This is a genomic window from Pseudomonas entomophila (assembly GCF_029193575.1).
GTDB classification, from domain to species: Bacteria; Pseudomonadota; Gammaproteobacteria; order Pseudomonadales; family Pseudomonadaceae; genus Aquipseudomonas; species Aquipseudomonas entomophila_G.
Genome location: NZ_JARGCS010000019.1, coordinates 1 through 115343, shown reverse-complemented (window position 1 = coordinate 115343; position 115343 = coordinate 1). Strand labels below are relative to the sequence as shown.

At 66.5% G+C, this 115343-nt stretch carries 93 protein-coding genes, 1 tRNA gene and 2 pseudogenes (1 of these 96 running past the window's edge); 63 read left to right on the top strand and 33 right to left on the bottom strand.

Annotation, left to right across the window (positions count from 1 at the left end; translation table 11 throughout):
• From prpB to prpF, 4 genes are all read left to right on the top strand, one after another.
• Positions 1-248: the final stretch of a methylisocitrate lyase gene (prpB, locus tag P0Y43_RS09525; RefSeq protein ID WP_275637043.1), read on the top strand. Its footprint begins 643 nt before the window's first position; 248 of the gene's 891 nt are visible here — the last part of the coding sequence; its start codon lies off the left edge, out of view; it ends in the stop codon at positions 246-248.
• A gap of 96 nt (positions 249-344) precedes the next feature.
• Positions 345-1472 carry a bifunctional 2-methylcitrate synthase/citrate synthase gene (prpC, locus tag P0Y43_RS09520; protein WP_275637042.1) on the top strand — a complete coding sequence of 376 codons (1128 nt, stop codon included), beginning with the start codon at positions 345-347 and terminating at the stop codon, positions 1470-1472.
• Between the two features lie 157 nt (positions 1473-1629).
• Positions 1630-4218 carry a Fe/S-dependent 2-methylisocitrate dehydratase AcnD gene (acnD, locus tag P0Y43_RS09515; protein WP_275637041.1) on the top strand — a complete coding sequence of 863 codons (2589 nt, stop codon included), beginning with the start codon at positions 1630-1632 and terminating at the stop codon, positions 4216-4218.
• 131 nt (positions 4219-4349) lie between these two features.
• Positions 4350-5540 carry a 2-methylaconitate cis-trans isomerase PrpF gene (gene prpF / locus P0Y43_RS09510; protein ID WP_275637040.1) on the top strand — a complete coding sequence of 397 codons (1191 nt, stop codon included), beginning with the start codon at positions 4350-4352 and terminating at the stop codon, positions 5538-5540.
• Positions 5541-5623: 83 nt separating this feature from the next.
• Here the strand turns inward: prpF and acnB are convergent, their stop codons facing one another.
• Positions 5624-8233, bottom strand: coding sequence for a bifunctional aconitate hydratase 2/2-methylisocitrate dehydratase (gene acnB, locus P0Y43_RS09505; RefSeq protein WP_275637121.1), 2610 nt, complete (start codon positions 8231-8233; stop codon positions 5624-5626).
• A gap of 405 nt (positions 8234-8638) precedes the next feature.
• Between acnB and P0Y43_RS09500 the strand changes: the two genes are divergently transcribed.
• Together P0Y43_RS09500 and P0Y43_RS09495 are read left to right on the top strand one after the other, a co-directional pair.
• On the top strand, positions 8639-9115 hold the full coding sequence (locus P0Y43_RS09500; protein WP_275637039.1) for a DUF1289 domain-containing protein: 477 nt from the start codon (positions 8639-8641) through the stop codon (positions 9113-9115).
• 61 nt (positions 9116-9176) lie between these two features.
• On the top strand, positions 9177-9929 hold the full coding sequence (locus P0Y43_RS09495; protein WP_275637038.1) for a hypothetical protein: 753 nt from the start codon (positions 9177-9179) through the stop codon (positions 9927-9929).
• A 12-nt stretch (positions 9930-9941) separates the two neighbouring features.
• Here the strand turns inward: P0Y43_RS09495 and queD are convergent, their stop codons facing one another.
• Both queD and P0Y43_RS09485 read right to left on the bottom strand, forming a co-directional pair.
• Positions 9942-10298: a 6-carboxytetrahydropterin synthase QueD gene (gene queD / locus P0Y43_RS09490; RefSeq protein ID WP_039576684.1), complete on the bottom strand. Its 357-nt coding sequence runs from the start codon at positions 10296-10298 to the stop codon at positions 9942-9944.
• Positions 10299-10350: 52 nt separating this feature from the next.
• Positions 10351-11430 (bottom strand): patatin-like phospholipase family protein, encoded by a 1080-nt coding sequence (locus P0Y43_RS09485; protein WP_275637037.1) that lies wholly within the window; start codon positions 11428-11430, stop codon positions 10351-10353.
• 180 nt (positions 11431-11610) lie between these two features.
• Here P0Y43_RS09485 and P0Y43_RS09480 point away from each other — a divergent pair, with 180 nt between their 5' ends.
• From P0Y43_RS09480 to P0Y43_RS09460, 5 genes are all read left to right on the top strand, one after another.
• The gene (locus P0Y43_RS09480; RefSeq protein ID WP_275637036.1) at positions 11611-11919 is read left to right on the top strand and encodes a PepSY domain-containing protein; all 309 of its coding nucleotides are present in this window, start codon (positions 11611-11613) and stop codon (positions 11917-11919) included.
• On the top strand, positions 11919-12233 hold the full coding sequence (locus tag P0Y43_RS09475) for a PepSY domain-containing protein (protein WP_275637035.1): 315 nt from the start codon (positions 11919-11921) through the stop codon (positions 12231-12233). Before P0Y43_RS09480 ends, P0Y43_RS09475 begins: the two co-directional genes overlap by 1 nt.
• On the top strand, positions 12234-12902 hold the full coding sequence (locus tag P0Y43_RS09470) for a response regulator transcription factor (protein ID WP_275637034.1): 669 nt from the start codon (positions 12234-12236) through the stop codon (positions 12900-12902).
• Positions 12899-14218, top strand: coding sequence for a sensor histidine kinase (locus P0Y43_RS09465; protein WP_275637033.1), 1320 nt, complete (start codon positions 12899-12901; stop codon positions 14216-14218). The genes P0Y43_RS09470 and P0Y43_RS09465 overlap by 4 nt, the downstream gene beginning before the upstream one ends.
• Positions 14219-14438: 220 nt before the next feature.
• Positions 14439-15596, top strand: coding sequence for an HPP family protein (locus P0Y43_RS09460; RefSeq protein ID WP_275637032.1), 1158 nt, complete (start codon positions 14439-14441; stop codon positions 15594-15596).
• On the opposite strand, the gene P0Y43_RS09455 is transcribed toward P0Y43_RS09460, so the two are convergent.
• Complete coding sequence (locus P0Y43_RS09455) at positions 15570-16436, bottom strand: LysR family transcriptional regulator (RefSeq protein WP_275637031.1); 867 nt, start codon at positions 16434-16436, stop codon at positions 15570-15572. The genes P0Y43_RS09460 and P0Y43_RS09455 overlap by 27 nt on opposite strands.
• Positions 16437-16642: 206 nt before the next feature.
• On the opposite strand from P0Y43_RS09455, the gene P0Y43_RS09450 reads away from it, so the two are divergent.
• Complete coding sequence (locus tag P0Y43_RS09450; RefSeq protein WP_275637030.1) at positions 16643-18532, top strand: propionyl-CoA synthetase; 1890 nt, start codon at positions 16643-16645, stop codon at positions 18530-18532.
• Positions 18533-18545: 13 nt separating this feature from the next.
• On the opposite strand, the gene zapE is transcribed toward P0Y43_RS09450, so the two are convergent.
• Complete coding sequence (zapE, locus tag P0Y43_RS09445; protein WP_275637029.1) at positions 18546-19631, bottom strand: cell division protein ZapE; 1086 nt, start codon at positions 19629-19631, stop codon at positions 18546-18548.
• A 103-nt stretch (positions 19632-19734) separates the two neighbouring features.
• Positions 19735-19977, bottom strand: a complete 243-nt coding sequence (locus P0Y43_RS09440) for a DUF465 domain-containing protein (RefSeq protein ID WP_275637028.1) — start codon at positions 19975-19977, stop codon at positions 19735-19737.
• A gap of 323 nt (positions 19978-20300) precedes the next feature.
• Between P0Y43_RS09440 and P0Y43_RS09435 the strand changes: the two genes are divergently transcribed.
• Positions 20301-20375, top strand: a tRNA-Gln gene (locus P0Y43_RS09435).
• 82 nt (positions 20376-20457) lie between these two features.
• On the opposite strand, the gene P0Y43_RS09430 is transcribed toward P0Y43_RS09435, so the two are convergent.
• From P0Y43_RS09430 to P0Y43_RS09420, 3 genes are read right to left on the bottom strand one after another with little or no spacing between them, the layout of a single operon-like run.
• Entirely contained in the window at positions 20458-22845 is a 2388-nt protein-coding gene (locus tag P0Y43_RS09430) for a hybrid sensor histidine kinase/response regulator (RefSeq protein ID WP_275637027.1), read from the bottom strand.
• Between the two features lie 12 nt (positions 22846-22857).
• A complete protein-coding gene (locus P0Y43_RS09425; RefSeq protein WP_275637026.1) occupies positions 22858-23319 on the bottom strand; it encodes a response regulator in 462 nt (153 codons plus the stop codon).
• A 16-nt stretch (positions 23320-23335) separates the two neighbouring features.
• Positions 23336-25588, bottom strand: a complete 2253-nt coding sequence (locus P0Y43_RS09420) for an ATP-binding protein (protein ID WP_275637025.1) — start codon at positions 25586-25588, stop codon at positions 23336-23338.
• 300 nt (positions 25589-25888) lie between these two features.
• On the opposite strand from P0Y43_RS09420, the gene P0Y43_RS09415 reads away from it, so the two are divergent.
• From P0Y43_RS09415 to P0Y43_RS09385, 7 genes are all read left to right on the top strand, one after another.
• A complete protein-coding gene (locus tag P0Y43_RS09415) occupies positions 25889-26416 on the top strand; it encodes a Csu type fimbrial protein (protein ID WP_275637024.1) in 528 nt (175 codons plus the stop codon).
• Between the two features lie 28 nt (positions 26417-26444).
• Positions 26445-26978, top strand: coding sequence for a Csu type fimbrial protein (locus P0Y43_RS09410; protein WP_275637023.1), 534 nt, complete (start codon positions 26445-26447; stop codon positions 26976-26978).
• Between the two features lie 17 nt (positions 26979-26995).
• Positions 26996-27529, top strand: coding sequence for a Csu type fimbrial protein (locus P0Y43_RS09405; RefSeq protein ID WP_275637022.1), 534 nt, complete (start codon positions 26996-26998; stop codon positions 27527-27529).
• Positions 27530-27532: 3 nt separating this feature from the next.
• On the top strand, positions 27533-28036 hold the full coding sequence (locus P0Y43_RS09400; protein ID WP_275637021.1) for a Csu type fimbrial protein: 504 nt from the start codon (positions 27533-27535) through the stop codon (positions 28034-28036).
• Between the two features lie 37 nt (positions 28037-28073).
• Entirely contained in the window at positions 28074-28850 is a 777-nt protein-coding gene (locus tag P0Y43_RS09395) for a fimbrial biogenesis chaperone (RefSeq protein ID WP_275637020.1), read from the top strand.
• Positions 28851-28918: 68 nt separating this feature from the next.
• Positions 28919-31255 carry a fimbria/pilus outer membrane usher protein gene (locus P0Y43_RS09390; protein ID WP_430540238.1) on the top strand — a complete coding sequence of 779 codons (2337 nt, stop codon included), beginning with the start codon at positions 28919-28921 and terminating at the stop codon, positions 31253-31255.
• Positions 31252-32223, top strand: coding sequence for a Csu type fimbrial protein (locus tag P0Y43_RS09385; protein WP_275637018.1), 972 nt, complete (start codon positions 31252-31254; stop codon positions 32221-32223). The genes P0Y43_RS09390 and P0Y43_RS09385 overlap by 4 nt, the downstream gene beginning before the upstream one ends.
• 103 nt (positions 32224-32326) lie before the next feature.
• On the opposite strand, the gene P0Y43_RS09380 is transcribed toward P0Y43_RS09385, so the two are convergent.
• On the bottom strand, positions 32327-33475 hold the full coding sequence (locus P0Y43_RS09380; RefSeq protein WP_275637017.1) for a M14 family metallopeptidase: 1149 nt from the start codon (positions 33473-33475) through the stop codon (positions 32327-32329).
• A 330-nt stretch (positions 33476-33805) separates the two neighbouring features.
• Between P0Y43_RS09380 and P0Y43_RS09375 the strand changes: the two genes are divergently transcribed.
• Positions 33806-35038: an MFS transporter gene (locus P0Y43_RS09375; protein ID WP_275637016.1), complete on the top strand. Its 1233-nt coding sequence runs from the start codon at positions 33806-33808 to the stop codon at positions 35036-35038.
• Between the two features lie 46 nt (positions 35039-35084).
• On the opposite strand, the gene P0Y43_RS09370 is transcribed toward P0Y43_RS09375, so the two are convergent.
• Complete coding sequence (locus P0Y43_RS09370; RefSeq protein WP_275637015.1) at positions 35085-35600, bottom strand: sigma factor-like helix-turn-helix DNA-binding protein; 516 nt, start codon at positions 35598-35600, stop codon at positions 35085-35087.
• Between the two features lie 431 nt (positions 35601-36031).
• Positions 36032-36331, bottom strand: coding sequence for a DUF6124 family protein (locus P0Y43_RS09365; protein ID WP_275637014.1), 300 nt, complete (start codon positions 36329-36331; stop codon positions 36032-36034).
• A 138-nt stretch (positions 36332-36469) separates the two neighbouring features.
• Between P0Y43_RS09365 and P0Y43_RS09360 the strand changes: the two genes are divergently transcribed.
• Entirely contained in the window at positions 36470-37132 is a 663-nt protein-coding gene (locus tag P0Y43_RS09360; protein WP_275637013.1) for a LexA family transcriptional regulator, read from the top strand.
• Between the two features lie 98 nt (positions 37133-37230).
• On the opposite strand, the gene P0Y43_RS09355 is transcribed toward P0Y43_RS09360, so the two are convergent.
• From P0Y43_RS09355 to P0Y43_RS09340, 4 genes are read right to left on the bottom strand one after another with little or no spacing between them, the layout of a single operon-like run.
• Positions 37231-39186 carry an acetyl/propionyl/methylcrotonyl-CoA carboxylase subunit alpha gene (locus tag P0Y43_RS09355; protein ID WP_275637012.1) on the bottom strand — a complete coding sequence of 652 codons (1956 nt, stop codon included), beginning with the start codon at positions 39184-39186 and terminating at the stop codon, positions 37231-37233.
• Positions 39183-39995, bottom strand: coding sequence for a gamma-carboxygeranoyl-CoA hydratase (locus P0Y43_RS09350; protein ID WP_275637011.1), 813 nt, complete (start codon positions 39993-39995; stop codon positions 39183-39185). The genes P0Y43_RS09355 and P0Y43_RS09350 overlap by 4 nt, the downstream gene beginning before the upstream one ends.
• Before the next feature lie 3 nt (positions 39996-39998).
• On the bottom strand, positions 39999-41606 hold the full coding sequence (locus P0Y43_RS09345; protein ID WP_275637010.1) for a carboxyl transferase domain-containing protein: 1608 nt from the start codon (positions 41604-41606) through the stop codon (positions 39999-40001).
• Positions 41607-41625: 19 nt separating this feature from the next.
• Complete coding sequence (locus P0Y43_RS09340; RefSeq protein WP_275637009.1) at positions 41626-42789, bottom strand: isovaleryl-CoA dehydrogenase; 1164 nt, start codon at positions 42787-42789, stop codon at positions 41626-41628.
• Between the two features lie 257 nt (positions 42790-43046).
• Between P0Y43_RS09340 and P0Y43_RS09335 the strand changes: the two genes are divergently transcribed.
• Positions 43047-44717, top strand: coding sequence for an AMP-binding protein (locus P0Y43_RS09335; protein WP_275637008.1), 1671 nt, complete (start codon positions 43047-43049; stop codon positions 44715-44717).
• Here P0Y43_RS09335 and P0Y43_RS09330 read toward each other — a convergent pair.
• Together P0Y43_RS09330 and P0Y43_RS09325 are read right to left on the bottom strand one after the other, a co-directional pair.
• The gene (locus P0Y43_RS09330; protein WP_275637007.1) at positions 44692-44955 is read right to left on the bottom strand and encodes an acyl carrier protein; all 264 of its coding nucleotides are present in this window, start codon (positions 44953-44955) and stop codon (positions 44692-44694) included. The genes P0Y43_RS09335 and P0Y43_RS09330 overlap by 26 nt on opposite strands.
• A gap of 201 nt (positions 44956-45156) precedes the next feature.
• A complete protein-coding gene (locus tag P0Y43_RS09325; protein WP_275637006.1) occupies positions 45157-45324 on the bottom strand; it encodes a hypothetical protein in 168 nt (55 codons plus the stop codon).
• A 140-nt stretch (positions 45325-45464) separates the two neighbouring features.
• Between P0Y43_RS09325 and P0Y43_RS09320 the strand changes: the two genes are divergently transcribed.
• The 3 genes from P0Y43_RS09320 (at position 45465) to glgB (ending at position 53223) form a co-directional block, all read left to right on the top strand.
• Entirely contained in the window at positions 45465-47483 is a 2019-nt protein-coding gene (locus tag P0Y43_RS09320; RefSeq protein ID WP_275637005.1) for an alpha-1,4-glucan--maltose-1-phosphate maltosyltransferase, read from the top strand.
• Between the two features lie 156 nt (positions 47484-47639).
• A complete protein-coding gene (gene treS, locus P0Y43_RS09315) occupies positions 47640-50951 on the top strand; it encodes a maltose alpha-D-glucosyltransferase (protein WP_275637004.1) in 3312 nt (1103 codons plus the stop codon).
• A 61-nt stretch (positions 50952-51012) separates the two neighbouring features.
• Positions 51013-53223: a 1,4-alpha-glucan branching protein GlgB gene (glgB, locus tag P0Y43_RS09310; RefSeq protein WP_275637003.1), complete on the top strand. Its 2211-nt coding sequence runs from the start codon at positions 51013-51015 to the stop codon at positions 53221-53223.
• A 66-nt stretch (positions 53224-53289) separates the two neighbouring features.
• On the opposite strand, the gene P0Y43_RS09305 is transcribed toward glgB, so the two are convergent.
• The 9 genes from P0Y43_RS09305 to P0Y43_RS09265 form a co-directional block, all read right to left on the bottom strand.
• Positions 53290-54366: an autotransporter domain-containing protein gene (locus tag P0Y43_RS09305; RefSeq protein WP_275637002.1), complete on the bottom strand. Its 1077-nt coding sequence runs from the start codon at positions 54364-54366 to the stop codon at positions 53290-53292.
• Between the two features lie 315 nt (positions 54367-54681).
• On the bottom strand, positions 54682-55476 hold the full coding sequence (locus P0Y43_RS09300) for an endonuclease/exonuclease/phosphatase family protein (RefSeq protein ID WP_275637001.1): 795 nt from the start codon (positions 55474-55476) through the stop codon (positions 54682-54684).
• 160 nt (positions 55477-55636) lie between these two features.
• Positions 55637-57790, bottom strand: a complete 2154-nt coding sequence (gene glgX / locus P0Y43_RS09295; RefSeq protein WP_275637000.1) for a glycogen debranching protein GlgX — start codon at positions 57788-57790, stop codon at positions 55637-55639.
• Positions 57791-57871: 81 nt separating this feature from the next.
• Positions 57872-58114, bottom strand: coding sequence for a DUF2934 domain-containing protein (locus tag P0Y43_RS09290; RefSeq protein ID WP_275637120.1), 243 nt, complete (start codon positions 58112-58114; stop codon positions 57872-57874).
• Between the two features lie 17 nt (positions 58115-58131).
• On the bottom strand, positions 58132-60906 hold the full coding sequence (locus P0Y43_RS09285) for a malto-oligosyltrehalose synthase (protein ID WP_275636999.1): 2775 nt from the start codon (positions 60904-60906) through the stop codon (positions 58132-58134).
• Positions 60903-62969, bottom strand: a complete 2067-nt coding sequence (malQ, locus tag P0Y43_RS09280; protein ID WP_275636998.1) for a 4-alpha-glucanotransferase — start codon at positions 62967-62969, stop codon at positions 60903-60905. The genes P0Y43_RS09285 and malQ overlap by 4 nt, the downstream gene beginning before the upstream one ends.
• Positions 62966-64708, bottom strand: a complete 1743-nt coding sequence (gene treZ / locus P0Y43_RS09275; protein WP_275636997.1) for a malto-oligosyltrehalose trehalohydrolase — start codon at positions 64706-64708, stop codon at positions 62966-62968. The genes malQ and treZ overlap by 4 nt, the downstream gene beginning before the upstream one ends.
• Before the next feature lie 15 nt (positions 64709-64723).
• A complete protein-coding gene (gene glgA / locus P0Y43_RS09270) occupies positions 64724-66283 on the bottom strand; it encodes a glycogen synthase GlgA (protein ID WP_275636996.1) in 1560 nt (519 codons plus the stop codon).
• Positions 66284-66953: 670 nt separating this feature from the next.
• Positions 66954-67121 (bottom strand): DUF6026 family protein, encoded by a 168-nt coding sequence (locus P0Y43_RS09265; protein WP_275636995.1) that lies wholly within the window; start codon positions 67119-67121, stop codon positions 66954-66956.
• A gap of 201 nt (positions 67122-67322) precedes the next feature.
• Between P0Y43_RS09265 and gnd the strand changes: the two genes are divergently transcribed.
• The 4 genes from gnd to P0Y43_RS09245 all read left to right on the top strand — a co-directional run bounded on the left by gnd (position 67323) and on the right by P0Y43_RS09245 (position 72350).
• On the top strand, positions 67323-68306 hold the full coding sequence (gene gnd / locus P0Y43_RS09260; RefSeq protein WP_275636994.1) for a phosphogluconate dehydrogenase (NAD(+)-dependent, decarboxylating): 984 nt from the start codon (positions 67323-67325) through the stop codon (positions 68304-68306).
• A complete protein-coding gene (gene zwf / locus P0Y43_RS09255; RefSeq protein ID WP_275636993.1) occupies positions 68303-69808 on the top strand; it encodes a glucose-6-phosphate dehydrogenase in 1506 nt (501 codons plus the stop codon). The genes gnd and zwf overlap by 4 nt, the downstream gene beginning before the upstream one ends.
• Positions 69809-69851: 43 nt before the next feature.
• A complete protein-coding gene (locus P0Y43_RS09250; RefSeq protein ID WP_275636992.1) occupies positions 69852-71648 on the top strand; it encodes a glycoside hydrolase family 15 protein in 1797 nt (598 codons plus the stop codon).
• A gap of 81 nt (positions 71649-71729) precedes the next feature.
• Positions 71730-72350, top strand: coding sequence for a TetR/AcrR family transcriptional regulator (locus tag P0Y43_RS09245; protein ID WP_275636991.1), 621 nt, complete (start codon positions 71730-71732; stop codon positions 72348-72350).
• A gap of 47 nt (positions 72351-72397) precedes the next feature.
• Here the strand turns inward: P0Y43_RS09245 and preA are convergent, their stop codons facing one another.
• The 3 genes from preA to hydA all read right to left on the bottom strand — a co-directional run bounded on the left by preA (position 72398) and on the right by hydA (position 76647).
• Positions 72398-73672, bottom strand: a complete 1275-nt coding sequence (gene preA, locus P0Y43_RS09240; protein WP_275636990.1) for an NAD-dependent dihydropyrimidine dehydrogenase subunit PreA — start codon at positions 73670-73672, stop codon at positions 72398-72400.
• The gene (locus P0Y43_RS09235; RefSeq protein WP_275636989.1) at positions 73673-75040 is read right to left on the bottom strand and encodes an NAD(P)-dependent oxidoreductase; all 1368 of its coding nucleotides are present in this window, start codon (positions 75038-75040) and stop codon (positions 73673-73675) included. It lies immediately after the preceding gene.
• 167 nt (positions 75041-75207) lie between these two features.
• A complete protein-coding gene (hydA, locus tag P0Y43_RS09230) occupies positions 75208-76647 on the bottom strand; it encodes a dihydropyrimidinase (RefSeq protein WP_275636988.1) in 1440 nt (479 codons plus the stop codon).
• A 593-nt stretch (positions 76648-77240) separates the two neighbouring features.
• Here hydA and P0Y43_RS09225 point away from each other — a divergent pair.
• From P0Y43_RS09225 to P0Y43_RS09215, 3 genes are all read left to right on the top strand, one after another.
• Positions 77241-78731, top strand: a complete 1491-nt coding sequence (locus tag P0Y43_RS09225) for an NCS1 family nucleobase:cation symporter-1 (protein WP_275636987.1) — start codon at positions 77241-77243, stop codon at positions 78729-78731.
• 114 nt (positions 78732-78845) lie between these two features.
• Entirely contained in the window at positions 78846-80129 is a 1284-nt protein-coding gene (locus tag P0Y43_RS09220) for a Zn-dependent hydrolase (RefSeq protein ID WP_275636986.1), read from the top strand.
• A gap of 169 nt (positions 80130-80298) precedes the next feature.
• A complete protein-coding gene (locus P0Y43_RS09215; protein ID WP_275636985.1) occupies positions 80299-81315 on the top strand; it encodes a transporter in 1017 nt (338 codons plus the stop codon).
• A gap of 58 nt (positions 81316-81373) precedes the next feature.
• On the opposite strand, the gene sodC is transcribed toward P0Y43_RS09215, so the two are convergent.
• Both sodC and P0Y43_RS09205 read right to left on the bottom strand, forming a co-directional pair.
• Positions 81374-81892 carry a superoxide dismutase [Cu-Zn] SodC gene (sodC, locus tag P0Y43_RS09210; RefSeq protein ID WP_275636984.1) on the bottom strand — a complete coding sequence of 173 codons (519 nt, stop codon included), beginning with the start codon at positions 81890-81892 and terminating at the stop codon, positions 81374-81376.
• Between the two features lie 347 nt (positions 81893-82239).
• Entirely contained in the window at positions 82240-82785 is a 546-nt protein-coding gene (locus P0Y43_RS09205; RefSeq protein WP_275636983.1) for an RNA polymerase sigma factor, read from the bottom strand.
• Between the two features lie 342 nt (positions 82786-83127).
• Between P0Y43_RS09205 and P0Y43_RS09200 the strand changes: the two genes are divergently transcribed.
• The 26 genes and pseudogenes from P0Y43_RS09200 to tnpC all read left to right on the top strand — a co-directional run bounded on the left by P0Y43_RS09200 (position 83128) and on the right by tnpC (position 112622).
• Positions 83128-84081 carry an anti-sigma factor gene (locus P0Y43_RS09200; RefSeq protein WP_275636982.1) on the top strand — a complete coding sequence of 318 codons (954 nt, stop codon included), beginning with the start codon at positions 83128-83130 and terminating at the stop codon, positions 84079-84081.
• Between the two features lie 41 nt (positions 84082-84122).
• Positions 84123-85163, top strand: coding sequence for a catalase family peroxidase (locus P0Y43_RS09195; RefSeq protein ID WP_275636981.1), 1041 nt, complete (start codon positions 84123-84125; stop codon positions 85161-85163).
• A gap of 154 nt (positions 85164-85317) precedes the next feature.
• The gene (tssA, locus tag P0Y43_RS09190) at positions 85318-86334 is read left to right on the top strand and encodes a type VI secretion system protein TssA (protein WP_275636980.1); all 1017 of its coding nucleotides are present in this window, start codon (positions 85318-85320) and stop codon (positions 86332-86334) included.
• Between the two features lie 39 nt (positions 86335-86373).
• Positions 86374-86883 carry a type VI secretion system contractile sheath small subunit gene (gene tssB / locus P0Y43_RS09185; protein ID WP_275636979.1) on the top strand — a complete coding sequence of 170 codons (510 nt, stop codon included), beginning with the start codon at positions 86374-86376 and terminating at the stop codon, positions 86881-86883.
• 91 nt (positions 86884-86974) lie between these two features.
• The gene (tssC, locus tag P0Y43_RS09180; RefSeq protein ID WP_275636978.1) at positions 86975-88471 is read left to right on the top strand and encodes a type VI secretion system contractile sheath large subunit; all 1497 of its coding nucleotides are present in this window, start codon (positions 86975-86977) and stop codon (positions 88469-88471) included.
• Between the two features lie 50 nt (positions 88472-88521).
• The gene (locus tag P0Y43_RS09175) at positions 88522-89004 is read left to right on the top strand and encodes a type VI secretion system tube protein Hcp (protein ID WP_275636977.1); all 483 of its coding nucleotides are present in this window, start codon (positions 88522-88524) and stop codon (positions 89002-89004) included.
• Between the two features lie 98 nt (positions 89005-89102).
• On the top strand, positions 89103-89621 hold the full coding sequence (tssE, locus tag P0Y43_RS09170; protein WP_275636976.1) for a type VI secretion system baseplate subunit TssE: 519 nt from the start codon (positions 89103-89105) through the stop codon (positions 89619-89621).
• Positions 89618-91492, top strand: coding sequence for a type VI secretion system baseplate subunit TssF (gene tssF / locus P0Y43_RS09165; protein WP_275636975.1), 1875 nt, complete (start codon positions 89618-89620; stop codon positions 91490-91492). The genes tssE and tssF overlap by 4 nt, the downstream gene beginning before the upstream one ends.
• A complete protein-coding gene (gene tssG, locus P0Y43_RS09160) occupies positions 91477-92520 on the top strand; it encodes a type VI secretion system baseplate subunit TssG (RefSeq protein ID WP_275636974.1) in 1044 nt (347 codons plus the stop codon). Before tssF ends, tssG begins: the two co-directional genes overlap by 16 nt.
• Positions 92513-95158: a type VI secretion system ATPase TssH gene (gene tssH / locus P0Y43_RS09155; RefSeq protein ID WP_275636973.1), complete on the top strand. Its 2646-nt coding sequence runs from the start codon at positions 92513-92515 to the stop codon at positions 95156-95158. The genes tssG and tssH overlap by 8 nt, the downstream gene beginning before the upstream one ends.
• Complete coding sequence (locus tag P0Y43_RS09150; RefSeq protein ID WP_275636972.1) at positions 95155-95763, top strand: ribosome-inactivating family protein; 609 nt, start codon at positions 95155-95157, stop codon at positions 95761-95763. Before tssH ends, P0Y43_RS09150 begins: the two co-directional genes overlap by 4 nt.
• Before the next feature lie 14 nt (positions 95764-95777).
• Positions 95778-96383 carry a (2Fe-2S) ferredoxin domain-containing protein gene (locus P0Y43_RS09145; protein ID WP_275636971.1) on the top strand — a complete coding sequence of 202 codons (606 nt, stop codon included), beginning with the start codon at positions 95778-95780 and terminating at the stop codon, positions 96381-96383.
• 32 nt (positions 96384-96415) lie between these two features.
• Positions 96416-97012 (top strand): hypothetical protein, encoded by a 597-nt coding sequence (locus P0Y43_RS09140; RefSeq protein WP_275636970.1) that lies wholly within the window; start codon positions 96416-96418, stop codon positions 97010-97012.
• Positions 97013-97257: 245 nt separating this feature from the next.
• Positions 97258-99219: a type VI secretion system Vgr family protein gene (locus P0Y43_RS09135; protein WP_275636969.1), complete on the top strand. Its 1962-nt coding sequence runs from the start codon at positions 97258-97260 to the stop codon at positions 99217-99219.
• Positions 99220-99252: 33 nt separating this feature from the next.
• Positions 99253-100650: a type VI secretion system-associated FHA domain protein TagH gene (gene tagH, locus P0Y43_RS09130; RefSeq protein WP_275636968.1), complete on the top strand. Its 1398-nt coding sequence runs from the start codon at positions 99253-99255 to the stop codon at positions 100648-100650.
• A 24-nt stretch (positions 100651-100674) separates the two neighbouring features.
• On the top strand, positions 100675-102006 hold the full coding sequence (tssK, locus tag P0Y43_RS09125; RefSeq protein ID WP_275636967.1) for a type VI secretion system baseplate subunit TssK: 1332 nt from the start codon (positions 100675-100677) through the stop codon (positions 102004-102006).
• 28 nt (positions 102007-102034) lie between these two features.
• Positions 102035-103315, top strand: coding sequence for a type IVB secretion system protein IcmH/DotU (gene icmH, locus P0Y43_RS09120; protein ID WP_275637119.1), 1281 nt, complete (start codon positions 102035-102037; stop codon positions 103313-103315).
• 10 nt (positions 103316-103325) lie between these two features.
• Positions 103326-106886, top strand: coding sequence for a type VI secretion system membrane subunit TssM (tssM, locus tag P0Y43_RS09115; protein WP_275636966.1), 3561 nt, complete (start codon positions 103326-103328; stop codon positions 106884-106886).
• 10 nt (positions 106887-106896) lie between these two features.
• On the top strand, positions 106897-107610 hold the full coding sequence (tagF, locus tag P0Y43_RS09110) for a type VI secretion system-associated protein TagF (protein WP_275636965.1): 714 nt from the start codon (positions 106897-106899) through the stop codon (positions 107608-107610).
• A gap of 174 nt (positions 107611-107784) precedes the next feature.
• Positions 107785-108507, top strand: coding sequence for a CPBP family intramembrane glutamic endopeptidase (locus P0Y43_RS09105; protein ID WP_275636964.1), 723 nt, complete (start codon positions 107785-107787; stop codon positions 108505-108507).
• A gap of 545 nt (positions 108508-109052) precedes the next feature.
• Positions 109053-109301 carry a hypothetical protein gene (locus P0Y43_RS09100; RefSeq protein WP_275636963.1) on the top strand — a complete coding sequence of 83 codons (249 nt, stop codon included), beginning with the start codon at positions 109053-109055 and terminating at the stop codon, positions 109299-109301.
• Between the two features lie 204 nt (positions 109302-109505).
• Complete coding sequence (locus P0Y43_RS09095; RefSeq protein ID WP_275636962.1) at positions 109506-109793, top strand: DUF3077 domain-containing protein; 288 nt, start codon at positions 109506-109508, stop codon at positions 109791-109793.
• A gap of 425 nt (positions 109794-110218) precedes the next feature.
• Positions 110219-110326 carry an IS66 family transposase gene (locus P0Y43_RS27055; protein WP_430540235.1) on the top strand — a complete coding sequence of 36 codons (108 nt, stop codon included), beginning with the start codon at positions 110219-110221 and terminating at the stop codon, positions 110324-110326.
• 59 nt (positions 110327-110385) lie between these two features.
• A complete protein-coding gene (tnpA, locus tag P0Y43_RS09085; protein WP_275636961.1) occupies positions 110386-110712 on the top strand; it encodes an IS66-like element accessory protein TnpA in 327 nt (108 codons plus the stop codon).
• Positions 110709-111044 carry an IS66 family insertion sequence element accessory protein TnpB gene (tnpB, locus tag P0Y43_RS09080; protein ID WP_275636960.1) on the top strand — a complete coding sequence of 112 codons (336 nt, stop codon included), beginning with the start codon at positions 110709-110711 and terminating at the stop codon, positions 111042-111044. Before tnpA ends, tnpB (P0Y43_RS09080) begins: the two co-directional genes overlap by 4 nt.
• A gap of 51 nt (positions 111045-111095) precedes the next feature.
• Positions 111096-112622: pseudogene (gene tnpC / locus P0Y43_RS09075) on the top strand (IS66 family transposase).
• Positions 112623-112731: 109 nt separating this feature from the next.
• On the opposite strand, the gene P0Y43_RS09070 reads toward tnpC, so the two are convergent.
• Complete coding sequence (locus P0Y43_RS09070) at positions 112732-113262, bottom strand: glyoxalase superfamily protein (RefSeq protein ID WP_275636959.1); 531 nt, start codon at positions 113260-113262, stop codon at positions 112732-112734.
• A gap of 221 nt (positions 113263-113483) precedes the next feature.
• Here P0Y43_RS09070 and P0Y43_RS09065 point away from each other — a divergent pair.
• The 4 genes and pseudogenes from P0Y43_RS09065 to tnpB (P0Y43_RS09055) all read left to right on the top strand — a co-directional run.
• Positions 113484-113687: pseudogene (locus P0Y43_RS09065) on the top strand (transposase domain-containing protein); the annotation flags it as partial.
• Positions 113688-113819: 132 nt separating this feature from the next.
• Positions 113820-114227 (top strand): hypothetical protein, encoded by a 408-nt coding sequence (locus tag P0Y43_RS09060; protein WP_345774560.1) that lies wholly within the window; start codon positions 113820-113822, stop codon positions 114225-114227.
• A 333-nt stretch (positions 114228-114560) separates the two neighbouring features.
• The gene (locus P0Y43_RS27050; RefSeq protein ID WP_430540234.1) at positions 114561-115007 is read left to right on the top strand and encodes a DUF3885 domain-containing protein; all 447 of its coding nucleotides are present in this window, start codon (positions 114561-114563) and stop codon (positions 115005-115007) included.
• Between the two features lie 44 nt (positions 115008-115051).
• A partial coding sequence (tnpB, locus tag P0Y43_RS09055) for an IS66 family insertion sequence element accessory protein TnpB (RefSeq protein ID WP_275636957.1) occupies positions 115052-115343 on the top strand: 292 nt, incomplete at its 3' end.

Sequence of the window (115343 nt, the reverse complement as noted above, 5' to 3'; positions counted from 1 at the left end):
TCGGCGCGACGCCGCTGTATACCACCGAGGAACTGGCGTCGGTCGACGTTTCGCTGGTGCTGTACCCGCTGTCGGCCTTCCGCGCCATGAACAAGGCCGCTGAGAACGTCTACACCGCCCTGCGCCGCGACGGTACGCAGAAGAACGTGATCGACACCATGCAGACCCGCATGGAGCTCTACGATGCCATTGGCTACCACGCCTTCGAGCAGAGCCTCGATGCGTTGTTCGCGCAGAAGAAAGGGTAAGCCATGAGGACTGTGTCGGCCCCGCGAGAGGGCCGGCACGATCCCCGCAGATTAGCCAGACCGACTTCATAACAAATTCAAGAAAGGAGAAACCCCATGGCCGAAGCAAAAGTACTCAGTGGCGCAGGCCTGCGTGGCCAGGTGGCCGGCCAGACCGCGCTGTCGACCGTGGGCCAGGCCGGTGCCGGCCTGACCTACCGCGGCTATGACGTGCGTGACCTGGCCGCCGCTGCCGAGTTCGAGGAAGTGGCCTACCTGCTGCTCTACGGCGAACTGCCGAGCCAGGCCGAAGTCGCTGAATACAAGCGCAAGCTCAAGGGCCTGCGCGACCTGCCGCAGGCGCTCAAGGAAGTGCTCGAGCGCATCCCGCGCGATGCGCACCCGATGGACGTGATGCGTACCGGCTGCTCGGTGCTGGGCACCCTGGAGCCGGAGCTGACCTTCGAAGCCCAGCGCGAGAAGACCGACCGCCTGCTGGCCGTGTTCCCGGCGATCATGTGCTATTGGTACCGCTTCACCCACCATGGCGTGCGTATCGATTGCACCAGCGACGAAGACACCCTCGGCGGCCACTTCCTGCACTTGCTGCATGGCAAGAAGCCCAGCGCGCTGCACGTCAAGGTGATGAACGTCTCGCTGATCCTCTACGCCGAGCACGAGTTCAACGCCTCGACCTTCACCGCACGGGTATGCGCCTCGACCCTGTCGGACCTGTACTCCTGCGTCACCGCCGCCATCGGCTCGCTGCGCGGGCCGCTGCACGGTGGTGCCAACGAGGCGGCGATGGAGCTGATCGAGCGCTTCCAGAGCCCGCAGGAGGCCACGGCCGAGCTGCTGCGCATGCTCGAGCGCAAGGACAAGATCATGGGCTTCGGCCACGCGATCTACAAAGAGTCCGACCCGCGCAACGAGGTGATCAAGGGGTGGTCGAAGCAACTGGCCGATGAGGTGGGCGACAAGGTGCTGTACCCGGTGTCCGAGGCCATCGACAAGACCATGTGGGAGCAGAAGCGCCTGTTCCCCAACGCCGACTTCTACCACGCCTCGGCGTACCACTTCATGGGCATCCCGACCAAGCTGTTCACCCCGATCTTCGTGTGCTCGCGCCTGACCGGCTGGGCCGCGCACGTGTTCGAGCAGCGCGCCAACAACCGCATCATCCGCCCGAGCGCCGAGTACGTGGGCGTGGAGCAGCGCCAGTTCGTGCCGATCGACCAGCGCTGACAAAAGGCGCGCCGCGCGCCTTGCAGGAGCGGGCTCGCCCCGCGATAGCGCCAGCCCCGGCAATGCTTTGAACCTGCTGGCGCCATCGCGGGGCGAGCCCGTTCCTAAAAGAGCGGCGGGCGGCCCTTGGATAACCGTGACCGAGCCTGATAACGATATGAACACCGCATTCCGCAAGCTCCTGCCAGGCACCGCCCTGGACTACTTCGATACCCGCGCGGCGGTCGAGGCGATCAAGCCCGGCGCCTACGACGGCCTTCCCTATACCTCTCGCGTGCTCGCCGAAAACCTGGTGCGCCGCTGCGACCCCGCGACCCTCGACGCCTCGTTGGGACAGCTTATCGAGCGCAAGCGCGACCTCGACTTCCCCTGGTTCCCCGCCCGCGTGGTGTGCCACGACATCCTTGGCCAGACCGCCCTGGTCGACCTCGCCGGCCTGCGCGATGCCATCGCCGACAAGGGCGGCGACCCGGCCCAGGTCAACCCGGTGGTGCCGGTGCAGTTGATCGTCGACCACTCCCTGGCCGTCGAGTGCGGGGGCTTCGACCCGCAGGCGTTCGAGAAGAACCGCGCCATCGAAGACCGTCGCAACGAAGACCGTTTCCACTTCATCAACTGGACCAAGCAGGCGTTCAAGAACGTCGACGTGATCCAGCCGGGCAACGGCATCATGCACCAGATCAACCTGGAGAAGATGTCGCCGGTGATCCATGCCGACCATGGCGTGGCCTACCCGGACACCTGCGTCGGAACCGACAGCCACACCCCGCACGTCGATGCGTTGGGTGTGATCGCCATCGGTGTCGGCGGTCTTGAAGCCGAGAACGTCATGCTCGGCCGCGCCTCGTGGATGCGCCTGCCGGAAATCGTCGGCGTCGAGCTGACCGGCAAGCTCGCCCCGAACATCACCGCCACCGACCTGGTGCTGGCCCTGACCGAGTTCCTGCGCAAGCAGAAGGTGGTTGGCGCCTACCTCGAGTTCCATGGCGAAGGCGCGCGCGCCCTGACCTTGGGCGACCGCGCGACCATCTCCAACATGGCCCCGGAATACGGCGCCACTGCGGCGATGTTCGCCATCGACCAGCAGACCATCGACTACCTGCGCCTGACCGGCCGCGACGAGCAACAGGTCAAGCTGGTGGAGACCTACGCCAAGGCCGCTGGCCTGTGGGCCGACAGCCTGGCCCGCGCCGAATACGAGCGTACCCTGAGCTTCGATTTGTCGAGCGTGGTGCGCAACATGGCCGGCCCGTCCAACCCGCACGCCCGTGTGGCCACCAGCGACCTGGCGGCCAAGGGCATCGCCGGGGCCTGGGAAGAGGTGCCAGGGCAGATGCCTGACGGCGCGGTGATCATCGCCGCGATCACCAGCTGCACCAACACCAGCAATCCGCGCAATGTGATCGCCGCGGGCTTGCTGGCGCGCAACGCCAACCGGCTCGGCCTGGTGCGCAAGCCTTGGGTCAAGTCGTCCCTGGCGCCTGGCTCGAAGGCCGTGCAGCTGTACCTGAAGGAGGCGGGGCTGGAGCAGGAGCTGGAGCAACTGGGCTTCGGTATCGTCGCCTTCGCCTGCACCACCTGCAACGGCATGTCCGGTGCGCTGGACCCGGCGATCCAGCAGGAGATCATCGACCGCGACCTGTATGCCACCGCCGTGCTTTCGGGTAACCGCAACTTCGACGGGCGCATCCACCCTTACGCCAAGCAGGCGTTCCTTGCCTCGCCGCCGCTGGTGGTGGCCTACGCCATCGCCGGGACCATCCGCTTCGACATCGAGAAGGATGTGCTGGGCGTGGTCGATGGCAAGGAAATCCGTCTCAAGGACCTGTGGCCGAGCGACGAGGAGATCGACGCCGTGGTGCGTGCGGCGGTCAAGCCCGAGCAGTTCCGCCAGGTGTACATCCCGATGTTCGCCATCGAGGAGCACACCGGGCCGAAGGTCGCGCCGCTGTATGACTGGCGCCCGATGAGCACCTACATCCGCCGCCCGCCGTACTGGGAAGGCGCCCTGGCCGGTGAGCGCACCCTGCGCGGCATGCGCCCGCTGGCGGTGCTGCCGGACAACATCACCACCGACCACCTGTCGCCGTCCAATGCCATCATGCTCGACAGCGCCGCTGGCGAGTACCTGGCGAAGATGGGCCTGCCGGAGGAGGACTTCAACTCCTACGCCACCCACCGTGGCGACCACCTCACCGCGCAGCGCGCGACCTTCGCCAACCCCAAGCTGTTCAACGAGATGGTGCGCAAGGAAGACGGCAGCGTGAAGCAGGGCTCTCTGGCGCGCATCGAGCCGGAAGGCAAGGTCACGCGCATGTGGGAGGCGATCGAAACCTACATGGCGCGCAAGCAGCCGCTGATCATCGTTGCCGGTGCCGACTATGGCCAGGGCTCGTCCCGCGACTGGGCGGCCAAGGGCGTGCGTTTGGCGGGGGTCGAGGCGATCGTCGCCGAGGGCTTCGAGCGCATCCACCGCACCAACCTGATCGGCATGGGCGTGCTGCCGCTGGAGTTCCAGCCGGGCACCACGCGCCTGACCCTGGGCCTGGACGGTAGCGAAACCTACGACGTGGTCGGTGCGCGCACGCCGCGCGCGACCCTGACGCTGGTGGTGAACCGTCGCGACGGCGAGCGTGTCGAGGTGCCGGTGACCTGCCGCCTGGACACCGCCGAAGAAGTGTCGATCTACGAAGCGGGCGGGGTGCTGCAGCGCTTTGCCCAGGACTTCCTCGAAGCGACGGCCTAAACCCCACCCGTACCCCGTGGGTGCGGGCTTGCCCCGAGAGGGTGTCAGCACCGGCAGCGATGTCGCTCCTGCCGGCGCTGTCGCGGGGCAAGCCCGCGCCTATGGCGGCGGGCCTTGAAGGATGAGTCTCCATGGCATATGCAGCGCAAGTGAAAATCCCCGCCACCTACATCCGCGGTGGCACCAGCAAAGGCGTGTTCTTCCGCCTGCAAGACCTCCCCGAGCGTGCGCGGCAACCCGGCCCTGCCCGCGACGCCCTGCTGCTGCGGGTGATCGGCAGCCCCGACCCCTACGGCAAGCAGATCGATGGCATGGGGGGCGCCACCTCCAGCACCAGCAAGACGGTGATCCTTTCGGCCAGCACGCGCCCAGGGCATGACGTCGACTACCTGTTCGGCCAGGTCGCCATCGACAAGGCCTTCGTCGATTGGAGCGGCAACTGCGGCAACCTCTCGGCGGCGGTCGGCTCGTTCGCCATCGCCAGCGGTCTGGTGGACCCGGCCCGCGTTCCGCGCAACGGCATCGCCACCGTGCGCATCTGGCAAGCCAACATCGGCAAGACCATCGTCGCCCACGTGCCGATCACTGACGGCGAGGTGCAGGAGACCGGCGACTTCGAGTTGGACGGTGTGACGTTCCCGGCGGCCGAGGTGCGGCTGGAGTTCCTCGACCCGGCGGCCGATGAGGACGGTGACGGGGGGGCGATGTTCCCCACCGGTAATCTGGTCGACGACCTGGTGGTGCCGGGTGTCGGCACCTTCAAGGCGACGTTGATCAATGCCGGCATCCCGACCATCTTCGTCAATGCCGCTGACATCGGCTACACCGGCACCGAGCTGCAGGAGGCGATCAATGGCGATGCCCAGGCGCTGGCTCGGTTCGAGACCATTCGCGCCTATGGCGCGGTGCGCATGGGGCTGATCGAGCACGTCGACGATGCCGCCAAGCGCCAGCACACACCGAAGGTCGCCTTCGTCGCGCCGCCTTCGTCGTATGCCGCCTCCAGTGGCAAGACGGTCGAGGCGGGTGATGTCGACCTACTGGTGCGGGCACTGTCGATGGGCAAATTGCACCACGCGATGATGGGCACGGCAGCGGTGGCCATTGGCACTGCGGCGGCGATCCCTGGCACTCTGGTGAACCTGGCGGCCGGTGGAGGGGAGCGTAGTGCGGTGCGTTTCGGTCACCCCTCCGGGACGTTGCGGGTGGGGGCCGAGGCGCGGCAGGTGGAGGGTGAGTGGGCGGTGACCAAGGCGATCATGAGCCGCAGCGCCCGTGTATTGATGGAAGGGTGGGTGAGGGTGCCTGGCGACGCCTTCTGAGGCGATGTGAGGCGCAAAACCCCCAGCCACGAAAAAGCCCCGGTATCGCTACCGGGGCTTTTCATTTACAACTGCAACTCAGCTTACGCCTGGACCACCGGGATCTTGGCGTTGGCCGCCGCTTCGCGGAACTCGGCGATCTGGTCGAAGCTCAGGTAGCGGTAGACGTCGGCAGCCATGCTGTCGATGTCCTTGGCGTACTGCAGGTACTCCTCGACGGTCGGCAGCTTGCCGATGATCGAAGCGACTGCGGCGAGCTCGGCCGAGGCCAGGTAGACGTTGGTGGCGTCGCCCAGGCGGTTCGGGAAGTTACGGGTCGAGGTGGAAACCACGGTCGAGCCGGTCTGCACACGTGCCTGGTTACCCATGCACAGCGAGCAGCCTGGCATTTCCATGCGCGCACCGGCCTTGCCGTAGATGCCGTAGTAGCCTTCTTCGGTCAGCTGGTGGGCGTCCATCTTGGTTGGCGGGGCCAGCCACAGGCGGGTCGGGATACCGCCCTTGACCTTGTCCAGCAGCTTGCCGGCGGCGCGGAAGTGACCGATGTTGGTCATGCACGAGCCGATGAACACTTCGTCGATCTTGTCGCCAGCGACGGTGGACAGCAGACGCGCGTCGTCCGGGTCGTTCGGCGCGCAGAGCACAGGCTCCTTGACGTCGGCCAGGTCGATCTCGATGACGGCGGCGTACTCGGCGTCGGCGTCGGCTTGCAGCAGCTCAGGCTTGGCCAGCCAGGCTTCCATCGCCTGGGCGCGGCGCTCCATGGTGCGGGCATCGCCGTAGCCTTCGCTGATCATCCAGCGCAGCAGGGTGATGTTCGACTTCAGGTATTCGGCGATCGCGTCTTCCGGCAGCTTGATGGTGCAACCGGCGGCGGAGCGTTCGGCCGAGGCGTCAGACAGCTCGAAGGCTTGCTCGACGGTCAGGTCGTTCAGGCCTTCGATCTCCAGGATGCGGCCGGAGAAGATGTTCTTCTTGCCCTTCTTCTCGACGGTCAGCAGGCCCTGCTGGATGGCGTAGTAAGGGATGGCGTGGACCAGGTCACGCAGGGTGATGCCCGGTTGCAGCTTGCCCTTGAAGCGCACCAGCACCGACTCCGGCATGTCCAGCGGCATGACGCCGGTGGCGGCGGCGAAGGCCACCAGGCCGGAACCGGCCGGGAACGAAATGCCGATCGGGAAGCGGGTGTGCGAGTCGCCGCCGGTGCCGACGGTGTCAGGCAGCAGCATGCGGTTCAGCCAGCTGTGGATGATGCCGTCGCCAGGACGCAGGGACACGCCGCCACGGGTGCGGATGAAGTCCGGCAGGGTGTGGTGGGTGGTGACGTCGATCGGTTTCGGGTAGGCCGCGGTGTGGCAGAACGACTGCATGACCAGGTCGGCGGAGAAGCCCAGGCAGGCCAGGTCTTTCAGCTCGTCGCGGGTCATTGGGCCAGTGGTGTCCTGGGAGCCCACGGTGGTCATCTTGGGCTCGCAGTAGGCACCTGGGCGCACGCCCTGGCCTTCCGGCAGGCCGCAGGCACGACCGACCATCTTCTGCGCCAGGGTGAAGCCCTTGCCGGTGTCGGCAGGCTGCTCTTGCTTCTTGAACAGGTCCGAAGCACCCAGGCCCAGTTCGGCGCGGGCCTTCTCGGTCAGGCCGCGGCCGACGATCAGCGGGATACGGCCGCCAGCGCGGACTTCGTCCAGCAGCACTTCGGTTTTCAGTTCGAAGGTGGTGACCAGCTCGCCGCTGTCGTGACGCTTGACTTCGCCCTTGAACGGGTAGACGTCGATGACGTCACCCATGGCCAGGTTGGTGCAGTCGAATTCGATCGGCAGGGCGCCGGCGTCTTCCATGGTGTTGTAGAAGATCGGGGCGATCTTGGTGCCGAAGCAGAAGCCACCGGCGCGCTTGTTCGGCACGTAGGGGATGTCGTCGCCGAAGAACCACAGCACCGAGTTGGTGGCGGATTTGCGCGAGGAGCCGGTACCGACCACGTCACCGACGTAGGCGACCGGGAAGCCCTTGGCCTTGACCGCTTCGATCTGTGCCAGCGGGCCGACCGAACCCGGTTGCGACGGCTCGATGCCGTCGCGGGCCATCTTCAGCATGGCCAGGGCGTGCAGCGGGATGTCGGGGCGCGACCAGGCGTCCGGGGCAGGGGACAGGTCGTCGGTGTTGGTTTCGCCAGGCACCTTGAACACGGTCAGGGTGTATTTCTCGGCGATGGCCGGGCGGGCGGTGAACCACTCGCCGGCGGCCCAGGAGTCCAGCACGGCCTTGGCGTGGACGTTACCGGCCTTGGCTTTTTCCGCCACGTCGTGGAAGGCATCGAACATCAGCAGGGTGTGCTTGAGCTGTTCGGCCGCGACGGCGCCGAGCTCGGCGTCATCCAGCAGCGCGACCAGGGTCTCGATGTTGTAGCCGCCCTGCATGGTGCCCAGCAGTTCTGTGGCGCGCTTGCGGTCGATCAGTGGGGACTTGGCTTCGCCCTTGGCGACGGCGGAGAGGAAAGCGGCCTTGACGTAGGCGGCTTCGTCGACTCCTGGGGGAACGCGGTGGGTGATCAGGTCTACGAGGAAGGCTTCTTCGCCGGCCGGCGGGTTTTTCAGCAGCTCGACCAGGCCTGCGGTTTGTTCGGCGTTCAGCGGCTGGGGCACGATACCCAGAGCGGCACGCTCTTCGATGTGTTTGCGGTAGGCTTCAAGCACAGTTATTACCCTCATCAGTGGTCCCTAAAGGGAGTCCGGGACGCTCATCCAGCATTCTCATGCACCCATGCGCGGTGACGGCTTCGTGAGCCGCACAGCCAGGGTCGCAGAGAATCCTTACAGAAGCTGCTTTCAAAGTTTTACGCCTGTAGAACGGGGCGCTGATGAGGGGTTGGCCCGGGCCTGAGGGGAGGATGGCCCGAACCAACGCCGTTCTACCGGATCAACTGTGCTCGTGACGCTTTGAAAACAGCTTCCAACGGACATTGGTGCCTTGAAAAGGCGGAGTGATTCTACGGCAAAAAAAGCCGGAAGGTAAGGCGCCGTGGATGACTTTAACGAGTGACCCTGGTTAGACAAAGGGCTAACATGGTCCGGTGTTCCACCGCCAAGCCGTTGTTTTTCATGTCCAACCAGTCCATCAAGACCCCTTGCGTCGGCCTTTGCTCCACTGTCTACGGCGACACGGTGTGCCGTGGCTGCAAGCGTTTCCATCACGAAGTGATCAACTGGAACGGCTACGACGAAGACCAGAAGCGCGCTGTCTGGCTGCGTCTGGAGCAGCTGCTGGTGCAGGTGATGATGGCCAAGCTGGAAGTATTCGACAAGGATCTGCTGCGCCAGCAACTGGAGCAGCGCTCGATCCGTTTCGTGCCGCAGCAGTCCGAATATTGCTGGGCCTATCAGTTGATCGCGCGTGGGGCCCGCCTGATCCGCGACCTGGAAGCCTACGGCATGGTCCTGCTGCCGGAGTTCCGTGGCTGGGAACTGCCGCAATTGCGCGACGCCATCGATCGCGAGTTCTTCCTCCTTTCAGAAGCGCACTATCAGCGCTACATAGCCCCGGCCTTCCTGCGCCGGACGCAGGGGGAGGGTTTCTAGATGCCCAAGGGCGCTCAGGGGGCCTAGCGTAGGTGTTCCCCTCACGCCAAGGAGCACCCTGATGACCACGCTTGAATTCCAGCCCGAAATGAGCTTTATCGCCCGTTGCCACTGGCAACTGCATGACCGTCCCGTTGCACCTGGGCAATGGGACCAGACCAGCGACCTGTTCCGACCGTTCTGGGTCGAATTCAACGACTGGAATGGTGATGATGGCTGGTTGATCACCAGCAAGGATTACGGCGATGAGGCGATCCTGTCGTTTCTGGCCGACGAGGTGGTCGGCAAGGGCGTGCGTCGACGTTACGTGACCGACAGCTTCTGGTTCGGGGTCTACCGCCACGCTGACGGCTACGTGTACGAGATCCGGCCAGCTTATGACGCTCGGAACGTGCATGCCTGGCCGAACCTTGACTATTGGCTGGACGTCAGCCGCAACGGTTACCTGGGCTTCTATACCGCCCTTTCTCCGGCAGGCGTGTGTGTGAACGAGAAAGCCAGGGTCGTGCTAAGGAACCCTCAGGGCGTCTCGGTCGAGTTGCCCATCTCTCCACCTTTCCGTATAGCGACCCCGCTATATACCCTGACGTGCGACCGTCGCACGCCTCTATGGCATATTCCTGACCTGAACCCCTCGGCTCTACAAGAACACGACGTGTTCTCGAACCTGACGCTTTATAGCCCGCACGGGTATGTAGTCAGGCGGCGGACGGAGCATGTGGCCTATCTCAACGACAAGGTCGGTAAGCGGGGCGCTTTCACATTGGTCGTTAGCAATCCCTGCGTACCGCCGCACCCCAAACCGCAACCCTGAAACGCCTGCCGGTCAGTCCCCGGTGTATTCACAGCCACTGGTGCAGGTTTCATGGATACGTACTTTGGAAAGCTCCGGTAGCAGCGGCTTGACCTGCTCCCAGATCCACTTGGCAATGACTTCGCTGGTGGGGTTTTCCAGGCCGGGGATGTCGTTCAGGTAGTTATGGTCGAGGCGCTCGTAGATCGGCTTGAAGATCGCCTTGACCTCGGCGAAGTCGCGAATCCAGCCGGTATGTGGGTCGAGCGGGCCGGTCAGGTGCAGGGCGACCTTGAACGAGTGGCCGTGCAAGCGGCCACATTTGTGTCCGGCTGGTACGTTGGGCAGGCGGTGGGCGGACTCGAAGGTGAACTCTTTGAAAATTTCCACGCGGATAGCTCTGTAGGAATCATTACTGGTGCGCAGTCTACCAGCAAGCCCGTTACAAGGCTTGCAGCCGATCGTGCAACCGCCCGGTGGCGATCAATTCCAGCAGTTCGTCACCCAGCCGCTGGCTTTCGGCGATGGCCTGGTACCAGTAGCGCTTGCGACCCGGCGCATCCCCCATGAAGCGCTTGAAGTCGTTGCGGTCCGGCAGCTTGCCGTAGGGCAGGGCGGCCAGGTACTGCGGCGAGGGGGTCATCAACAGCACGTTGCGCAGGCGTGTGGCGTCGCCGCGGCGCCAGGGCAAGGCCTTGTCGAACCACCCAGGCACCACCTTGCCAGTGAAGTGCGGGTAGAGCACCAGGTCGTCGCCTTGGTACGGCAGGTCCAGGTGGTAGTCCAGCAGGCCGCCGTCGCGGTAGGTGCCTTGGCCGACGCCGGGGATGTCGCGCACGCCATTCATCACCATGGGGATCGAACCCGAGGCGAGCAGGGCCTGGCGCAGGTTGGCCAGGTCCAGGGGCAGGCAGCGCGAGGGGAAGTCGGTCAGCGCTTGCAACGGCGGGGTGGCGCGCGCGTCGTGCAGGATGATGCGCTCGAAGTGCCGGGCCAGGCGTGGGCGGCCCAGCAGGTTGCTGGCGATCACCGACGACAGGCCAATGCCCAGGCGGCCGCGCTGGTCGTGGGCAAGCTGGCCGTGGCTCTTGACCACGAGAATGTTCAGGCGGTAGTGCGCGTTGGTGAGGATCTGCCCGTCGCGGCCCTGGAGCAGGTCGTCGAGCATGCGTTGACAGCTGTGGCTCACTTCAGCCTGGGTCACGCCCTTGGCGAAGTCCTGCTCGGTGTACAGCTCGCCCAGGCGGCGCAGGCCCGCGACCGGGTCGTCCAGGCACGCGGCGGCGAAGTGCCAGGAACCGATCGAGGCGCCGATCAGCGCGCGCTGGCGTGGCGCCGACGGCAGCCACTGGCCGAACAGGGCCAGGTCCAGGCCTTGGATGCCCAGCGGTTTGGGGCCGCCGGCGGCGCCGGGAAGCACACCGACGTCGGCGGCCTGCAGACCGCGTTCGCGTATCCGCGCCAGGGCGCGGTGGCCGGCCTTGAAGGTCAGTGCGGGGTATTTGATGTGGATGGCGCTCATGGCGACCTCTTCGAGGCAGAGCGGGCATTATAGGGGCCAATCGCCAGGCGAGCCCGCACCTGCTGTACGGCGCTGCGCCCGGGTGCGCTATCATCCCGCCAGCTGTTTTCAGGTTGAGTTAAGGACCGGTGGTTAATCTTAACCCCGTAGACAACTTGTACATCTCGATGGAGAGACCCCATGAAAACCCTGACCGCACTGTTCACCGCCGCTGCCCTGGCCTTCGGCGCCAATGTCGCCCTGGCCAAAGACGTCCAGCCGGACGAAGTGGTCAAGCTGGTCAACGCCAAGACCATCAAATCGCTGGACGAGCTCAAGGCCGCCGCCGTGGCCAGGCACCCAGGCGCCACCGTCACCGACTCCGAACTGGAGAACGAGTACGGCCGCTACATCTACAAGGTCGAGCTGCGCGATGCCCAGAACGTCGAGTGGGACGTCGACCTGGACGCCAAGACCGGTGAAGTCCTGAAGGACGAACAGGACCGCTGATGACCACCATCCCCCGAGCGGCGCGCTGGCTGGCGCTTGCCCTGATGACCGTCTGTTCGCTGGCGCTGGCCCGCGACCTGGATCAGGACGAGGCCCTGGAACTGCGCCAGCAAGGCATCATCCTGCCGCTCGAGCACCTGCTCGAAACCGCCCTGGGACGTTACCCCGGGGCGCGTCTGCTGGAGGCCGAACTCGAGGAAAAGCACGACCGCTATGAGTATGAAGTCGAGCTCTTGACCCCTGCCGGGGTGGTTCGCGAGATCAAGCTCGATGCCCGTACCGGGGTCCTGCTCAAAGACGAGGAAGACGACTGAATGCGCCTGCTGCTTGTCGAGGACAATGTCCCACTGGCCGATGAACTGACTGCCGGCTTGCAGCGCCAGGGTTATGCCGTGGACTGGCTGGCCGATGGTCGCGACGCCGTGTACCAGGGCCAGAGCGAACCTTACGACCTGATCATCCTCGACCTTGGCCTGCCCGGCCTGCCGGGGCTGGAGGTGTTGGCCCAGTGGCGCGCGGCCAACCTGGCCATCCCGGTACTGATCCTGACCGCGCGCAGCTCCTGGGCCGAGCGCATCGAAGGGCTGAAGGCCGGGGCTGATGACTACTTGACCAAGCCTTTTCACCCCGAGGAACTGCAACTGCGTGTCCAGTCGTTGCTGCGCCGTGCCCGTGGACTAGCCAATCAACCCCGCTTGGAGGCCGCCGGCCTGCACCTGGATGAAGGACGCCAGTGCGTGATACGCGACGGCGTCGACATCCAGCTGACGGCCGCCGAGTTCCGCTTGTTGCGCTATTTCATGCTGCACCCGCAACAGGTGCTGTCCAAGAGCCACTTGGCCGAGCACCTCTATGACGGTGAGACCGAGCGCGATTCCAACGTGCTCGAAGTGCACGTCAATCACCTGCGCCGCAAACTCGGGCGCAGCGTCATCGAGACCCGCCGTGGCCAAGGCTATGTCTACGCCGGGAGCACCGCGTGAAGTCGATTCAGGCGCGCCTGAGCCTCGGTCTGGTGGCGGTGCTGGTGGTGGTCGGCCTGGCCTTGGCGCAACTGACCCTGTTTCTGTTCGAGGTTGGGCTGCAGCGCTACCTGGAGGCGGGCCTGCGCAAGGAGAGCGAGAACCTGCTGGTGGCGCTGGTGCGTGGGCCGACGGGGTTGCAGTTGGATGAGCGGCGTGTGTCGGCGGCCTACCAGCGACCGTTCTCCGGTTACTACTTCCGTATCGACTTCGACCAGGGTACCTGGCGCTCCCGCTCGTTGTGGGACCTGGACATGCCGAAACTGGCGCGCCCAGGCCTGGAGGATGGCCATGAGCTGGGGCCGGAGGGCCAGCAATTGCTGGCTTATCGCGCCGACTACCGGCGTCTGGGCCAGGACATTTCGATCAGCGTGGCCCAGGACTATTCCCCGGTGCGCGAGGGCTTTCGTCGCTTGCAGCAGATCGGCCTGGGCATGGGGGTGGTGGCGCTGGTGCTGGTGCTGGTGCTGCAGCGCATCACCGTGACCCGCTCGCTGCGCCCGCTCGAGCGCGCGCGCCAGCAGATCGCCCAGTTGCAACAGGGCCAGCGCTCGCAGCTGGACGCTGAAGTCCCCAGCGAGCTGCAACCGCTGGTGGACCAGATCAACCACCTGCTGGCCCATACCGAAGACAGCCTGCGCCGTTCACGCAATGCCCTGGGCAACCTTGGCCATGCCCTGAAGACGCCGTTGGCGGTGCTGCTTAGCCTCGCCGCCAGCGAGCGCCTGCGCGACCTGCCCGAGGTGCGTGCGCAGATGCGCGAGCAGTTGGAGCAGATCCAGCAGCGCCTGGCCCGCGAGCTCAACCGTGCCCGCTTGGCCGGCGACGCGCTGCCCGGCGCGCAGTTCGACTGCGACGCCGAGTTGCCAGGGCTGCTGTCCACCTTGGGGATGATCCATGGCGAGGGTTTGTCGCTCGAACGCGAAGTGCCGCCTGGGCTGCTGCTGCCGTGGGACCGCGAGGACCTGCTGGAGCTGCTCGGCAACCTGTTGGATAACGCCTGCAAGTGGGCCGACAGCGAAGTGCGCCTGGGTATCGCGCTGGGCGCCGAGGGTTATCGGTTGTGGGTGGACGACGACGGCCCGGGGATCCCCGAGGCGGCCCGGCAGCAAGTGTTGGAGCGCGGCTCGCGCCTGGATGAGCAGGTTGATGGGCATGGCCTGGGCTTGGGGATCGTGCGCGATATCGTCGAGGCCTGGGATGGGCGCATCGCATTGCTGGAAAGCCCGTTGGGCGGGTTGCGGGTAAGTATCGAGTTGCCACGCAAGGTGCGCTGAAGCGCACGGCCCGCGAGAGGGTCGGAAAAATGGCTGCACCCTTGATCCAGCAAAAAAACTGCACTTCAGGCGCATTTTTTTGAATTTGCCCCAAAACGGTGCGTGCAGCACAATCCACGCCACGAAACTTCCCAGTTTCCATCGTCTCCTTGTAGGGAGCTTTCAAGCCCAGGCCGGTTCGGCTGGGCTTTCTTTTCCAGACCAAGAACACGCTAACCCGATGCCTGCCTCGCGTCCTCAATCCCGTTGGCAGCGCCTGCTCCCGGCGCCGCTCAACACCCCTCCCCGGGAATGGCTGCGCGCCAGTGTCGGCGCGCTGCTGGGCCTGCTGCTCGCCGGTTGGCTGTGCAGCCTGGCCTATGGCCCCGCTATCGCCCTGCACCTGCTGGGCCCTCTGGCCGCGTCGGCGGTGCTGCTATTCGCCGTGCACTCCGGCCCTTTGGCCCAGCCGTGGCCGGTGCTGGGCAGCTACCTGCTGTCGGGCATCGTCGGCCTGGCCATACGCCAGGGGCTGGGCGCTGAACTGTGGGTCGCGGCTGCCGCGTTGGGGGTTTCCCTGTTGCTGATGTGCCTGTTGCGCTGCCTGCACCCGCCCGGCGGTGGCGTCGCGGTGAGCGCGGTGCTGGCCGATTCCGGGCTGGTGGCGCTGGGTGACCACCTGCTCGAACCGGTGCTGCTCAATGCCCTGATACTGGTGGCGGTGGCGGTGCTCTACAACCGCATGACCGGCGTGCATTACCCCAAGGGCGCGATGCCGCGCAAGGACCTGCACCATACCCACGACCCGCTGCCCGGCGAACGGGTCGGTGTCAGCGGCGAAGACCTCGACCTTGCCCTCGAAGAGTTGGGCGAGTTCGTCGATGTCACCCGCGACGAGCTTGAACGCATCATCCTGGCCACCGAGCAACATGCCCTGCGGCGCAGCCTCGGCGGCCTCACCGCAGCGTCGGTGATGGCCCGCGACGTGCAGTGCGCGGCGCCGTCCACCACCCTGGAGCAGGCCTGGAAGATACTCGCCAGCCACCACCTGAAGACCCTGCCGGTGCTGGAAGGCGGCAAGCTCGTGGGCATCGTCAGCCTCAGCGACCTGGTCGGCCCGGCCCTGGCCCGTGACCGTTTCAACTGGCGTGGGCTGTTCGCGCGTCAGCCGGTGCGCCTGGGCCAGGTGATGACCCGCAACGTGCTCAGCGTCCCCCGCGAGCACCCGTTGGAGCGTCTGCTGCCATTGTTGAGCGACCATGGCCTGCATTGCTTGCCGGTGCTCGAGGGCGACACCCTGGTGGGCGTGATCACCCAGACCGACCTGATCGCGGGCCTCAAGCGCCACTTGCTCAGGGCTGCGGCGCAGCGTTCAGGCGAGCGGGTCCCAGCGCTGTGACCAGTCGCTGGCACCGTCGGCTATCTGCCTGCGCAGCACCGCCAGGGCCTGTTGCAGGGCCTCGCTGTCACGCTCGCGGGCGTACACCAAAAAGGTCGGGTAGGTGAACTCCGGCGCCTGCGGCACCCGCTCGAACACCCCGCTGTCCAGGTACGCCTGCACCACCCGAGTGCGGAAATAGCCGCTGCCCCCCTGGTCGAGGATGAACTGCAAGGCCAGTGGCCCTAGGTTGAAACTCAGCGTCGCACGTGCGCAGTCGGGCAGGGCGGCGTCATGGCGGCGACGGAAAGCCTCGCCCCAGTCGATGTAGATGTACGGCTCAGGGCGGCCGACGCGGCGCACACGGATGAGTTTTTCCTCCATCAACTGCTCGACCTGTAGCCCCGGGCCGTAGGTCGGCTGATAGACCAGCGCGGCGTCCAGCAGGCCCATCTCCACCTTGCGCAGCAGCGACCCACCGTCGCTTACCTCGCTGCGGATCGCGTGGACTGGCAACTCCCGGTGCAGGGCGCTGGCCCAGTCGAGCATCAGCGGGTTGCCCAGGCTGACCTCGCCACCGAGGTGCAGTGCCTGCTGGGTGCCCGGCGGCAGGGGCAGTTCGCGTCGTGCCGCTTCCCAGGTCTGCACCAGCTGGTTGGCGAAGGGGATGAACGCCTCGCCATCTGGGGTCAGGCTGGCGCCGCTGCGGTTACGTACGAACAACTGGCAGCCCAGTTGCTGTTCCAGGCGCTGCACCCGCGCGGTAATCGCCGTCTGCGACACGAACAGCCGCTCGGCGGCGGCGACCAGGCTGCCGCAGCGCACGATTTCCAGGAAGGTACGAGCTTGATCGATGTCCATGGAGCGCTCGCTGGAGAAGAAATGCCCACATTCTGTAGGAGCGGGCGTGCCCCGCGATAGCGTCCGTTGCAACGGCATCGGCGAAGCGGCCTGCGACCATGCAAATTTGCAGGTCCGATAGGCCTTTAGTCGCATGGCGTGGCGCGTTTGCAGAGCCATACTCAAGGTTGCCCTTCAATAACAACAAGTACCGGGTTGCAACCAACATGACCTATCAGCACAGCTACGCCCGCTCCATTGAAGACCCCGCCGCTTTCTGGGCCGAGCAGGCCGAGCACCTGGCCTGGCAGCGAAAGCCTTCCCTGACCCTGCAGGAAAACCCCGATGGCACCCATCGCTGGTTCGCCGATGGCCGTCTGAACAGCTGCCACCTGGCCCTTGACCACCAGATAGCGCAGGGGCGTGGCGAACAGGTGGCGTTGATCTACGACTCGCCGGTGACCGGCACCCAGCAGCGCTTCACCTACCACCAATTGCGCGACGAAGTGGCGCGCCTGGCCGGGCTGTTGCGCAGCCTGGGCGTGAGCAAGGGCGATGGGGTGATCATCTACATGCCGATGGTGCCCCAGGCGGCCATGGCCATGCTCGCCTGCGCGCGCATCGGCGCGGTGCACTCGGTGGTGTTCGGTGGCTTCGCCGCCGTCGAGCTGGCGGCGCGCATCGACGATGCCCGGCCAACGCTGATGCTCACCGCCTCCTGTGGCCTGGAGTTCGACCGGGTGATCGAATACAAGCCGCTGGTCGACCGTGCCCTGGCGCTGGCCCGGCACCAGCCGAAACAGGTGTTGGTGCTGCAACGCCCGCAGGCCACCGCCACCTTGCAACCCGGTCGCGACCTGGACTGGCAGGCGGCCATGCAGGGCGTCGAGCCGGTGGCGCCGGTGACCCTGGAGGCCAGCGACCCGCTGTACATCATGTACACCTCCGGCACCACCGGAAAACCCAAGGGGATCGTGCGCGAGAATGGCGGTAATGCGGTCGCCTTGTGCTATGCCATGCGGCATATCTATGGCATGCAGGCCGGTGACGTGTGGTGGGGCATCTCTGACGTGGGCTGGGTGGTCGGTCATTCGCTGATCGTCTACGGCCCGTTGATGAGCGGCTGCACCACGGTGTTCTACGAAGGCAAGCCGATCCGCACCCCGGACGCTTCGGCCTACTGGCGGGTGGTCGAGCAGTACCGGGTCAACGGCCTGTTCTGCGCCCCGACCGCGATGCGCGCGATCCGTAAGGAAGACCCGGAAGGCGAGTTGATCGCCCGCCACGACCTGAGTTCGCTGCGCCAGCTGTTCCTCGCTGGCGAGAAGCTCGACTCCAGCACCCATGAGTGGCTGGAGCGCGTCACCGGCAAACCGGTGCACGATCACTGGTGGCAGACCGAGACCGGCTGGCCGGTCACCGCGCCCTGCGTGGGTCTGCCCGGCAGTGCGGCGCGCCCCGGTTCGAGCAACCGCGCGGTGCCCGGCTACCATGTGCGCGTGCTGGACGACGACGGCCACCTGCTGGGCCCCAACCAGCAGGGCGCGATCGTCATTGCCCTGCCGTTGCCGCCGGGGTGCAGCCAGACCCTGTGGGGTGACCACGAGCGCTACCTGCAGGCGTACCTGCGTACCTACCCTGGCTACTATCACACCGGTGATGGCGGCTACCTGGACGATGACAGTTTCGTCTACATCATGGGTCGCACGGACGATGTGATCAACGTGTCCGGGCATCGGCTGTCCACCGGCGAGATGGAAGACCTGGTGGCGCGCCACACGGCGGTGGCCGAGTGTGCGGTGATCGGCGTGCACGACGAGATCAAGGGGCAGGTGCCTTTGGCGCTGGTGGTGCTCAAGGACGGCGAGGACATCGGCGAGGCGCAGTTGCAGAGCGAGCTGGTGGCCAGCGTGCGCGAGCATATCGGCGCCTTGGCCTGTTTCAATCGGGTGCGGCTGGTGAAGCGATTGCCGAAGACGCGGTCGGGCAAGATCCTGCGGGCGGTGCTGCGCAAGATCGCCGATGGGCAGGACTACCTGCCGCCGTCGACGTTGGATGATCCGGCGGTGTTGGCGGAGATCGAGGGGGTGCTGGCGGACCTGCCCAGGGCGGGGTGATGCCTGGACCGGTTCAGGCCGCGCCGCTCTCAGGTGCGACCTGGCGCAGCTGCCCCAACCGGCTGCGCGTTCGCATCAGGTCGGCCAGTGCGCCGCCCAGGCTTTGTTCCAGCGGCCGGGTGGCGATCACCAACAGTTCATTGTCCTGGTCGTACAGCACGTCCACCAGGTTGGCGAAGCGCTGCTGCGCCGCCAGCGAACACTCCGCCAGGTCGTCCAGCCCGTCGATGATCCAGCGTTCGTAGCGCCTCGCAAGTTCCAGGTAGTCGATCACCGCGGTGGCTTGCTCGCACAGGTCGGCGAAGGCGAACATCACTTGCCCTGGCGCGCTGTGCAGCGCCCGCAACGGCCGGCGGTTGACCTCCAGCAGCACCGGTTGCGCAGCCGGTATGTCCAGCGCCTGGCGCTGCGGGGCGCTTCCAGGCCAGAGGTAGTGGCCGTGCGTGAAACGCTGGTGCTCGCGATTGGCGGGCAGGCTGCGAAAGTCGGTGTCGCCGCCCACTTCCAACACCTGCATGCGGCTGTTGATCAGGCGGATCACCGGCAGGAAGCGCTCGTGGTACAGCGGATTGGGCAGCAAGCCCTCGGGTGCGTAGTTGGAGGTCACCAGCAGGACGACGCCGCGCCCGAACAGGGCCGTGAACAGACGCGTCAGCAGCATCGCATCGCCGATGTCGTGCACGTGGAATTCATCGAAGCACAGTACCCGGCAGTCGCCCAGCAGTTCGTCCAGGGTCGCGCCCAGGGCATCGTCCAGCGCGCGATGGCGGTGCATGCCCTGGTGCAGACGGGCGAAGAAATCGTGGAAGTGCAGGCGTCGCTTGGCGGTCGTCGACACGGCCAGGAAGAAACCGTCGAGCAGCCAGCTCTTGCCCCGACCCACCGCCCCATGCAGGTACAGGCTGCGGGCTTGGCCCTGCTCCAGGGCCGTGAGCTGCTCGGCCATGCAAGCGATCACCCGGCGCTGGCCCTTGCTCAGGGTGTAGCCGCGCTGGCCCGCAGCGGCCTCGAAGCGTGCCAGCAGGTCTTGGTCGCCGACGGTTGGCGCGCGCAGGCGCTGGCCGAGCTGGCGCAGTGGGGACGGGATCCAGGCGGACAAGACGGGCTCCTAACGGGCAAGGGCAGTGCGCAGCATGCGCGAGCGGGCGCATTTTGACCAATCGGGAATGTGCCGGGCAATCATCGCGAAATGCGATGAGTCTCTAGCCCTTGCGTTCGAGCTGGCGCTCGATCATGTACTTGATGGACAAGCGTCGCTCCTTGAGGCGGCGCAGGTCGTCATCGTTGCTGATGCCGGCCCTGATCGACTCGGCGGCGAGGATCTGGTTGTCGATGTCGGTGTATTCGTCGAGCAGGCGGTCCAGGGCCGGGTCCTGCTGGCGGCGCTGCTGGACGATTTCACGGGGGTAGTGAAGGTCTTGGTAGAGGTCGTGGGAAACAGGCATGGCGCCCTCCTTGGTATGCGTGGTTTCGGAGTATCTGTTTTGAAAGGAAAAATCGTGATGTGTTGAGGCAGGGCGGATGAAAAGCGACGAGTGGTTGCGTGTTGTCTGTTCCGGTCCAATCGCGGCGAGCCCGCTCCCACAGGTCCCTCATGGATTTCGAAACCTGCGGGAGCGGGCTCGCCCCGGCAAAATTCATCAGGACCACTAACCTGCTGTTTTCAGGCAATTTTTTTCAAGCAAGGGGTTCCCACCCGAAAAGAAAGTTGTTAAAGTGCCGGCCATTCCAGCACAGCGGCAAATGCAGCTGTCAGTGAAACCTCCACAGGGGCGTCGCCAAGCGGTAAGGCAGCAGGTTTTGATCCTGCCATGCGTTGGTTCGAATCCAGCCGCCCCTGCCATTTTCTCCCAGTGCCTATCACTCCAGCCTGCCATGCAGCCTGGTGTTTTCGCGTTTCTGAGCGTCAGCAAAACGTGGGCAGACTACCCCACGCCGCTCAGCAATTCGTTCAACGCCCGGGTCAGTTCCTCGGCCTGCACCGGCTTTTGCATCACCAGGCTGCCCGGCAGCTCCAGCCCCTGCAACTCCGCATACCCCGTCAGGAATACCACCGGCAGGTGCGGGAAGCGCTCGCGCGCCGCCTGTGCCAATTGCGCGCCGTTGAACTCGGGCATGGCGAAGTCTGTGAGCAGCAGGTCGATGCTGGTGTCGAGCAGCGCCAGGGCTTGTTCGCCGCTGTGCGCCTGGCGCACCCGGTAACCGTACAGGCGCAGCACATCGCCGATCATGTCGCGTACCAGGTGGTCGTCGTCCACCAGCAGCACCGTTCGGTCGCGGCCGCGGTCGGCATTGGGCGGCAGCGCCAGGGGGCTGGCCGGGTCGCTCTCCAGGCCGTGCTTGACCGCCGGCAGGTAAACGCTGACCTGGGTGCCATGCCCCGGCACGCTGTCGATGCGCACGCCGCCGCCGGACTGCTTGGCGAAACCGAACACCTGGGCCAGGCCCAGGCCCGAGCCCTTGCCGATGTCCTTGGTGGTGAAGAACGGTTCGAACACCTTGGCCACCACGTCCTGGCTCATGCCGCAGCCGGTGTCGCCGATCGACAGCATCACGTACTCGCCCGGCTCCGGGTCTTCAGGGCGCAGCGGCGGGTTGTCGACGCGGGTGTTGCGGGTCGACAGGGTCAACTGGCCGCCGGCCTGCATGGCGTCGCGGGCGTTGATCGCCAGGTTGAGGATGATCATTTCGGTCTGGGTCGGGTCGGTCAGTGCCTGCCACAGGCCTTCGTCCAGGTCCAGGCGAACCGAGATGTTGCCCCCCAGGGTGCGGCGCAACAGCTCCTCGAGCCCGACCAGGGTGCGGTTGAGGTTCAACGGCACCGGCTCCAGGCGTTGGCGCCGGGAGAAGGCCAGCAGTTGCGAGGTCAGCTTGGCGCCACGCTCGCCGGCCTCGCGGATGTGCTTGAGGCGCATCCGCGCCTTGTCCAGGTCGGCTTTGTCCAGGTCGCGTTCGAGAAAGCTCGCGCCGGTGAGAATCACCGTCAGCAGGTTGTTGAAGTCGTGGGCCACGCCAGCGGTGAGCTGGCCCACCGCCTCCAGGCGCTGCATCTGTTGCAGCCGAGCCTCGATGCGTTCGCGCTCGGCGATCTGCTCGCGCAGGCGATCGTTGGCTTCGGCCAGGCCCACCGCCGACTCACGCTCGCCGGTGATGTCGCGGGCGACCACGTAGAGCAGGGTGTCTTCCGGCACCACCACCCACGACAGCCAGCGTTGCAGCCCACTGGCATGCTGGATGCGGCCCACGAAACGGGCACTGGTGCGGCCGTGGGCGAGGGCGGCCAGCTCGTCGATGAACGCCTCCTGCTCGGCCTCGGGCAGTAGGTGCAGCAGCGAGGTCTGGCTCAAACGCTCGCGGCTGATGCCCAGGGTCGCTTCCCAAGCCGGGTTCAACGCCACTGGGGTGAGGTCTTTGTTCAGCACCGCCAGCAGGTCCTGGGACAGCTCCCAGGCGCGATCGCGTTCGCGGGTGCGGCGCTCGACCCGCTCGCCGAGCATCGCGTTGAGCCGCGTCAGTGCCTGGGTGGCCTCGCGTTGCTGGTGGATGTCCTGCAGCACCCCGGAAAAACGCGTGCAGCGGCCATCGAGGAAGCGCGTCTGTCCGGTAGACAGCAGCCAGCGTGGCTCCAGCCCACCCGGCTGGGCGATGCGGAACTCGACGCGGTAATGGCCGTCGCTGTCCGGGCTCATGGCCTGCTCGACCGCTTCGCGCACTTGCGGCAGGTCATCGGGGTAGATGCCGGCGTAGAACACCTCGAGGCTCATCTCGGTGTCGACTGGCAAGCCGAACAAGGCCTTGCAGCGGTCGTCCCAGAGCAGCAGGCCGTCCACCGGGCGGAAGTCCCAGGTGCCCATGCCTGCGGCATCGATGGCGATGCGCGCGCGCGCCTCGACATCGGCCAACGCCTCCTCGGCGCGGCGCCGACGCTGGCGTTCCTGCACTTCGGTGAGCGCCCGGCGCACGGCCTTGGGCAGCAGCGGCAGGTTCTTCTTCAGCACGTAGTCGGTGGCGCCCAGGCGGATCATCTCCACCGCATGTTCCTCGCCGTAGATACCTGAGAGGAAGATGAACGGCACATCCGGGGCCAGGCGCTGGGCGATGGCCAGCACCTCGGTGCCGGACGAACCGGGCAGCACGCAATCACAGAGGATCAGGTCGAAATGGCCTTCGGCCAACGCGTGTTCCACGCCGATGTGGTCGAACACCAGTTGCGAGCTGACGCGCAACCCACTGCGCTCCAAGCGCAACAGGGTCAGCTCGGCATCCATCGAGCTGTCCTCGACCATCAGCAGTTTCAGGGTAGTCTGCTCCATCGGCGTGGCCTTTCAGTGGCTGCCGCGGCGGTTCAGGCGCAGCGAGCCGGGTGGTGGCTCGTTGAGCACCGCCCAGAACACCCCCAGGTCGGAGATGGCGGCGACGAATTCCTTGAACTCCACAGGCTTGACCACGTAGGCGTTGACCCCCAGTTCATAGGCGCGCAGCAGGTCCGGCTCCTCGCGCGAGGAGGTCAGCATCACCGTGGGGATACTGCGCAGCTCCGGGGTGGCGCGCACCTCCTTGAGCACCTCCAGGCCATCGACCTTGGGCAGCTTCAAGTCCAGCAGCAGGACCGCCGGGTTGCCGTCGTCGCGCGCGGCATAGGCGTTGCGCCGCAGCAGGTAGTCCAGCGCATCGGCGCCGTCGCGCAGCACGATGACTTCGTTGGCCAGCTGGCTGCGCTCCAGGGCCAGCAGGGTCAGCTCCAGGTCGCGGGGGTTGTCTTCGACCAGCAGGATCGGCTTGAGCATGATGGGTGTGCTTACCTCAGGTGTTCAATGGATGACGGGGCAGGGCGAAGTGGAACGTTGCGCCCTGATCGATTTCGCCCTCGGCCCAGACTTGGCCATCGTGGCGCTCGATGATGCGGCGCACGCTGGCCAGGCCAATCCCGGTGCCTTCGAAGTCCTCCATGCGGTGCAGGCGTTGGAATACGCCGAACAGCTTGCCGGCGTAGGCCATGTCGAAGCCTACGCCGTTGTCCTTGATGAAGATCTCGATGCACTCGGCGTGCTCCACGGCGCCGACCTCGATGCACGCGGGGTCGCGCCCGCGGGTGTACTTGATGGCGTTGGCGATCAGGTTGTGCAGCGCCAGGTTGATGAAGGCCGGGTCGGCGAGCACCTTCGGCAGTGGGGCGATGCGCCAGGTGATGGCGCGGCCGGCGTAGTCGGGGGCCAGTTCTGCGCGAATGGTCTCGACCAGCGCATTGAGGTCGACGTCCGACAAGCGCAGGGCGGCGCGGCCCATCTGCGAGAAGTTCAGCAGGTTGTCCACCAAGGTGCCAGCGAATGCCGCGGCCTCGCCGATGTGTTGCAAGAAGCGCTGGCCGCGCTCGGACAGCCCGTCACCCTCGATTTCGACCAGCAGCTCGCTGTAGCCGGCGATGTGCCGCAACGGTGCGCGCAGGTCGTGGGACACGCTGTAGGAGAAAGCCTCGAGCTCCTTGTTCGAACGCAGCAGTTCATCGCTCAACTGCGCCAGTTCCTCGGCCTTGCGCAGCACGATGCCGAGCACCGCGTTGCGCAATTCGAGCACGCCGTCGATGATCTGAGGGTCCCAGGGGGCGCAAAAGCCACGCACGTCTTCCTGCCAGCTGTCGAAACTGTGCCGTGGGCTGAGTTGGCCCTGAGCGCCGAGATCCTTGGTCGGCTGGCCGGCCCAGGTCACCGAGCGCACCTGCTCGGGGCGGAACCACAGCAGGTAGTGCGAGTGGATCTGCGAGATCGCCACCGCCAGCACGCCACCCGCGTGTTCGGCCAGTTCTGGCAAGCCAGGGATGTCGCGGCCCAGGTTGTCGGTGTGGAACACCGGGTCGTTATCGCGCTGTGCCAGCCACGCCACCAGGGCACCGACCTGTGCCTCGGGCGGCGTGACACCGATCAGTTCGCAACGCTCGGCGTTGATGATCGCAGCACCCGTGGCCCCTGCGAAGTCCAGCAGCACCTCGGGCAGGCTCAGCAGGCCGGCGCTGACGCTGTCGTGGTCGGCCATGGCCGAGAGCATGTGGACGATGCGCTGGCGCAGGTCGAGCAGGGTGCGAGTGCTGGTGTGCGACTCATGGGCCTCGATCTGCAGCGACAGCACGCTGCCCAGCAGTTCACAGGCGGTACGGGTGCGGAAGTCAACCGGGCGCGGGCTGTCGTGATGGCAAGAGACCAAGCCCCAGAGGCGGTCGTCAACCATGATCGACAGCGACATCGAGGCCAGGGTACCCATGTTGCGCATGTACTGCAGGTGCACCGGCGAGACGCTGCGCAAGGCGGCGAAGCTCATGTCCAGCGGCTTGCCGGTGCGCGGGTTGAGCGTCGGCAGCAGCGGCGAGGGCTGGTAGTTGGCGTCCTCGATCAGGCGGATACGGTTGATGCGATACAACTCGCGGGCCTGGCGCGGGATATCCGAGGCGGGGAAGTGCAGGCCCAGGTAGCGCGGGTAGCCCGGGTCGGCGACTTCGGCCAGGACCTGGCCGTTGCCCTCGTGGTCGAAGCGGTACGCCTTGACCCGGCCGAACCCCGTGATGCGCTTGATTTGCAGCACCGACTGCTGCAGCAGTTCGTCGATGCTGGCGGCCTGGTGCAGGCTGCTGACGAAGGCGCGCACCAGTGGGTAGTAGTCGTCGTGCTCGCCCAGGCCGGCGTTGGCGCGGCACGGCTCGAACTCGGCGATCAGCACCTGGTCATGACGGTGCGCCAGAAGGCGCAGGCTGTCGGTGCAGGGGGCGCCAGGGCGCAGTTTCACGTCGCCGATGTGGAAGGGAAAGATTTCGTCCTCGGGCAGGTGCGCGAGCTTGCCACGCAGGTCCAGGCTGGGGTCGAGCAGGTTGGACAGGGTGCAGCCGACCAACTCGCGGGCCGGTACGCCGAGCCAGCGCTCGGCGTTTTCACTGGCCTGCAGGATGCGCAGGTGCTGTTCGTCCAGCACCAGCAGAAAGCCCTGGGGCTGGATGCTGCCCGGGACCTGGATCGGTTCCTGGGCGCAGCGTTCGACGGCCTGGTCGAATGCGTTCGGGGCGGTGGTCAAAGAAAACTCTCCTGTCGTGGCCGTGCGCGGTGGCCAGGTGCGTTTGGCACAGGATGCTGCCTGGGCAAGGTATCAGAAAGCCGTGGTTTCGTCGGGTTCATGGCCATTTGAGGGCAATTATCTGATGAGGTTCTACGCCGCTTTGAAATTTGTACAAGTTTTCGCCGGCCTCTCTGTTTCGCGGGTTCCGCTTCCTTTGTTGGACACTACCGGCTTCTGCGAACCTTCCTACAGTCTAGCGGGATCCAATCCTGCTGCTACGCTCAACACAGCACAGGGAACACTGGGTAGGGAGATTCGGTGACGGAGCGCGTAGTGGCCACGCTGTTAGGCCTGCTGATGGCTGGCGGTGCCGTGGCGGCGGATTTTCTCGTCGAGGTGCGGGTGCAGGTGCAGCGTGGCTGCATGCTGGTGAACACGCCGCGCGACGCTGGGGCCCAGGCGCTCGGCCGCATCGACCTGGGTGCTGCGCCACGCCTGGACGGCCCGGGCGCGCCGCGTACGGGCGTGCTGCTCGATCAGCATCCGCCGCGCTTGGAATGCAACCCCGACACGCCCTACCAGGTTCGCGTCGACGGCGGTCAGCATGGTGGCGTCGGCGAGCTGCGCTTTCTGGCCAGTGACGACCGCCAGGCCCGCCCGATCCCTTACCGCTTGTATCGCGATCCCGCCTGGCGTCACCCCCTGGCGGTGGATGTGGCGCAGTCGGCGCGCGTGCCCGACAGCGGCTCGGTGGAGCTGCCGTTGTACGCACGCATCGACCGTTTGGCCTGGGTGCCGCGCGCCGGGTTGTACGCCGACCTGCTGAAAGTCACCGTCACCTGGTAGGAGCCGCCATGCACAAGGACGCGTCGCCATGAACCGCACCTCCCTCCTGCTGTTGACCCTCGGGCCGCTGCTGCTGCCCACGGGCACCGCGCACGGCTCGACCAGCGGTTTCATCCAGGCGCGCCTGGTGATCAGCGCCGCCTGCCAGGTGAGCAGCGAGCCGCAGCCCGGCAGCGTGGGCGGTGCGGGGGTGATGGACTTCGGCGCCCAAGGCCCCAGCTGGGACCGCCCGCTGCGCAGTCGCCTGGACGAGGCGGGCGGCGAGGGTAGCCTGCAGGTCAGTTGCACGCCCTCGGTGCGGGCCTTCAGCGTGCGCATCAACGGCGGCCTCAATGGCACCGACGGCGTGCGCCGGCTGAGCAACGGCCGCGAGCTGATTCCCTACCAACTGGCCGTCGACCCGGGCGGCAACAGTCGCTACGGCATTGGCCAGGCGCGCACCTTCACCATCCGCAACACCGAACAGATCCCGATTCCGATCTACGGCGTGGTCATCGCGCAACCGCGCGCGCTGCCCGCCGGGCTGTACCGCGACACCCTGAGGGTGACCCTGGACTGGTAACACGCAAGGAGATTCCCATGGCACGCACCATCACCCGCTGCATCCTCGCCGGCCTCGGGCTCGCCCTGGCGGCCCAGGCCCAGGCGGCCACCGTCACCGGGACGATCAGCTCGACCCTGACCCTAACCGCCGCCTGCCAGGTCAATGGCAGTTCCGGCACGTCCGGGCTGAACTTCGGGACCTTGAGCTTCGGCACCCAGGACTCGCTGTTCACCACCGCCAACGGCCAGGTGCTGGGTGGCGGCGGTGGCGCGATGAGCATCCTCTGCTCGGCCGGCACGGTGCCGGCGATACGCGTGCGCGCAGGTGCCCACGATGGGCAGTCGGCGGGCGGCACCCGCGCCCTGGCAGACGGCAGCGGCAACTTCGTGCCCTACGACTTCTACACCGACGCCGGGCACACCACGCTGCTGGCCATCGACGGCACCATCACCCTGCCGACCAGTACCGGTGTGGCGCAGACCGTCAACCTGTATGGCCAGGCGCGTGGCAAGGCGGGCCTGCCGGCGGGCGTGTACACCGACACGGTGGCGGTCGAGCTGAGCTTCTGAGCCATGTCCGGCTGGCGGCGGGCGGCCCTTGCGGGGTTCGGCCTGGGCCTGGCGCTGCCGTTGTCGGCAGCGACCACCAGCACGTTTCAGGTCAGCGCGACCATCGCCGCTGGCTGCCTGGTGGTGGGCGGCGTGACCCAATACGGCCTGCTCGACTTCGGCACCCGCTCAGCACTGTCCACGGCTGCGCTGAGCACCTCGTTGGGCGGCACCACGGTGACCTTCCAGTGCACCCCGGGGGTGGTCCTGAGCATGAGCCTGGATGGCGGTCAGAACAGCGCCGCCGGCACGCGCAACCTCAAGCGCAGCGGCGGCACGCAACTGCTGGCCTACCAGCTGTTCCGCGACGCCGGGCTGACCCAGAGCCTGGGCATCGGCGCCAACGTGGCGGTCAGCTACAGCGACCCCACGGCAATCAAGCTGCCGGTTTACGGGCGCACGCAATTGACCGGCGCCTTGCCGGCGGGGACCTACACCGATGTGGTGCAAGTGACGGTGACCTGGTGAAGCGGTCACCGCGATCGATAACGACGAGGAGAGCGGCATGGGGGTAGGCGCGACATTAGCGCGGGGCATCATCGGCGGGTTGCTGTTGGCCAGCCTGCCGGCGGGGGCGGCTACGTCGGTGCTGATCTGGCCGATCGACCCGGTGCTCGAAGCCGGCGACAAGGCCGGTGCGTTGTGGTTGGAAAACCGCGGCACTCTGCCTGCGAGTTTGCAGGTACGGGTGTTCGCCTGGCGCCAGGGCGACTACCAGGAGCAGTTCCAGGCTCAGCGCGAGATCATCGGCAGCCCGCCGGTGGCCAACATCGCCCCGGGGCAGAAGCAACTGATCCGCCTGACCCGTACCGGCAGCTCGCCGGTCGGCCAGGAGCAGGCCTACCGCATCATCATCGACGAGATCCCTTCGCCGCTGCCGGCCGAGGCTTCCAACGAAGGGCCCAAGGCGGCGATCCGCCTGCAAATGCGCTATTCGGTGCCGTTGTTCGTCTACGGCGAAGGGTTGTGGGGCAAGGCCGACCCCGAGGGCAAGCGCAGCGTCGAGGGCGTCGGCAAGCCGCAGTTGAGCTGGCGGGCGGTGACGGTGCAGGGCAAACCCTATGTCGAGCTGCGCAACACCGGGCCTGTGCATGCGCGGTTGACCGACGTGGTGCTGCAGCAAGGCGGCCAGGAGCGGCCGCTGGTCGAAGGTTTGCTCGGCTACGTGCTGCCCGGCGCCAGCATGCGCTGGCCGGCACCGGCGGGGGTTGGGGTGGGCAGCGTGCTCAAGGGACGGGTCAATGGCCAGGAGGTGGCGCAGGCCATCAGCCAGGGCCAGTGAGCTGGCAATGATCGACGCGCAGGGGCCAGGGAGGACCCGGCAATGGTTGGAAAACGTGTGTGAGTCGCGTGTCGCTGGCGGCGCGCCGGATCGGGCTGGGCTTGCTGGCGCTCGGCCCCAGCCTGGTCGCGGCCGACGAGCTGCCGCCACCGCCCACCGAGGCGGCGGCGGTGGCCGACGCCACGTTGTACCTCGACCTGTTGGTGAACCAGGTGCCCAAGGCTGAGCTGGTGCCGGTGCAACAGCGCGCCGGGCGCCTGTACCTGGACAGCGCGGCTCTGCGCGCGGCGGGCGTGCAAGTGCCGGGCGACCCCCAGGGCGAGGTCGCCCTGGACGGCATCGGCGGCCTGCACAGCGACTACGACAGCCCCAACCAGCGCCTGCTGCTGCAAGTGCCACCGGCGTGGTTACCCGGTCAGCGACTGGGTGAGCGCAGCCTGTACCCGGCCAGTGACGCGCGCAGCAGCTTCGGCGCGCTGTTCAACTACGATCTGTACCTGAACGACACCGACGAAGGCGGCACCTACCTGGCCGCCTGGAACGAACTGCGCCTGTTCGACAGCTGGGGCACCTTCTCCACCACCGGGCAATGGCGCCAGGCGTTCAACGGCGCGCCGGACAGCGACACCCGCGATGGCTTCCTGCGCTACGACACCACCTGGCGCTTCACCGACGAACAGCGCCTGCTGACCTACGAGGCCGGTGACCTGATCACCGGCGCTTTGCCCTGGACCAGCGCGGTGCGCGTCGGCGGCCTGCAACTGTCGCGTGATTTCGGCGCGCGCCCGGACCTGGTCACTTACCCCTTGCCGGCCTTCGCTGGCGAAGCGGCGGTGCCGACCTCGCTGGATTTGTTCATCAACGGCTACAAGACCAGCAGCAGCGAACTGCAACCCGGCCCCTACACCCTGACCAACGTGCCGTTCATCAACGGTGCCGGCGAGGCCGTGGTGGTCACCACCGACGCCCTCGGCCGCCAGGTCTCCACCACCTTGCCGTTCTACGTCACCAGCAGTTTGTTGCAGAAGGGCCTTTCGGACTTCTCCGTGGCCGCCGGCAGCCTGCGCCGCGACTACGCCGTGCGCGATTGGGGCTACGGCCCGGGCGTCGCCTCGGCCAGCTTGCGCCATGGCCTGAGCGACAGCTTCACCCTGGAAAGCCATGTGGAGACCGCCGAGTCGCTGACCCTCGGCGGGCTGGGTGGCAACCTGCGCCTGGGCACCTTCGGCGTGCTCAACGCGGCCCTGGCGCAGAGCCGCTTCGAGGGCGACACCGGCCGCCAGGTCGCCCTCGGCTACCAGTACAACAGCCAGCGCCTGGGCTTCAACTACCAGCGCGTGCAACGCCATGGCGACTACGCCGACCTGTCGCGGGTGGACACGCCCGACATGCGCCTGAGCGAACGCAGCGAGCAGGTGACCCTGAGCCTGAACCTGGAGCGCTATGGCAGCCTCGGCGCCGGCTACTTCGACGTGCGCGCCGGTGACGGCACGCGCACCCGCCTGCTCAACCTCAGTTGGAGCAAGCCGCTGTGGGGCAACAGCAGCCTGTATTTGTCGGCCAATCGCGAGATCGGCGACCGCCAGTGGGCGGTGCAGGCGCAACTGGTCATCCCCTTCGACCTGCGCGGCACCCTGGCCTTCAGCCTGGAGCGCAGCAAGGAGGGCGAGAGCCTGCGGCGGGTCAACTACAGCCGCGCGGTGCCGGTGGGGGGCGGCGTGGGCTACAACCTCGGCTACGCCGAAGGCAGCGAGCGCGACGCCTACCGCCAGGCTGACGTGACCTGGCGCCTGCAATCGGTGCAGTTGCAGGCTGGCGCCTACGGCAGCAGCGGCGAGATGACCCGTTGGGCCGACGCCAGCGGCTCGCTGGTGTGGATGGATACCGGGCTGTTCGCCGCCAACCGCATCGACGATGCCTTCGTGGTGGTCAGCACCAGCGGCTACGCCGATGTGCCGGTGCGCTACGAGAACCAGGTAGTCGGTCGCACCGACCGCAACGGCCACCTGCTGGTGCCGTACAGCAGCGGCTACTACCGCGGCAAGTACGAGATAGATCCCATGGAACTGCCTGCCGATGTGCTCGCGCCCAACGTCGAGCAGCGCGTGGCGGTGCGCCGGGGCAGCGGCTACCTGCTCGAATTCCCGCTCAAGCAGGTACTGGCGGCGAGCCTGGTACTGGTCGATGGCAACCAGCAGGAACTGAAACTGGGCAGCCGGGTGACCGATGAGCAAAGCGGCGCCCAGGCCGTGGTCGGCTGGGACGGGTTGGTGTACCTGGAGAATCTCTCGCCGCACAACCGCCTGCGCGTGGAGCGCGCCGACGGCGGCCAATGCCAGGTCGAATTCGAGCTGCCGCAAGGGCAGGGGCCGATCCCGTTGATCGGTCCACTGGTGTGCCAATGAAGCGGCCATGGCACGCGCTGCTGCTCGCCGGGCTCTGCGTGCCGACACTCCCTGCCTGGTCCGCGTGCAGCACCAGTGCGACGGCGCCGGCGGCGTTCGGCTCGATCAACTCCACCCTGGTGCGCACCACGGTGCAGAGCGCCTCGACCACCAATGCCGGGTTGTCGTGCACCGGCTCGTTGCTGTCGCTGTTGACCAGCAACGACCACTTCTACGCCACCATCACCTCCACCACCAGCGGCCTGGTCGGCCCCACGGGCGACGTGATCCCCTACACGATCTACGCCAACAACACCACGAACTTCCCGATCAGCCGTGGCACGCGTTTCGACTTCGCCCCCAACGGCATCATCGATGCCCTGGGCCTGCTCAACGGCACCTCGCCCAAGTCGGTGCCGCTGTACCTCAAGACCGTGGTCGGCGCCAACGTGGCGGCGGGGGTGTACACCGAAACCTTGAGCATCTATTGGGACTGGAACTATTGCTCCGGCATCGGAATCGGCGCCATCTGCCTGGGGCGCGACATCGGCACTGGCACCCAGAACCTGACGGTCAGCCTGACGGTGAGCAATGACTGTCAGATCACCACGCCGGCGATCAATTTCGGCAGTGCGCCGGTGGTGGCGGGGTTCGGCACGGTGAACCAGGCGATCAGCATCGCGTGCACCAAGGGCAGTGCCTACACGGTGGGGCTGGGGGATGGCGAGAATGCCTCGGGCGGGCGGCGGCGGATGAAGTCGGCAGCCAACAACTACCTGGCCTATGACATCTTCAAAAGTGCGGGGGCGGTGCGTTGGGGGGCGTTGACCACGGCGCGGCGGGCGAGCAGTGATGCGGATATCAACCCGGGGCTGGGGACTGGGACTGGGAGCCAGGTGTTCAATTACAACGCCAAGGTGTACACCGACCAGGCCACGCCGCCGGCGGCGACCTATACCGACAATGTGATCCTGGATGTGCAGTTCTAGGGTGGGGTTTTGCGCTGTGCGTGGGGCCCCTATCGCGGGGCAAGCCCGCTCAGGGAATGGCGCGGATCCTGAGCGGGCTTGCCCCGCGATAGGGCCGGCAGCCTCAACGCAACTCGTCGACCATCTTGCCCAGCGTCTCCAACACCGCCCCCGCCAGCGCCTTGGAGCGCGCCCCCGACCACCCGGTGAGCGCATTCGGCGCATCGTCGTGGTCCTTGAACGGCATCTCCAGGGTCAGCGACAGGCAGTCATAGGCCTGGCCCACCGCGTTGCACGCCAGGGTCATGTTGGCCTGGCCCGGCTCGTCGCGCGTGTAGCCGTAGGTGGTCTGGAAGTCTGCTGTCACGCTGCAGAGGGTGCTGCGGAACTGCTCCTCCAGCTTGGCGATACGCGGCGTGTAGCCGGGGTTGCCCTCGCAGGCCGCGGTGAACACATGGGGGATTTCCTCGTCACCATGGGCATCGACGAAGGCATCCACGCCGTATTGCTTCATCTGGCTCTGGGCGAAGAACACCTCCGGGCTCAGCTCGACGCTGGCATCCTGCCAGGCACGGTTGAGGTCCTTGCCTTTGAAGTTGGTGCGCAAGTGGCCGAGGAAGGCACCGTCGGGGTTCATGTTCGGGATCAGGTACAGGTCGGCCTTGGCCAGCAGTTGCTGGATCACCGCGTCGTTGCCTTCTAGGCGGTCGATCACCCCTTCCATGAACCACTCGGCCATGTGCTCGCCCGGGTGTTGCTGGGCGATGATCCACAGCTTGCGCTTGCCTGCGGCACCGTCACCGGCGCGCAGCAGCGGGATGTCGCGGCCCTGCACGCTACGGCCGCTGGCCAGCAGGGTGACGCTGGGAATCTTCTGGGCGCGTTCGATGAGCTGGTTGTGGCGCGCGCGCGGGTAGGGCTCGAAGTAGGCGAACCAGGCGTGGTCTTGCTCGGCCTTGAAATCGAAGGTCAGGGCTTGGCCATCGAATTGGCTGGGTACGCGGAACCAGGTCTTCTGGTCGTAGGAGGCGACGGCGTTGTAGCCGGTCCAGGCGTTCTTGTAGGAAGACTGCGCGGCGTTATCGAGGCTGAAGAGGTGGCTCTGGCCGGGGGTCAGGCCGCTGACCTTGAAGTGGAACCACTGGAAGTGGTCGCTGTGGGTGTCGGGGCGGATGGCCAGGCGGACCCGTGCCGGGTTGCTGGCGTCCAGCACCTTGATGTTGCCAGAGTCGAAATCACAGTCGAAGGTTAGCGGGGACAGCGTCACGGTCATTACCAGGCTCCTGAGGCTTTGTTGTGAGCGCTACTGTACACCGCTTGGCGGTCTAGAAGAACGCTCTGGCGCTAAGAGCATTCTGTTTCGCTAGGGATGAAGGCCTAAGAAGTGGTTGTTGCAAGTAGGTGCACTCTGTAGGTGTTGTCGTTAAATATAAATTTCTTGAGGAAAATTCCCGCGCACTCTTGGGAGTTATCCTTCGATAATTCTGCTTGTACCTCTTTCCAATTAATTTAGGCTGAGAAGTGTCGTAGTTACGCGATCTGTTTCAGGGGGAGCAAATATGAAAGAAACGGTGGTTTTTCTCCTCGCGGCGAGGATAGTGTGATGCCCCAGTTGAGTGCTCCACTGGGGCATAAACTTGTCGTGGTGCTTCTCTTGCTGATGAGTATGCTTGGGGTCTTTCCTCTGGACGTCATCTTGCCGTCGTTCCCGGCGCTTGCGGATTATTTGAGTGTTAGCCTCAAAAGCATCGCCTTTTCGGTCAGCGTCTTTGCAATAGGCGTGGCAGTCTCCCAGGCAATCATAGGCCCGCTCTCCGATACCCTCGGGCGGAAACGACTGTTGTTGGGAGGGCTGGTAGTTTCAATCATAGGTGCTTTGGGGTGCGTGTTTTCCACGGGCTATGAAGGGTTCATGTTCTTTCGCGTGGTACAGGCATTCGGGTGCGGTAGCTTCGTACTGAGTCAGGCGTTGGTGCAGGATATCTACCCTGTTAAGCAACAGAATGCGTTGCGCATCTTGTTGCTTACGGTCAGCGGGTTGCTCATTTCACTATCACCGCTGCTAGGTAGCGTATTGCAGCGTTATCTAGGCTGGGAGGGGAGTTTTCACGTCTTCATTATCGTGGCGTTGGTTGTGCTGCTCATGTCCTGGGCGTTGCTGCCTGAGCCGCCGATACCGCGTGTGCGCGGTAACCCGTTGATGAATCTAAAGGCATTGGCGGCTGATCGAGTATTTCTTATAAGCAGCGCGCTGTCGTCCTTGGCTTTTACTTGTCACTTTGCATTTGTGGTCGTTTCGCCCTTGCTATTGATGGGGCATCTAGGTTTGAGTGAATACCAGTTTGCGATCGTGTTCGTTGGGTACGGCGTTGCTTATGTGGTGGGCGGGCTCGTCGCTGGAAAGCTGAATGGCATGATGCATCCGCACGCGCAGATGGGTTGCGGACTGGTCTTGGTGGGTTTTGCGGGGTTGATGCTGTTTATCTGGCAGTTTTCTGAAGGCTTATCCATCGCAAACCTGATGTTGCCTGTAACCCTCAGCACGATCGGGGTGACGATCATTCGTCCCGCAGCGACAACCTATGCATTGAGTAAGCATGCTGATCGTGCGGGGGCCGCGGCATCAGCCAGCAATACGTTGCTCTTTGCTTCTGGAGGCGTAGCCAGCACGGTGATCGCGTCGTTTGAAAAGGGATTGCCTATTGTCTTGGCCTCGCTATTTATTTGCGCTGGCCTGGTTGGCGGGTTGCTGCTGTTTTATTTAAGGAAACGGGAGCGCTCAGCGTGCGCAATCAACATTGTGACGAAGGCGCGAGAAGACGCTACACGGTGCTAACGTTGCGCTCGATGGGCACAGTTTATTTTGTGCTGGCTGAGCCCATTCATGCCCAATAGCCAAACAGCAACAGCGCCGCAACCCCCAGCCCCACGGCAATCGAACACCCACCCAGCGACAACGCCGCGCGCCCCTGGCGGTAGCCGCCATCGTGGCCGAGTTCGCGCGCCGGGGCGAGTAGGCTGCGCCAGTGCAGTTCGGTGTCGTGGAAGGCTTGCAGGTGCGCCGGGGCGGCGTCCAGCCAGCGGCGGAAGTCGATGCGCTCGCAGGCGCTCACCTGCGGGTTCTGCAGGCGCACGTACCAGCGTCCGGCGAGCTCGGCGAGGGCGCCGGCACGCGGGCGGGTGGCTTGCAGGGCTTGGTGCATGTGGCGCTCGATGGTCGGCAGCGGCAGCTCGAGGCGGGTGGCGATGTCGGCGAAGCCGAGCTGGTCGAGGCGGTTGAGCAGGAACACCTGTTGCACACGCCGCGGCAGGCGCTTGAGGCCATGCAGCAGGGCGTCGTCGGTGAGGTCACGGGCGGCTTGTGGGCCATGCTCAAGCGGCAGCAGCAGACGGGTCATGGACGGCTCCTTGCGCGAATAGAAGGGGAAGGGGCATCTTCCCTGACGCGCAGGCAGCTTAATCTTAACGAGATTGATTCTCAAGTGCTGTTTGCGCAAAACGCTGTAACAACCATTCACGAGCTGATACACCTTTGCTATCATCGCCGCCATTCAACGATCTTCATTAGCCTGAAGAGCCAAAAAAAATGACCCGGCAAAAAGCCGGGTCAAAAACCGTGATTAGCCTGATGAGGAGATAATCTGAGAGTCCGACCTAAGGGCTCCAGGTTATCCAGCGGGTCTCGCGACCAGCTGAGAGCAATAATAATCGTTATCATTTGCAAGTCAAATGTTTTTTCCGTATCCCGGTAAAATATTTCCCTGCGCGCATCCTCACGCTCCAGCGACTGGGGCGATCGCCGTTTCCGGCCAATCAGGTTCTCCCTTTTCTATACCCGTTGCGGCACCTGCCGCTGCTCCAGCATCGAGCGGGCCATATTGACCATGTGCATGAGCGCGAACAGCACTTCGCGGGTGGTGCCCTGCTGGCTGTGGCCGGTCTCGTGGGCAGTGGCCGCGGCGCAGCGCAACAGCGCCAGGGCATGGGCGTTGGCCTGCTCGGTGGAGACGTCCTCGCGCAGCGTCCAGGGTACGGTGTCGATGCTGGTGTGGGGCGGGCTGGGGTTGAGGTAGTAGTCGAGGGCGCGGCGGGCGGCTTCGCTGTCGAGTTCTGTATCTTTTGATTTCATGGGCTTCGTCCTGATACCTACGAAAGGCAGTAGCAAAAGGTGCACGGGGATTCTAATACTAAAAGTATTTAGAGTTGTCGATGCAAATAATACCGGATATGTATTGAGCGCTTGAGGGCAGTCCGTATCGTGCCTGCGATGAATATGGATAAATGGATTGCCCTCATCCGTGAGCGGATGGAGGAGCTCGATGTCTCCCAGGAGTGGCTCGCCGAACGCGTTGGGGTGTCTCAGGGCAGCGTGGGTCATTGGCTGCGTAAGCGCCGCCAACCCAAGGTCGAGTCGATGAACCGCACGTTCGTCGAACTGGGCATGCCGCACTACCAGGTCAGCCTGCAACTGCACGTCACCGGGCAGATCGGTGAGTTACCCGTGCGCTACGCGGTGGGTGATGACGACGAACCGCAGCTTAAATACATTGTGTGTTTCCGCTACCCATTGCTCGCCTGGGAAGCCCTGGAGGGCGATGTGCGGGCTGCCGCGTTCGAGCACTATGAGCAGACCGAGTACCGGGCCGAGGGGCACGCCTATTGGCTGACCGTGAACAACGATGCGATGAGCGCGAGCAGCGGCAGGAGCGTGGCCGAGGGCATGCGCATCCTGGTCGATGACGGGGTGCCCGTGGAGCCGGGAAGGCTGGTGATCGCACGCCAGCCGGGCCGGTCGGCGATCTTCCGGCAATTGGCCGAGGAGGGCGGCGAGCGGTACCTGAAGGCACTCAATGGCAGTTATCCGGCGCAGGTGTGCGAGGAGGGCTGCGAGTTCCTGGGGGTGGTCGTGCGGGTGCACGGCGTGGTTTGAGGGTGTGGAGGGGGCTGCTGCGCAGCCCGATCGCGGGGCAAGCCCGCACCTACAAGGGTCGCGTGATCCCTGTAGGAGCAGGCTTGCCCCGATGCGTTCTACTCGGTGTCCAGCTCCACCAACACGGTCCCTTCGCTGACCATGTCGCCTTCCTGGCAGAACAGCGCCTTCACCGTGCCGCCGTGCGGTGCGCGGATGCTGTGCTCCATCTTCATCGCCTCCAGCACCACCAGCGCGGTGCCGACCTCCACGGCCTGGCCTGGCTCGACCAGCACGCGCACGATGCTGCCGTTCATCGGCGCACCCAGGCCGCCTTGGTGGCCGTGGCTGGCCTCGGCCTCGGCGATCGGGTCGAAGGCCGTCACGGCGTGCAGCTCGCCGTCCCAATGCAGGTACAGCACGTCGCCGCGGCGGATCGCCAGGTGGCGTCGGCGCAGGCCGTCATGCTCGTGGTACAGGTGCTCGCCTTCAAGGCGCAAGGTCGACGGCGCGCCGTGCTCCAGCGTCAGCGCCTGGTCATGGCCGTCGCAGCGCAGGTGCAGGCTGCTGCGCGCCGGTAGGCCCAGGCGCAGGCCATTGCGGCTGGCCCAGGGCGAGGCCGGGTCATCGTCGCGGCGATGACCCGCAGCGCCCTGCAGCCAGGCCTCGGCAGCGGCCTGCCAGAAGGTCGCGGACAAGGCGCTCGAGGCAGGCAGCAGCTGGTCCTGGTAGCGAGGGATGAACCCGGTGTCCAGTTCGGCGGCGGCGAACGCCGGGTGGGCGAGAATGCGCCGCAGGAAGGCGATGTTGGTCTTCAGGCCGCCGATGGCGAACTCGTCGAGCATCGCCAGCAGGCGCAGGCGGGCCTGCTCGCGGTCCTCGCCCCAGGCGATCAGCTTGCCCAGCATCGGGTCGTAGAATGGCGAGACGCGGTCGCCCTCGCTGACCCCGCTGTCGACCCGGCGGCCCTCGCCGGGTGCCGATTCACGGTACAACGCCAGGGTGCCGGTGGCTGGGAGGAATTCGTTGGCCGGGTCTTCGGCGTACAGGCGCACCTCGATGGCATGGCCGACCAGCGGCACTTGGTCCTGGGTGATCGGCAGCGCCTCGCCGCGCGCCACGCGGATCTGCCAGGCCACCAGGTCGAGCCCGGTGATCGCCTCGGTGACCGGGTGCTCCACCTGCAGGCGGGTGTTCATCTCCATGAAGAAGAACTCGCCACGGGCATCGAGCAGGAATTCCACGGTGCCGGCGCCCACGTAGCCGATGGCCTGGGCCGCACGCACCGCCGCCTCGCCCATGGCCTGGCGCAGCGCGGGCGACAGGCCCGGTGCCGGCGCTTCCTCGACCACCTTCTGGTGGCGGCGCTGGATCGAACAGTCGCGTTCATTGAGGTACAAGCAATTGCCGTGCTGGTCGGCGAATACCTGGATCTCCACATGGCGCGGCTTTAGCACGTACTTCTCCACCAGCATCCGCGCATCGCCGAACGCGGCCTGGGCCTCGCGTTGCGCCGAGGCCAGGGCGTCGGCCAGCTGGCTGGGGTCCTCGACCACCTTCATGCCCTTGCCGCCGCCCCCGGCGCTGGCCTTGAGCAGCACGGGGTAGCCGATGCGCTCGGCGGCGGTGCGGAAGGTCTCCAGGTCTTGGGCCTCGCCGTGGTAGCCCGGCACCAAGGGGACGCCGGCGGCGTCCATCAGCGCCTTGGCCGCCGACTTGCTGCCCATGGCATCGATGGCGCTGGCCGGTGGGCCGAGGAAGATCAGCCCGGCCTGCTCGATGGCGCGGGCGAAGCCGGCGTTCTCCGAGAGAAAGCCGTAGCCGGGGTGGATGGCCTGGGCGCCGCTGGTCTTGGCCGCGGCGATCAGCCTGTCGACCAACAGGTAGCTTTCGGCGGCCTTGGTGCCGCCCAGGTCGACGCGGATGTCGGCCTCGCGGCTGTGGCGGGCGTCGCGGTCGATGGCGCTGTGCACGGCCACGGTGGTCAGGCCCATGGCCTTGGCGGTGCGCATGACCCGGCAGGCGATCTCGCCGCGGTTGGCGACCAACAGGGTGGTCAGCGTGGGTTGGCTCATGGACGCGGTTCCTTCTTGTCGGGTTGCCAGGCGGGGCGGCGCTTCTCGAGGAAGGCACGCAGGCCTTCCTGGCCTTCGGGGCTGACGCGGATGCGGGCGATGGTGTTCTCGGTGTAGCGGCGCAGGGCCGGGCTCAGCTCGCCGGCATCGACCTCGCGCAGCAGGTCCTTGGTGGCGCGCAGGGCCTGCGGGCTGTTGTGCAGCAGGTTGTCGACCCAGGCCTCGACCTGGGCGTCCAATTCAGCGGCCGGGTACACCTCGGCCAGCAGCCCCAGCTCGCGGGCGCGCACGCCGCTGAAGCGCTCGGCGGTCAGGGCGTAGCGGCGCGCGGCGCGTTCGCCGATGGCCTTGACCACGAACGGGCTGATCACCGCCGGGGCCAAGCCGATGCGCACTTCCGACAGGCACAACTGGGCGTCTTCGGCGCCGATGGCCATGTCGCAGCAACTGATCAGCCCCAGCGCGCCGCCGAAGGCCGCGCCTTGCACCACGGCCAGGGTCGGCGCTTTGAGGCGGTGCAGGCTGTACATCAGCTCGCCGAGCTCGTGGGCGTCGTCGAGGTTGGTGTTGAAGTCCAGTTGCGCCGACTGTTGCATCCAGGCCAGGTCGGCGCCGGCGCTGAAGTGCCGGCCACGGCCGCGCAGCAGCACGAAGCGCAGGCTGGCGTCTTCGGCCAACTGGTCGATGGCGACGATCAGCTCACGGATCATCTGCGCGTTGAAGGCATTGTTCTTGTCTTCCCGGCTGAGCCACAAGGTGGCGAAGCCGCGAGGGTCCTTGACCAGTTCAAGGGTGCTGAAATCGCTCATGGGTCACATCCGGAAAATGCCGAAGCGGCTCTGTTCGATCGGCGCGTTCAACGCGGCGGAAAGCGCAAGGCCCAGCACGTCGCGGGTCTGCGCCGGGTCGATGACGCCGTCGTCCCACAGTCGCGCGCTGGAATAATACGGGTGGCCCTGGTGCTCGTACTGGTCGAGGATCGGCTGCTTGAGCTTGGCCTCGTCCTCGGCGCTGAAGGCCTGGCCGGTGCGTTCGCTCTGCTCGCGCTTGACCTGCACCAGCACGCCGGCGGCCTGTTCGGCGCCCATCACGCCGATCCGCGCGTTGGGCCACATCCACAGCATGCGCGGGTCGTAGGCGCGGCCGCACATGCCGTAGTTGCCGGCGCCGAAGCTGCCGCCGATGATCACCGTGAACTTCGGCACCTGGGCGCAGGCCACCGCGGTCACCAGCTTGGCGCCGTGCTTGGCGATGCCGCCTTCCTCGTACTTCTTGCCGACCATGAAACCGGTGATGTTCTGCAGGAACAGCAGCGGAATGCCGCGCTGGCAGGCCAGTTCGATGAAGTGCGCGCCTTTTTGCGCGGCTTCGGCGAAGAGGATGCCGTTGTTGGCCAGGATCGCCACCGGGTAACCGTGCAGGTGGGCGAAGCCGCACACCAGGGTGGTGCCGAACAGCGCCTTGAATTCATCGAACACCGAGCCGTCGACCAGCCGTGCGATCACTTCGCGCACGTCGAATGGCTGCTTGGCATCGGCGGGCACCACGCCGTACAGCTCCTCGGCGTCGTACAGCGGCGCCACCGGGGCCTGGCAGTGCAGCTTGCCGAGCTTGTGCCAGTTGAGGTTGGCGACGCTGCGCCGGGCCAGGGCCAGGGCGTGTTCGTCGTTGTCGGCGTAGTGGTCGGCCACGCCGCTGGTGCGGCAATGCACGTCGGCGCCACCGAGGTCCTCGGCGCTGACCACTTCGCCGGTGGCGGCCTTCACCAGGGGTGGGCCGGCGAGGAAGATGGTCGCCTGCTGGCGCACCATGATCGCCTCGTCGGCCATGGCCGGCACGTAGGCGCCGCCAGCGGTGCAAGAGCCCATCACCACGGCGATCTGCGGGATGCCCAGGGCGCTCATGTTGGCCTGGTTGAAGAAGATCCGCCCGAAGTGCTCGCGGTCGGGGAATACCTCGTCCTGGCGTGGCAGGTTGGCACCGCCGGAGTCGACCAGGTAGATGCACGGCAGGCGGTTCTGCAGGGCGATGGTTTGTGCGCGCAGGTGCTTCTTCACGGTCAGCGGGTAGTACGAGCCGCCCTTCACCGTGGCGTCGTTGGCCACGATCATGCACTCGACCCCTTCGACGCGGCCGATGCCGGCGATCACGCCCGCGGCGGGCACGTCTTCGCCATACACCTCATGGGCGGCGAGCTGGCCGATCTCGAGGAACGGCGAGCCGATATCCAGCAGCCGGTCGATGCGCTCGCGTGGCAGCAGCTTGCCGCGCGAGGTGTGCCGTTCCTGGGCCTTGGGCCCACCGCCCTGGCTGACCTGGGCGAGCAGGGTGCGCAGGGCCTGGACCTGTTCGAGCATGGCCGCGCTGTCGCGGGCGAACTCGGCCGAGCGCGGGTTGATCTGGGTATGCAAGGTAGCCATTGGCGCCGGTTCCTCGTGCTCAGCGGGTTTCGTTGAACAGTTCGCGGCCGATCAGCATCCGGCGGATCTCGCTGGTGCCGGCGCCGATCTCGTACAGCTTGGCGTCGCGCAGCAGGCGGCCAGCCGGGAATTCATTGATGTAGCCGTTGCCACCGAGGATCTGGATCGCTTCCAGGGCCATCTGGGTGGCGCGTTCGGCGGTGTAGAGGATCACCCCGGCGGCGTCCTTGCGCGTGGTCTCGCTGCGGTCGCAGGCCTGGGCCACGGCGTACAGGTAGGCGCGGCTGGCGTTGAGCTGGGTGTACATGTCGGCGATCTTGCCCTGGATCAGCTGGAACTCGCCGATGCTCTGGCCGAACTGCTTGCGGTCGTGGATGTACGGCACCACCAGGTCCATGCAGCTTTGCATGATGCCGGTCGGGCCACCGGCGAGCACCACGCGCTCGTAGTCCAGGCCGCTCATCAGCACGCGCACGCCGCCGTTGAGCTGGCCGAGGATGTTTTCTTCCGGCACCTCGACATCGTCGAAGAACAACTCGCAGGTGTTCGAGCCGCGCATGCCGAGCTTGTCGAACTTGTTGCTGCGGCTGAAGCCTTTCCAGTCGCGCTCGACGATGAACGCGGTGATGCCGTGGGCGCCCTTGTCCAGGTCGGTCTTGGCGTAGATCACGTAGGTGTTGGCGTCGGGGCCATTGGTGATCCAGGTCTTGCTGCCGTTGAGCACATAGCGGTCGCCGCGCTTCTCGGCGCGCAGCTTCATCGACACCACGTCGGAGCCAGCGTTGGGCTCGCTCATGGCCAGGGCGCCGATGTGCTCGCCGCTGATCAGCTTGGGCAGGTACTGCTGCTTTTGTTCGTGGGTGCCGTTGCGGTTGATCTGGTTGACGCAGAGGTTGGAGTGGGCGCCGTAGGACAGTGCCACCGAGGCCGAGCCACGGCTGATCTCTTCCATCGACACCACGTGGGCCAGGTAGCCCAGGCCGGCGCCGCCGTATTCCTCGGGCACGGTGATGCCGAGCAGGCCCATGTCGCCGAACTTGCGCCACATGTCGGCGGGGAACAGGTTGTCGTGGTCGATCTGCGCGGCGCGCGGGGCGAGTTCCGCGGCGACGAAGGTGCGCACCTGGTCGCGGAGCATGTCGATGGTTTCGCCCAGGGCGAAGTTCAGGGTGGGGTAATGCATGCGGGGCACCTTCTTGTTCTTGAAATGGATAACACCGTAGTCGATGAGCCCCACACCGTCCTTGCAGGAGCGGGGCAAGCCCGCGCCTATAGGATCGAGGCAAGGTTCGCGTCGCGGTGTCGTTATCACCTTTACGTTAACGTAAACCTGCGCTCGGACACTGTCAATCGATGCATCACCTTTACGTAAACGTAAATCTGCGCCAGAGTAAACGCCGCTTGCTTCAGTCATGCCCAGAACAACAAGAAGGGACACCCATGAATCAACCAAGCTACACCCGCGGTCGCCAGGACCAAGCATTGCTCACCCAGACCATCGGCCAGGCCTTCGATGCCACCGTGGCCCGTTGCGCCGACCGCGAAGCGCTGGTGGTGCTGCACCAGGGCTTGCGCTACACCTGGCGGCAGTTGGCCGCGCAGGTCGATACCCATGCCCGCGCCCTGATGGCGTTGGGCGTCGAGGTCGGCGACCGGGTCGGCATCTGGTCACCGAATTGTGGGCAGTGGTGCATCCTGCAATTGGCCACTGCCAAGGTCGGCGCGATTCTGGTCAACATCAACCCCGCGTACCGGCTCGGCGAGCTGGAGTACGTGCTGCGCCAGTCCGGTTGCAGCTGGCTGGTGTGCGCCGATGCGTTCAAGACGTCCGATTACCACGCGATGGTCCAGGAACTGGTGCCTGAGCTGGACACCCACGCCCCGGGTAGCCTGGCCAGCGAGCGCCTGCCGGCATTGCGCGGGGTCATCAGCCTGGCGGCCGAGCCGCCGGCGGGCTTGCTGCCGTGGACGGCGCTGGCCGGGCGGGCAGGGCAGGTCGGCGCCGAGGCCTACCAGGCGCGCCAGCAAGCGCTGCAGTTCGACCAAGCGGTGAACATCCAGTACACCTCCGGCACCACTGGCGCCCCCAAGGGCGCGACGCTGAGCCACTACAACATCCTCAACAACGGCTTGATGGTCGGCGCAAGCCTGGGCCTGACCGAACTCGACCGCATGGTGATCCCGGTGCCGCTGTACCACTGCTTCGGCATGGTCATGGGCAACCTCGGCTGCGTCACCCACGGCAGCACCATGGTCTACCCCAGCGACGCCTTCGACCCCGAGCTGACCCTGCGTGCCGTGGCCGAAGAGCGCGCCAGCATCCTCTATGGCGTGCCGACCATGTTCATCGCCATGCTCGACCACCCGTCGCGCAATGGCCTGGACCTCTCGACCCTGCGCAGTGGCATCATGGCCGGCGCCACCTGCCCGATCGAGGTGATGCGCCGGGTGATCGACCAGTTGCACATGGCCGAGGTGCAGATCGCCTACGGCATGACCGAAACCAGCCCGGTGTCGCTGCAAACCGGGCCGGACGACGCGCTGGAACTGCGCGTGACCACCGTCGGCCGCACCCAGCCGCAACTGGAGACCAAGCTGGTGGATGCCGAGGGCCGCATCGTGCCGCGCGGCGAGATCGGCGAGCTGTGCACCCGTGGCTACAGCGTCATGCTCGGCTACTGGGAAAACCCCCAGGCCACCGCAGACGCCATCGACCCGGCGCGCTGGATGCACACCGGCGACCTGGCGGTGATGGACGAGGCCGGCTATGTGCGCATCGTCGGGCGCAACAAGGACATGATCATTCGCGGTGGCGAGAACATCTACCCGCGCGAGTTGGAGGAGTTCTTCTACACCCACCCGGCGGTGGCCGATGCCCAGGTCATCGGTATTCCTTGCAGCAAGTACGGGGAAGAGGTGGTGGCGTGGATCAAGCTGCACCCGGGGCACAGCGCCACGGTCGAGGAACTGCAGGGCTGGTGCAAGGCGCGTATCGCCCACTACAAGGTGCCGCGGCATTTCCGTTTCGTCGACGAGTTTCCGATGACGGTGACGGGGAAGGTGCAGAAGTTCAGGATGCGTGAGATCAGCGTCGCCGAGCTGGCCGGCTGACCGCCATCGCCCGGTCGACCTGCTCGACCAGGCCGGTGAAGCTGGTGTGAACGGGCAGTGGGTGCTCGAGCGTGACCTGCAAGCGCTCCTCGACCAGCACCTGCAGTTCGACCATGTCGAAGCTGTCGGCGCCGAGGTCGGCGAACACGCTGCCTGGGAGGATGTCTTGGGGGGCGCATTCGAGGAATTCGGCGAGCATCTCGACCAGGCAGTGGGTGATGCAGGCATGGTCTGGCATGGAGGCGTCCGCGCTGACGAGAAGTATGATGCTTCTGTACGCGGGTTTGCCCGGGGGTGCCACTGGCAAAAATATCAGGTGCCTGGGTGGCTGAATCGCCGGGGCAAGCCCGAATGCCGGCACAGTGGGAGAGCGGTGCGGACAACTGTCTTGGTTGTACCGGTACCGGCCCCGCGATGAGGCCGCCACGGTCAACCTTGTCTATCCTTTGGCTTTCACTGGAGGCTCCTCGGTCGGCGGGTCGCCCACGGTCGGCGGCACGGTCGGCTTGATCGGCAGCTCGTCCGGGTCTTGCTCGGGCACCGGCGGCGGCAAGGTCGGGTCGTCGATGTTCGGGTCGGGTGTCTCCGGTGGAATGGGAATGTTCATGGCCTGACCTCGCTGGGTGGATGAGAGGGTGCTGCAGGCTTTGATCCGTGCCGGCGTCCTTTCGCTCAATTTTTTTGAACCCGCCCCGTGCTCGACGGCTCTGAACCCTTACCGCCACCGCCAACAGGGAGCAACGACCGATGTCGCGCAACGAGCCCTTCGCAAGCGTGCCCATGGCCAACGACCACCCGGACCAGGCCATCAGCCTGTCCCAGGCGCTGCTGGCGCCGCGCATCGTGATCGAGGACGTCAGCCCCACGCTCGATGGCGGCGTTTTCGCCACCAAGGCGGTCAGTGGCCAGGGGGTGCAGGTGGCAGGCAAGGTCTACAGCGACGGTCACGACCGCCTGTCGGTGATGCTGCATTGGCGCCAGGCCCACAGCCGGCGCTGGCACTGCGTGCCGATGCAATCGCCGGGCAATGACCTTTGGCTGGCCGAGTTCACCCCGCTCGAACTGGGCCTGCACCTGTTCAGCATCGAGGCCTGGATCGACCCATTCGCCACTTACTGCCACGACCTGGAAAAGAAGTACCACGCCGGTGTCGAGGTAACGCTGGAGTTGGAGGAGGGGCGCCTGCTGCTGGGCAAGGGCCTCGAGCGCAGCGAAGGGCTGTTGCGCGAACAACTCGAAACGCTCCAGCAGCGCTTGCCGAGCCTGGCCGTCGATGACCAGGTGGCCCAGTTGCTGCACCCCGACACCGCGCGGCTGATGAGCCAGTCCGAGCACCGCAGCTACCTCACCCGCAGCCAGGAGTTTCCCCTCGACGTCGATCGCCAGGCCGCGCTGTTCGCCAGCTGGTACGAGCTGTTTCCGCGCTCGGTCACCGACGACGCGCAGCGCCACGGCACCTTCGACGACGTGCACCAGCGCCTGCCGATGATCCGCGACATGGGCTTCGACGTGCTGTACTTCCCGCCCATCCACCCGATTGGCCGCAAGCACCGCAAGGGCCGCAACAACGCGCTCCAGGCCGAGCCGGGCGACCCCGGCAGCCCCTACGCCATCGGCAGCCCCGAGGGCGGCCACGACGCCATTCACCCGCAGCTAGGCAGCCGCGAGGACTTCCGTCGCCTGGTCGCCGCTGCCGCCGAGCACGGCCTGGAAATCGCCCTGGACTTCGCCATCCAGTGCTCCCAGGACCACCCGTGGCTCAGCGAGCACCCCGGCTGGTTCAGCTGGCGCCCCGACGGCAGCATCCGCTACGCCGAGAACCCGCCAAAGAAGTACCAGGACATCGTCAACGTCGATTTCTACGCGCCCGAGGCCGTGCCCAGCCTGTGGCTGGCCCTGCGCGATGTGGTGCTCGGCTGGGTCGAGGAGGGGGTGAAGACCTTTCGCGTCGATAACCCGCACACCAAGCCGCTGCCGTTCTGGCAATGGTTGATCGCCAATGTGCGCAGCCAGCACCCGGAGGTGATCTTCCTCGCCGAGGCCTTCACCCGCCCGGCGATGATGGCGCGCCTGGGCAAGGTGGGTTACGCGCAGAGCTACACCTACTTCACCTGGCGCAATACCAAGCAGGAGTTGCGCGAGTACTTCGAGCAGCTCAACCAGCCGCCGTGGAGCCACTGCTACCGCCCGAACTTCTTCGTCAACACGCCGGATATCAACCCGTACTTCCTGCAAACCTCCGGGCGCGCCGGCTTTCTCATCCGCGCCGCCCTGGCGACCATGGGCTCGGGCCTGTGGGGCATGTACTCGGGCTTCGAGCTGTGCGAGGGCACGCCGCTGCCGGGCAAGGAGGAGTACCTGGATTCGGAGAAGTACGAGATCCGCCCGCGCGACTTCACCGCGCCCGGCAACATCGTCGCCGAAATCGCCCAGCTCAACCGCATCCGCCGGCAGAACCGCGCGCTGCAAAGCCATCTGGGGGTGGCGTTCTTCAATTGCTGGAACGACAACATCCTGTACTTCGGCAAACGCACCCCCGAGCGGGACAACTTCATCCTGGTGGCCATCAGCCTCGACCCGCACAACGCCCAGGAAGCGCAGTTCGAACTGCCGCTGTGGGAACTGGGGCTGGACGACAGTGCCGACACCCAGGGCGAGGACCTGATGAACGGCCATCGCTGGACCTGGCATGGCAAGACCCAGTGGATGCGCATCGAACCCTGGCACCAGCCGTTCGGCATCTGGCGGATCGAGCGGGCGCGCTAGGGGCTTCCAGGGCTGCTGCGCAGCCCATCGCGGCGCCAGGCCGCTCCCGCAGGTACCCCGCTGGCTTGCGGTGCGCCGGGTGTACGCGTGGCAGCGGGCCGGCCCCGCGATGAGCCGCGCACTGGCTGAAAAACGTTGAACAGAAAGGAGTCGCACATGGCCAAGCGTTCCCGCCCGGCAGCCTTCATCGACGACCCGCTGTGGTACAAGGACGCGGTGATCTACCAGCTGCACATCAAGTCGTTCTACGACGCGAACAACGACGGCATCGGCGACTTCGCCGGCCTCATCAGCAAGCTCGACTACATCGCCGAACTGGGCGTCAACACCCTCTGGCTGCTGCCGTTCTACCCCTCGCCCCGGCGCGACGATGGCTACGACATCGCCGAATACAAGGCCGTGCACCCCGACTACGGCAACCTGGCCGACGCCAAGCGCTTCATCGCCGAGGCGCACAAGCGCAACCTGCGGGTGATCACCGAGCTGGTCATCAACCACACTTCCGACCAGCACCCCTGGTTCCAACGGGCCCGCCACGCCAAGCCCGGCAGCAAGGCGCGAGACTTCTACGTGTGGTCGGACGACGACCAGAAGTACGACGGCACGCGGATCATCTTCCTCGACACCGAGAAATCCAACTGGACCTGGGACCCGGTCGCCGGCCAGTACTTCTGGCACCGCTTCTATTCCCACCAACCGGACCTCAACTTCGACAACCCGCAGGTGATGAAGGCGGTGATCGGCGTGATGCGCTTCTGGCTCGACCTCGGCGTCGACGGCCTGCGCCTGGACGCCATCCCCTACCTGATCGAGCGTGACGGCACCAACAACGAGAACCTGCCGGAAACCCACGATGTGCTCAAGGCGATCCGCGCCGAGATCGACGCCAACTACCCCGACCGCATGCTCCTGGCCGAAGCCAACCAGTGGCCCGAGGACACCCGCCCGTACTTCGGCGAGGGCGATGGCGACGAATGCCACATGGCCTTCCATTTCCCGCTGATGCCGCGCATGTACATGGCGCTGGCCATGGAAGACCGCTTCCCGATCACCGATATCCTGCGCCAGACCCCGGAGATCCCCGCCAACTGCCAATGGGCGATCTTCCTGCGCAACCACGATGAACTGACCCTGGAGATGGTCACCGACCGCGAGCGCGACTACCTGTGGAACTATTACGCCGAGGACCGCCGCGCGCGCATCAACCTGGGCATTCGCCGCCGCCTGGCGCCACTGCTGCAACGCGATCGCCGACGCATCGAGCTGCTGACCAGCCTACTGCTATCGATGCCCGGCACGCCGACCCTGTACTACGGCGACGAACTGGGCATGGGCGACAACATCTACCTGGGCGACCGCGACGGTGTGCGCACGCCAATGCAGTGGTCGCCGGACCGCAACGGTGGCTTCTCCCGCGCCGACCCGCAGCGCTTGGTGCTGCCGCCGATCATGGACCCGCTGTACGGCTACCAGACCGTCAACGTCGAGGCCCAGGCCCACGATCCCCATTCGCTGCTCAACTGGAACCGGCGCCTGCTCGCGGTGCGCAAGCAGCAGAAGGCCTTCGGCCGCGGCACCCTGAAGATGCTGACCCCGAGCAACCGGCGCATCCTCGCCTACGTGCGCGAATACACCGACGCCGACGGCAACAGCGAGATCGTGCTGTGCGTGGCCAACGTCTCGCGCGCCGCCCAGGCGGCCGAGCTGGAGCTGTCGCAGTACGCCGAGCGGGTGCCGGTGGAGATGCTCGGCGGCAGCGCCTTCCCGCCGATCGGCCAACTGCCGTTCCTGCTGACCCTGCCGCCCTATGGTTTCTACTGGTTCCTGCTGGCGTCCCACGACCGCATGCCCAGCTGGCACATCCAGCCCGCCGAGGGCCTGCCTGAACTCACCACCCTGGTGCTGCGCAAGCGCCTCGAGGAACTGCTCGAAGCGCCGTCCAGCGACACCCTGGAAGGCGCCATCCTGCCCCAGTACCTGCCCAAGCGGCGCTGGTTCGCCGGTAAGGAGGGGCCGATCGATGCGGTGCGCATTCGCTATGGCGTGCGCTTTGGCACGCCGGCCACCCCGGTGCTGCTCAGCGAGCTGGAGGTGCTCAGCGACGGTGTAGCCAGCCACTACCAACTGCCGTTCGGCCTGCTGCCCGAAGAGCAGATCAACAGCGCCTTGCCCCAGCAACTGGCGCTTTCGCGGGTGCGCCGTGGCCGCCAGGTCGGGCTGATCACCGATGCCTTCGTGCAGGAGCCGTTCATCCGCGCGGTGCTGAGCGCCTGCCAGGAACGACTGCGCCTGGCCACTGCCGCTGGCGAGGTGCGCTTCGAACACACCGAGCAACTCGCAGCGCTGGGGCTGGATGAGCAGAGCGCGGTGCGCTACCTGAGCGCCGAGCAATCGAACAGTTCGGTGGTGGTCGGCGAGCGTGCGGTGCTCAAGCTGATTCGCCGGGTCAACCCAGGCATCCACCCGGAACTGGAGATGAGCGCCTACCTCACCGCGGCCGGTTTCGCCAATATCTCGCCATTGCTGGCTTGGGTCAGCCGGGTCAGCGAGCAGGGCGAGCCGCACCTGCTGATGATCGCCCAGGGCTATCTGAGCAACCAGGGCGATGCCTGGGACTGGACCCAGAACACCCTGGAGCGGGCGATCCGCGACGAAATGGAACCGACCACCGGCAAGCCCGAGGCGCACACCGACGCGCTGGCCGAACTGGCCGGGTTCGCCGCCTTGCTCGGCCAGCGCCTGGGCGAGATGCACCTGTTGCTGGCCGCGCCGACGGCCGACGCCGCTTTTGCACCGCAGGTCAGCGGCGGCGCCGACAGCCAGCGGTGGAGCCGGCAGATCAGCGCCGAGTTGAACCATGCGCTGGACCTGCTGGCGCAGCACCGCGACAACCTCGACGCCGACAGCCAGGCCCTGGTCGACGACCTGCGCCAGCAGCGCGACGGCCTGGCCCAGCACGTCGACAACCTGGCCCGCCAGGCCGAGGGTGGGTTGCTGATGCGGGTGCATGGCGACTTGCACCTGGGCCAGGTGCTGGTGGTGCAGGGCGATGCCTACCTGATCGATTTCGAGGGGGAACCGTCGCGTCCGTTGGATGAACGCCGGGCCAAGCACAGCCCGTACAAGGATGTCAGCGGCGTGCTGCGTTCCTTCGACTATGCTGCTGCAATGATCCTGCGCAGCGCGTCTAGCGTCGACCTCTCGGACGCTGCGCGGCAAGCCCGGCAACGGGTGGCCCGGCAGTACCTGCACCAGTCGCGTCATGCTTTCGTCGAGGCCTATGGCCTGGCCACGGCGGCCATGCCCCATGCCTGGGCACGGGCCGAGGGCGAGCGCGCCGCGCTGGAGCTGTTCTGCCTGGAGAAGGCGGCCTACGAGATCACCTACGAAGCCGAGAACCGGCCGGGCTGGCTGGCCGTGCCTTTGCATGGCTTGCATGGCTTGATCAGCACCTGGGGCGAAGCGTGAACGCGCGCCGTGTAGGAGCGCGCGGCGCCTATTTATCGAAGACATGGAAAGGGGCAGTGAGATGAATGCAAGTACGCGTGACAACGGCGGCCTTCGGCAAAGGGACATCGATGCCCTGGCGCGCGCCGAGCACGCCGACCCGTTCGCGGTCCTTGGCCCGCACGGCGATGGCGAGGGCGGCGTGTTCGTCCGCGCCTTCCTGCCCACTGCGCTCAACGCACGGGTGGTGGCGCGCGACGATGGCCGCCCGCTCGCCGACATGGTGCAGGGCAGCCTGCCAGGGTTGTTCACCGCGCACCTGAACGCGGCGCAGCCGTACCAGTTGCAAATCGGTTGGGCCGGTGGCGAACAGCTCACCGAAGACCCGTACAGCTTCGGCCCGCAACTGGGCGAGATGGACATGCACCTGTTCGCCGAAGGCAACCACCGTGACCTGTCCGGGCGCTTCGGTGCACAGCCCACGCAGGTGGACGGCATCGCGGGCGTGTTGTTCTCGGTGTGGGCACCGAACGCCCGTCGCGTCTCGGTCGTGGGCGACTTCAACAACTGGGACGGGCGCCGCCACCCCATGCGCCTGCGCCACAACGCCGGGGTCTGGGAGTTGTTCGTGCCGCGCCTGGGCGAGGGCGAGGCCTACAAGTACGAAGTGCTCGGCCGCGACGGCGTGCTGCCGCTCAAGGCCGACCCTTTGGCCCGCGCCACCGAACTGCCGCCGAGCACCGCCTCGAAGGTCGCCGGCCCCCTGCGCCACGACTGGCGCGACCACGACTGGATGCAGCAACGCGCCCAACGCCATGCCTACAGCGCGCCGCTTTCGATCTACGAACTGCACGCCGGCTCCTGGCGCTGCGAACTGGACGATACCGGCGAGGTGGCGCGCTTCTACACCTGGCGCGAACTGGCCGAGCGCCTGGTGCCCTACGTGCAGGACCTGGGCTTCACCCACATCGAGCTGTTGCCGATCATGGAGCACCCGTTCGGCGGTTCCTGGGGCTACCAGCCGCTGTCGCTGTTCGCGCCCACCTCGCGCTACGGCAGCGCCGAGGACTTCGCCGCCTTCGTCGACGCCTGCCACCAGGGCGGCATCGGCGTGATCCTCGACTGGGTGCCGGCGCATTTCCCCACCGACGAGCACGGCCTGGCGCGTTTCGACGGCACCGCGCTGTACGAGTACGACAACCCCCTGGAAGGCTTCCACCAGGACTGGAACACGCTGATCTACAACCTGGGGCGCAACGAGGTGCGCGGCTTCATGCTGGCCTCGGCGCTGCACTGGCTCAAGCACTTCCACATCGACGGCTTGCGTGTCGACGCGGTGGCTTCGATGCTCTACCGCGACTATTCGCGCAAGGCCGGCGAGTGGGTGCCCAACCGCCACGGCGGGCGCGAGAACCTCGAAGCCATCGACTTCATCCGCCACCTCAACGACATCGCCGCCCATGAGGCCCCGGGCGCGCTGATCATCGCCGAGGAGTCCACCGCCTGGCCCGGCGTCAGCCAGCCGACCCAGCAGGGTGGCCTGGGCTTTGCCTACAAGTGGAACATGGGCTGGATGCACGACACGTTGCACTACATCCAGAACGACCCGGTCCACCGCACCTACCATCACAACGAAATGAGCTTTGGGCTGATCTACGCCTATTCCGAGCATTTCATCCTGCCGATCTCCCACGACGAAGTGGTGCACGGCAAGCACTCGCTGATCGACAAGATGCCCGGCGACCGCTGGCAGAAGTTCGCCAACCTGCGGGCCTACCTGGCGTTCATGTGGATGCACCCGGGCAAGAAGCTGCTGTTCATGGGGTGCGAATTCGGCCAGTGGCGCGAGTGGAACCACGACCAGCAACTGGACTGGTACCTGTTGCAGTACTCCGAGCACCAAGGTGTGCAGCGCCTGGTGGGCGACCTCAACCGGCTGTACCGCGAGCTGCCGGCGCTGCATGAGCAGGACTGCCAGCCCCAAGGTTTCCAGTGGTTGATCGGCGACGATGCCGCCAACAGCGTGTATGCCTGGCTGCGCTGGAGCGGTGCTGGGGAGCCATTGCTGGTGGTGGCCAACTTCACCCCGGTGCCACGCGAGGGGTATCGCATCGGCGTGCCGTTCGGCGAGCGTTGGCAGGAGTTGCTCAACAGTGATGCCGAGCTGTATGCCGGGAGCAATGTCGGCAACCTGGGGACGGTGGCCAGTGAGGACGTCGCCAGCCATGGGCAGCCGCTATCGTTGGCGCTGAACCTGCCGCCGCTGGGGGTACTGGTGATGAAACCCGCCTGATGTCACGGCGCATCCCCTTGGAGCGGGCTTGCCCCGCTCCTACAAGGGGGGCGCCATATTCGCTGCTCACCAACGCATCCGTACCCCCAGGCTGCCGATCAACCCGTTCAGGTCGTTGTCATCCACATCGCTGCTGTAGTCGGCGCTGACGAACAGCGCCACCGTCGGCGTGACCCGCGCCACCAGCCCCAAGCCCAACTCCACCGTGGCCGCGCTGCGCGAGCTGGAGATCTTGTCCACCTGGTCGAGCTTGACCGCGTCGGCATTGCTGAAGTCGTACCACACGTTGGTGCGCACGTAGGGTTCGATCGGCATCCCCCGCACTTCGTAGCGTGCCGACAACTTGGCACCGACCCGGCCGCTCCAGCTCGGCTGGCTGTCGAAGGCCTGCAAGGTTTCGGCCTGGGCCTGGTTGCCGGGGAAGAACTGCTGGTTGATCAACTGCGCCTGGGGTTCGATCACCCAGTTGCCGCCCAGGCCGATGGGGAAGCCGCCCTCCACCGAGAAGGTCATCGCATGGCCGCTGTCGTCCAGGCGCTGGCCGCCTTGGCCGCGGCCATTGACGTCGATGCGCGTGCCCATGGCCACCGCGTCCACGTGCCAGCCCTGGTCATGGGTCATGCTCCAGTACACCCCCAGGCTTTCGCCGCTCAGGTTGACGGCGTTGCGCTGCTTGTCGCCCAGCAACGGGCGCATGCCGTTGAAGCTGCTCTGCAGGTTGTTGTGGCCCACGAAGATCCCGGCGCGGTGTACGTTGCCCGCGGCGGTCTCGCGCACGAACAGGTCGGGGCCGACCATCAGCTGTTGGCTGGGCGCCTCCAGGTGCGCCGGGGCCTGGTGCACCGGCCGCCCGGCGCCGGGGAAGAACTGCGCCCACTGGCTGGCGGTGAAGTCGGTCGGCAACTGGCCGTGGCGTTCGCCCATCCGCTCGGAAAACGCTTGCAACGTCCCCAGGCCCACGCCGCTGGCGCTCACCGGGTCCAGCGACAACTGCGGCAACGTCGGCTGCTGCAACAGGTTGGCGAAAGGCGGGTCGTCGTCGAGGTCGAGTGCGAAGGTTTCCAACGGGGTTGCCAGAAGCAGCGACGTGGAAACCGCGCAGAACAGGCACTCGAAACGCGAGGGGGTCGATGCTCGTTTCATGGCGGATCTCCTGTAGGCGTGGGTAACAGCCAAGACCTGGCCTGATGTCACGAGCTGTACGGCACGAAAACAGGGGCGACCCAAACCAGCGCGCGGGGCTTCCAGGCGCGCGCAAAGGCGCGAACTAGAGGCTCGGCGCGAAATTTTCGCAGAGGGCGATATGTTCAGCTAAGGAGACGGCAAGGCTTGCGTCAAGAAACGGTTAAAACCACCTTGGTGGCGTGTCTGCATGGGTAATTCATTGAATTTGCTTGGAATGGACGTTTCGATAGCAGGGAAGGTTCTTTGCCGCGAGGGCGCTATGCCGAAACATTGCTAGAGACGCACTTCCACCGTCAGTGGCAGGTGGTCGGACAGGTGGGTCCACGGCTTATGGCCGAGGATCCGCGGTGCGTGGCTTTCGGCGTTGCGCAGGTAGACGCGGTCCAGGCGCAGCAGCGGCAAACGCGCGGGGTAGGTGCGTGCGAGCAGCCCGTGATGGCGTTCGAAGGCTTCGTGCAGGCCGCGCGCGCGGCCCAAGGTACGGTTGCCGCGCAGTTGCCAGTCGTTGAAGTCGCCGGCGATGATCACCGGGGCGTCGGCGGGCAGGGCGTCGAGTAGCTTGCCCAGCAGTTGCAGTTGCTGCTGGCGGTGGCTTTCCAGCAATGAGAGATGCACGCAGATGGCATGCTCCTGGCGCTGGCCAGGCACGTCCAGCACGCAGTGCAACAGGCCACGGCGCTCGGGGCCGGTGATCGATACGTCGAGGTTGCGGTGTTCGAGGATCGGGTACTTGGACAGCAGCGCGTTGCCGTGGTGGCCGTCCGGGTAGACGGCATTGCGGCCATAGGCGAAGTCGCTCCACATGCTGTCGGCGAGGAACTCGTACTGCGAGGTCTGCGGCCACCCGGGGTAGCGCGCGGCGTGGCGGTCGTGGCTGCCGAGCACCTCCTGGAGGAACACGATGTCGGCCTGGGTGCTGCGCACCGCCTCGCGCAGCTCCGGCAGGATGAAGCGCCGGTTGAAGGCGGTGAAGCCCTTGTGGGTATTCACGGTCAGCACCCGCACCCGGTGCACGGCGGGGGCCTGGGCGACACTGGCGTAACCTGGGCTGCCGGCTTCGAAGTTCACGACGACTCCTGATGTAGTCCTTCGTCTTGGCGGCATCTCGGTTCCTGTGGGAGCAGGCTTGCCCCGCGACAGGGCCGGCACAGGCACGACAAAGACCGTTGCTCCCACAGGCTCGGCTGTCGCATAGCTACAGTCTAGGACCGAAGCGAGGTCGCCGGGTTCACTCTTCCTCGCGCTGCAACGCCAGCAACAGCAACGACCGCCCCTTGACCTCGAACGTCGTCTCGAACGCCAGGTGCTGGGCCTTGCGCAACTGGGGTCGATCGGTGTCGACCAGGCAGCTCCAGTAGTCGCCCTCCGGCACGCTGGGCAGCAGGAACGGCACCGTGTCGTGGTGCGCATTGACGATCAGCAACAGGGTCGCCTCGGCGCCGGGCCGGGCGATGCCGCTGACTTGGGCACGGCCGTCCATCAGCATGCCCAGGCAACGGCCGTGCGGGTCTTCCCATTGCTCGACACTCATCTCGCTGCCGTCGGGGGCCAGCCAGGTGACGTCCTTGACCCCGATCGCCTCGTTGTAGTCGCCGACCAGGAAGCGTGAACGGCGCAGCACCGGGTAGGCCAGGCGCAAGCGGTTCAAGCGCTTGACGAAGGCCAGCAGTTGCGCGCCGTCGTCGTCCAGGTCCCAGTTCACCCAGCCGATCTCGCTGTCCTGGCAGTAGGCGTTGTTGTTGCCGTGCTGGGTGCGGCTGAACTCGTCGCCGGCGACGATCATCGGCGTGCCCTGGGCGAACAGCAGGGTGGCGAAGAAGTTGCGCATCTGGCGCATGCGCAGGGCGTTGATGTCCGGGTCGTCGGTCGGTCCTTCGACGCCGCAGTTCCACGACAGGTTGTTGCTGGTGCCGTCCTGGTTGTTCTCGTCGTTGTCCTCGTTGTGCTTGTCGTTGTACGAGACCAGGTCGCGCAGGGTGAAACCGTCGTGGGCGGTGACGAAGTTGACCGAGGCATAGGGCCGCCGGCCGCGGTTGTTGAACAGGTCGCCCGAGGCGGTCATGCGCGCGGCGAAGTCGGCCAGCTGGCCTTCGTCGCCTTTCCAGAAGGCACGCACGGTGTCGCGAAAGCGATCGTTCCATTCCGCCCAGCCAGGGGCGAAGTTGCCCACCTGGTAGCCGCCGGGGCCGCAGTCCCAGGGCTCGGCGATCAGTTTGACCTGGCGCAGCAACGGGTCCTGTCGGCAGGCGACGAGGAAGCTGTGGCGCTCGCTGTAGCCGTCGTGGTAACGGCCAAGGATGGTCGCCAGGTCGAAGCGGAAACCGTCCACGTGCATCTCGCCGGCCCAGTAGCGCAGCGAGTCGGTGACCAGTTGCAGGACGCAGGGGTGGCTCAGGTCGAGGGTGTTGCCGGTGCCCGAATCGTTGATGTAGAAGCGCTTGTCGTCGGGCATCAGGCGGTAGTACGAGGCGTTGTCGATGCCGCGCATCGACAGGGTCGGGCCAAGCTCGTTGCCCTCGGCGGTGTGGTTGTAGACCACGTCGAGGATCACCTCCAGGCCGGCGTCGTGCAGGTGCGCGACCATCTCCTTGAACTCGGCGATCTTGCCGCTGGCCAGGTACGTGGGGTGCGGCGCGAAGAAGGCGATGCTGTTGTAGCCCCAGTAGTTGTTCAGGCCCTTTTGCAGCAGGTGCTGGTCGTTGACGAAGGCGTGGATCGGCAGCAACTCGATGCTCGACACGCCCAGCTCCTTGATGTGCCCCAGCAGCTCGTCGTTGGCCAGCCCGGCGAAGGTGCCGCGCAGGTGTTCGGGCACCGCTGGGTGGCGCATGCTGATGCCACGGGTATGGGCCTCGTAGAGGATGGTGCGTTCCCAGGGGATCTGCACGCGTTGGTCGCGCCCCCAGGTGAAGGCCGGGTCGATGACCTTGCACTTGGGCACGAACGGCGCGCTGTCGCGTTCGTCGAACGAGCGGTCGCCGTCGGGGTGGCCGATGGTGTAGCCGAACAGCGCCTCGGACCATTTCAGGCGGCCCACCAGTTGTTTGGCGTAGGGGTCGATCAGCAGCTTGTGGGGGTTGAAGCGGTGGCCGTTCTCCGGTTCGTAGGGGCCGTGGACGCGGTAGCCGTAGACCAGCCCGGGGTGCGCGTCGGGCAGGTAGCCATGGTAGATCTCGTCGGTGTATTCGGGCAGTTCGATGCGTTCGATCTCCTGCTCGCCGCTGGCGTCGAACAGGCACAGTTCGACCTTGGTGGCGTTGGCCGAGAACAGCGCGAAGTTCACGCCCAGGCCGTCCCACGTGGCACCGAGGGGGAAGGGCAGGCCTTCGCGCAGGCGTGAGGGGGCGATGGCGCGGGTTTTCTTCGGGGTGCGCGGGCTCATGGCGGTCCTCTGGTTGCCAAGGGTGTCAGGGAGAGGGGCCGCGTTGCGGCCCAATCGCGGGGCTTGCCCTCGCGGCGCCGGTCAGCCGGCTGCCGGCTTCTTGGTCACGCGCGGCTTCTTCAGCACTGCAGGCTTCTCGGCAGCGACCGCAGGCTTGGGCTTGGCCGCGGCCTTCTTGCGTGGGGCGGCCTTGGGCGCCAGCGCCTCGGCTTCGGCCAGCTTGCGTGCCATGTCCCAATGGCGTTCTTCCTGGCCTTCGGGCTTACCCTCCGACTCCCAGATCTGGTAGGCGAACTCGCGAATACGTTTTTCTTCGACACTCATCTCGACGCTCCTGATGTTCATGCAGTTTCAATCAACAGGTTGACCGGAAACTCATTCAGCACGGCGCTCAGCATCAGCTCCCTTGAAGGGCTGACAGCGGTGTGCGGGAAAAGTCCCGTGCAATGGGCAGGTGACAAGGCAAACGGCAGGATCAGCCGGGTATCGTCCCAGTTCTGTGCCGGGATCAGGGGTGTCGGCGCCGCGCCGAGCAGGCCGCTGGCCAGGCGTGGCACGACGACGATCGCGCGCTCGCCCTCGCCGAGACGGGCGAAGGCCAGCACCTGTTCGGCGTGGCGGCCCTGCACGGTCAGCGGCAGGTAGGCGCCGTCACGGAACAACGCGGTGTGGGCTTGGCGCAGGTCTAGCACGCGGGCGACCAGGGCCTGCTTGATACGCCCGTCACGCCACTGCGACAGCAGCTCGGCGGGGGTGGCGCGGTCGTTCAGGCTGGCCCGTCGGCAAGCGTAGTCCACCGGGCGGCGGTTGTCCGGGTCGACCAGGCTCAGGTCCCAGTATTCATTACCCTGGTACAGGTCGGGCACGCCGGGGGTGGTCATGCGCAACAGGCACTGCGCCAGGCCGTTGAGCGCGCCAGGGCAGGCGATGCGTTCGGCGGCGTCGGCCAGCGACTGGCGCAACTGCTGGTTCTCGGCCTCCAGCAGCAGCCCGTCCAGGTAGGCCGCGCAGGCGTGTTCGTAGGCTTCGTTAGGCGCGCTCCAGCTGCTGCGCAGCTTGGCCTCGCGCAGGGCTTTCTGCTGCCACTGGCGCAGGCGTTCGGTGAACGGGCGCAGGGCTTGGGCGTCGTCCGTGCGCAGGTCCAGAGGCCAACTGCCGAGCAGGGTCTGCCACAGCATCAGTTCGTCGCCTGGGCTGGGCGCGGGGCCTTCGTCGAGTTGCACGCGCAAGGGGGCGGCCAGTTCGCGCCAGTGTTCGACGCGGCTGGCCAGCCAGGGTGCGAGTTCACTGAGCACCGCCAGGCGCGCGCGGCAATCCTCGCCGCGCTTGTGGTCATGGGTGGCGGTGGCCAGCAGGTTGTCGGGGAAGTCGCGCAGGCGGCGCTGGGCTTCGTTGTGAAATTGCGCGGGCGTGGCGCTGAAACGTTCGGCTTCGAAGCCCACGTCGTTGCGCGACAGCAGCCGGGCGCTGCGATAGAAGGCGGTGTCTTCCACGGCCTTGGCCGCGCTCGGTGCGGTGAGCTGCTGGAAGCGCACGCAAGCATGGCGCAGGTGCTTGCGTGGGCGACCTGGCGGAAGCGCGCGCCAGGGTTGGCCGCCGAGCCAGCGCTCGAGGTGTTCGAGCAGCGGCCAGTCAGCCTCGCCGAGCGATTGCCGGGCGCCGGCCAGGGCCTGCTGGAAGAACGCCTCGTCCTCGGCCGGGCGGCCGCAGGCCGTGAAGTAGGTGCGGTACACCGGGTAGTGCTCGACCAGTGCCTGCAAGGCGCGGCGGATCGCGCCCAGGGTCAGGTCGCGGGTCATCAGGTTGTCGCGGGCCACCTGCAGCAGGGCCTGGGCCACCGATTCGCAGTCGCCGGCCAGGCTGGCGTTGAGCACCAAGTGGCGAGCCGTGCGCACTTCCTCGTCGAACGGCGGGCGTTCGCTGACCGTGCTCCAAAGCTCGGTCAGCGGCGCCTCGCCGGCCGGGTCGTGCTGCAGCAGCGACACCTGGTTCATGAACTCGTAGCCGGTGGTGCCATCGGTGAGCCAGTCGCGGTGCAGGTGTTCGTCGCTGCCGAGGATCTTCTCCACGTAGATCGGGAAATGCTCCAGTGCCGCCGACAGTGGCCGCTCGGCCAGCAGCCCATCGACCCGCCGACGCAGCTTGCGGCAGTAGCCGCGCGGGTCGGCCAGGCCGTCGATGTGATCGATGCGCAGGCCGTCCACCAGGCCACGCGCGATCAACGCGAACAGCTTGGCGTGCGTCGCCTCGAACACCACCGCGCGCTCCACCCGCAGGCCGCCAAGCTCGTTGATGTCGAAAAAACGCCGCCAGTTGATGTCGTCGGCGGCGGTGCGCCAACTGGCCAGGCGGTAAGTCTGGCGTTCCAGCAACAGGTGCAAACGCTTGAAGCCGGCCTCGGTGCGGCTGTCGAAGGCCGCCAGGGCGTCGTCCACGGCGTGGCCGGCGCGTGCCAGGCGCGCTAGCTCGGCATGCAGGGGCAGGGCTTCGGCCAGGGGGTCGACGGCATCGTGCAGGGTGCTGAACGGTTGGGCCAAGGCACGCAGCGGGGCTTCGCTGCTGTGGCCGAGGATGCGCCCGTAGTCCAGCGGGCAGATCGGGAAACGGTGGTCGTGGTGGGCGACCTCGAAACGTCCATGCTCGGCGTCGAAGCCCAAGGGAATCTCGCCGTGCTGCAAGGCCACGCCGTAGTCGCTGCCCAGGAACGGCAACAGCAGCTGGCCGGCCAGCAGTGGGTCGCTGGAGTGCCACTGGATGTCGAAGAACTCGGCATACGGGCTGCGCCGGCCCCAGGCCAGCAGGCTCTGCCACCAGGGGTTGTCGGCACCGCCGACGGCCATGTGGTTGGACACCGTGTCGAGGATCAACCCCATGCCGTGCTGGCGCAAGGCGGCCACCAGGCGCTCCAGCGCCGCCTCGCCGCCAAGCTCCGGGTTCACCTGCGTGGGGTCGACCACATCGTAGCCGTGGCGCGAGCCGGCGCGCGCCTTGAGGATCGGCGAGGCGTACAGGTGGCTGATGCCCAGGCGGGCGAAGTAGGGCACCAGCGGCACGGCGTCATCCAGGGTGAAGTCGCTGTGCAGTTGCAGGCGCAGGGTCGCGGTCAAGGGCTTCATCGGTCGCGCTCCCAGGCTTGTTCGCGGGCCTGGGCCAGCAGCTCCAGGCGCCGCGCGGCGTGTTCGTCGTCGAGCAGTTCACGCACCGGGTGGGCGAAGCGCCGCCGCCAGTTGGGGTGGCCGTCGGTGGTGCCGGGCAGGTTGGGTTGCTCGTCGTTGCCCAGCAGGTCTTCCAGCGGCACCAGCACCAGCGGCGCGCGGGTGTGGCCGACGTAGCGGATGGCCGCGTCGATCACGGCCTCGTCGTCGTGTAGTGGCCCGTAGTTGCTCTCCAGGGTATGGCGCAGGCCGTCGCGCTCGGCCTGGCGTTCGTGGCGCCAGTGCAGTTCGGTGGCGGCGTCGATCAGGTGCAGGCGGTGGTTCCAGTCGATGTCGCGGGCCTTGAGCCAGCCGGCCAGCGGTGCCAGGTCGTGGGTGCCGGTGGTGGCCAGGGCGCTGTCGGGCCAGTCGAGGATCGGCTTGAACCGGCCCGGCGAGGTTTGCTCGAAGGGCAGCACGCGCATGCCCAGCACCGCCTTGGCCGCCAGCTGTTCGCGCAGGCCTTCGGGCACCGTACCGAGGTCTTCGCCGAGGATCACCGCCTGGTGACGCACCGACTCCAGGGCCAGCAGGCGCAGCAGGTCGTCCAGTGGGTAGTGCAGGTAGGCGCCTTCGCGGGGTGTCGCGCCACGCGGGATCAGCCACAGGCGGCGCAGGCCCATCACATGGTCGATGCGCAAGCCGCCGGCGTGGGCCAGGTTGGCCCGCAGCATCTCGATGAAGGCGCGGTAGCCGTTGCGCTTCAGGCCCTGGGGCGAGAAGGCGCAGATGCCCCAGTCCTGCCCGGCGCGGTTGAGGATGTCGGGTGGGGCGCCGACCTTGAGGTCGGCCAGCAGTTCGTCCTGTCGGCTCCAGGCCTGGCTGCCGGCGCCGTCGGCGCCCACCGCCAGGTCGGCGATCAGGCCGATGGCCATGCCATTGCCACGCGCCGCCTCCTGGGCACGTTGCAGGCCGCGCTCGGTGAGCCACTGGCAGAACGCCTGGAACTCGACGCGTGCCGGGTAGCTGGCGGCAAAGGCCTCGACCTCGGGGTGGTAAGGGTCGTGCCAGGCGCTGGGCCAGCGCCGCCAGTCGGCGCCCAGGCCCTGTTCGACGGCCTCGGCCTGCAGCGCTTCGAAGCGACAGTGGTGCTCCAGGGCCTGGCCGCCGGCTTGGCGGAAGCTGTCGAAGTCTTCGCGCAGCGGGTGCGCGCCTTGGCTGAAGTCCTTGTACAGCGCCGCGAGCAGTCGCAGGCGGGCATCGGCGGCGCGGGGCCAGTCGACCAGTGGGTGTTGTTCGAGGTCTTCGAGGGTCTGCTCCAGGCCGCAGGCCTCGATGGCCATGCGCACCGCGCGCTCGCCGAGCAGCGCGGCGGGGCTGGCGTACAGGGTGTTGAGCAGTAGCCGGCTGGAGGGCGAGTAGGGACTGTAGTGCAGCTGGTCGAAGGCCGACAGCGCGTGGATCGGGCTGATCGCCAGGGCATCGGCGCCACGCTCGGCGGCGGCGCGGGCCAGCTGTTCGAGGGCCAGGCAATCGCCGTAGCCACCATCGCCGGGGCGGCGCAGGCTGTAGAGCTGCACCGCCAGGCCCCAGCAGCGTGCCGGTGGTTGCGCCACGGCATCGGCCAGGCTGTAGCAGCGTGGCGGGGCGACGGCGACGGTGAAGCGACGGCCGTCGATGTCCAGGTGGTGGTAGCCCAGGGGCAGCCCGCCGGGCAGCCGTGCTTCGCCGTCGAGGGCGATGTGCAGGGGGCTGCCGTCTTCCAGGGTGCCGCGCACCGGGCTGCCGGCGGCGAACCATTGCGCCAGCGCCAGGGGCTGGCCGACCTCGACGGTGAGCAGCGGCGGCAGGTGGTCGCTGTCCTCGGCCAGCGCCAGGGCCTGGAGGCTGGCGGCCACGGCGCGCTCGTCGTGGGCGGGGTGGCCGAGGCCTGCGAGCACCCGGCGCAGGGCGTCGTCGCTGACCTGCTGCGGGCGGTCGTTGGCATCGACCCAGTCACGGGCCAGCCCGGCCTGGGCGGCGAGGCGGTGCAGCAATTCGCTCATGGGGCCTCCTGGCCGGGGGCTAGCAGGCTGACCACGCAACTGTGCGCGGCCAGGCTGGAGTCGGGGTGGGCGTTGTCGCTGCTGTCGAACAGACGTGCGCGGGCGTCGGGCAGGGCCACTGGCTGTGCGCTGGCGCCGAGGTTCAGGTCGATGCGCAGTTCGCTGCCGTCGCCCAAGCGCCAGCGCGCGGTGAGGGCATGCTCGCCGAGCACCTCGGCGCCCAGCGCGCGGCTGCCGGGCAGGCGCGGGATCACCTGGCGGCGGCGGGTGTCCAGCAGTTGCTGGTACAGGCCGTGCCAACCGGCCAACACCTCCTCGGCGGTGGGGCGCGAGGCGTCGAAGGTCGAGGCGGCGTTGGGGTCGGGGATCTGTGCGCGGCGTGCCGGGTCGGCGAAGGCGGCGAACTGGGCGAACTCGCCCCGCCGGCCTTCGCGCACGGCGTCGGCCAGTTCATCGTGGAAGTCGGTGAAGAACAGGAACGGTCGGCAACTGCCTTCCTCGTCGCCCATGAACAGCAGCGGGATCATCGGCGCCAGCAGCAACAGGCCGGTCGCCGCGCGCAGCGCTTGCGGCGAACACAACCGGCCCAGGCGCTCGCCCAGGGCGCGGTTACCGATCTGGTCATGGTTCTGCAGGAACAGCACGAAGGCGGTCGGCGGCAGGTGGCCGCTGGGCTCGCCGCGTGGGGTGCCGTGGCGGTTGGGCTGGCCCTGGAAGGCGAAGCCTTCACCCAGACAGCGCGCCAAGTGGGCGATGGGGCGTTCCTGGTAATCGGCGTAGTAGCCTTCGGTCTCGCCGGTCAGCAGCACGTGCAGGGCGTTGTGGCCGTCGTCGTTCCACTGGGCATCGAAGCCCTGCTCGAGCAGCGTCGCCTGGTTGTGTTCGTTCTCCAGTACCAACCACACCTGGCGCCCGGGCTCGATGGCGGCGCGCACGCGCTGGGCCAGCTCGACGAGAAAATCCGGCTGGTCGATGGCGTGCACGGCGTCCAGGCGCAGGCCGTCGATGCGGTAGTCGCACAGCCACATCAGGGCGTTCTGGATGAACAACTCGCGCACCTCGCGGCGGCGAAAGTCGATGGCCGCGCCCCAGGGGGTCTGGCGGTCGTCACGGAAGAACGGGCTGGCGTACCGGTGGAGGAAATTGCCCTCGGGGCCGAAGTGGTTGTAGACCACGTCCAGCAGCACCATCAGGCCGTGGCCATGGGCTTGGTCGACCAACTGGCACAGCGCTTGCGGTCGGCCGTAGCTGTGCTGTGGGGCGAACGGCAGCACGCCGTCATAGCCCCAGTTGCGTTCGCCGGGGAACTGCTGGATGGGCATCAGTTCGATGGCGCTGATGCCCAGGCTCGCCAGGCGCGGCAACTGCCGGGCCACGCCCGGGTAACCGCCGAGCACGCCGACGTGCAGTTCCTGGATCACCGCTTCGTGCCAGGGCCGGCCTTGCCAGGGGTGCTGCCAGGGGTAATCGCTGACATCCACCACCTCGCTGGGGCCGTGCACGCCTTCGGGCTGCCAGCGCGAGGCGGGGTCGGGCACCTCGAGCTCGTCATCGACCCGGTAGTGGTAACGCTGGCCCGCCGCGCAGGGCGCGACGGCCACGAACCAGCCGTCGCCCTCGGGAAGCATCTCGAGGGGCGGTTGCCCGCTAAGTTGCAAGCTCACGCTGCGCGCATCCGGCGCCCAGAGGGCGAAGCGCGCCGACGTGGCGTCCAACTGCTGTGCGCCATGTCTGTGCATCTTCGAACCTCTCGTTCAGTAGCGGGCGCTCTGTACCTGGTGTGCCAGTTCCTCGTACAGGCGGGCGTAGGGCTCCACGGCCTGGCACCAGTTGAACGGCTGGGTCATGGACAGGCAGCGCATGGCGTGCAGCAGGTCTTTCTTGCCATACACGTAGAAGGCCCGGGCCAATGCCTCGCGGTAGCTTTCCACGGTCGACGCGTCGAACAGAAACCCGGTGACGCCGTTCTCGATGGTGTCGGCCAGCCCGCCGGTGTTGCGTGCCACCGGCAGCGAGCCGTAGCGCTGCGCGTACATCTGGCTCAGCCCACACGGCTCGTAGCGTGAAGGCATGAGCAGGAAGTCGCTGCCGGCGAACATGCGTCGGGCGTCGGTCTCGTTGAAACCGATATTGACCCCGATGCGCCCTGGGTGACGTTGGGCCAGCTCGCGCATGGCCTGTTCTTCCTCCGGTTCGCCACGGCCGATGATGGCGATCTGGCCGCCTTGTTCGACGATGTAGTCGGCCACCCCCAGGGTCAGGTCCAGACCCTTCTGGTAGACCAGGCGTGAGACCACCGCGAACAGCGGCCCGTCGGACGCCTCCAGGCCGAACAGCGTGCGCACCTCGGCGGCGTTGCGCGCCTTGCCGTCCCAGTCGTTGAGGCTGAAGGTGTGTTGCAGGTGCTGGTCCGTGGCCGAATCCCAGCTTTCGTCGATGCCGTTGGGGATGCCGCCGAGCAGGCCTTGCTGGGCCTTGCTGGCGAGGAAACCGTCCAGGCCGCAGCCGAATTCCGGGGTGGTGATCTCGCGAGCGTAGGTGGCGCTGACCGTGGTGATGTGGCTGGAGTAGGCCAGCCCCGCCTTGAGGAATGACAGCTTGCCGTAGAACTCCATGCCTTCCTGCTGCATGGCGTGTTCGGGGATCGCCAGCTCCGGGCTGCAGCCCCGGTTGTAGACGCCCTGGTAGGCGAGGTTATGGATGGTGAACAGGGTCGGTGTGTTCAGCCCGCGCCAGTGCATGTAGGCCGGGGCCAGGCCGGCGGGCCAGTCGTGGGCGTGCACCAGGTCGGGTTTCCAGTGGGCCATGCCTTCACCGGCGGCGATTTCCGCGGCGGCCAGGCCCAGGCGGGCGAAGCGGATATGGTTGTCGGGCCAGTCGCGGCCATTGTTGGCGCCATAGGGGGTGCCGTCGCGCAGGTACAGCTCAGGGCAGATCAGCACGTAGATCACCAGGCCGTCGACCAGGTCCATGCGCCCGATCTTGCACGGTGGCAGCGCCGCGTGGCCGCCGAGTTCGCCGACGATGTGGATGGGGTTGTCGCTTTCCATCACCTGACGGTAACCGGGGATCAGCACGCGCACATCGTGCAGGTGGGCCAAGGCGCGTGGCAGCGCGGCCGAGACGTCGCCCAGGCCGCCGGTCTTGACCAGGTCGGCGATCTCCGAGGTGACGAACAGGATCTTGCGCTTGTGCGGGTTGTGCTGGCGCTGGGCGCCGGGGGCCTTGGCTGTCGTGGCGAAGTCCGGCTGGAGCGGCTCGCGGTTGTCCGGGTGGAATGCATCTACGTGGGGTTCGACAGCGGCACTGATCATACGTCTCTCCGTCCCTATTGGCGGGTGGCTGGCACCCGTTTGCGTTTATCTCGTCTTGGTCTCTCTGGTTCTCTGGTCTTCGTCGTGCGGTCCTTGCCCCTGGATCGTGCGCGCAGGCACGGCGCTATCGGCATTCCGGCCGAAAGCGTTGGACGGGTGGGGTGGGTGGGCCTGGCTGGGGAAGTCCCTTTGCAACGGCCTACTTACTTCCTGACCTGCCCGCAATTTGGAAAGTTCGACTTTTTTCCGTCGATTGTTCCGAGCAATTTGCGAGCCGAATCCCGAGTGTAGGAGAGGTGGGGATAAAGAAGTGACCCGTTGGTCACTTTTGTTATGAGGCGAGTTAGACGCAAACGTTGGCGGATGTCACAAGATGTGAACGGTTCTGACGAACGGTTGAAAATGGGGCGAGCGGGTGCGTGCAAACAGGGCGGGTTTGCCCCGCTATGGTGCGTTGGGCGGGCGAAGGGGGCAGGGGGCGCGCTTTGTGCTGCCAGCGTCGGCCTCATCGCGGGGCAAGCTCCCTCCTACAGGTGCCGTGCCGATCTCGAGAGCGGCACTTGAGCAGGCCCGCCCCGCGATAGGGCCGGTAGTGACACACAACAAATACGCTTCCACAGGCTTACAGCAGCACGGTACCTGTGGTCGCGGGAAAGGGGTGCTGGGCGCGTCAGGTACGCAGGGCCTTGGCCTCGGCGCGGGCCTGTTCCAGTTGCAGGTTCAACTGTGCGACCTGTTGGCGCAGCTGCTCACGCTCATCCTTCAACTGGCGCAGCTCATCACGGCGCACGGTGACGTAGAGGGTCTGGGTGGGAGTGGCAGGCATATAGGTACCCATGAACACACCTCGCGGTTTGGCTGGTGACAATATCGAGCTTAGACGCTCACGCGGCGCGCATTCTGAATTCTTTCCCGGCCCGTGGGAACTTTTTTGTTTATCGTTGTCGCGCCGTTCGTCGCTGAACCCTCGGGCCAGGCGCTGGACTAACCTGAACAGCTGAACCGCGTTGTCATCCATTTCTAAGGGGAGCATCGGCACATGCAACTGGGAATCGTCGGGCTGGGCCGCATGGGCGGCAATATCGCAAGACGGCTGATGCGCGCAGGCCACCGCACCGTGGTCCACGACCGTAACCGCGACGCGGTGAACGCACTGGAAGGCGAGGGTGCCCAGGGCGCGCACGACCTTGGAGCATTGATCCAGAAGCTCAAGGCGCCGCGTGCGGTGTGGGTGATGCTCCCGGCAGGCGAGCCCACCGAGCAGACCATCGCCCAACTGGCCGAACTGCTGGAGCCAGGCGATGCGATCATCGACGGTGGCAACACCTTCTATAAGGACGACATGCGCCGCGCCGTCGAGCTGGCCAAGCGCGGCCTGCATTACCTGGACGTCGGCACCTCCGGCGGTGTGTGGGGCCTGGAGCGCGGCTACTGCATGATGATCGGCGGCGAGCAGGCCGTGTTCGAGCGCCTGGAGCCGCTGTTCAAGGCCCTGGCCCCGGGCGTTGGCGACATCCCCCGCACCCAGGGCCGCGAAGGCGAGCACCAGCGCGCCGAGCATGGCTACATCCATGCCGGCCCCGCAGGTGCCGGGCACTACGTGAAGATGGTGCACAACGGCATCGAGTACGGCCTGATGCAGGCCTACGCCGAAGGCTTCGACCTGCTGCGCAGCAAGGGCGGGCCCGAGTTGCCGCAAGACCAGCGCTTTGACCTGGACGTGGCCGAGATCGCCGAGGTCTGGCGCCGCGGCAGCGTGGTTACCTCCTGGCTGCTCGACCTCACCGCCGACGCCCTGGTGGCCGACCCGCAACTGGCGCAGTTCAGCGGCGCGGTGTCCGACAGCGGCGAAGGGCGCTGGACCATCGACGCCGCGGTCGAGCAGGCGGTGCCGGTGCCGGTGCTGTCCAGCGCGCTGTTCGCCCGCTTCCGCTCGCGCCAGCAGCAAGGCACGTTCGGCGACAAGGTGCTGTCGGCCATGCGCCTGGGCTTCGGCGGGCACGTCGAGAAGAAAGGCCGATGAGCAAATCGACGATCCCCGCCGCGCCACCCTGCACCCTGTTCCTGTTCGGCGCCAACGGCGACCTGGTCAAGCGCCTGCTGATGCCGGCGCTGTACAACCTCAGCCGCGACGGCCTGCTGGACCGCAACCTGCGTATCGTTGGCGTCGACCACAACGCCAACAGCGCCGAGCAGTTCGCCGCGCGCCTGCACGCCTTCATGGCCGAGCGCGACCAGGGCCGCGAAGCCGCCGCCCGCTGCCTGGACGAAAACCTCTGGGCGCGACTGGCCAAGCGCCTGGACTACCAGACCGGTGACTTCCTCGACCCGGCCACCTACACCGCCATCGCCCAGCGCATCGCCAAGACCCGTCACGGCAACGCGATCTTCTACCTGGCCACTTCACCGCGTTTCTTCCCGGAGGTCGCCCAGCGCCTTGGCGAGGCCGGGCTGCTGGATGAGTCGGCGGGCGGTTTTCGCCGGGTGGTGGTGGAGAAGCCCTTCGGCACCGACCTGGCCAGCGCCGAGGCACTCAATGCCTGCCTGCTCAAGGTGATGAACGAGCGGCAGATCTACCGCATCGACCACTACCTGGGCAAAGAGACGGTGCAGAACATCCTGGTCAGCCGTTTTTCCAACGGCCTGTTCGAATCGTTCTGGAACAACCACTACATCGACCACGTGCAGATCACCGCCGCTGAGACCGTTGGCGTCGAGACCCGCGGCGCCTTCTATGACAACACTGGCGCGTTGCGCGACATGGTGCCCAACCACCTGTTCCAGTTGCTGGCGATGGTCGCCATGGAGCCGCCGGCCGCCTTCGGCGCCGATGCGGTGCGCAGCGAGAAGGCCAAGGTGGTGGGCGCCATCCGCCCGTGGTCGCAGAAGATGGCGCTGAAAAACTCGGTGCGTGGCCAGTACGTGGCCGGCAAGCAGGGCCGCAAGCGCGTGCCCGGCTACCGTGAGGAGGCCAACGTCGCCGAGCGCAGCCAGACCGAGACCTTCGTCGCGCTCAAGGTGATGATCGACAACTGGCGCTGGGCCGGGGTGCCGTTCTACCTGCGCACCGGCAAGCGCATGAGCGTGCGCGACACGGAAATCGCCATCTGCTTCAAGCCCGCGCCCTATGCGCAGTTCCGTGAGAGCGAGCTGGAGCGGCCGAAGCCGAACTACCTGAAGATCCAGATCCAGCCCAACGAAGGCATGTGGTTCGACCTGCAGGCCAAGCGCCCGGGGCCGGAGCTGGTGATGGAGAACGTCGAGCTGGGCTTTGCCTACAAGGACTTCTTCAAGATGACCCCGGCCACCGGCTACGAGACGCTGATCTACGACTGCCTGACCGGCGACCAGACCCTGTTCCAGCGCGCCGACAACATCGAGAACGGCTGGCGCGCGGTGCAGCCGTTCCTCGACGCCTGGGCCAGTGGTGGCGAGGTGCATGAATACGCCGCGGGCGAAGACGGGCCTGAGGCGGGTAACGAACTGCTCAGCCGTGACAAGCGTGAGTGGCACAACCTGGGATGAGCCGCACCGGCCCTATCGCGGTGTTCGCAAAAAAGGAGCCTCAATGCCCGCTCGAATCGAAGACTACGCCCTGCTCGGCAACTGCCGCAGCGCCGCCCTGGTCAGCCGCGACGGCTCCCTCGACTGGCTGTGCCTGCCACGCTTCGACGCCCCGGCGGTGTTCGCCGCACTGCTGGGCAACGAGGAAAACGGCCGTTGGCGCCTGGCCCCTTGCGACCCGATCGAACACACCCAGCGCCGCTACCTCGACGACACCCTGGTGCTGGAAACCACCTGGGCCACTGCCCATGGCCGGGCCCGCGTGCTCGACTGCATGCCGCTGGGCGAACCCAATGCGGTGCTGCGCATCGTCGAGGGCCTGGCCGGCGAGACCGCGTTCGAGATGGACCTGGTGCTGCGCTTCGACTATGGCCGCAGCGTGCCCTGGGTGGAAAAAACCGCCCCCCTGACGTTGAGCGCCGTGGCCGGTCCCGACCGCTTGATCCTCGACAGCACCGTGGCCTTGCATGCCCGCGATCACCACAGCGTCTGCCGCTTTCGCCTGCGCGCCGGGGAGCGCCAGGTGTTCGCCCTGCGCCACCAACCCTCGCACCTGCCCGACCAGCCCGGCTTCGATGCCGACCAGGCGCTGTCGCACACCCTGGAACAGTGGCAGGCCTTCGCCGCCCGTTGTCCGGATGTCGGCCCCTACAGCGACCTGGTCCGCCGCTCCCTGCTGACGCTCAAGGCGCTCACCTACGCCCCCACCGGCGGCATCGTCGCCGCCGCCACTACCTCGTTGCCCGAGCGCCTGGGCGGCGAGCGCAACTGGGACTACCGCTACTGCTGGCTGCGCGACGCCACCATGACCTTGCTGGCGTTCATGAACCTGGGCTATTTCGACGAGGCCCAGGCCTGGCGCGAATGGCTGCTGCGCTCGGTGGCCGGCAACCCCGAGCAGATGCAGATCATGTACGGCCTGGCCGGCGAGCGCGACTTGCAGGAGTACACCCTGCCGTGGCTGGCCGGCTACGAGCAGTCGCGCCCGGTGCGGGTCGGCAACGCCGCCTCCGAGCAGCGTCAGCTGGACATCTATGGCGAGGTCGCCGACGCCATGACCCAGGCGATCAAGGGCGGCCTGCCGCGCCACCCGCGCAGCTCGGCGATCGCCCGGCTGATCATGCCGTATGTCGAACGCATCTGGCGTGAGCCGGACGAAGGCATTTGGGAGGTGCGCGGCGGGCGCCAGCATTTCGTGCATTCCAAGGTCATGGCCTGGGTGGCCTTCGACCGTGCCGCAAGCCTGGCCGAGACCACCGAGGAAGACCGCGAGCGCGGGCGCCACTACCGACGGGTGGCCGACGAAATTCACGCCGACGTGTGCGCCCAGGGCCTGGATGCGAGCGGCCGTTTCTTCGTCCAGGCTTATGGCTCGCGTGAACTGGATGCCAGCCTGCTGCACATTGCCTTGACCGGCTTCCTGCCCGCTGACGACCCCCGTTTTCTGCGCACGTTGGAACAGGTCGAGCAACGCCTGCTGCGCAACGGCCTGCTGCTGCGCTACGACAGCGATCGCTGCAGCGATGGCCTGACGCCGGGGGAGGGCACGTTCCTGGTGTGTTCGTTCTGGCTGGCGGACGTGTACGTGCTGCTCGGTCGGCAGGGCGAGGCCCAGGCGCTGTACGCGCGCCTGGCCGGGCTATGCAATGACGTGGGCCTGCTGGCCGAGCAGTACGACCCCGCCGGGCAGCGCATGCTGGGGAATTTCCCGCAGGCGTTCAGCCATATCGGCATCATCAATACCGCGTTGAATTTGCATCGGGCGCAGTGCCCGGTGCGTGATCGGGCGAGTTGTGCCTGAGCGCAGGGCCCTATCGCGGGGCCAGCACCGCCCTCGCAAAACTGTTAGCCTTGACCGGTTCCTCCCGCTTTCGGACCGCCCATGGCCAACCACAAGATCGAGATCCGCCGGCGCAACGTCGAGAAAATCCTCGTGGCCGCCGAGCAACTGTTCGCCGAGAAAGGCTTCGCCGCCACCTCCATGGGTGACATCGCCGAACAGGCCGAATTGCCGCGCTCCAACCTGCACTACTACTTCAGCACCAAGGACGACCTCTACCGCGCCGTGCTTCAGGACCTGCTCGAGGTCTGGAAGCAGGACGCCCTGTGCTTCGAGCGCTTCGACGACCCGCGCGTGGTGCTGACCAGCTACATCCGCGCCAAGATGGGCCATTCGCGCTCGCGCCCGCTGGGTTCGAAGATCTGGGCCGAAGAGATGCTGCACGGCGCGCCGCTGCTCGGCGCGAGCCTGGACGACAGCCTGGTGCCGTGGGCGCAACTCAAGGAGGCGAAGATCCGTCGCTGGGTGGAGGAGGGGCGCATCCTCGCGGTGGAGCCTTCGGCGCTGCTGTACATGATCTGGGCCTCGACCCAGCATTACGCGGATTTCGGTTACCAGGTGCAGGTGCTCAATGCCGGGGAGCCGTTGTCGGACATGGCGTTCGAGAAGGCGGTGCAGACGGTGACCGAGGTGATACTGCGGGGGATTGGGCTGGAGCCTTGAGGGGACTGTGCCGGCCCTGTCGCGGAGCCGGCACTGACGCCGCCTTATCAACTGGCCTCGCGATAGGGGTTACGCGGGTCCTGCGTCCAATTCAGATACGGCTTGCCGGTATCCTGCGCGACCATCTCGATGCAATCCTCCACCGGGCACGTGATCTGGCACAGGTTGCAACCCACGCATTCCTCCTCGATCACGCTGTAGGCATGGTTGCCGTCGGCCTTGGGCGTGCTGGCGATGGCCTGGTGCGAGGTGTCCTCGCAGGCGATATGGCAGCGCCCACAGCCGATGCAGGCGTCCTGGTCGATGCGCGCCACCGACTTGTAGTTGATGTCCAGGTACTTCCAGTCGGTGGTGTGCCCCACTGCCTGGCCACGGAACGCCTCCAGGTTCGCGTGCCCATGCTGGTCCATCCAGCGCGCCAGGCCGTCCTTCATGTCCTCGACGATACGAAAGCCATGCAGCATCGCCGCCGTGCACACCTGCACCGCGCCGCTGCCCAGGGCGATGAACTCGGCGGCGTCGCGCCAACTGCCGATACCGCCAATGCCGCAGATTGGCAACCCGCGTGTTTCCGGGTCGCGGGCGATCTCGGCGACCATGTTCAGGGCGATCGGCTTGACCGCCGAGCCGCAGTAGCCGCCGTGGGTGCTCTGGTCGCCGACGATCGGGTGGGCGACCATGCGGTCCAGGTCGACGCTGGTGATCGAGTTGATGGTGTTGATCAGCGACACCGCGTCGGCCCCGCCTCGGTGCGCGGCGCGCGCCGACTGGCGGATGTCGGTGATGTTCGGGGTGAGCTTGACGATCACCGGCAGCGAGCAGTGCGTCTTGCACCAGCGGGTGACCATCTCCACGTACTCCGGCACCTGGCCGACCGCCGCGCCCATGCCGCGTTCGGGCATGCCGTGCGGGCAGCCGAAGTTCAGCTCGATGCCGTCGGCGCCGGTGGCTTCGACCAGCGGCAGGATGAACTTCCATGACTCCTCCACGCACGGCACCATCAGCGACACCACCAGCGCGCGGTCGGGCCAGTCCTTCTTCACCTGGGTGATTTCGCGCAGGTTGATTTCCAGCGAGCGGTCGGTGATCAGCTCGATGTTGTTGATGCCCTGCACCGTGCGGTTGGCGCCGTAGTGCGCCGAGTAGCGCGACGACACGTTGACTGCGGCAGGGTCTTCACCGAGGGTTTTCCAGACCACGCCACCCCAGCCGGCCTCGAAGGCGCGGACCACGTTGTAGGCCTTGTCGGTCGGCGGCGCGGAGGCCAGCCAGAAGGGGTTGGGCGCCTTGATGCCGGCGAATTCGATGGACAAGTCGGCCATTTACGCAGCCTCCACGTTGAGCATGAGTTGGGCATGGATGGCTTCGGCGGCCAGCTTGCCGTGTTGCACGGCCTGGACGGTGAGGTCCTGGCCCAGCGCGGTGCAGTCGCCGCCGGCGTACACGCCAGGCAGGCTGGTGCGCATCTGCGCATCGACACGGATGCGCTCGCCGTCGCGGGCCAGTTGCGTGGCCTGCGGGTCGCTGAGGCTGGCGTCGTCGAAGCATTGGCCAATGGCCTTGAAGATCGCGTCGGCGGCCAGTTCGAAGGCCTCGGCGGTGTCGCACAGGCGGCCGTCGCGCAGTTCGGTGCGCACGAAGCGCATCCCCCTCACGCAGCCGTGGTCATCCAGCAGCACCGCGTCGGGGCGCGCCCAGGTGTGCAGGCGTACCTGGTTGGCCTTGGCGATGTCCTGCTCGTGGCCGGTGGCGCCCATGTCGGCCGGGCCGCGGCGGTACACCAGGTTGACGTCGCGCGCGCCCAGGCGGCTCATCTGCACGGCCATGTCGATGGCGGTGTTGCCCGCGCCGAGCACCAGGCAGCGGTCGGCCAGCGGCAGTTGGCTGAGGTCATCGGCCTGGCGCAGTTCGCGGATGTACTGCGTGGCGGCCAGCAAGCCGGGGGCTTCTTCGTCGGCCAGGCCCAGTTGGCGCACGGCGTTCAGGCCCAGGCCGAGGAACACCGCGTCGTACTGCTCGCGCAGTTCGGCCAGGCTCAGGTTGGCGCCCAGGCGCTGACCGTGGCGGATCTCGATGCCGCCGATACCCAGTAGGAACTCCACCTCGCGTTGGGCGTAGTCGTCCACCAGCTTGTAGCGGGCGATGCCGTATTCGTTGAGGCCGCCGGCTTTTTCACTGGCCTCGAAGATCACCACGTCATGCCCGTGCAGCGCCAGGCGGTGGGCGCAGGACAGCCCGGCGGGGCCGGCGCCGACCACGGCGATGCGCTTGCCAGTGGCGGGCGAGCGCTGGAAGGGGTGTTCGCTGAAGTGGGCGTTGTCCAGGGCGTAGCGTTGCAACTGGCCGATCAGCACCGGTGCGCACTCCTGGGCGTTGTTGCGCACGCAGGCCTGCTGGCAGAGGATCTCGGTGGGGCAGACGCGGGCGCAACTGCCGCCGAGGATGTTCGCCGAGAGGATGCGTTCGGCGGCGCCTTGCAGGTTTTCGTCGCTGATGCGGTGGATGAAGGACGGGATGTCGATCTCGCTGGGGCAGGCGTTGACGCAGGGGGCGTCGTAGCAGTACAGGCAGCGCGCGCTTTCCACGGCGGCCTGGCGCGCGGTCAGCGGCGGGGCGAGGTCGGTGAAGGCTTGGTTCAGTTGGTCGCTGCCGGCGCGGGGGCGCGGCAGGTGCTTCAGGGCGTCGATCACGGTTGTAGCCTCTCTCTTTTTATTGGATGGGCGAGGGGAGTCGCGCGTCCGTTCAGGGGATGGCAGTCAACTTCGGTTGGGGCTGTTCTGGGGCTGCATCGCAGCCCATCGCGGGGCAAGCCCGCTCCGCCAGGAGGTGTGGGCTTGCCCCTGCCTCTCTGGGCTTTTCAGCGGTTGACCGGGGTGGGCCGCTGCAGCTCGGCGCGTCGACCCAGCACCTCGTACACCGAGGGGTAGGGTGGGCGCTCCACGTAGCGACCCGCGCCTGGCTCGGCGCGCAGGTCGCCATCGGCCCAGAGCACCCGGCCCTGGCTGATGGTGTGGCTGGGGATGCCGCGCACGGTGCGGCCTTCGAAGATGTTGAAATCGACCCGCTGGTGGTGGGTCTGCGCCGAGATCGTGCGGCTGCCTTGCGGGTCCCATAGCACCAGATCGGCGTCTGCGCCGACGCGGATCGCGCCCTTGCGCGGGAACAGGTTGAAGATCTTCGCGGTGTTGGTGGAAGTCAGCGCGACGAACTCATGCATCGACAGACGACCGCTGTTGACCCCCGCGTCCCACAGCACCGCCATGCGGTCCTCAATGCCGGCAGTGCCGTTGGGGATGCGGCTGAAGTCGTTGCGGCCCATGGCCTTCTGCTCGGCGCAGAAACAGCAGTGGTCGGTGGCGGTGGTGTGCAGGCTGCCCGATTGCAGGCCGCGCCACAGGGCTTCCTGGTGCTCGCGCGGGCGGAACGGCGGGCTCATCACGTGGCCGGCGGCGGTGGCCCAGTCGGGGTGGCGGTAGACGCTGTCGTCGATCAACAGGTGGCCCGGCAGCACCTCGCCGTACACCGGTTGACCCTTGGCCCGGGCATAGGTGATCTCGTCCAGCGCCTCTTGGCTGGACACATGCACCAGGTACAGCGGCGTGCCCAGCGTTTCGGCGATGCGGATGGCACGGCTGGCGGCCTCGCCCTCGACCTGCGAGGGGCGCGACAACGGGTGCGCCTCGGGGCCGGTGATGCCTTGGGCCAGCAGCTTTTGCTGGAGGTGGTAGACCAGCTCGCCATTCTCCGCATGCACGGTGGGCACCGCGCCCAGTTGCAGGCAGCGCTCGAAGCTGGCCACCAGGGTGTCGTCGGCGGCCATGATCGCGTGCTTGTAGGCCATGAAGTGCTTGAAGCTGTTCACGCCGTGCTGCGCCACCAGCTCGCCCATCTCTGCGGCGACCTGCTCGCTCCACCAGGTGATGGCGACGTGGAAGCCATAGTCGGCGGCAGACTTCTGCGCCCAGCCGCGCCAGGTGTGGAAGGCTTCGAGCAGCGACTGCTGCGGGTTGGGGATGACGAAGTCGATGATCGAGGTGGTGCCCCCGGCGAGGCCGGCGGCGGTGCCGCTGAAGAAGTCCTCGCTGGCCACCGTGCCCATGAACGGCAGTTGCATGTGGGTGTGCGGGTCGATGCCGCCAGGCATCAGGTACTGCCCGCTGCCGTCGAGCACTTCACAGTCGGTGGGGGCTTCGAGGTCTTTGCCGATGGCGCGGATCAAGCCGTCGGCACACAGGACATCGGCGGGGTAGCTCTCTTCGTGGGTGATCACGGTGGCGCCACGGATCAACAGGGACATGCCGTTTTCCTCGCAGGCTGACCGGTCTTGGCCGGTTCTTGAAATTGTCGTGTGTCAGCGGCTGGCGGTGGGAAAGGCTAATCCTGTCAGTGCTGACAAGATTGGAATTTAGTAGCGGATCCTGCATTCGGCAAGAAAATTTTTCATGAGCTTATAACTTATTTAACTTATTGAAAAATAAGAATTTAATCTGAATTTCACCAAAATGGTGAGGCCTTTCACCATTTTGACGCACTTGACAAGAAGCCAAATTGGTCAAGATTTTCCATGCAAAATCAGCCGTTTGAAACCGGGTGTCGAGGCGCCGGCCGCGCCGTGGAAAAAACCGGTTGCACCAGATTGACACCTGAAGCGGGCCAGGGCCGGCCCGAAGCGGCGAGATCGACCGGCGCAGGCACCGGCGTGCCGTCGCCTGTGCGCCATGAATGCCTTGCGGATCAGTGAATTACCTCCGACCGGTGGCAAGCCGGCACGTTTGTTGAGTGCCGCCCAGCCGCCAGGCCGAGCCGGAGGTGCAGTACTGGTGAAGTGTGTCTCCGGCCATCGCATTAGCCCGATGAGCGAACAACTAAAAGAAATCTGGAGAAGGCCCCATGCAACAGAGCAGATCGCAAGTGATCGAGCAGGATGGCCTGTTCGAGCTGTCGGCGGGCAGTGACGTGCTCGACAGCCCGCGCTACAACCACGACATCGCACCCACCCAGGTGCACCAGCGCACCTGGAACAAGTGGCACATCACCGCCTTGTGGGTGGGGATGTCCATCTGCGTGCCCACCTACACCCTGGGCGGGGTACTCACCGCCTACTTCGGCCTGAGCGTCGGCGAGGCGCTGCTGGCGATTCTGCTGGCCAACCTGATCGTGTTGATCCCGCTGACCCTCAATGCCTTCCCCGGTACCCAGTACGGCATTCCGTTCCCGGTGCTGCTGCGCTCCTCGTTCGGCATCCTTGGCTCTAACGTGCCGTGCCTGATCCGCGCGGTGGTGGCCTGTGGCTGGTTCGGCATCCAGACGATGTTCGGCGGGCTGGCCATCCACCTGTTCCTCGGCTCGCTGTCGGCGGACTGGAAGGCGCTGGGGGGCACCGGCGAGGTGATCGGCTTCATGATTTTCTGGGCACTCAACCTGTGGGTGGTGCTGCGCGGCGCCGAGTCGATCAAGTGGCTGGAGACGCTGTCGGCGCCGCTGCTGGTGGCGGTGGGCGTCGGCCTGTTGTTCTGGGCGTTGCCGCACATGTCGATGACCGAGCTGCTGGCCCAGCCGCCCAAGCGCCCGGAAGGGGCCAGCGTGGTCGGCTACTTCTGCGCCGGGCTCACGGCGATGGTCGGCTTCTGGGCCACGTTGTCGTTGAATATCCCGGACTTCAGCCGCTATGCGCGCAGCCAGAAGGACCAGATCCTCGGGCAGATCTTCGGCTTGCCGCTGACCATGTTCCTGTTCGCGTCCCTGGGGGTGATCATGACCGCCGCCTCGGCCTCGCTGGTGGGCGAGACGGTGTCCGACCCGGTGAGCCTGATCGGCAAGATCCACAGCCCGGTGTGGGTGGCGCTGGCCATGGCGTTGATCGTCATCGCCACGCTGTCGACCAACACGGCGGCGAATATCGTTTCGCCGACCAACGACTTCCAGAACATCGCCCCGCGCCTGATCGGCCGCAGCCGCGCGGTGTGGCTGACCGGTTTCATCGGCCTGGCGTTGATGAGCCATGAGCTGTTCAAGAAACTGGGGTGGATCGTCTCGGACTTGAGCTTGGAGAGTGTGTATTCCAACTGGCTGCTGGGCTACTCGAGCCTGCTCGGGCCGATCGCCGGGATCATGGTGGTGGACTACTTCCTGGTCCGCCGCCAGCGCCTGGACCTGGCCGGGCTGTATCGCGACGACGTGTACCCGGCATGGAACTGGGCGGGCTTCGCCGCGTTCGTGGTGCCGGTGACGCTGACCGTGCTGGCGATCGGCAACAGCAGTTTCAGCTGGTTCTACGACTATGGCTGGTTCACCGGTTCACTGCTGGGCGGGGGGCTGTACTACGCCCTGGGCGGCCTGGCGGTGCGTGGGCCGGCGCGCTTGGCCAAGCCGGCGCCCTGAAGGCGTGGCGGCCTCATCGCGGGGCAAGCCCGCTCCCACAGGTACAGCGTGTGGGCGCGGGCTTGCGCCACTCCAGCGAAATCAGCAGAACAAAAAATGCCTGAGGAGATACCCATGACCCATGCCAAGGAAGTCCTGCACAGCACCGCCTCGCACATCGACAGCGCCCGCCTGTGGCAATCGCTGATGGACCTCGCCCGCCTGGGCGCCACGCCCAAGGGCGGGGTCTGTCGCCTGGCCCTGACCGACCTTGACCGCCAGGCCCGCGACCTGTTCGTGCAATGGTGCGAAGCCGCCGGCTGCACCGTCAGCATCGACGCCATCGGCAACCTCTTCGCCCGTCGCCCAGGCCGCAACCCCAACCTGCCGCCGGTGATGACCGGCAGCCACATCGACACCCAGCCCACTGGCGGCAAGTTCGACGGTTGCTTCGGCGTGATGGCCGGCCTGGAGGTGATCCGCACCCTTAACGACCTGGGCGTGGAAACCGAGGCGCCGCTGGAGGTGGTGGTGTGGACCAATGAGGAAGGCTCGCGCTTCCCGCCGTGCATGATGGGGTCTGGGGTGTTCGCCGGCAAGTTCACCCTCGAAGACACCCTGGCCAAGCGCGATGCCGAAGGTGTCAGCGTCGGCGAGGCGCTGAACGGCATCGGCTACGCCGGCCCGCGCGTGCCCACCGGGCATGCGGTGGGCGCCTACTTCGAGGCGCACATCGAGCAGGGGCCGATCCTCGAAGACCAGGGCAAGACCATCGGCGTGGTGCTCGGCGCCCTGGGACAGAAATGGTTCGACCTGACCCTGCGCGGCGTCGAGGCCCACGCCGGCCCCACGCCGATGCACCTGCGCAAGGATGCCTTGGTTGGCGCCGCGGCGGTGGTCGAGGCGGTCAACCGCACGGCCCACGGCCACCAGCCGCATGCCTGCGGCACGGTCGGCTGCCTGCAAGCCTACCCCGGTTCGCGCAACGTGATCCCGGGCGAGGTGCGCATGACCCTGGATTTTCGTCACCTGCAGGGCGAGCGGCTGGACGCGATGATCGCCGAGGTGCGCGGGGTGATCGACAGCACCTGCGCCAAGCACGGGCTGAGCTTCGAGCTGACGCCGACGGCGGACTTCCCGGCGCTGTACTTCGACCCCGGTTGCGTCGATGCCGTGCGCGACGCCGCCCAGGCGCTGGGCCTGTCGCACATGGACATCGTCAGCGGGGCAGGGCATGACGCGATCTTCCTGGCCGAGCTGGGGCCGGCGGGGATGATCTTCGTGCCGTGCGAGAACGGCATCAGCCACAACGAAATCGAGAACGCCACGCCGCAGGACCTGGCGGCCGGGTGTGCGGTGCTGTTGCGGGCGATGCTGGCGGCGTCGCAGGCGATCGCCGAGGGGCGCTTGGCGGCCTGAGGCTGTATCGCGAGGCAAGCCCGCTCCTACAAGGACTGCGCCGTCCCCTGTAGGCGCGGGCTTGCCCCGCGATCGGGCCGGTGAAGATGAACAAATCCAAGGCGTAACCAAGCTGTCATATCCGTTTCTCTAAGATGGCGGATCCCTCCAACAGCGCCCAGGTCACACCTTGCCCACCCCCTCAGAACGCCCCCACGACGCCGACCTGCACGGCCTGCTCTACGGCTTCGTGTTCCGCCCTGGCGCCCCTGGCCAGGAAGTCGACTCGACCCAGGCCCTCGAACGGCTGGTCGAGCCCGGCGTCGAAGGCGAATTCATGTGGCTGCACCTGAACCTCGCGCATGCCGCCTGCGAACGCTGGATGAAAAGCCACCTCGACCTGCCCGAGACCTTCTTCGAAACCCTGCGCGAAGGTTCGCGCTCCACGCGCATCGAGCACACCGACTCGGCCTTGCTGGCGGTGGTCAACGACGTGGTCTTCAGCTTTGGCCTGGTGTCTTCGGACGTTTCCACCCTGTGGGTCTGCGCCCGCAGCCGCCTGCTGGTGAGCGTGCGCCTGCAGCCCTTGCAGTCGGTCGACACCCTGCGCTCGTCGGTCAAGCGCGGCGAGCGCTTCGACTCGACCCTGGAGCTGCTGGTGCACCTGCTGCGTGACCAGGGTGATCTGCTCACCCAGGTGGTGCGTGAAACCACCCTGAGCGTGGACCGCATCGAAGACCAGTTGCTGTCCCAGCGCCTGAGCGGCAACCGCGCCGAGCTCAGCACCCTGCGCCGGGTGTTGGTGCGCCTGCAACGGCTGCTGGCGTTGGAGCCCGGTTCGTTGCTGCGCCTGCTCAACCGCCCGCCGCAATGGCTGGGCGAACAGGACTTGCATCAGTTGCGTGCGTCCACCGAAGAGTTCGCGGTGATTATCAACGACCTCACCGCACTGGTTGAACGCATCAAGTTATTGCAAGAAGAAATGGCCGCGAAGTTGACCGAAGATAACAACCGCACCCTGTTTACCCTGACCGTGGTCACGGTGCTGGCGTTGCCGATCAATATCATCGCCGGCTTCTTTGGCATGAATGTCGGCGGTGTGCCATTGGCCGATGACCCCCATGGGTTCTGGGTATTGGTGGCGTTGGTCGTCACGTTCACGGTATTGGCGGGCCGCTGGGCATTTCGCAAACGCGGCGATTATTGATGACGGGCGATGGCGTCGGTAAACCCACCCACGCCATCCCCGGCCACTAGACGCGCCGTCAGATCACCCCGCACGCCACCCGCTCACCGCCACCGCCCAGGGGCATCGGCATGTCCGCATGGTTGTCGCCACCGGCATGGATCATCAGCGCATGCCCCTTGATCTCGTCGATTTTCTTCAGCCGCGGCGCCAGCACCGGGTAGCTGGCCGTGCCGTCGGCGCTCACGTAGATCGCCGGCAGGTCGCCCAGGTGGCCGTCGCCGTAGGGGCCCAGGTGCTTGCCGGTCTTGGCCGGGTCGAAATGCCCACCGGCAGCCAGCGCCGCGACCGGCTTGCCGTCCTTCATGCCCGGCGCGCAGCTGCCGTTCTCATGCACGTGGAAGCCGTGCACGCCCGCCGGCAGGGTGCTCAACTTGGGGGTGAAGACCAGCCCATAGGCCGACTCGCTGATGCTGACCTGGCCGATGGGCTGCGCTGCGCCGTCGGCGCCGACCAGGTTCATCGGCACATCGAGGGTGGCGGCGTGGGCGCCAAGGGACAGGGTGCCGAGCATGGCCAGCAAGAGATGACGTTTCATGTTTGCCTCTGCAATTCAATGACGGGGAAAGAGTCTTGGCGGGAACCGACAAGTTGTTCCGGCAGGGGCGAGAATAGGAAGGTGGGGCAGGGGCGTCCAACTAAAATTGATAATAAGAAAAAATAGAAAATTCTATGGAATAAACTGACGCGCTGAAGTGTTATGTGCGTCTTTTATTGGGGGAAGTGACGGATGATGAAATAACGGACGCCAACTAACAAGATGAGTTCCCTTCACTTGTAAAAATAGTGTGTTCGGCGCACTGTGTAGCCCATCATCGTTGGGAAGTTGCAAGAAACTACCCCTGGGGAGGGCGTATGCAGGTGCCTGGCAACACGCGCGAAACGTTAGGTGCGCAACAGATCGCGGCCAGGCGCCGAGGGCTTGGGGCTGTCGTTGAACAGGCTGCCAATCGTTTGCCTGGCGCGGGACAGTCGGCTCATCACCGTGCCGATAGGCACCTCCAGGATTTCAGCGGCTTCCTTGTAGCTGAAGCGCTCCACGGCCACCAGCAGCATCACTTCGCGCTGGCCGTCGGGCAGGCCGTTCACCGCCGTGAGGATTTGCTGGTGCATCAGGTCGGTTTCCGGGGTGGGCGCGGCCGGGTCGGTGACCGACTCGATGACGCTGTCGTTCCACTCCGAGCGCGAGCGGCTGCGCACGTTGCGCGAGCGCACTTCGTTGATCCAGGTGGTGTGGACGATGGCGAACATCCAGCTCAGCGGCGCGGTGTCCGGGCGCAGTTGGTGGGTGCGTTCGAGGGCGCGCACGCAGGCGAGCTGGACCAGGTCTTCGGCGTCGTGGCGGTCGCCCGAGAGGCGCAGGGCGAAGGCCCACAGGCGCGGCAACATGCCAGGGAGCAGTGCAGGGAGGTCGGCACCGGTGATCGACATAGTTCCTCGTTCTTGTGCTGAAATGGACTGGAAGTCAGTTGCTTCTCATGCGGCCGCCGTACGCTCCGGCTGGCGGATTCCTTCGCATGTCTTGGACTTCATTGTCGCTGAGCCGATACACTGCGCGGATTGTGCCACCACCTACGATAAAAACCTATCCGGGTGTACGTCATAATCGATTTATACTGCCTTGCGGGTCGCAGTTGCCGACTTGTCAATGCAAAGTAAAGCTGCTTGCGACCGTTTAAGTGATATTAATATGATGGCGAGCCGAATACCCATTCGCTCGCGGGCCGGCCCACAAGGCCGCAACGCTGTGTCGTAACAGAAGTGCGAAGTACCATGAATAACGGAGACCGGGAATTGACCACCACCGTCGCGGATGATGCCCTGCTGATGGCCTACGTTGACGGCGAACTGTCGCCGCAACAGTGCGAGGAAATCGAGCAGCTCATGAACGCTTCGCCCGAAGTGGCCGAGCGTGTCGCGCTGTTGATGTCGTCTGCCCTGCCATATTCCGAGGCCTTCGCCCGCCAGGCGATCCCGCCGGTGCCCGACAGCCTGGTGCGCAACGTCGACGCGCTGATTGCCCAGCATGCCGCGGCTGCCGCCCCGGCACCCACGCGTGCGGCGGGTGAGCCCGAAAGCCTGTTGACCCGCTTGTTCGGCCGTCCGAAGTTCGGTTGGCTGGCGGTGGCCTTCGCCACCGGGGCGACCTGCTACGGCCTGGTGCTGCAAGCCGGTTTCATCGGCGGCGCGCTGAACACCGACAACACCCTGCAACAGGCCCCCAGCGTGGCCCAGGTGCAGGCCTCGCCGTGGGTGATGCAAGCGGCCAGCTACCAGCAGTTGTACACCCGCGAGACGGTGAACTATGTCACCCCTGAAACCGACGACGTGCGCCAGACCATCGCCGATATCCGCCAGGTCGACGGCCTTGAGCTGCGCGTGCCGGACCTCAGTGCCGCCGGGCTGACCTTCAAGCGCGTGCAGCGCCTGCGCTTCAACAACAAGGCGCTGGTCCAGCTGGTGTACCTGCCCCAGCAAGGGGCCCCAGTGGCCCTGTGCGTGATGAAGGAGCCCAAGCCCGACCAGTCCATCGCCCAGCTGAAGGTTTCCGGCATGGATGTTGTGGTCTGGCGCCAGTCTCAGCTAGGCTACGCGCTGATCGGCGCACCGGACGGCGTCGACCTCAATGCCGTGGCCCGCTTGGTCGCGGACCGCAGTTCCGGCCAGTTGTACACGGCCAATGCCCGCTTGCCATCGCCGTTTTGGTTCGCCGATATCCGCCAATAAAGGACCCAGGGTACGGGCGACCGGATTCTTGGATCGCCTGAATGCCCGCACAGCACCGCCGTCGCGTCTTCCTCGCTGTTTTCCTGACCCTGTTCACGGGCCTTGCCTGCGCGCTGCTGATCGAGCGCAGCGGCTGGGCGGCGGCGCCGTCGTTGGCGTCTGCCGCTGGCGCCGCGCGGGTGGTCGATGCCTTCGAGGCGGTGGCCGGCCCGCAGCCAGGCTTTCGCCGCAACCACGCCAAGGGCATCTGCATCAGCGGGCGCTTCGACAGCAATGGCCGGGGGGCCGCGCTGGCGCGCACGGCGCTGCTGCGTGCCGGTAGCTACCCGGTGCTCGGGCGCTTCTCGGTGGTGGGCGGCAACCCGTCGGTCAACGACACCCACGGGCGCATGCGCAGCCTGGCCCTGGACCTGCGTGGCGGCGGGGAAACCTGGCGCATGGCGCTCAACTCCAGCCCGGTGTTCTTCGTGCGTACCCCCGAGGCGCTGCTGGAGCAGTTGCAGGCTTCGGCGCCGACCGCCGCAGACAGTGAGGCGCGCATCCAGCGTTTTCGCCGCAGCCACCCGGAGGTCCAGGCCTTCGAGGAATGGATGGCCACGCACCGGCCTTCTTCGGGGTTCGACAACGCGACGTATTTCAGCGTCAACGCGTTTCGCTTCAGCGATGCCGCCGGGCGTGAGCAGTGGGTGCGCTGGCGCCTGCAGCCGGAAACGCCCTATGCGCCGCTGAGCGATGAGCAGGTCGTGCAGAACGACCCCGACATGTTGTCGTATGGCGTGGTATCGCGCCTGGCCCAAGGGCCGCTGCGCTGGCACCTGATCCTCACCCCGGCGCTGCCGGGCGACCCGGTCAACGACGCGACGCAGTTGTGGACCCAGCCCGGCCACCAGGAGGTCGATGCCGGCGTGCTGGTGATCGATGCGCAGCAGCCGCAGATGGACGGCCCGTGCCGCGACATCGATTTCAACCCACTGATGCTGCCACCCGGCATCACGCCCTCGGACGACCCCCTGTTGCAGGCGCGCGCGGCGGCTTATGCCGAATCGCATCGGCGTCGGGTGCGGGAGATGACGGGGCAGTAGGCCACCGGTTGCGGCGCCTGTGGTGGCCCTGCGCCGGCTTGCCCCGCGATAGGGCCGCAACAGCCAACACAAAAAATAATTTCCCACCCCCCGGAATAATCCCCACCCCCCACCTGTTATCCCCTCAGAACACGCTTTCCGACGGGGTCTTCCGATGTACCTGAACCACCTGGCCGAACCGCTGGCCGCCGACGCCCCCTGTGGCGAAAGCCTGGAATACGACGCCGATTACCTGGCCCTCGAGGAAGAAGCCCAGGGCAAGCCGGAAGTCGAATACGGCAGCACCCTGACCCAGGCCACCGCCCCCGACTGGAAACGCGTGCACCAACTGGCCCTGGCCCTGGCCGCGCGCAGCCGTGACCTGCGCCTGGCCGCGCACCTGACCCGCGCCGAACTCAACCTCAACGGCTTCCCTGGCCTGGCCGCAGGGCTGGCCCTGATCGAAACCCTGCTCGCCGACCACTGGGCCCACCTGCACCCGCAATTGGACCCGGACGACGACCACGACCCGCAACTGCGCGTGAACACCCTGGCCAGCCTGTGCGAAGCCGCCGGCCTGCTGCACGACCTGCGCGCCACGCCCCTGGTCGACGCCGCGCCGCTGGGCCGTGTCAGCCTGCGCGACATCGACCTGGCCAACGGCGAGGCGAGCGCCACGTCCGACCTGGAAAGCCCGTCCCTGGCGATGATCGAGGCCGCTTTCCAGCAAGCCGGCCACGAGCGTCTCGCCGACACCCTGACAACCCTGGAGCACGCCTGGCGCAGCAGCCAACGCATCGAGTCGCTGCTCACCGAGCACGTCGGCTTCACCAGCGCCATCGACCTCAGCGCCTTGTCCTCGCTGCTGCGCCGCGCCGCCGAGGTGCTGCGCCAGCGCCTGCCGGCGACGCCCGCCGACACCGGGCAGGCCGCCACGCCCGAGGCACGCGCCGGCGTGGCCGCCCCGCGCGGCGAGATCGCCAGCCGCGAGGACGTGCGCCAAACCCTGGACCGGCTGTGCGCCTACTTCGCCGTGCACGAGCCCGGCAGCCCGGTGCCGCTGCTGTTGCAGCGCGCCCGCAAGCTGCTGGAGCTGAACTTCATCGAACTGCTGCAAGACCTGGCCCCCGATGGCCTGGCGCAGATGGCGATGGTCAGTGGCTTGCGCGACGCATCGCGCAGCGACGACTGATAACCGCAACCCCCGTTAACCCCGCACAGGAGCAGTCCCGTGGCAGAAAACAGCCAGAAGTTCATCGCCCGCAACCGCGCCCCCCGGGTGCAGATCGAATACGACGTGGAGATCTACGGCGCCGAGAAGACCGTGCAGTTGCCCTTCGTCATGGGCGTGTTCTCCGACCTTTCCGGCAAGCCCGCCGAGCCCTTGCCGCCGGTGGCCGAGCGCAAGTTCCTGGAGGTCGACGTCGACAACTTCGACGAGCGCCTCAAGTCGATGAAGCCGCGCGTGGCGTTCCAGGTGCCCAACACCCTCACCGGCGAGGGCAACCTGCCGGTGGAGATCACCTTCGAGAACATGGACGACTTCAGCCCCGGCGCCGTGGCGCGCAAGGTGCCGTCGCTGGACGCGCTGCTCACCGCACGCAACCAGTTGTCCAACCTGCTGACCTACATGGACGGCAAGGTCGGCGCCGAGGAGCTGCTCGCCCGCGTGCTCGCCGACCCTGCGCTGTTGCAGGCCCTGGGCAGCGCGCCGAAGCCGGCCGCCGACAGCCGCGACTGACCCCGACCCCCTGATCGACCCCTGACACCCGGCTGGGCCTTCGCGGCACCGGCAGGTAGACCCTTTTGCCCAAAAAACGAGGGATGCTGCAATGTCCACCCCACAAGCGCATGAGGCAACGGCCCCCGCAGCGGCCCGCGAAGTCGACCTGGATGACTTCGCCAGCCTCTTGCAGAAAGAGTTCAAGCCCAAGACCGACAAGGCCCGCGACGCCGTCGAGAACGCCGTGCGCACCCTTGCCGAGCAGGCCCTGCAAGGCACCCGGCTGATCGCCGGCGATGTGCTCGGCACGGTCGAAGGCATGATCGCCGAGCTCGACCGCAAGCTCTCCGAGCAGATCAACCACATCCTCCATCACGAGGAATTCCAGGGCGTGGAAAGCGCCTGGCGCGGCCTGCACTACCTGGTGAACAACACCGAGTCGGACGAGTCGCTGAAGATCCGCGTGATGAACATCTCCAAGGCCGAAGTGCACCGCACCCTGCGCAAGTTCAAGGGCGTGGCCTGGGACCAGAGCCCGCTCTTCAAGAAGCTCTACGAAGAGGAGTACGGGCAGTTCGGCGGCGAGCCGTATGGCGCGTTCGTCGCTGACTACTACTTCAACAACAGCGCCCCGGACGTCGAGCTGCTGAGCCAGATGGCCAAGGTCAGCGCCGCCGCCCACTGCCCGCTGATCACCGCCGCCGACCCCAGCGTGATGCTGATGGAGTCCTGGCAGGAACTGGCCAACCCGCGCGACCTGACCAAGATCTTCCAGACCCCCGAGCACGCCGCCTGGCGCAGCTTCCGCGCCTCGGAGGACTCGCGCTACGTGGGCCTGGCCATGCCGCGCTTCCTCGCCCGCGCGCCCTACGGCGCCAAGACCAACCCGGTGGAGGACTTCGACTTCGAGGAAACCACCGACGGCGCCGGCAGCAAGGACTTCACCTGGGCCAACGCCGCCTACGCCATGGCGGTGAACATCAACCGCTCGTTCAAGCACTACGGTTGGTGTTCGCAGATCCGCGGCATCGAGTCCGGTGGCGCGGTGGAAGGGCTGCCGGTGCACACCTTCCCGACCGATGACGGCGGCGTGGACATGACCTGCCCGACTGAAATCGCCATCAGCGACCGCCGTGAAGCGGAGCTGGCCAAGAACGGCTTCATGCCCCTGGTGCACAAGAAGAACAGCAACCTGGCGGCGTTCATCGGCGCGCAGTCGATGCACAAGCCCGCCGAGTACGACGACCCTGACGCCACCGCCAACGCCAACCTGGCCGCGCGCCTGCCGTACCTGTTCGCCACCTGCCGCTTCGCCCACTACTTGAAGTGCATCGTGCGCGACAAGATCGGCTCCTTCAAGGAACGCGCCGACATGCAGGTGTGGCTGAACAACTGGATCGGCCGCTACGTCGAGCACAACCCGGCCACCGCCACCGAGTCGGACAAGGCGCGCAAGCCGCTGGCCGGCGCCGAGGTGGTGGTCGAGGAGGTCGAGGGCAACCCCGGCTACTACCACTCCAAGTTCTACCTGCGCCCGCACTACCAGCTCGAAGGGCTGACCGTGTCGCTGCGCCTGGTTTCCAAGCTGCCGTCGGCCAAGACCTGACGGCGCGCGTTCCCCAGCACCCTCACTGACCCACCGAAAAGGTACAGACCATGATCCTGCTCAACTTCAACGGCAAGAAAATCAAAGGCACCTCGACTGTCTCCGGGCACACCGACTGGATCACCATCGACGCCCTGCAGATGGGCGTCGGCCGCGCCATCTCCACCAGTGGCGGCGGCGCCGACCGCGACACCAGCAACCCGTCGTTCTCGGAGATTTCCCTGACCAAGGCCACCGACCTGGCCTCCGCCGACCTGTTCATGGAAGCGGTGTGCGGCAAGAGCCTGGGCAAGGCCGAGATCCACTTCATCCAGACCGGCGGCGCCGAGAAGAAGGAGCAGGTGTTCCTCAAGCTTGAGCTCGAGGAAGCGATCATCAGCTCCTACTCGGCCAGCAGCAACGGCGAGCGCCCGAGCGAAACCTTCTCGATCAACTTCACCAAGATCAGCTACCAGTACGACTCCTTCAGCGGCGAGAAGATCACCACCGGCACGCCGAAGAAGTGGGACCTGGAAGCCAACGCCAAGATCTGACCTGGCCCCGCGGCCGGGCCGGCGCCCAGGCGCCGGCCCGGCCCTTCGACCTGGAGTGTCGCCCATGACCCCCTTCATCTTGCCCGGCGCTGTCGACCATGGCTGAGCTGACCAGCAGTGAGCGCCTGCAACCGTCGCTGCTCGACCGCCTGAGCGACGACGCCCGCGATCAGTCGCACGAGCCCCGCGAGCAGCGCGTGCTGTCGATGCGCGCGCTGCGCAAGGCGGTGCTGCGCGATCTCGGCTGGCTGCTCAACAGCACCAGCCTGGGCAGCGTGCAGGACCTCACGGCCTACCCGCTGGCGGCGCGCTCGGTGCTCAACTTCGGCCTGCCCGACCTGTCCGGCAAGACCGCCACCGGCCTCGACCCGCAGGCCCTGGCGCGGCGCATCGAGCAGGTGATCGTCGATTTCGAGCCGCGCATCCTGCCGGCCAGCGTGCGCGTCACGCCGTTGGCCCGGGACCGCGAGGCGGCCAGCCCGAACCAGGTGGCGTTCGAGATCCACGGCGAGCTGTGGGGCCAGCCGCTGCCCGAGCGCCTGTACCTGAAGACCGAGCTGGACCTGGAAGCCGGCGATGTGAAGCTCTACGACATCGACGCCGGAGGTGCGCGATGAACCCCAAGCTGCTGCGCTACTACGAACGCGAACTCCAGCACCTGCGCGAGATGGGCGGTGAGTTCGCCCGCGATTTCCCCAAGGTCGCCGGGCGCCTGGGGCTGGAAAGCCACGCCTGCGCCGACCCTTACGTCGAGCGCCTGCTGGAGGGCTTCAGCTTCCTCGCGGCGCGCGTGCAACTGAAGATCGACGCCGAATTCCCACGTTTCACCAACCACCTGCTGGAGCTGGTCTACCCCCATTACCTGGCACCGACGCCGGCCACGGCATTGGTGCAACTGCAACCGGACCTCGCCGAAGGCAGCCTGGCCGCCGGCTTCACCGTGCCGCGCGGCACGCCGCTGCACAGCCTGTTGGGCAAGGGCGACCAGACCGCCTGCGAATTCCGCACCGCGCATGACGTCACCCTGTGGCCGATCGAGCTCACCGAGGCCCGCTACTTCGCCTGCTCCGGGCAGGTCGGCGGCGTCGAGCTGGCGCGCCTGGGCCCGGTCAAGGCGGCGCTGCGCCTGCGCCTGAAAGTCGGTGCCGGGCTGACCTTCGACACGCTCGCCCTCGAGCGCCTGGCGCTGCACCTGCGCGGCGCCGAAGGGTTGGCCGGGCGCATCCAGGAGCAACTGCTGGCCCAGGCCGCCGGGGTGCTGGTGCAGCCGGTGCAGGCCGACAACCGCTGGCACGCCTTCATCGACGCCTCGGCGCTGCGCGCCCAGGGTTTCGACGACGACCAGGCCCTGCTGCCGGTGGCGCCGCGCAGCTTCCAAGGCTACCGGCTGCTGCAGGAATACTTCGCCTTGCCGCAGCGCTTCCAGTTCGTCGAACTGGGCGGACTGGGCCCGGCGGTGCAGCGTTGCGACGTCACCGAACTGGATGTGACGGTGCTGTTCAAGGCCTTCGTGCCCGCGCTCGAGCACAGCGTGTCCGCCACGCAGTTCGCATTGCACTGCACCCCGGCCATCAACTTGTTTCCCAAGCGCGCCGACCGCGTGCACGTGTCCGACCAGCAGGTCGATTACCACGTGGTGCCCGACCGCACCCGGCCGATGGATTTCGAGATCCACCAGGTCACGGGCGTCACGGGCTACGGCAGCGGTGCCGAAGCCGAGCAGCGCTTCGAGTCGTTTTACCGTGCCAACGACCTGCACGACCCACGCCAGGGCGCCTGGTACCAGCTGCGTCGCGACACCCGCGTGCTCAGCGCCCAGCAGCGCCGCCAGGGGCCGCGCTCCAGCTACATCGGCAGTGAGATCTTCCTGACCCTGGTCGACGCCCACGCGGCGCCGTACCGCAGCGACCTGCGCCAGCTGGGCGTCGACACCCTGTGCAGCAACCGCGACCTGGTGCTGAGCATGCCGGTGGGCGTGGGCAAGACCGACTTCACCGTCGAGTCTGGCGCGCCCGTGCAGGCGGTGCGTTGCGTGGCCGGGCCGACCGCGCCGCGAGCCTCGTTCGCCGAGGGCGAGACCGCCTGGCGCCTGGTCAGCCACCTGTCGCTGAACTACCTGTCGCTGCTCGACCAGGACCCGGAGCAGGGCGCCAGCGCCTTGCGCGACCTGCTGCGGCTGTACTGCGGCGTCAGCGATGCGCCGGTGCACAAGCAGGTCGACGGGCTGCGCTCGGTGAGCGCGCAGTCGATCGTGCGGCGCTTGCCGATCCCAGGCCCGATCACCCATGGCCGTGGTTTGCAGGTGTGCGTCACGGTCGACGAGAGCGCCTTCGAAGGCGCCAGCCTGTTCGTCTTCGGCGCGGTGCTGGAGCAATTCTTCGCCAAGTACGTGACGCTCAACAGCTTCACCGAGACCCAGCTGCACAGCACCACGCGCGGCTTGATCATGCAATGGCCGGCGAGGGTAGGGCGATGCGAGATCCTCTAGCGCTGTTGCAGCGGCTCGCGCAGAAACCGGCGTCGTTCGACTTCTACGCCGCCCTGCGCCAGCTCGAATGCGCGTTCGCCGACCGCCCGCGGATCGGCCAGGCCAGCCGCCCGGCCGACGAGCCGCTGCGCTTCGGCCAGCAGCCGTCGCTAGCCTTCGAAGCGGCGATGCTGGCGGGCTTGCAAGCGGGCGACGGGCACCAGGCGCCGCGTCTTCTGCTCAATGGCTTCGGCGCGCTGGGCGCCAACGGCCCGCTGCCGCTGCACCTGACCGAATACGTGCGCGACCGCCAGCGCAATGTCGACGACCCGACCCTGGCGCGCTTCCTCGACATCTTTCATCACCGCCTGACCAGCCTGTTCTACCGCGCCTGGGCCAGTGCCCAGCCCGCGGTCAGCCTCGACCGCCCCGGCGCCGACCGCTTCTCCGATTACGTGGCTTCGCTGATCGGCCTGGGCATGCCCTCGCTGCAAGGCCGCGACGCCGTGCCGCAACTGGCCAAGCAGCACCATGCCGGGCGCCTGGCACCGCACATGCGCAATGCCGGTGGCCTGGCCGCGCTGCTCAGCGACGACCTCGGCGTGCCGGTGCGGGTCGAGCAGTTCGTCGGCCACTGGATGAGCCTGCCGGCCGATGGCCTGTGCGCCCTGCGCAGCGGGCCGAGCGCCGAGCGCCTGGGCGTGGGCACGGTGCTCGGGCGCAAGGTATGGAACGCCCAGGGCAAGTTCCGCCTGCGGGTCGGCCCGCTGGACATGGCCCAGGTGCGCCGCCTGCTGCCCGGCCAGCCCGGCCTGCGCCGGCTGACCGACTGGGTGCGCCAGTACGCAGGCCTGGCGCTGGACTGGGACGTCAACCTGATCGTCGCCCGCCAGCACCTGCCCGGCACCCGCCTGGGCCGGGATGCCCGGCTCGGCTGGAGCAGTTGGCTGAGCAGCGCGCCGCCGACCGAAGACGACCGCCAGTTGCTTATCAACCCGCGCCTTACCCCTTCCGTTTCCCCCTCATCGCAAGGATCAGATCATGGCTGAGATCAGTCGAGTGGCCCTGTTCGGCAAACTCAACGGCCTGTGCTACCGGGCCATCGAAAGCAGCACGGTATTCTGCAAGCTGCGCGGCAACCCCTACGTGGAGCTGGCGCACTGGCTGCACCAACTGCTGCAAGCGCAGGACAGCGACCTGGTGCGCATCGTGCGCCACTACGCGCTCGACCCGGCGCGCCTGGCCGCCGACCTGACCACGGCGCTGGACCGCCTGCCACGTGGCTCGACCTCGATCACCGACCTGTCGTCGCAGCTCGAAGACACGGTCGAGCGCGCCTGGGTGCATGCCACGCTGATGTTCGGCGAGGCCCAGGTGCGCTCCGGGCACCTGCTGGTCGGCCTGCTCAAGGACCGCGCCCTGCGCAACGCGGTGCTGGCGTTGTCCGCCGAGTTCGCCAAGGTGCGCGTCGACGACCTCACCGAGTGCTTCGCCACGTTGCTGGCCGACTCGCCCGAGGCCAACCAGGCGGCCAGCGACGGCTTCCAGTTAGCACCGGGAGAAAGCTCCGGCGCGCTGCCCAGCGCCGGCCCGAGCGGCCAGGAGGCGCTGGCGCGCTTCACCGTCGACCTCACCGGGCAGGCGCGCAGCGGCGCGCTGGACCCGATCGTCGGGCGTGACGACGAGATCCGCCAGGTCATTGACATCCTCATGCGTCGGCGGCAAAACAACCCGCTGCTGGTTGGCGAGGCCGGGGTCGGCAAGACCGCCGTGGTCGAAGGCCTGGCCCAGCGCATCGTGCGCGGTGACGTGCCACCAGCGCTGCGCACGGTGCGCCTGCTGGTGCTCGACGTCGGCCTGTTGCAGGCCGGGGCGAGCATGAAGGGCGAGTTCGAGCAGCGCCTGCGCGCGGTGATCGACGAGGTGCAGGCCAGCGCCACGCCGGTGATCCTGTTCATCGACGAAACCCACACCCTGGTCGGCGCGGGCGGCGCGGCGGGCACGGGCGATGCGGCCAACCTGCTCAAGCCGGCGCTGGCCCGTGGCACGTTGCGCACGATCGGCGCGACCACCTTCGCCGAGTACAAAAAGTACATCGAGAAAGACCCGGCGCTAACCCGGCGCTTCCAGACCGTGCAGGTCGAGGAGCCCGACGAGGCCCGCGCGCTGCTGATGCTGCGCGGCATCGCCGAGCGCATGGCGCGCCACCACCAGGTGCAGATTCTCGACACCGCGCTGGCTGCGGCGGTGCGCCTGTCGCACCGCTACATCCCCGCGCGCCAGTTGCCGGACAAGGCCATCAGCCTGCTCGACACCGCCTGTGCGCGGGTCGCCATCAGCCTGCACGCCACCCCCGCGGCGGTTGACGACAGCCGCCGGCGGCTCGAAGCGCTGGATACCGAGCAGGCGATCATCACCCGCGAGCGTGCGCTGGGGGTGGACACCGACGCGCGCCAGGCGGCGCTCGACGCGCAGCGCGCCAGCGAGCGCGAGCGCCTCGATGTTCTGGAGGCCTCGTGGGCCAGCGAGCAGGCGCAGGTCGCGGCCATCGTCCAGCTGCGTGAGCAACTGGGCGGGGAGGGTGCGAGCGATGCCGCGCTGGATGAACTGCGCAGCCGCCAGCAGGCGCTGGCCGAGGCCCAGGGCGAGGCGCCACTGATCCTGCTCACCGTCGATGAGCAGGCGGTGGCCGCCGTGGTGCAGGACTGGACCGGCATTCCGGTCGGGCGCATGGTGCGCAACGAGATCGACAACGTGCTCAACCTGGCCAGCAGCCTGTCGCGCCGCATCATCGGCCAGCCGCATGCCCTGGAAGCCATCGCCCGGCGCATCCAGACCGCGCGCGCCGGGCTCGACAACCCGGGCAAGCCGGTGGGCGTGTTCCTGCTCGCCGGCACCTCCGGGGTGGGCAAGACCGAGACCGCCCTGGCCCTGGCCGAGTCGCTGTACGGCGGCGAGCACAACCTGGTGACCATCAACATGAGCGAATACCAGGAGGCGCACACGGTCTCCAGCCTCAAGGGCGCGCCACCCGGCTACGTTGGCTACGGCGAGGGCGGCGTACTGACCGAGGCGGTGCGGCGCAAACCCTACAGCGTGGTGCTGCTGGACGAGATCGAGAAGGCCCACCCCGACGTGCACGAGCTGTTTTTCCAGGTGTTCGACAAAGGCTGGATGGAGGACGGCGAGGGCAGGGTGATCGACTTCCGCAATACCCTGATCCTGCTCACCACCAACGTCGGCACCGAGACCATCAGCCACCTGTGCCAGCGACCGGAGCGGGTGCCGGAGCCCGAAACCATTGCCCGCGCCCTGCGCGAACCCTTGCTGCAGGTGTTCCCGCCGGCGCTGCTGGGGCGGGTGGTGGTGGTGCCCTACTACCCGCTGAGCGACGCCATGCTCGCCAGCATCATCCGCCTGCAACTGGGCCGCATCGAGCGACGCCTGGCCGAGCGCCACGGCGTGCCGTTCAGCTGCGACGAGGCGGTGGTGGCGCTGATCGCCAGCCGTTGCACGGAGCTTGAGAGCGGCGGGCGGATGATCGACGCGATCCTCACCCACTCGGTGCTGCCCGCCATCAGCCGCGAATTCCTCGAACGGATGCTGCGCGGCGAAGCGGTCACCCGCGTGCACCTGGGCGTGCGCGACGGCGCCTTCGACTACACCTACGACGAGGAACCTGCATGATCATCACCCTGCACCTGCACACCGGCCTGTTCGTCTACGGCGACGCCATCGCCCAGATGCGCACGCTGCTGGCCATGCCCAAGGGACGCGAAGGGTACTTTCGCATCGACCTGATCCTGGTGCCGGGCGAGGGCGTGGCGGCGAGCCTGCTGATGTCGCGCAAGACCCTGTACATCGATGCCTTCCTTGGCGCCAATGGCACCTGGTACCACTTCGCCGACTCCGAGCCGCCGTTCGCCTCGGGGCTGGGCGTGGGCGGCAACAACAACCGCCTGCGCAAGATTGAACTGAAGGGCACCCACTCGGCCTTGCGCACCAACACTACGGCCACCACCTACTCGGCCTTCACCCGCATGGACCTGGTAGCGCTGCGCCAATACAGCGGCGGCAACTTCGACCACCTCAGGCTGCCGTTGTCGTTCGCCGTGGTGGCCTGCGCCGAGGCGGTGCGCTTCAAGGAAACCGAGCTGCGTATCGAACGCCTGCTGGCCAGCGAGCACGACGCCTACAAGCCACTGGGCGACTGGCAGACGCTGTTCAAGGACTGGGAAAAGCTCACCGAGGTGCAAAGCGCCAGGGTGTGGGTGCGCCACGCTGGCTCATAGGGGAGAAAACGAGCATGTCCGAGCGCGACGGCAAGAAAAGCAGCTACGAGTTCATCAAGGCCTTGGAAGAGGCGGCCGACCCTGATTGCGTCAAGGCCTGCAAGCAAGGGCCGATCCTCGACCTGTACCGCATCGATTTTCGCTACCTGCCGGTGGACGCGCGCATCAAGCAGTTGATGCGCGCCTTGATGCAGTCGGCGGCGCCCTACGATTGCAGCGCCATCGCCACCTCGATTGGCGACGACACCCTGGGGGCGATGCGCCAGATCCATTCCAACACCCCGTGCTACCTGCCGCAGCTGACCGCGCAGCAGCCGTCGTCGGCACGGGGTCGGCTGTACCACACGTATGCGCAGGCCAACAAACACCACTCGGCCGACCGCGGCGGCGGCAACTGCGCCACCGGCTACGTCGAGTACACCGCGGGCGACCTGGATGCTTACGGTTGGGGCGGCAACCGCTTTCGCATCGTCTTCGACTACCTCAACGCGCGGCTGTACTTCGCGCCGTTGCACTACGCCTCGTGGCGCTACAGCGGCAGCCGGCTGGAGACCGTCGACAAACCGGCGGCGTTCTCCGGCCACCCCAACCCGTTCTTCTGGATTACCGACATCAAGTGAACCCAGGCCTTGTGGCCTTCGAGAGCCTTTCCATGAACAAGAAACAAGACTTCGCTTTTTCCTGTGGCGCGGCATCGCTGTTGTGCGCGGCGGCGGAGCTGGGCGTGAGCAACATGCCGAACACCGGCGCGCGCAGCACCGGCCAGGCCTTGCAGGCCAATTATTTCTGCGAGGCGGCGCTGTACCAGATCACCTCGGGTGCGGTGACCGGCGGGCGATTGGACAAGGAGCAGTCCGACCTCACCAAGCTGGGTTATTCCTTCCCGCACAACGTTGGCATCGCTGCTCGCGAGTTGGGGTTGGATGTGAAGGTCTACATGAGCGGGATGATCGCCAGCGCGTTGTCGACCTTCTACCCCGATGCCGAGACCAAGTGCGTGCGGGCGGGCTTCCCGATCATCCGTTCCGAGCCACCACCCCTGGCGGCCAACCGGCGGGCGCTGAAGATCGTGATGACCTTCGGCATCGGTTTGCACTACGTGATGCAGCGCCCGGACGGCACCTACATGGACCCGGGCGACGGCAAGGATTTCGCCGATTTCAAGCAGATGAACCTGTGGAGCAAGTGCTACAACGACACCGGCATCACCCTGGTGCTGGAAAAACCGGTGCCCGCCGCCGCAGCCTGATTCGCGGCGTTTGGCACGGGCTGCGCCCGTGATCGCGGGGCAAGCCCGCGCCTTGCAGGCACACCACCGTATTCGAAAACGGCGCTGTACCTGCTGGGGCGTGCTCGCCCCGCGATAGCGCCCCCTGCAACACCCACGCGCCCACCCCCACACGCATTTTCATCCCCCCACGGAATAAACCCCGCCCCCCACCTGTTCTACCCCCAGTCCACCGCTTTCCGGCCCCCCGCGTGAAGGAGCCCTCGATGCCCGTTACCCAAGCCAACCGCGAAATCGCCGTCACCTGCGTGCTGGCCCCCGACACCCTGCTGTTCCGGCGCATGAGCGCCCGCGAAGGCCTGTCGACCCTGAGCGAATACCACATCGACCTCTACAGCGAACGCACCGACCTGGATCTCGACGACCTGCTCGCCACCCCCCTGAGCGTCGCCGTCGAACTGCCCAAGGGCGGCCAGCGCCACTTCAGCGGCCTGGTCACGCGCTTCGCCTACACCGGTCGCCAGGGCCGTTTCGCCACCTACCACGCGGTGGTGCGCCCCTGGCTGTGGCTGCTCACCCGCAGCAGCGACTGCCGGATCTTCCAGCAGCGCAACGTGCCGGACATCGTCCAGGCGGTGTTCGCCCCCTACACCCTGGCCGACGTCGACACCTCGGGCCTGAGCGCCAGCTATCCGGCCCTGGAGTACTGCGTGCAGTACCGCGAAAGCGACTTCGACTTCGTCAGCCGCCTGCTGGAGCAGGCCGGCATCTACTACTTCTTCCGCAGCGCCGCCGGCCGCCATACCCTGGTGCTGGCCGACGGCTACGGCGCCCACGCACCCGCCCCAGGCTACGCGCAGGTGCGCTACCTGCCGGCCGAGGACCAGGCCATGCGCGACAGCGAGGTGATCTACGACTGGCGCATGAGCGGTGAAGTCGAGCCCGGCGCCTGGGCCTTGCAGGACTACGACTTCGAAAAGCCCTCGGCCAATCTGCTGGTCAAGTCGACCCAGGCGCGCCCCTATGCCCAGTCGCGCTTTGAGCGCTACGACTACCCCGGCAAGTACCGCGAGCGCCCGCAGGGCGAGACCCTGGCCCGCCAGCAGCTCGAGGCGCGGCACACCAGCTACCGGCGCATCGAGGGCGCCACCCGCGCACGCGGGCTGTTCCCCGGCGCGCTGTTCACCCTCACCGAACACCCACGCGGTGACCAGAACCAACAGGTGCTGGTGCTCGCCGCCGAATATGAGCTGTCGTCCGACACCTACGAACCGACCCGCCCCGAAGCCCCGGCGCCCGTGCTCACCTGCCGCTTCACCGCGCTGCCGCGCCAGCAGGACTACCGCCCGCCATGCCTCACCCCGCGCCCCGTGGTGCACGGCCCGCAGACCGCCAAGGTGGTGGGCAAGGCCGGCGAGGAGATCTGGACCGACCCCTATGGCCGGGTCAAGGTGCAGTTCCACTGGGACCGCGAAGGCCAGGAAAACGAGAACAGCTCGTGCTGGATTCGCGTCGCCCAGGGTTGGGCCGGCAAGCGCTGGGGCAGCCTGTTCCTGCCGCGGGTCGGCCAGGAGGTGGTGGTGAGCTTTCTCGAAGGCGACCCCGACCGCCCGCTGGTCACCGGCAGTGTCTACAACGCCGAGGTGATGCCGCCCTACAACCTGCCCGAGCAGGCCACCCGCTCGACCCTCAAGAGCCACTCCAGCAAGGGCGGCAGCGGCTACAACGAATTGCGCTTCGAAGACCGCAAGGGCGCCGAGCAGGTGTTCATCCACGCCGAGCGCGACTTCGACCAGCGCATCGAGCGCGATGCCCTCGACTGGGTAGGCGGCGAGCGCCATTCGCGGGTGGCCAAGGACCTGCGCGAACGCATCGGCGGCGACCGCCACCAGCACGTGCTGGGCGACCGCACCGAGAAGGCCGTAGGCAGCGTTTCCCAGGCCGCCGGCCGCGACCTGCAACTGGACGGCGCGCTCAAGGCCAGCCTCAGCGGCGGCACCGACGTGCACATCAAGGGCGGCATGAACGTGGTGATCGAGGCGGGGGCGAGCATCACCCTCAAGGCCGGCGGCTCGTTCCTGACCCTGGGCCCGACCATCATCGCCTCGATGCTGCCGCTGCCGTTGCCGCAGGCCTCGGCCGCCGCCAACGCCCTGGTGCTGGCCTCGCGGCCCGGCCCGCTGGGCCAGCCGCTGGAGCCCAAGGAGGCCGACGATGGCCGCCAGTGAACCCCGCCACCTTCCTGCCGAAAGGAACCTGACATGCCTGTGAAACTGTGGGTCGAACGTTATCGCGGCCAGCCGCCCGCGGCTGAGCTGGCGTGCCTGATCGACACCGTCGGCACCTTGGGCCGCGCGCCGGGCAACGACTTGGTGCTGGACGACCCGGGCAAGTACATCTCCCGCAGCCACGCCCGCGTCGAGCGGCGCGCAGGCGGCTACTACCTCACCGACACCGGCAGCAACCCCAGCGTGATCAACGAGCGCCTGCTCGGCCATGGCCGCGAGACGCTGCTGCAGGCCGGCGACCAGGTGGTGATCGGCGACTACCAGATCGGCGTGGCGCTGCTCGCGGTCGAGCAGGCCGACCCCGACCAGACGGGGGTTGGCGCCACCCAGACCCTCGCGGTGTTCGTGCCCCCGGTGCCGGTCCAGGCGCCGCCGCCACCGCCGCTGGAAGCCCCCGTGGCCCCGCGCAGCGAGCCGGGCTTCAGCCAGCCACGGGTGGACACCGACGCCCTGGCGGCGGCGAGCATCCTGCAAGGCGAGTCGGTGTTCGAGCCGGCCCCTATGCTGGATGACCCGCTGGGCCTGAACCTGTTCGGCGGCCAGCGACCCACGGCGGCCTTCCTTGGCACCCCGGCCGATCACCTGTCGCCGGAGTTGCAGGCCCTGCCGGCCTTGCCCGCCATCCCAACGCCCCAGGCGCCGGAAGCGGCGTTGATCCCCGATGGCTACGACGCCCTGGCCGACCTGCTGGCGACGCCCGCCACCCAAGCCAGCCCGGCGCCTGCCTCTGCACCCATCCCAACGCCAACCCCTGTCGCCGCAGAACCCCCGGCGGGCAGCGATGACCGCGTGCTCCAGGCCCTGCTCGAAGGCCTCGGCCTGCCACAACTGCGCGCCTCGCGCAGCCCCGAGGCGCTGGCGCGGTTGGTGGGGGAAATGCTCCGCGCCGCCACCGGCGGCACCATGGGCGTGCTGATGGCGCGGGCGCTGACCAAGCGCGAAAGCCATATCGAGATGACCATGATCGGCGCGCACTCGAACAACCCGCTGAAGTTCTTTCCCGACCCCACCAGCGCCCTCAGCCAGATGCTCAGCACCGACGCCCCGGCCTACCTGCCCGGCGTGCAGGCGCTGCAAGCCGCCTTCGACGACCTGCGCGCCCACGAGATGGCGGTGATCGCCGGCATGCGCGAGGCCCTGGGCGAGGTGATGCAGCGCTTCGACCCCGCGCGCATCGAACGCCGCCTGGCCGCGCCCGGCGCCCTGGAGCGCCTGCTGCCCTCGGCGCGCAAGGCCCGCCTGTGGGCGCGTTTCGCCGAGCTGCACGCCGAGCTTGCGCGCGATGGCGACGAAGACCTGCAACGCCTCTACGGCGAGAAATTCTCCGTGGCCTACCAGCAGCAGGTCAGCCGCCTGCGCGACCTGCCCTGAACCCCTTTACCCGAGATCGCATTCATGTCCTGGAACAGCAAAGTCGTCTGGTCGGAAGGCATGCTCCTGCAGCCCCAGCACTTGCAGCAGCACGACCGTTTCCTCAACGCCCACCTGGAGGCCCGGGTCGCGGCGCTGCGCCCTTACGCCTGGGGCTTCTCGCGCCTGGAGCTCGACGAGCAGCACCTGGCCTTCGGCAAACTGGCGCTCAAGGCCTACAGCGGCGTGCTGCCCGACGGCACGCCGATCGGCCTGCCGTTCGACGAGATGCCGCTGCCGCTGGAGATTCCCGCCGACGCCCGTGACCTCGACGTGGTGCTGGCGCTGCCCACCGCGCGCCATGGCGTGGCCGAGGTGGACGACCGCGTCAGCGCGGAAAACTTCGCCCGCCACCGCAGCGTCGAGTACGAGGCCTGGGACAGCAACGGTCTGGACAACAGCGCGCTGATGAACGTCGGCAAGCTGCGCCTGCGCCTGGCCCTGGCCAGCGACGTCGCCGACGCCCACGCGGTGCTGGGCGTGGCGCGGGTGCTGGAGCGCCGCGCCGACCAGCAGGTGCTGCTCGACCCCGCCTACTGCCCGCCGAGCCTGACCTTGCAGGCCGCGCCGCGCTTGGCGGCGTTCGTCGATGAGCTGCTGGGCCTGCTGCACCAGCGCGCCGAGGCCATGGCCACACGCCTGGCCCAGCCGGGTGCCAGCGGCGCGGCGGAGATCGCCGACTTCCTGCTGCTGCAACTGCTCAACCGCAGCGAGCCGCTGGTGCGCCACCTGGCCGGCATGGCCGGGCTGCACCCCGAGGCGCTGTACCGCCAGTTGACCGCGTTGGCCGGCGAGCTGGCGACCTTCACCCACGCCGACAAGCGCGCCAGCCGCTACCCGGTGTACCGCCACGACGCCCTGGCCGAGACCTTCGCCCCGTTGATGCTCGACCTGCGCCGCGCCTTGGCCACGGTGATCGATGCGCGCGCCATCCAGATCCCGCTGGAGGAGCGCCAGTTCGGCATCCGCGTGGCGGTGCTGCCCGACCGCGCGTTGCTGGGCAGCGCCACCTTCGTCCTCGCCGTGCACGCGCAGATGCCCGCCGAAGCGGTGCGCAGCGGCTTCCCGCCGCAGGTCAAGCTGGGCTCGGTGGAGAAGATCCGCGACATGGTCAACCTGCAACTGCCCGGCATCGGCCTGCGGCCCTTGCCGGTGGCGCCGCGGCAGTTGCCGTTCCACGCCGGCTTCACCTACTTCGAGCTCGACCGCAACAGCGAGTACTGGCAACAGCTGACCCAGTCGGCAGGCTTCGCCCTGCACGTGGCCGGCAGCTTCCCCGGGCTGGACATGCAGTTCTGGGCCATCCGCAACGCCTGATCGACAGCGCAGGTACACCACCGTGAACATGAACGACGCCCTGGAACCCGGGCAAGACCCGGACCACACCCTGCTGCTGCCGACCCCCGGCGGCCGCCGCCCTGCCTCCAGCGCCGCGCCCGCGCCGGTCGAAGCCGACCTGGCCCTGCGCGGCACCGGCCTCAACCCACTGGTGCGCGCCGCCAACCCCTTGCTCGACCTGGTGGTGCCGCTGCGCGGGCTGACCCGCGCGCCGGACATGGAAACCCTGCGCGAGCGCCTGGTGCAGGCGGTGCGGCAGTTCGAGGCGCAGGCGCGCAACGCCCGGGTGGAGGCCCAGACCCTCGCCGCCGCGCGCTACGCCCTGTGCACGCTGGTCGACGAAACCATCTCCAGCACGCCCTGGGGCGCCGGGGTGTGGAGTGGCCGCAGCCTGCTGGTGACCTTCCACAACGAGGCCTGGGGCGGCGAGAAGTTCTTCCTCATCCTGCAGCGCCTGAGCCTGGATGCGCGCGCCAACCTCGACGTGCTGGAGCTGATGTACCTGTGCCTGGCCCTGGGCCTGGAAGGGCGCTACCGCGTGCTGGACCGTGGCTTCGACCAGCTGGCGGCCCTGCGCGAGCGGCTGTTGCAGCTGATTCGCCAGCAGCGCGGCGCGGTCGAGCAGGACCTCTCGCCACGCTGGCGCGGCGCGCCCACCGCGCCGGTGTCGATGCTGCGCCTGGTGCCGCTGTGGGTGCTGGCGGCCGTGGCGGCGTTGCTGCTGGTGCTGTTGCAGGTGACCGGCAACTGGCTGCTCAACCGCGCCTCGGACCCGGTGTTCGCGCAGATGGGCGAGCTGCGCCTGGCCTCGCCGCTGAAGGTTGCCCAGCCCACAGGGCCGGCGCCGGTGCGGGTGTCTGGGTTCCTCGCCGAGGAAGTCGCCCAAGGCCTGGTGAGCGTGCGCGAGACCGCCGACCGCTCGGTCATCACCCTGCGCGGCGACGGCGTGTTCGCCTCCGGCAGCGCCGAGGTGTCGAGCGGTTTCGAGGGCCTGCTGGCGCGCATCGGCGAGGCGCTGAACGGCGTGCCTGGCGAGGTGCTGGTGGTCGGCCACACCGACAACGTGCGGCCTGCGCTGGGCTCGCGGCTGTCGTCCAACTTCGACCTGTCCAACGCCCGCGCGCGCAACGTCGCGCGCCTGCTGGCCGAACGCGCCGGCCCGGCCACGCGCTACCGCAGCGAAGGCCGTGGCGAGACCGAGCCGCGGGTGGCCAACGACTCGGCCGCCAACCGCGCGCGCAACCGCCGTGTGGAGATCACCGTACTTGTTCCTGCGCAGCCGCAGTGAGGGCCAGGCGATGTCTTATCTGATCTACCTGTTCGATGTATGCATGCGCGGCCTGCGCTGGCTGGCCAGCTCCTGGCTGCTGTCGCTGCTGGGCGTGGCGCTGGTGGCGCTGCTGGTCTGGTACGAAGGCCCGCTGTTGTCGTTCGACGGGCGCGAGCCGTTGGCCTCGGCGTGGGTGCGCGGCTGGCTGGTCGCCGCGTTGCTGGCTGCCTGGGTGGCCTACTTCGGCTGGCGCGCCTTTGCCGCCTGGCGCGCCAACCGCCTGCTGATGGCCGGGCTCGCCGATGACCAGGTCGGCGAACCTGCCTCGGCGCGGGCCTCGCAGGCCGAGGTGGCGCACCTGGCCGAGCGCATGCGCGAGGCGATGGCCGTGCTGCGCAAGGCCAGCCCCGGCTGGAAGCCTGGCGGGCAGTACCTGTACCAGTTGCCCTGGTACCTGTTCGTCGGTGCCCCAGGCAGCGGCAAGACCACCGCGCTGACCCACTCCGGCCTGCAATTCCCCCTCAGCGACAGCCACGGCGCCACGGCCATCGGCGGCATCGGCGGCACGCGCCACTGCGACTGGTGGTTCACCGACGAGGCCGTGCTGCTGGACACCGCCGGGCGCTACACCACCCAGGACAGCGACGCCGAGGTCGACAAGGCGGCCTGGCGCGGTTTTCTCGACCTGCTGAAGAAGCACCGCCGGCGCAGCCCGGTCAATGGCGTGATCGTCACGCTCAGCGTCAGCGACCTGCTGCAACAAGGCGAAGCCGAGCGCCAGCGCCAGGCCACGGCGATCCGCGCGCGCCTCGATGAACTGCACGAGCGCCTGGGCGTGCGCTTCCCGGTGTACGTGGTGGTGACCAAGTGCGACCTGCTGGCCGGTTTTGCCGAGTACTTCGAGCACTTCGGCCGCGAGGAGCGCGGCCAGGTGTGGGGCGTGACCTTCCCGCTGGCCCAGAGCGAGCAGCCGGGCGCGGCGCTGGCGGGCTTCCCGGCCGAATTCGAGGCGCTGGAGCAGCAGTTGCAGGTGCGCGTGCTCGAGCGCATGCAGCAGGAGCGCGACCTGTCGCGGCGGGCCTTGCTGTACAGCTTCCCGCAGCAGTTCGCCGGGTTGGGCGACGTGCTGGCGGGCTTCCTGCGCACGGTGTTCGCGCCCAACCGCTTCCAGGCACCGACCCGCCTGCGCGGGGTGTACTTCACCAGCGGCACCCAGGAGGGCAGCCCGATCGACCGGGTGCTGGCCTCGCTGGCCGCCGCCTTTGGCCTGGGGCGCAAAGTGCTGCCTGCCGGGTACGCCAGTGGGCGCAGCTACTTCATCACCCGGCTGCTGCGCGAGGTGATCTTCAAGGAGGCGGGCCTGGCCGGGCTCGACCCGCGCCAGGAGCAGCGCCGCCGCCAGTGGCTGCGTGCGGGCATGCTGCTGGTCGCAGTGCTGGCGGCGTTGCTGGCGCTGGGCATGGCGCTGAGTTACCAGCGCAACCGCGTGCTGGTCGACAACGCCGCGCAACGCACCGCCGAGGTGGCGCAACTGGCCAAGGCGCTGCCGGCCGAGGGCAACGTGCTGCAAACCCTGGCGCTGCTCGACGCCGCTCGTGCCTTGCCCGCAGGTTATGACCAGCGCGGGGCGGGCGTGCCGTTGCTCGAACGCTTCGGCTTGTACCAGGGCGACAAGCTCGGCGCCGGGGCGGTGACGCTGTACCAGCGCCTGCTGCGCAGCACCTTGCTGCCGTCGATCGTCGCCAACCTGGAAAGCGCCTTGCGCCGGGGCGACGCCAGCAACCAGGATTTCCTCTACGAGACCCTGCGGGTGTACCTGATGCTTGGCCAACGGCAGTTCTTCGACGCCGCCTCGGTGCAGGCCTGGGTCGACGTCGATTGGCGCCGCGAGCTGCCCCAGGCCAGCGAGGCGCAGCGCCAACAGCTGTGGGCGCACGTCGCCGCGCTGCTCGAAGACGCCGACGCCGAGCCGGTGCAGCTCGATGCCGACCTGATCGCCAAGACCCGCCTGACCCTGGCCGGCATGCCGTTGTCCCAGCGCATCTACAACCGGCTCAAGCGCCAGGTGGCCCAGGCCGGGCTGGCCGAGCAGAGCGTCAACGCCGCCGCTGGGCGCGATGCCTCGTCGCTGCTGGTGCGGCGCAGCGGCCTGCCGCTGTCGCGCGGGGTCAGTGGCGTGTACAGCGTGGCCGGCTACCGCGCGCTGCTGGCCCGGCGCGAGCGCGCGGTGGCCGACATGGCCCGCGACAGTTGGGTGCTGGATCGCCAGGAAGCGGCCCTCGGTGCGGGCGATGGCGCGCGCCTGGGCGCAGCGGTGCTCGAGCTGTACTACGCCGACTACATCCGCCAATGGGACGCCTACCTGGCCGACGTGCAATTGGTCTCCCTGGCCAGCCTCGGCCAGGCCGCCCAGGTGAGCAACGCCCTGGCCGCCGCCGACTCGCCGTTGCGCGCCTTCCTCCAGGCCGCCGCGCGCGAGACCACCCTCCAAGGCGTGCTGGCCGACAGCCCCGGCGACAGCGCTGGCAACCCGGTCGACCGCGCCCTGCGCGAGCGCCTCGACAACGCCCGCAAGCGCCTGGAAAGCGCCCTGGCCGACAGCACCCCGGCCCCCGCGCCGACCACCACCGGCAACCCGGTGGACCAGCATTTCGCTGCCTTGCATGCCCTGGCGAGCAGTGCCGCCCCGGCACCCTTGGAGGAAAGCCTGGCGCTGCTCAAGGACGCCGCGCAGTTCTTCGACAGCGCCGAAAACGCCCGCCGCAGCGGCGCCCCCGCGCCCAGCGGCGAAGTGCTGGGGCGCATCAAACGCGCTGCCAGCGAGCAGCCGGCGCCCTTGGCCGAGATCTTGCGCGCGGTCGACAACGGCGGCGGCGCGCTGACCCTGGGCAACGAGCGCGAACGCCTCAATGCCTTGTGGGTCGCCAATGGCGCGCCGTTCTGCCGCGCCGCCATCGCCGGGCGCTACCCGCTGGTGCGTGGCGCCAGCCTTGACGTCACCGCCGACGACTTCGGCCGTTTCTTCGGCCCGGGCGGCATCATGGACGACTTCTTCAGCCGCAACCTCGCGCCCTACGTGGACATGAGCGCCAGCCAGTGGCGCTGGCGCGCCAGCGGCAGTGCACCGCTGAACATCCCCCAGGACGTGCTCGACCAGTTCCAGCGCGGCGCCCGCCTGCGCGACATGTTCTTCGCCGCCGGCGCCCGCCAGCCGTCGCTGCGCTTCGACGTGCAGCCCTTGGCCGTCGACCCGGCACTGGGCCAGGTGACCCTGGACATCGCCGGCCAGCCGGTGGCCTTCGTGCCGGGCGGCGAGGCCGGCTTCACCCCCATCGTGCTGCCCAGCGGCAAGGGCAGCGACCGGGTGCAATTGCAGTCACCCGCCGGGGGCGGCCTGCGCAGCGACGGCCCGTGGGCCTGGTTGCGTGTGCTCGACCAGGGCCAGGTTCGCGGCGAGTCCGGCGAGCGCTTCCAGCTCACCTTCACCGTCGATGGCCGCAAGGTCAGCTACGCGCTGCGCGCCAGCAGCGTGATCAACCCGTTCCGCCGCGACGCGCTGGAGCAATTCCGTTGCCCGGCGCGGTTGTGAGGTGAAGCCCATGGAACAGCGTGATTCGCGCACCGGTTTCTACGGCAAGCTGGTGACCCATGGCGACTTCCTCAGCCGGCGCCTGTCGCCGGCGTTCGTGCGCGGCTGGGACGAATGGCTGCAGGCCGGCCTGCGGGCCAGCCGCGAGCGCCTGGGGGCGGGGTGGGAGCAGGCCTACCGCTGCAGCCCGATCTGGCATTTCGCCCTGGCCGCCGGGGTGTGCGGCGAGGCGGCCTGGGCCGGGGTGATGATGCCCAGCGTCGACCGGGTGGGGCGTTATTTTCCCCTGACCCTGGCCTATGGCGGGCCGGACGTGCCGGTGCTGGAGCGCCTGCGGCGTGACGGCGCGTGGTATGCCGACGTGGAGCGCTTGGCCTTGTCGACCCTGGAGGCGGGGTTCGTGCTGGAGCGCTTCGACCGCGACCTCAGCCAACTGCCCGCGCCGTCACGGCCAGACCCCGCGAGCATCGCGCCCGCGTGGGGGCAGCCGGCGATGGGCGAGCTGTGGCTGGCGTTGCCGGAGCAGGAGGGGATGGCGCCGGCGGTCGAGTGTTGGTTGGCGCAACTGGACGGGCTGGCGGGGCAGCGCTCGCTTGCCGGGCATGCGCTGTTCTGGACCGAGGGCGGGCCGCAGGTGGCGCCGACGATGTTGGTGAGCCGGGGGTTGCCGGGGGCGGGGTGGTTCGGTGGGATGCTGGGCGGGGAGGGTGGTGGCGGGTCTTGAGAGTTTGATACCTGCACCGGCCTCATCGTGGGCGACGTCCGTGCCATACACCGCATCGCCTGCTTCGCGGGTGAACCCGCTCCCACAGCTACTGCGTGCACTCACTGTCGCGCCCACACCGTGCGTGAGAAATGGCTAAACTAGCTGCCGCCTCGATCTCTCATGGATGATGAAATGGCATTCGAAGCACTGCCCGTGCTGCTGGGCTATCTGTGGCGTATCTTCCCGATCATGGGGCTGTTCGCCGTCTGGCTTTACAGTACGCCTCGCGCGCAGACCCGTATGCGCGTGCTCATCTTGATCTTCGCATTCGTCTGCATTCGCGACATGATGACCCCCGCTGGCTTGTGGGTTGTTGGCGGGGAGCCACCGCTGCGCTTCCACGCCAACCCCTGGGCACTGGCATTGCTTGGTGTAGGCTCAATCGTACTGATCGCCATGCTCGCGCGATTTCTTCCTCTGTGTTGGCGGCTGGTGGTTGGCTTCAAGGGCAACCGCACGACAGGCATGGCCGTGGGCATCGCCGCAGGCTGTTGCATCGGTTTGCCCATTAGACTCCACCTGGCGCTTGAACAGGCGCCCCTGCTGTGGCTGCTGTGTTTCGCCTTATTTGCCTTCGCCGGCAATGCGCTGGAAGAGGTGCTTTTTCGCGGCATGCTGCAAGGCCAGCTAGAGCGCCACACCACCGCGCAACGAGCGGCGTTGGGCAGTGCTTTCGCCTTTTGCGCGTGTCACAGCTATCTCGCTTTCGTGCTGACCCAACTCGGATGGCCAATCGTCCTGTTCACATTGGTTGAGGGTTTGGTCTGTTCCCAGGTCAGGTTGAAGTTCGGTACCTGGCCAGCCACCGCGACCCATGGCACCGCGATACTGCTGATTGGTGCGCCTTTGGCCTGAGCGCTCGATGACCATCAGTCATGAGTCTTATCCGCACCGGCCTCATCGCGGGACAAGTCGGACCGCCGCACCGCCGCTCCCACAGGCACCGCGCTCAACCGTAGGACAACGGAATACCTGAGGGAGCGGGCTCGCCCCGCGATCACGGGCAACGCCCGTGCCACACCCCGCGTAACCCGCCACCCGCGAAACCTCCAGAAACCAACCCACCCCAAAATCAGATGATTTCCTACACGCACGAATCAGATTTTCGCTATTTCATGTAGTCCCTTTCCCAAGCATCTTCGACCCGCTTTTACCCCATCCAGATGACGACTAGTCTCGCCGGGTCGTTGCCAAATCAACGACCAGGCCTGCAAGCCTGAAGATGAGACTACCTTCGCTGGCCGAGCCTACTCGGCCAGGCCGTCTATGGTGGCTACGTGCGGGAGATCTTCGGATCTGCCGGTTTTCTCGTCTTCCGGTCTTGCAGACCTGTACGTAGCCGCCACCCATCAAATGCAAGTGGTGTCGTGGTGGTCCCTTCGAATAGACGAGATCACGCCATGCTAAAGATAGTCCCCGACCCACCGGTCCTCACCGAATCCCTCGAAGACACCCTGGTCGAAGCCATGGAATACACCCTCTGTGGCCTGGCGGTAGCCAACCAGTCGATCACCTTCCTCCCCAAATCCCCCGCCACGATCATGCTGCTCAGCGTGATGCACGAACTCGACGCCGTGCGCTCGCTGTTGGAGTGCGCATTGGCCCAGGTGCAGCTCAAGAGCCGAACATCGCCACGCTTCCTGCACTAGTGCATTTCCAGCGTGTTGCACGGCTTTTGTAGGAGCGGGCTTGCCCCGCGATCACGGGCAATGCCCGTGCCATACACCGCGTCGTCTTCGCGGGTTATCCCGCGAAGAGGCCGGCATTGGTACAACACAAACAGTTGCCCCCACACCATCGCCGCAACCCCTTGCACAACCACCCCAATTCACAGCACCTCGAAGGACTTCCCCATGGACAAGGACTCACCAGACCGCCTCGGCAAACTCGGCTGGACCGTCGGCACCACCACCTGCCTGGAAAGCGGAGTCAAAGGCAAACACCTGTTCCGCGTAGAGCCCGGCAACTGCGCCGACCATGCGCTGCAACAGGCTTCGGAACTGCTTGATAGCGCACGGCGGGCGTCGTTCATCGGTGTGATGGACGACGAGCCGGTGCTGGTTTGGGCTGCGCATTACCTCAGCGAGATGGCCAAGGCGTTGATGGACGATGCGCATATGGGGATGCATAAAAGCGATTGAGGTAGAGGTAGGGCGGTTCAGAGTGGTCCGTGCGGATTTACGAGGGTGTCCTTGGATATTAGCTCCGACCCATAGCGGACGTCGCCAGTGTCTACATACGGCCAGAAGCGGACATACGTCAAAGGCTCCAGAGATCGCCGAGGTGGCGAACCTCTTCTTGGAAAAGATCTATGCGTAAGCACAATAAAAAAGAAGCGTAAAGCCCCTTATTTACGAACGGAAGACTTCGCCATTGCAGTCAAATTTGACTAAGAGATCATGAATTCTGGCTACCTCATCAACAATTGGCTGGATCTCGTATCGCTCACCCAGCACTTGAAAAATGCCTTCTTTCAAGATGACTGGTCGTTGGCCCAGCGCGATCTTTTGCCCAATAGCTCAGCAACATCCACGCACTGGACTACAGCCTTAAAGGCTGGGTAGCGTTGCCGCGCTACCTGGAAGATGGGGCTGTGGCCATAGATAACAATGCGGTCGAAAAGCAAATCAGACGTAAGCGTCTGCCGAACACACCTTCAGAATCCCCGGATTAAGGGCGATGGTGTCCACCTAAAAATACGTGGACACCATCGCCTTTAATTCAAGGAATACCATGCGTCAGCGCACCTCTTATCCCAAACCCTTCAAGGCCCAGGTTGTTCAGGAATGCCTGAACCCTGATGTGTCCATTGCCAGCGTGGCCCTGCGGCACGGTATCAACGCCAATCTGGTTCGCAAGTGGATACCTATCTACCGTGACCGGCAGGCTTGTGCCTTGCCTGCATTTGTACCGTTGAAGCTTGAGACCGCTGTGGCGACGCCAGCTCGGCAGGATGTAGCTCGCATCGAAATTTCTTCCGGGCAGCGCACAGTCACTGTGAACTGGCCGATCTCCGACCCGGACGGTTGCGCCCGCTTCATCCGCAGCCTCTCCCAATGATCCGCATCGACGCCATCTGGCTCGCCACCGAGCCCATGGACATGCGCGCCGGTACCGAAACTGCCCTTGCCCGTGTGATCGCGGTGTTCGGTGCGGCGAAGCCGCACTGCGCTTATCTGTTCGCCAATCGCCGCGCCAATCGGATGAAAGTACTGGTGCACGACGGCGTGGGTATCTGGCTGGCCGCGCGCCGCCTGAACCAAGGTAAATTCCACTGGCCTGGCTCCAATCGAGGTTTGGAAGTTGAACTCGACGCCGAACAACTTCAAGCGCTGGTGCTGGGCCTGCCTTGGCAGCGGGTTGGCGCCAACGGCGCAATTACGTTGCTCTGAATCGGGTCGTTTAGCTGTGTCGGGTGGGGCTGCTTTGGTAAAATCCACGGCATGACTTCCTCGCCCAATCTCGACCAGATGACGCCCGATCAACTGCGCGCACTCGCGGCGCAGTTGCTGTCGAGGGTCGACACCATGGGCCGAGAGAACCGCCGCGACAAGACCGTCATCGAGCAGCTCTCTCACGAGATCGCCATCCTCAAACGTTACAAGTTTGCTAAGCGCAGTGAGCAGATCAGCCCGGCGCAAGGTAGCTTGCTGGATGACTTGCTCAACACCGACCTTGAAGCCATCGACGCCGAGTTGAAAGCCCTTCGTCCCGCCCCGGCACCGGACGAACCACGCCAACAACCCAAGCGTGCGCCGCTGCCGCCGCAGTTCCCACGTACCGTCATTCATCACGAGCCGGAGAACACCAAGTGTGCCTGCGGCTGCCAGCTTCAACGCATCGGCGAAGACGTCAGCGAGAAGCTGGACTACACCCCCGGCGTGTTCACGGTCGAGCAACATGTGCGTGGCAAGTGGGCCTGCCGTCAGTGCGAAACACTGACTCAAGCGCCGGTACCGGCACAGGTGATTGACAAGGGCATCCCCACGGCTGGGCTGTTGGCTCACGTGATGGTGGCCAAGTTCGCCGACCATCTTCCGCTGTACCGGCAGGAAAAAATCTTTGGCCGGGCCGGCCTGGCAATCCCGCGTTCGACGCTGGCTCTGTGGGTCGGCCAAACCGGCGTACAACTGCAACCGCTGGTAGATGCATTGCGCGAAGCCGTGTTGGCCTAGCACGTCGTCCATGCTGATGAAACACCAGTGCAGATGTTGGCGCCGGGCGAAAAGAAAACGCACCGCGCATATGTCTGGGCCTACTGCACCACGCCGTTCTCGGCACTGAAAGCGGTGGTCTACGACTTCAGCCCCAGCCGTGCAGGCGAACATGCGCGCAACTTCCTGGGCACCTGGAACGGCAAGCTGGTGTGCGATGACTTCGCAGGCTACAAAGCCGGTTTCGAGCAGGGCATCACCGAAATCGGCTGCATGGCCCACGCCCGGCGCAAGTTTCTCGATCTGCATGTGGCGAACAAAAGCCAGTTGGCCGAACAGGCGCTGCACTCCATCGGCGGCTTGTACGAAGTCGAACGGCAGGTCAGGGACGTGAGCGGTGAAGATCGCTGGCGATTACGCCAGGAAGTTGCGGTGCCCATCGCTGATAAGTTGCACGAGTGGATGCTGGCTCAGCGCGCGCTCATGCTTGAGGGCTCGGCCACGGCCAAGGCCCTCGATTACAGCCTGAAACGCTGGGTAGCGCTGACGCGCTACCTGGATGATGGGGCTGTACCCATCGACAACAATGCCGTGGAAAACCAGATCAGGCCGTGGGCGCTCGGTAGGTCGAACTGGCTCTTCGCCGGATCGCTGCGCAGCGGCAAACGGGCTGCGGCGATCATGAGCTTGATCCAGTCGGCGCGTATGAATGGGCACGATCCATATGCGTATCTCAAGGACGTGCTGACGCGCGTGCCGACGCAGAAGGCCAGTGAAATCGAACAACTGCTACCGCATCAATGGACGCCAGCCTAGCTAACCGAGATCAAGTATTTGCATACAAGGAAGCCTGCTCAATCTCATTTAGTTGAACAGGTGCCTCGTTGATTCTAAGAACGGAAGCTAACTCCTGAAAGCATTCTAGTCAGCTTTGGCAGAAACGGATACGGTTACCGAACGGATCGTATACCTCCAAAAGCTTTCCCCATCCCTGCTCCACAATGTCGGGTCGCCCGAAACCGTAGCGTTTGGTGATCAACTCGTCCCGAAACAGCTCAATGTTCTGCATGGGAACAAAGATGGTCGTTCCTGGGCTTGCGTCACCATGATGCTCAGAAAGGTGGACGTGCACTCCATCCCGGCTGAGCCCTAGGTAGAGGGGAAGATCCGCTTCGAAGCGATGCTCGAATTCGACACTGAAGCCCAGAAAATCGAGGTAAAACTCCCTCGCCTTAGCTTCATCGAACATTCGCAATATCGGAATAGCTTTCTCCAGCTTGATTTCAGAGCCGGTCAGACCATGAGGGAGCACTGCTGAAGCCGTATTCCAATCTTTGTAGCCCAGTTGCTGAGCCACCATTTCAAGAGCTACCGAATGGGTCACCTCATGATCGCGAGCTTCAAGCAAGGTGCGAAGAGACTTGGCCATACGCTTAGCGTTTTCAATTGTCGACATGATTCCTCCTGGAGTCGAAGCGTCTTGGTGCTCGCGTTACCAAACCCCGACTATCAAGAGAGATACGAATGGGTTGGAGCAGATATGCTTTCACCTTTCCTTAACGGCGCGAGCGGCAGGCAGCATAAGCCTCAACCCATGGTACACAGTCTATGGCCCGGTCGGAAGCTGACTTTAGCTGGAGGGTCAATATGACATGGCCGGACGCTTACAATCAGACCGTGGCACTTGGACGTTCGAATTGGTTGTTTGCCGGATTGCTTCGCAGTGGGCAACGCGCGGCGGCGATCATGAGTTTGATCCAGTCAGCGCGGCTGAAAGGGCATGATCCGTATGCGTATGTAAAAGATGTCCTCACGCGCCCGGCGTCACAGCGGGCAAGTGAAATCGAACAGTTGCTACCGCATAAGTGGCAATCGGTTTAGTTAGCAGGGCCTGATACCCGGACGGAGATGCAGCAGAGACCCCCATGCTTCGTCTAGTAAGGTTCGTCTGCCCCCCCTATAATCCGCGACTGCGCCCAATCCTCCAGGAGCAATTTCACCATGGAAGCAAACATGCCTCAGCCTTGGTACACCACACGTCCCGTCCCGGTCTTCATGACTGTCTTTTACTGTTTCATCGTCTTGATTCAAGCAGGTCTGTGGGTGGTCAACGAAGGATTTGCACACGCCCGACAAGGAGATATTTCGATCTTGGTGCTGCTCAATGTTTGTACCGTAGCGCTTCTGATGTGCGTAGGCGGGTTGATGCTACTGGGCCGGAAAAAGAGCAGCTCGTTGTGCTTTATTCTAGCCTTGGCATTAGGTGTGATTTTCTCCCTCAGCCAGATGCGCAGCGGATCTATCGTCCATCTGCTGACGCTCCCGATGTTCAAGGAGTACGCCCTGGTTTTCGGGATCTGGGTATACAGTCTGCAACTGCGTAGGAGCAATTATTTCTATCCGGCGCGGACTGCTGGATAGTCCCACAACGAACGAGCTGGCATAAGCGAAAATCTGGATTGAACTCAGGAACGCCCCAAGACGCCACCTCACTGATGCGTACACTGCCAGCCAAATGGTGTCCACTTAGGTGAACACCATCGCCTTTGGGATCGTGTCAGGAAGCTGTGTTGGCCGACCGGTTACAGCCCTCATTCAATCCCATCGCCACAAAGCACACAGACTTGCCTACCGAAAGTCAATCACAGCTATAGTCGAAAGCTGCCTCTCACCAAGAGCAGCTATCGGTCAAAAGCGGTCGCCCACTGCGAAAGGCGAATTCGCACTCTTTCAGTTACGATCACGTTCTCCCCAATGAAGATGGCGCCACGACGCCCGCCAGGTAGAGCTTCTGTGATGTTTAAGCAAGAGATTGAAAGACATTTCGGTTCCGATGTTTTCCAGAGACCTCTGTTTTACTCCTACCCAGGCGGACTGCGATTCGGGCTTTGCGAGCCGGGAAATACGCTTGAACAATTTTTGTCAGCGCTACACAAGGCTACGACTATCTGTAGAGACATTTTCGCCGACCACTCCTTTGTCGTTTGTCTGCGAACTCATTCGAGCACCTGCCATTTTGAGCACCGCAGGAAGCTCGAGTGCTTGAAGTCCATAGGCATTTCCGTCCCCGCTCAGCGGAGCATCTGGTGTGAGGCGATCGACCCGGAGGAATGGCTATACGAAACGGCCCCCGAGTACTGGGTGTACCTCTCATTTGAGGGTAAGCGCTCCATGAACCCCACATTCAAAGCGCTCATCTGATCGCCGATGCTGTGCTCCCGATTTCTTTCCGGAGCCCGCGGGCCATGATGCGACCCGACGCCAAAGTCGAAAAAGTCTACCTTTATCCCAAACCTGTCGACTTTCGAAAGTCCATCGATGGCCTGGCCGCGCTGGTCGAGTTGGACATCAAGGTGGCGGTGTTCGACCCCGTGCTTTTCGTCTTCCTCAACAAGCCGCGCAACCGCGTGAAGATTTTGTACTGGGAGCGCAACGGCTTCTGCCTTTGGCTCAAACGCCTGGAATCCGAGCGATTCAAAACATCACCTGACGCCACCGACGAAGCGATTGTCCTCACCGTCCAGGAACTGAACTGGT

Coding starts and splice junctions, on each gene's coding strand:
- P0Y43_RS09245 (WP_275636991.1), top strand. CDS start 71,730: ATGGCCAACCACAAGATCGAGATCCGCCGGCGCAACGTCGAGAAAATC.
- P0Y43_RS09290 (WP_275637120.1), bottom strand. CDS start 58,114: ATGAGTGTCGAAGAAAAACGTATTCGCGAGTTCGCCTACCAGATCTGG.
- zwf (WP_275636993.1), top strand. CDS start 68,303: ATGAGCAAATCGACGATCCCCGCCGCGCCACCCTGCACCCTGTTCCTG.
- glgB (WP_275637003.1), top strand. CDS start 51,013: ATGAATGCAAGTACGCGTGACAACGGCGGCCTTCGGCAAAGGGACATC.
- P0Y43_RS09425 (WP_275637026.1), bottom strand. CDS start 23,319: ATGCTCAAGCCGATCCTGCTGGTCGAAGACAACCCCCGCGACCTGGAG.
- prpF (WP_275637040.1), top strand. CDS start 4,350: ATGGCATATGCAGCGCAAGTGAAAATCCCCGCCACCTACATCCGCGGT.
- tssF (WP_275636975.1), top strand. CDS start 89,618: ATGAACCCCAAGCTGCTGCGCTACTACGAACGCGAACTCCAGCACCTG.
- P0Y43_RS09195 (WP_275636981.1), top strand. CDS start 84,123: ATGCCCGCACAGCACCGCCGTCGCGTCTTCCTCGCTGTTTTCCTGACC.
- P0Y43_RS09440 (WP_275637028.1), bottom strand. CDS start 19,977: ATGCCTGTTTCCCACGACCTCTACCAAGACCTTCACTACCCCCGTGAA.
- P0Y43_RS09105 (WP_275636964.1), top strand. CDS start 107,785: ATGGCATTCGAAGCACTGCCCGTGCTGCTGGGCTATCTGTGGCGTATC.
- tssH (WP_275636973.1), top strand. CDS start 92,513: ATGGCTGAGATCAGTCGAGTGGCCCTGTTCGGCAAACTCAACGGCCTG.
- tssM (WP_275636966.1), top strand. CDS start 103,326: ATGTCTTATCTGATCTACCTGTTCGATGTATGCATGCGCGGCCTGCGC.
- acnD (WP_275637041.1), top strand. CDS start 1,630: ATGAACACCGCATTCCGCAAGCTCCTGCCAGGCACCGCCCTGGACTAC.
- P0Y43_RS09495 (WP_275637038.1), top strand. CDS start 9,177: ATGACCACGCTTGAATTCCAGCCCGAAATGAGCTTTATCGCCCGTTGC.
- P0Y43_RS09175 (WP_275636977.1), top strand. CDS start 88,522: ATGATCCTGCTCAACTTCAACGGCAAGAAAATCAAAGGCACCTCGACT.
- P0Y43_RS09205 (WP_275636983.1), bottom strand. CDS start 82,785: ATGTCGATCACCGGTGCCGACCTCCCTGCACTGCTCCCTGGCATGTTG.
- treZ (WP_275636997.1), bottom strand. CDS start 64,708: ATGCACAGACATGGCGCACAGCAGTTGGACGCCACGTCGGCGCGCTTC.
- P0Y43_RS09140 (WP_275636970.1), top strand. CDS start 96,416: ATGAACAAGAAACAAGACTTCGCTTTTTCCTGTGGCGCGGCATCGCTG.
- P0Y43_RS09355 (WP_275637012.1), bottom strand. CDS start 39,186: ATGAGCCAACCCACGCTGACCACCCTGTTGGTCGCCAACCGCGGCGAG.
- P0Y43_RS09330 (WP_275637007.1), bottom strand. CDS start 44,955: ATGCCAGACCATGCCTGCATCACCCACTGCCTGGTCGAGATGCTCGCC.
- P0Y43_RS09455 (WP_275637031.1), bottom strand. CDS start 16,436: ATGGACATCGATCAAGCTCGTACCTTCCTGGAAATCGTGCGCTGCGGC.
- P0Y43_RS09470 (WP_275637034.1), top strand. CDS start 12,234: ATGCGCCTGCTGCTTGTCGAGGACAATGTCCCACTGGCCGATGAACTG.
- P0Y43_RS09375 (WP_275637016.1), top strand. CDS start 33,806: ATGCCCCAGTTGAGTGCTCCACTGGGGCATAAACTTGTCGTGGTGCTT.
- P0Y43_RS27050 (WP_430540234.1), top strand. CDS start 114,561: ATGAAGATGGCGCCACGACGCCCGCCAGGTAGAGCTTCTGTGATGTTT.
- P0Y43_RS09395 (WP_275637020.1), top strand. CDS start 28,074: ATGGGGGTAGGCGCGACATTAGCGCGGGGCATCATCGGCGGGTTGCTG.
- P0Y43_RS09150 (WP_275636972.1), top strand. CDS start 95,155: ATGATCATCACCCTGCACCTGCACACCGGCCTGTTCGTCTACGGCGAC.
- prpC (WP_275637042.1), top strand. CDS start 345: ATGGCCGAAGCAAAAGTACTCAGTGGCGCAGGCCTGCGTGGCCAGGTG.
- P0Y43_RS09225 (WP_275636987.1), top strand. CDS start 77,241: ATGCAACAGAGCAGATCGCAAGTGATCGAGCAGGATGGCCTGTTCGAG.
- P0Y43_RS09325 (WP_275637006.1), bottom strand. CDS start 45,324: ATGAACATTCCCATTCCACCGGAGACACCCGACCCGAACATCGACGAC.
- tagH (WP_275636968.1), top strand. CDS start 99,253: ATGCCTGTGAAACTGTGGGTCGAACGTTATCGCGGCCAGCCGCCCGCG.
- tagF (WP_275636965.1), top strand. CDS start 106,897: ATGGAACAGCGTGATTCGCGCACCGGTTTCTACGGCAAGCTGGTGACC.
- P0Y43_RS09385 (WP_275637018.1), top strand. CDS start 31,252: ATGAAGCGGCCATGGCACGCGCTGCTGCTCGCCGGGCTCTGCGTGCCG.
- gnd (WP_275636994.1), top strand. CDS start 67,323: ATGCAACTGGGAATCGTCGGGCTGGGCCGCATGGGCGGCAATATCGCA.
- P0Y43_RS09100 (WP_275636963.1), top strand. CDS start 109,053: ATGCTAAAGATAGTCCCCGACCCACCGGTCCTCACCGAATCCCTCGAA.
- P0Y43_RS09070 (WP_275636959.1), bottom strand. CDS start 113,262: ATGTCGACAATTGAAAACGCTAAGCGTATGGCCAAGTCTCTTCGCACC.
- P0Y43_RS09370 (WP_275637015.1), bottom strand. CDS start 35,600: ATGACCCGTCTGCTGCTGCCGCTTGAGCATGGCCCACAAGCCGCCCGT.
- P0Y43_RS09320 (WP_275637005.1), top strand. CDS start 45,465: ATGTCGCGCAACGAGCCCTTCGCAAGCGTGCCCATGGCCAACGACCAC.
- P0Y43_RS09200 (WP_275636982.1), top strand. CDS start 83,128: ATGAATAACGGAGACCGGGAATTGACCACCACCGTCGCGGATGATGCC.
- P0Y43_RS09400 (WP_275637021.1), top strand. CDS start 27,533: ATGTCCGGCTGGCGGCGGGCGGCCCTTGCGGGGTTCGGCCTGGGCCTG.
- tssG (WP_275636974.1), top strand. CDS start 91,477: ATGCGAGATCCTCTAGCGCTGTTGCAGCGGCTCGCGCAGAAACCGGCG.
- preA (WP_275636990.1), bottom strand. CDS start 73,672: ATGGCCGACTTGTCCATCGAATTCGCCGGCATCAAGGCGCCCAACCCC.
- P0Y43_RS09500 (WP_275637039.1), top strand. CDS start 8,639: ATGTCCAACCAGTCCATCAAGACCCCTTGCGTCGGCCTTTGCTCCACT.
- P0Y43_RS09285 (WP_275636999.1), bottom strand. CDS start 60,906: ATGAAGCCCTTGACCGCGACCCTGCGCCTGCAACTGCACAGCGACTTC.
- P0Y43_RS09345 (WP_275637010.1), bottom strand. CDS start 41,606: ATGGCTACCTTGCATACCCAGATCAACCCGCGCTCGGCCGAGTTCGCC.
- tnpA (WP_275636961.1), top strand. CDS start 110,386: ATGCGTCAGCGCACCTCTTATCCCAAACCCTTCAAGGCCCAGGTTGTT.
- P0Y43_RS09430 (WP_275637027.1), bottom strand. CDS start 22,845: ATGGAGCAGACTACCCTGAAACTGCTGATGGTCGAGGACAGCTCGATG.
- sodC (WP_275636984.1), bottom strand. CDS start 81,892: ATGAAACGTCATCTCTTGCTGGCCATGCTCGGCACCCTGTCCCTTGGC.
- glgX (WP_275637000.1), bottom strand. CDS start 57,790: ATGAGCCCGCGCACCCCGAAGAAAACCCGCGCCATCGCCCCCTCACGC.
- P0Y43_RS09340 (WP_275637009.1), bottom strand. CDS start 42,789: ATGCATTACCCCACCCTGAACTTCGCCCTGGGCGAAACCATCGACATG.
- P0Y43_RS09475 (WP_275637035.1), top strand. CDS start 11,919: ATGACCACCATCCCCCGAGCGGCGCGCTGGCTGGCGCTTGCCCTGATG.
- P0Y43_RS09060 (WP_345774560.1), top strand. CDS start 113,820: ATGCCTCAGCCTTGGTACACCACACGTCCCGTCCCGGTCTTCATGACT.
- P0Y43_RS09450 (WP_275637030.1), top strand. CDS start 16,643: ATGACCTATCAGCACAGCTACGCCCGCTCCATTGAAGACCCCGCCGCT.
- P0Y43_RS09480 (WP_275637036.1), top strand. CDS start 11,611: ATGAAAACCCTGACCGCACTGTTCACCGCCGCTGCCCTGGCCTTCGGC.
- P0Y43_RS09485 (WP_275637037.1), bottom strand. CDS start 11,430: ATGAGCGCCATCCACATCAAATACCCCGCACTGACCTTCAAGGCCGGC.
- P0Y43_RS09365 (WP_275637014.1), bottom strand. CDS start 36,331: ATGAAATCAAAAGATACAGAACTCGACAGCGAAGCCGCCCGCCGCGCC.
- P0Y43_RS09350 (WP_275637011.1), bottom strand. CDS start 39,995: ATGAGCGATTTCAGCACCCTTGAACTGGTCAAGGACCCTCGCGGCTTC.
- P0Y43_RS09250 (WP_275636992.1), top strand. CDS start 69,852: ATGCCCGCTCGAATCGAAGACTACGCCCTGCTCGGCAACTGCCGCAGC.
- tssA (WP_275636980.1), top strand. CDS start 85,318: ATGTACCTGAACCACCTGGCCGAACCGCTGGCCGCCGACGCCCCCTGT.
- P0Y43_RS09265 (WP_275636995.1), bottom strand. CDS start 67,121: ATGGGTACCTATATGCCTGCCACTCCCACCCAGACCCTCTACGTCACC.
- P0Y43_RS09460 (WP_275637032.1), top strand. CDS start 14,439: ATGCCTGCCTCGCGTCCTCAATCCCGTTGGCAGCGCCTGCTCCCGGCG.
- P0Y43_RS09220 (WP_275636986.1), top strand. CDS start 78,846: ATGACCCATGCCAAGGAAGTCCTGCACAGCACCGCCTCGCACATCGAC.
- P0Y43_RS09410 (WP_275637023.1), top strand. CDS start 26,445: ATGAACCGCACCTCCCTCCTGCTGTTGACCCTCGGGCCGCTGCTGCTG.
- tssE (WP_275636976.1), top strand. CDS start 89,103: ATGGCTGAGCTGACCAGCAGTGAGCGCCTGCAACCGTCGCTGCTCGAC.
- P0Y43_RS09405 (WP_275637022.1), top strand. CDS start 26,996: ATGGCACGCACCATCACCCGCTGCATCCTCGCCGGCCTCGGGCTCGCC.
- P0Y43_RS09145 (WP_275636971.1), top strand. CDS start 95,778: ATGTCCGAGCGCGACGGCAAGAAAAGCAGCTACGAGTTCATCAAGGCC.
- icmH (WP_275637119.1), top strand. CDS start 102,035: ATGAACGACGCCCTGGAACCCGGGCAAGACCCGGACCACACCCTGCTG.
- malQ (WP_275636998.1), bottom strand. CDS start 62,969: ATGAGCGAATTGCTGCACCGCCTCGCCGCCCAGGCCGGGCTGGCCCGT.
- treS (WP_275637004.1), top strand. CDS start 47,640: ATGGCCAAGCGTTCCCGCCCGGCAGCCTTCATCGACGACCCGCTGTGG.
- P0Y43_RS09305 (WP_275637002.1), bottom strand. CDS start 54,366: ATGAAACGAGCATCGACCCCCTCGCGTTTCGAGTGCCTGTTCTGCGCG.
- P0Y43_RS09135 (WP_275636969.1), top strand. CDS start 97,258: ATGCCCGTTACCCAAGCCAACCGCGAAATCGCCGTCACCTGCGTGCTG.
- P0Y43_RS09095 (WP_275636962.1), top strand. CDS start 109,506: ATGGACAAGGACTCACCAGACCGCCTCGGCAAACTCGGCTGGACCGTC.
- P0Y43_RS09380 (WP_275637017.1), bottom strand. CDS start 33,475: ATGACCGTGACGCTGTCCCCGCTAACCTTCGACTGTGATTTCGACTCT.
- tnpB (WP_275636960.1), top strand. CDS start 110,709: ATGATCCGCATCGACGCCATCTGGCTCGCCACCGAGCCCATGGACATG.
- hydA (WP_275636988.1), bottom strand. CDS start 76,647: ATGTCCCTGTTGATCCGTGGCGCCACCGTGATCACCCACGAAGAGAGC.
- tssK (WP_275636967.1), top strand. CDS start 100,675: ATGTCCTGGAACAGCAAAGTCGTCTGGTCGGAAGGCATGCTCCTGCAG.
- P0Y43_RS09335 (WP_275637008.1), top strand. CDS start 43,047: ATGAATCAACCAAGCTACACCCGCGGTCGCCAGGACCAAGCATTGCTC.
- glgA (WP_275636996.1), bottom strand. CDS start 66,283: ATGATCAGTGCCGCTGTCGAACCCCACGTAGATGCATTCCACCCGGAC.
- tssC (WP_275636978.1), top strand. CDS start 86,975: ATGTCCACCCCACAAGCGCATGAGGCAACGGCCCCCGCAGCGGCCCGC.
- P0Y43_RS09360 (WP_275637013.1), top strand. CDS start 36,470: ATGAATATGGATAAATGGATTGCCCTCATCCGTGAGCGGATGGAGGAG.